The 115,343-nt window shown below is 73.1% G+C and carries 99 protein-coding genes, 1 pseudogene and 1 riboswitch (2 of these 101 running past the window's edge); of the genes and pseudogenes, 39 read left to right on the top strand and 61 right to left on the bottom strand.

Features of this window, described 5'->3' with window-relative positions; translation table 11 throughout:
• The 5 genes from H300_RS0100755 to H300_RS0100735 form a co-directional block, all read right to left on the bottom strand.
• Nucleotides 1–441, bottom strand: partial view of an ROK family glucokinase gene (locus H300_RS0100755; RefSeq protein WP_028425870.1) — the 5' end (the start) only. It extends 501 nt beyond the left edge of the window; the window shows 441 of its 942 coding nt (coding positions 1–441); it begins with the start codon at nt 439–441; its stop codon lies beyond the left edge, outside the window.
• 99 nt (nt 442–540) lie between these two features.
• Nucleotides 541–1,110 (bottom strand): DUF5304 family protein, encoded by a 570-nt coding sequence (locus H300_RS0100750; protein WP_028425869.1) that lies wholly within the window; start codon nt 1,108–1,110, stop codon nt 541–543.
• A gap of 66 nt (nt 1,111–1,176) precedes the next feature.
• Nucleotides 1,177–2,415, bottom strand: a complete 1,239-nt coding sequence (locus tag H300_RS0100745; protein WP_078515611.1) for an ArsA-related P-loop ATPase — start codon at nt 2,413–2,415, stop codon at nt 1,177–1,179.
• Between the two features lies 1 nt (nt 2,416).
• Nucleotides 2,417–2,878: an SRPBCC family protein gene (locus H300_RS0100740; protein WP_028425867.1), complete on the bottom strand. Its 462-nt coding sequence runs from the start codon at nt 2,876–2,878 to the stop codon at nt 2,417–2,419.
• A 76-nt stretch (nt 2,879–2,954) separates the two neighbouring features.
• Nucleotides 2,955–3,725, bottom strand: a complete 771-nt coding sequence (locus H300_RS0100735; protein WP_028425866.1) for a metallophosphoesterase — start codon at nt 3,723–3,725, stop codon at nt 2,955–2,957.
• 272 nt (nt 3,726–3,997) lie between these two features.
• On the opposite strand from H300_RS0100735, the gene H300_RS0100730 reads away from it, so the two are divergent.
• Nucleotides 3,998–5,821, top strand: coding sequence for an AMP-dependent synthetase/ligase (locus H300_RS0100730; protein ID WP_028425865.1), 1,824 nt, complete (start codon nt 3,998–4,000; stop codon nt 5,819–5,821).
• An 88-nt stretch (nt 5,822–5,909) separates the two neighbouring features.
• On the opposite strand, the gene H300_RS0100725 is transcribed toward H300_RS0100730, so the two are convergent.
• Entirely contained in the window at nt 5,910–7,058 is a 1,149-nt protein-coding gene (locus H300_RS0100725) for a glycosyltransferase family 4 protein (protein WP_028425864.1), read from the bottom strand.
• Between the two features lie 48 nt (nt 7,059–7,106).
• On the opposite strand from H300_RS0100725, the gene H300_RS24310 reads away from it, so the two are divergent.
• Nucleotides 7,107–8,411: a glycosyltransferase 87 family protein gene (locus tag H300_RS24310; RefSeq protein WP_078515610.1), complete on the top strand. Its 1,305-nt coding sequence runs from the start codon at nt 7,107–7,109 to the stop codon at nt 8,409–8,411.
• Between the two features lie 99 nt (nt 8,412–8,510).
• On the opposite strand, the gene H300_RS0100715 is transcribed toward H300_RS24310, so the two are convergent.
• The 6 genes from H300_RS0100715 to H300_RS0100690 form a co-directional block, all read right to left on the bottom strand.
• Nucleotides 8,511–9,797: a hypothetical protein gene (locus H300_RS0100715; protein ID WP_028425863.1), complete on the bottom strand. Its 1,287-nt coding sequence runs from the start codon at nt 9,795–9,797 to the stop codon at nt 8,511–8,513.
• Nucleotides 9,798–9,879: 82 nt separating this feature from the next.
• Nucleotides 9,880–10,926, bottom strand: a complete 1,047-nt coding sequence (locus H300_RS0100710) for an NlpC/P60 family protein (protein ID WP_028425862.1) — start codon at nt 10,924–10,926, stop codon at nt 9,880–9,882.
• A gap of 212 nt (nt 10,927–11,138) precedes the next feature.
• Nucleotides 11,139–12,686, bottom strand: a complete 1,548-nt coding sequence (locus H300_RS0100705; protein ID WP_028425861.1) for a UDP-N-acetylmuramoyl-L-alanyl-D-glutamate--2,6-diaminopimelate ligase — start codon at nt 12,684–12,686, stop codon at nt 11,139–11,141.
• 664 nt (nt 12,687–13,350) lie between these two features.
• Nucleotides 13,351–14,388 carry an NlpC/P60 family protein gene (locus H300_RS0100700; protein WP_028425860.1) on the bottom strand — a complete coding sequence of 346 codons (1,038 nt, stop codon included), beginning with the start codon at nt 14,386–14,388 and terminating at the stop codon, nt 13,351–13,353.
• Nucleotides 14,389–14,881: 493 nt separating this feature from the next.
• A complete protein-coding gene (locus tag H300_RS0100695) occupies nt 14,882–16,240 on the bottom strand; it encodes an NYN domain-containing protein (RefSeq protein ID WP_028425859.1) in 1,359 nt (452 codons plus the stop codon).
• Between the two features lie 20 nt (nt 16,241–16,260).
• Nucleotides 16,261–16,500 carry a hypothetical protein gene (locus tag H300_RS0100690; RefSeq protein ID WP_028425858.1) on the bottom strand — a complete coding sequence of 80 codons (240 nt, stop codon included), beginning with the start codon at nt 16,498–16,500 and terminating at the stop codon, nt 16,261–16,263.
• Between the two features lie 262 nt (nt 16,501–16,762).
• Here H300_RS0100690 and H300_RS0100685 point away from each other — a divergent pair, with 262 nt between their 5' ends.
• The gene (locus H300_RS0100685) at nt 16,763–17,044 is read left to right on the top strand and encodes an Lrp/AsnC ligand binding domain-containing protein (protein WP_028425857.1); all 282 of its coding nucleotides are present in this window, start codon (nt 16,763–16,765) and stop codon (nt 17,042–17,044) included.
• A gap of 54 nt (nt 17,045–17,098) precedes the next feature.
• Here H300_RS0100685 and H300_RS24305 read toward each other — a convergent pair whose 3' ends face one another.
• The 6 genes from H300_RS24305 to ctaE form a co-directional block, all read right to left on the bottom strand.
• Nucleotides 17,099–18,508: an aminotransferase class V-fold PLP-dependent enzyme gene (locus H300_RS24305; RefSeq protein ID WP_078515609.1), complete on the bottom strand. Its 1,410-nt coding sequence runs from the start codon at nt 18,506–18,508 to the stop codon at nt 17,099–17,101.
• 171 nt (nt 18,509–18,679) lie between these two features.
• Nucleotides 18,680–18,798, bottom strand: a riboswitch (SAM riboswitch).
• Nucleotides 18,799–18,899: 101 nt separating this feature from the next.
• The gene (gene trpD, locus H300_RS0100675; protein WP_028425856.1) at nt 18,900–19,964 is read right to left on the bottom strand and encodes an anthranilate phosphoribosyltransferase; all 1,065 of its coding nucleotides are present in this window, start codon (nt 19,962–19,964) and stop codon (nt 18,900–18,902) included.
• A gap of 123 nt (nt 19,965–20,087) precedes the next feature.
• Nucleotides 20,088–21,725, bottom strand: coding sequence for a cytochrome bc1 complex cytochrome b subunit (gene qcrB, locus H300_RS0100670; protein ID WP_028425855.1), 1,638 nt, complete (start codon nt 21,723–21,725; stop codon nt 20,088–20,090).
• On the bottom strand, nt 21,722–22,786 hold the full coding sequence (qcrA, locus tag H300_RS0100665) for a cytochrome bc1 complex Rieske iron-sulfur subunit (protein ID WP_028425854.1): 1,065 nt from the start codon (nt 22,784–22,786) through the stop codon (nt 21,722–21,724). Before qcrA ends, qcrB begins: the two co-directional genes overlap by 4 nt.
• The gene (gene qcrC, locus H300_RS0100660; RefSeq protein ID WP_028425853.1) at nt 22,783–23,604 is read right to left on the bottom strand and encodes a cytochrome bc1 complex diheme cytochrome c subunit; all 822 of its coding nucleotides are present in this window, start codon (nt 23,602–23,604) and stop codon (nt 22,783–22,785) included. Before qcrC ends, qcrA begins: the two co-directional genes overlap by 4 nt.
• 81 nt (nt 23,605–23,685) lie before the next feature.
• Complete coding sequence (gene ctaE, locus H300_RS0100655) at nt 23,686–24,306, bottom strand: aa3-type cytochrome oxidase subunit III (RefSeq protein ID WP_028425852.1); 621 nt, start codon at nt 24,304–24,306, stop codon at nt 23,686–23,688.
• A 274-nt stretch (nt 24,307–24,580) separates the two neighbouring features.
• Here ctaE and H300_RS0100650 point away from each other — a divergent pair, with 274 nt between their 5' ends.
• The gene (locus H300_RS0100650) at nt 24,581–24,985 is read left to right on the top strand and encodes a response regulator transcription factor (RefSeq protein WP_028425851.1); all 405 of its coding nucleotides are present in this window, start codon (nt 24,581–24,583) and stop codon (nt 24,983–24,985) included.
• A 74-nt stretch (nt 24,986–25,059) separates the two neighbouring features.
• Here H300_RS0100650 and H300_RS0100645 read toward each other — a convergent pair whose 3' ends face one another.
• The 4 genes from H300_RS0100645 to ctaC form a co-directional block, all read right to left on the bottom strand.
• On the bottom strand, nt 25,060–26,340 hold the full coding sequence (locus H300_RS0100645) for an Ig-like domain-containing protein (protein WP_028425850.1): 1,281 nt from the start codon (nt 26,338–26,340) through the stop codon (nt 25,060–25,062).
• A gap of 115 nt (nt 26,341–26,455) precedes the next feature.
• Nucleotides 26,456–26,854: a cytochrome c oxidase subunit 4 gene (locus tag H300_RS0100640; protein ID WP_028425849.1), complete on the bottom strand. Its 399-nt coding sequence runs from the start codon at nt 26,852–26,854 to the stop codon at nt 26,456–26,458.
• A complete protein-coding gene (gene ctaD, locus H300_RS0100635) occupies nt 26,851–28,596 on the bottom strand; it encodes an aa3-type cytochrome oxidase subunit I (protein ID WP_028425848.1) in 1,746 nt (581 codons plus the stop codon). Before ctaD ends, H300_RS0100640 begins: the two co-directional genes overlap by 4 nt.
• Nucleotides 28,593–29,555, bottom strand: a complete 963-nt coding sequence (ctaC, locus tag H300_RS0100630; protein WP_028425847.1) for an aa3-type cytochrome oxidase subunit II — start codon at nt 29,553–29,555, stop codon at nt 28,593–28,595. The genes ctaD and ctaC overlap by 4 nt, the downstream gene beginning before the upstream one ends.
• A 417-nt stretch (nt 29,556–29,972) precedes the next feature.
• On the opposite strand from ctaC, the gene H300_RS0100625 reads away from it, so the two are divergent.
• The gene (locus tag H300_RS0100625) at nt 29,973–31,478 is read left to right on the top strand and encodes a cysteine desulfurase/sulfurtransferase TusA family protein (protein WP_028425846.1); all 1,506 of its coding nucleotides are present in this window, start codon (nt 29,973–29,975) and stop codon (nt 31,476–31,478) included.
• A 46-nt stretch (nt 31,479–31,524) separates the two neighbouring features.
• Here H300_RS0100625 and H300_RS0100620 read toward each other — a convergent pair whose 3' ends face one another.
• Nucleotides 31,525–32,499 carry a carbohydrate kinase family protein gene (locus tag H300_RS0100620; RefSeq protein ID WP_028425845.1) on the bottom strand — a complete coding sequence of 325 codons (975 nt, stop codon included), beginning with the start codon at nt 32,497–32,499 and terminating at the stop codon, nt 31,525–31,527.
• 131 nt (nt 32,500–32,630) lie between these two features.
• On the opposite strand from H300_RS0100620, the gene H300_RS0100615 reads away from it, so the two are divergent.
• Nucleotides 32,631–32,849, top strand: coding sequence for a hypothetical protein (locus tag H300_RS0100615; RefSeq protein WP_028425844.1), 219 nt, complete (start codon nt 32,631–32,633; stop codon nt 32,847–32,849).
• A gap of 156 nt (nt 32,850–33,005) precedes the next feature.
• Nucleotides 33,006–34,472, top strand: a complete 1,467-nt coding sequence (locus tag H300_RS0100610; protein ID WP_028425843.1) for a hypothetical protein — start codon at nt 33,006–33,008, stop codon at nt 34,470–34,472.
• A gap of 133 nt (nt 34,473–34,605) precedes the next feature.
• On the opposite strand, the gene H300_RS0100605 is transcribed toward H300_RS0100610, so the two are convergent.
• The gene (locus H300_RS0100605) at nt 34,606–34,962 is read right to left on the bottom strand and encodes an iron-sulfur cluster assembly accessory protein (protein ID WP_028425842.1); all 357 of its coding nucleotides are present in this window, start codon (nt 34,960–34,962) and stop codon (nt 34,606–34,608) included.
• Nucleotides 34,963–35,306: 344 nt separating this feature from the next.
• On the opposite strand from H300_RS0100605, the gene nadA reads away from it, so the two are divergent.
• Entirely contained in the window at nt 35,307–36,485 is a 1,179-nt protein-coding gene (nadA, locus tag H300_RS0100600; RefSeq protein ID WP_028425841.1) for a quinolinate synthase NadA, read from the top strand.
• Nucleotides 36,486–36,578: 93 nt separating this feature from the next.
• Here the strand turns inward: nadA and H300_RS0100595 are convergent, their stop codons facing one another.
• A complete protein-coding gene (locus H300_RS0100595; RefSeq protein ID WP_078515608.1) occupies nt 36,579–37,373 on the bottom strand; it encodes a methyltransferase domain-containing protein in 795 nt (264 codons plus the stop codon).
• On the bottom strand, nt 37,373–37,975 hold the full coding sequence (locus tag H300_RS0100590) for a DUF3043 domain-containing protein (protein WP_028425839.1): 603 nt from the start codon (nt 37,973–37,975) through the stop codon (nt 37,373–37,375). Before H300_RS0100590 ends, H300_RS0100595 begins: the two co-directional genes overlap by 1 nt.
• Nucleotides 37,976–38,227: 252 nt before the next feature.
• Between H300_RS0100590 and H300_RS0100585 the strand changes: the two genes are divergently transcribed.
• Together H300_RS0100585 and pspAA are read left to right on the top strand one after the other, a co-directional pair.
• On the top strand, nt 38,228–39,007 hold the full coding sequence (locus H300_RS0100585; protein ID WP_028425838.1) for a PspA/IM30 family protein: 780 nt from the start codon (nt 38,228–38,230) through the stop codon (nt 39,005–39,007).
• Between the two features lie 51 nt (nt 39,008–39,058).
• Nucleotides 39,059–39,352, top strand: coding sequence for a PspA-associated protein PspAA (pspAA, locus tag H300_RS0100580; RefSeq protein WP_028425837.1), 294 nt, complete (start codon nt 39,059–39,061; stop codon nt 39,350–39,352).
• Nucleotides 39,353–39,383: 31 nt separating this feature from the next.
• Here pspAA and H300_RS0100575 read toward each other — a convergent pair whose 3' ends face one another.
• Nucleotides 39,384–39,593, bottom strand: a complete 210-nt coding sequence (locus H300_RS0100575) for a hypothetical protein (RefSeq protein WP_028425836.1) — start codon at nt 39,591–39,593, stop codon at nt 39,384–39,386.
• Between the two features lie 110 nt (nt 39,594–39,703).
• Between H300_RS0100575 and H300_RS0100570 the strand changes: the two genes are divergently transcribed.
• The 8 genes from H300_RS0100570 (at nt 39,704) to aceE (ending at nt 52,020) form a co-directional block, all read left to right on the top strand.
• Nucleotides 39,704–40,918 carry a bifunctional adenosylcobinamide kinase/adenosylcobinamide-phosphate guanylyltransferase gene (locus H300_RS0100570; RefSeq protein WP_028425835.1) on the top strand — a complete coding sequence of 405 codons (1,215 nt, stop codon included), beginning with the start codon at nt 39,704–39,706 and terminating at the stop codon, nt 40,916–40,918.
• A gap of 32 nt (nt 40,919–40,950) precedes the next feature.
• Complete coding sequence (locus tag H300_RS0100565) at nt 40,951–42,084, top strand: nicotinate-nucleotide--dimethylbenzimidazole phosphoribosyltransferase (protein WP_028425834.1); 1,134 nt, start codon at nt 40,951–40,953, stop codon at nt 42,082–42,084.
• Nucleotides 42,085–42,170: 86 nt separating this feature from the next.
• The gene (locus H300_RS0100560; protein WP_028425833.1) at nt 42,171–42,959 is read left to right on the top strand and encodes an adenosylcobinamide-GDP ribazoletransferase; all 789 of its coding nucleotides are present in this window, start codon (nt 42,171–42,173) and stop codon (nt 42,957–42,959) included.
• Between the two features lie 118 nt (nt 42,960–43,077).
• On the top strand, nt 43,078–44,676 hold the full coding sequence (locus tag H300_RS0100555) for a leucyl aminopeptidase (RefSeq protein WP_028425832.1): 1,599 nt from the start codon (nt 43,078–43,080) through the stop codon (nt 44,674–44,676).
• A 360-nt stretch (nt 44,677–45,036) separates the two neighbouring features.
• Nucleotides 45,037–46,425 (top strand): dihydrolipoyl dehydrogenase, encoded by a 1,389-nt coding sequence (gene lpdA, locus H300_RS0100550; RefSeq protein ID WP_028425831.1) that lies wholly within the window; start codon nt 45,037–45,039, stop codon nt 46,423–46,425.
• Nucleotides 46,426–46,495: 70 nt separating this feature from the next.
• Entirely contained in the window at nt 46,496–48,256 is a 1,761-nt protein-coding gene (gene sucB / locus H300_RS0100545) for a 2-oxoglutarate dehydrogenase, E2 component, dihydrolipoamide succinyltransferase (protein WP_028425830.1), read from the top strand.
• A gap of 184 nt (nt 48,257–48,440) precedes the next feature.
• Nucleotides 48,441–49,064, top strand: a complete 624-nt coding sequence (locus H300_RS0100540) for a GntR family transcriptional regulator (RefSeq protein WP_028425829.1) — start codon at nt 48,441–48,443, stop codon at nt 49,062–49,064.
• 196 nt (nt 49,065–49,260) lie between these two features.
• A complete protein-coding gene (aceE, locus tag H300_RS0100535; RefSeq protein WP_028425828.1) occupies nt 49,261–52,020 on the top strand; it encodes a pyruvate dehydrogenase (acetyl-transferring), homodimeric type in 2,760 nt (919 codons plus the stop codon).
• A 77-nt stretch (nt 52,021–52,097) separates the two neighbouring features.
• On the opposite strand, the gene H300_RS29645 is transcribed toward aceE, so the two are convergent.
• Nucleotides 52,098–52,259, bottom strand: a complete 162-nt coding sequence (locus H300_RS29645; protein WP_078515606.1) for a methionine/alanine import family NSS transporter small subunit — start codon at nt 52,257–52,259, stop codon at nt 52,098–52,100.
• The gene (locus H300_RS0100525; RefSeq protein ID WP_028425827.1) at nt 52,259–53,788 is read right to left on the bottom strand and encodes a sodium-dependent transporter; all 1,530 of its coding nucleotides are present in this window, start codon (nt 53,786–53,788) and stop codon (nt 52,259–52,261) included. The genes H300_RS29645 and H300_RS0100525 overlap by 1 nt, the downstream gene beginning before the upstream one ends.
• Nucleotides 53,789–53,935: 147 nt before the next feature.
• On the opposite strand from H300_RS0100525, the gene H300_RS0100520 reads away from it, so the two are divergent.
• Nucleotides 53,936–54,982: a WCX domain-containing protein gene (locus H300_RS0100520; RefSeq protein ID WP_037978783.1), complete on the top strand. Its 1,047-nt coding sequence runs from the start codon at nt 53,936–53,938 to the stop codon at nt 54,980–54,982.
• A gap of 47 nt (nt 54,983–55,029) precedes the next feature.
• Here the strand turns inward: H300_RS0100520 and H300_RS31335 are convergent, their stop codons facing one another.
• The gene (locus H300_RS31335; RefSeq protein ID WP_158678300.1) at nt 55,030–55,182 is read right to left on the bottom strand and encodes a hypothetical protein; all 153 of its coding nucleotides are present in this window, start codon (nt 55,180–55,182) and stop codon (nt 55,030–55,032) included.
• 115 nt (nt 55,183–55,297) lie between these two features.
• Nucleotides 55,298–56,218: an SDR family oxidoreductase gene (locus H300_RS0100510; RefSeq protein ID WP_028425825.1), complete on the bottom strand. Its 921-nt coding sequence runs from the start codon at nt 56,216–56,218 to the stop codon at nt 55,298–55,300.
• Between the two features lie 872 nt (nt 56,219–57,090).
• Between H300_RS0100510 and H300_RS0100505 the strand changes: the two genes are divergently transcribed.
• The 6 genes from H300_RS0100505 (at nt 57,091) to H300_RS24300 (ending at nt 63,424) form a co-directional block, all read left to right on the top strand.
• Nucleotides 57,091–57,612, top strand: a complete 522-nt coding sequence (locus H300_RS0100505) for a DUF4240 domain-containing protein (protein ID WP_028425824.1) — start codon at nt 57,091–57,093, stop codon at nt 57,610–57,612.
• Nucleotides 57,613–57,787: 175 nt separating this feature from the next.
• A complete protein-coding gene (locus tag H300_RS0100500) occupies nt 57,788–58,678 on the top strand; it encodes a TIGR01777 family oxidoreductase (protein ID WP_028425823.1) in 891 nt (296 codons plus the stop codon).
• A 216-nt stretch (nt 58,679–58,894) separates the two neighbouring features.
• Nucleotides 58,895–60,466: an FAD-dependent oxidoreductase gene (locus H300_RS0100495; RefSeq protein ID WP_051269247.1), complete on the top strand. Its 1,572-nt coding sequence runs from the start codon at nt 58,895–58,897 to the stop codon at nt 60,464–60,466.
• Between the two features lie 151 nt (nt 60,467–60,617).
• A complete protein-coding gene (locus H300_RS0100490; protein ID WP_037978782.1) occupies nt 60,618–61,652 on the top strand; it encodes a phosphatidylinositol-specific phospholipase C domain-containing protein in 1,035 nt (344 codons plus the stop codon).
• A gap of 143 nt (nt 61,653–61,795) precedes the next feature.
• Nucleotides 61,796–62,632, top strand: a complete 837-nt coding sequence (locus H300_RS0100485; protein WP_028425820.1) for a polysaccharide deacetylase family protein — start codon at nt 61,796–61,798, stop codon at nt 62,630–62,632.
• Between the two features lie 36 nt (nt 62,633–62,668).
• Nucleotides 62,669–63,424: a CPBP family intramembrane glutamic endopeptidase gene (locus tag H300_RS24300; protein WP_078515605.1), complete on the top strand. Its 756-nt coding sequence runs from the start codon at nt 62,669–62,671 to the stop codon at nt 63,422–63,424.
• A gap of 34 nt (nt 63,425–63,458) precedes the next feature.
• Here H300_RS24300 and H300_RS24295 read toward each other — a convergent pair whose 3' ends face one another.
• The 3 genes from H300_RS24295 to H300_RS0100465 all read right to left on the bottom strand — a co-directional run bounded on the left by H300_RS24295 (nt 63,459) and on the right by H300_RS0100465 (nt 66,111).
• The gene (locus H300_RS24295; RefSeq protein WP_486583416.1) at nt 63,459–64,202 is read right to left on the bottom strand and encodes an alpha/beta fold hydrolase; all 744 of its coding nucleotides are present in this window, start codon (nt 64,200–64,202) and stop codon (nt 63,459–63,461) included.
• Between the two features lie 317 nt (nt 64,203–64,519).
• On the bottom strand, nt 64,520–64,891 hold the full coding sequence (locus H300_RS0100470) for a hypothetical protein (protein WP_028425819.1): 372 nt from the start codon (nt 64,889–64,891) through the stop codon (nt 64,520–64,522).
• A 200-nt stretch (nt 64,892–65,091) separates the two neighbouring features.
• On the bottom strand, nt 65,092–66,111 hold the full coding sequence (locus tag H300_RS0100465) for a sigma-70 family RNA polymerase sigma factor (protein WP_078515604.1): 1,020 nt from the start codon (nt 66,109–66,111) through the stop codon (nt 65,092–65,094).
• A gap of 246 nt (nt 66,112–66,357) precedes the next feature.
• On the opposite strand from H300_RS0100465, the gene H300_RS24290 reads away from it, so the two are divergent.
• From H300_RS24290 to H300_RS32030, 3 genes are all read left to right on the top strand, one after another.
• A complete protein-coding gene (locus tag H300_RS24290; protein WP_051269240.1) occupies nt 66,358–67,287 on the top strand; it encodes a sulfotransferase family protein in 930 nt (309 codons plus the stop codon).
• A 167-nt stretch (nt 67,288–67,454) separates the two neighbouring features.
• Nucleotides 67,455–67,595, top strand: a complete 141-nt coding sequence (locus H300_RS32035) for a GNAT family N-acetyltransferase (RefSeq protein ID WP_486583415.1) — start codon at nt 67,455–67,457, stop codon at nt 67,593–67,595.
• Between the two features lie 33 nt (nt 67,596–67,628).
• Nucleotides 67,629–67,832: a GNAT family N-acetyltransferase gene (locus H300_RS32030; RefSeq protein WP_486583414.1), complete on the top strand. Its 204-nt coding sequence runs from the start codon at nt 67,629–67,631 to the stop codon at nt 67,830–67,832.
• Between the two features lie 248 nt (nt 67,833–68,080).
• Here the strand turns inward: H300_RS32030 and H300_RS0100450 are convergent, their stop codons facing one another.
• Both H300_RS0100450 and H300_RS0100445 read right to left on the bottom strand, forming a co-directional pair.
• The gene (locus H300_RS0100450; RefSeq protein WP_028425817.1) at nt 68,081–70,300 is read right to left on the bottom strand and encodes an NADP-dependent isocitrate dehydrogenase; all 2,220 of its coding nucleotides are present in this window, start codon (nt 70,298–70,300) and stop codon (nt 68,081–68,083) included.
• 175 nt (nt 70,301–70,475) lie between these two features.
• The gene (locus tag H300_RS0100445) at nt 70,476–71,441 is read right to left on the bottom strand and encodes a chlorophyllase (protein ID WP_028425816.1); all 966 of its coding nucleotides are present in this window, start codon (nt 71,439–71,441) and stop codon (nt 70,476–70,478) included.
• A 376-nt stretch (nt 71,442–71,817) separates the two neighbouring features.
• Between H300_RS0100445 and H300_RS24280 the strand changes: the two genes are divergently transcribed.
• Complete coding sequence (locus H300_RS24280) at nt 71,818–72,930, top strand: acyltransferase family protein (RefSeq protein WP_158678299.1); 1,113 nt, start codon at nt 71,818–71,820, stop codon at nt 72,928–72,930.
• A 51-nt stretch (nt 72,931–72,981) separates the two neighbouring features.
• On the opposite strand, the gene H300_RS24275 is transcribed toward H300_RS24280, so the two are convergent.
• Both H300_RS24275 and H300_RS0100430 read right to left on the bottom strand, forming a co-directional pair.
• Nucleotides 72,982–73,626 (bottom strand): sortase domain-containing protein, encoded by a 645-nt coding sequence (locus H300_RS24275; RefSeq protein ID WP_158678298.1) that lies wholly within the window; start codon nt 73,624–73,626, stop codon nt 72,982–72,984.
• Nucleotides 73,627–73,636: 10 nt separating this feature from the next.
• Entirely contained in the window at nt 73,637–74,410 is a 774-nt protein-coding gene (locus H300_RS0100430; protein ID WP_028425815.1) for a hypothetical protein, read from the bottom strand.
• A gap of 498 nt (nt 74,411–74,908) precedes the next feature.
• On the opposite strand from H300_RS0100430, the gene H300_RS24270 reads away from it, so the two are divergent.
• Nucleotides 74,909–75,175: a hypothetical protein gene (locus H300_RS24270; RefSeq protein WP_028425814.1), complete on the top strand. Its 267-nt coding sequence runs from the start codon at nt 74,909–74,911 to the stop codon at nt 75,173–75,175.
• Between the two features lie 378 nt (nt 75,176–75,553).
• On the opposite strand, the gene H300_RS0100420 is transcribed toward H300_RS24270, so the two are convergent.
• From H300_RS0100420 to glnA (H300_RS0100400), 5 genes are all read right to left on the bottom strand, one after another.
• Nucleotides 75,554–76,453 carry a nucleotidyl transferase AbiEii/AbiGii toxin family protein gene (locus H300_RS0100420; RefSeq protein WP_028425813.1) on the bottom strand — a complete coding sequence of 300 codons (900 nt, stop codon included), beginning with the start codon at nt 76,451–76,453 and terminating at the stop codon, nt 75,554–75,556.
• On the bottom strand, nt 76,453–77,064 hold the full coding sequence (locus H300_RS0100415) for a type IV toxin-antitoxin system AbiEi family antitoxin domain-containing protein (protein ID WP_051269234.1): 612 nt from the start codon (nt 77,062–77,064) through the stop codon (nt 76,453–76,455). Before H300_RS0100415 ends, H300_RS0100420 begins: the two co-directional genes overlap by 1 nt.
• 217 nt (nt 77,065–77,281) lie before the next feature.
• On the bottom strand, nt 77,282–77,608 hold the full coding sequence (locus H300_RS32025; protein WP_486583460.1) for a transposase: 327 nt from the start codon (nt 77,606–77,608) through the stop codon (nt 77,282–77,284).
• Nucleotides 77,605–78,294, bottom strand: a complete 690-nt coding sequence (locus H300_RS24265; RefSeq protein ID WP_486583413.1) for an ISAs1 family transposase — start codon at nt 78,292–78,294, stop codon at nt 77,605–77,607. Before H300_RS24265 ends, H300_RS32025 begins: the two co-directional genes overlap by 4 nt.
• Nucleotides 78,295–78,962: 668 nt before the next feature.
• A complete protein-coding gene (glnA, locus tag H300_RS0100400) occupies nt 78,963–80,378 on the bottom strand; it encodes a type I glutamate--ammonia ligase (RefSeq protein ID WP_028425811.1) in 1,416 nt (471 codons plus the stop codon).
• Nucleotides 80,379–80,619: 241 nt separating this feature from the next.
• On the opposite strand from glnA (H300_RS0100400), the gene H300_RS0100395 reads away from it, so the two are divergent.
• Nucleotides 80,620–81,087 carry an RDD family protein gene (locus H300_RS0100395; protein ID WP_037978828.1) on the top strand — a complete coding sequence of 156 codons (468 nt, stop codon included), beginning with the start codon at nt 80,620–80,622 and terminating at the stop codon, nt 81,085–81,087.
• A gap of 206 nt (nt 81,088–81,293) precedes the next feature.
• On the opposite strand, the gene H300_RS0100390 is transcribed toward H300_RS0100395, so the two are convergent.
• From H300_RS0100390 to lipB, 4 genes are all read right to left on the bottom strand, one after another.
• Nucleotides 81,294–81,986 carry a DUF4191 domain-containing protein gene (locus H300_RS0100390; protein WP_028425809.1) on the bottom strand — a complete coding sequence of 231 codons (693 nt, stop codon included), beginning with the start codon at nt 81,984–81,986 and terminating at the stop codon, nt 81,294–81,296.
• Between the two features lie 10 nt (nt 81,987–81,996).
• Nucleotides 81,997–82,197, bottom strand: coding sequence for a hypothetical protein (locus H300_RS0100385; RefSeq protein ID WP_028425808.1), 201 nt, complete (start codon nt 82,195–82,197; stop codon nt 81,997–81,999).
• 146 nt (nt 82,198–82,343) lie between these two features.
• On the bottom strand, nt 82,344–83,285 hold the full coding sequence (gene lipA / locus H300_RS0100380; protein WP_028425807.1) for a lipoyl synthase: 942 nt from the start codon (nt 83,283–83,285) through the stop codon (nt 82,344–82,346).
• A 202-nt stretch (nt 83,286–83,487) separates the two neighbouring features.
• Nucleotides 83,488–84,273 carry a lipoyl(octanoyl) transferase LipB gene (lipB, locus tag H300_RS0100375; protein WP_028425806.1) on the bottom strand — a complete coding sequence of 262 codons (786 nt, stop codon included), beginning with the start codon at nt 84,271–84,273 and terminating at the stop codon, nt 83,488–83,490.
• 293 nt (nt 84,274–84,566) lie between these two features.
• Between lipB and H300_RS0100370 the strand changes: the two genes are divergently transcribed.
• Nucleotides 84,567–86,042 (top strand): NsdA family TPR-like regulatory protein, encoded by a 1,476-nt coding sequence (locus H300_RS0100370; RefSeq protein WP_028425805.1) that lies wholly within the window; start codon nt 84,567–84,569, stop codon nt 86,040–86,042.
• 272 nt (nt 86,043–86,314) lie between these two features.
• Nucleotides 86,315–87,418, top strand: a complete 1,104-nt coding sequence (locus H300_RS0100365) for an alpha-lytic protease prodomain-containing protein (RefSeq protein ID WP_028425804.1) — start codon at nt 86,315–86,317, stop codon at nt 87,416–87,418.
• A gap of 118 nt (nt 87,419–87,536) precedes the next feature.
• Here H300_RS0100365 and H300_RS0100360 read toward each other — a convergent pair whose 3' ends face one another.
• Nucleotides 87,537–88,421, bottom strand: coding sequence for a Gfo/Idh/MocA family protein (locus H300_RS0100360; protein WP_028425803.1), 885 nt, complete (start codon nt 88,419–88,421; stop codon nt 87,537–87,539).
• 529 nt (nt 88,422–88,950) lie between these two features.
• Nucleotides 88,951–90,276, bottom strand: coding sequence for a PepSY-associated TM helix domain-containing protein (locus H300_RS0100355; protein ID WP_486583412.1), 1,326 nt, complete (start codon nt 90,274–90,276; stop codon nt 88,951–88,953).
• 979 nt (nt 90,277–91,255) lie between these two features.
• Between H300_RS0100355 and H300_RS0100350 the strand changes: the two genes are divergently transcribed.
• Entirely contained in the window at nt 91,256–93,229 is a 1,974-nt protein-coding gene (locus H300_RS0100350; protein ID WP_037978779.1) for a hypothetical protein, read from the top strand.
• Nucleotides 93,230–93,356: 127 nt separating this feature from the next.
• On the top strand, nt 93,357–94,049 hold the full coding sequence (locus H300_RS0100345) for a TetR/AcrR family transcriptional regulator (protein ID WP_078515602.1): 693 nt from the start codon (nt 93,357–93,359) through the stop codon (nt 94,047–94,049).
• A gap of 157 nt (nt 94,050–94,206) precedes the next feature.
• On the opposite strand, the pseudogene H300_RS24260 reads toward H300_RS0100345, so the two are convergent.
• The 6 genes and pseudogenes from H300_RS24260 to H300_RS0100315 all read right to left on the bottom strand — a co-directional run.
• Nucleotides 94,207–95,208 (bottom strand): annotated as a pseudogene (locus H300_RS24260) (alpha-amylase family glycosyl hydrolase); the annotation flags it as partial.
• A 58-nt stretch (nt 95,209–95,266) separates the two neighbouring features.
• Nucleotides 95,267–96,298 carry a LacI family DNA-binding transcriptional regulator gene (locus H300_RS0100335; RefSeq protein ID WP_078515644.1) on the bottom strand — a complete coding sequence of 344 codons (1,032 nt, stop codon included), beginning with the start codon at nt 96,296–96,298 and terminating at the stop codon, nt 95,267–95,269.
• A complete protein-coding gene (locus H300_RS0100330) occupies nt 96,295–97,938 on the bottom strand; it encodes a glycoside hydrolase family 13 protein (protein WP_028425798.1) in 1,644 nt (547 codons plus the stop codon). Before H300_RS0100330 ends, H300_RS0100335 begins: the two co-directional genes overlap by 4 nt.
• Nucleotides 97,939–97,993: 55 nt before the next feature.
• A complete protein-coding gene (locus H300_RS0100325; RefSeq protein WP_028425797.1) occupies nt 97,994–98,854 on the bottom strand; it encodes a carbohydrate ABC transporter permease in 861 nt (286 codons plus the stop codon).
• A gap of 47 nt (nt 98,855–98,901) precedes the next feature.
• Entirely contained in the window at nt 98,902–99,915 is a 1,014-nt protein-coding gene (locus tag H300_RS0100320) for a carbohydrate ABC transporter permease (RefSeq protein WP_028425796.1), read from the bottom strand.
• Nucleotides 99,916–99,938: 23 nt separating this feature from the next.
• Nucleotides 99,939–101,228: an extracellular solute-binding protein gene (locus H300_RS0100315; protein ID WP_028425795.1), complete on the bottom strand. Its 1,290-nt coding sequence runs from the start codon at nt 101,226–101,228 to the stop codon at nt 99,939–99,941.
• A gap of 261 nt (nt 101,229–101,489) precedes the next feature.
• On the opposite strand from H300_RS0100315, the gene H300_RS0100310 reads away from it, so the two are divergent.
• Together H300_RS0100310 and H300_RS0100305 are read left to right on the top strand one after the other, a co-directional pair.
• On the top strand, nt 101,490–102,545 hold the full coding sequence (locus H300_RS0100310) for a LacI family DNA-binding transcriptional regulator (protein WP_028425794.1): 1,056 nt from the start codon (nt 101,490–101,492) through the stop codon (nt 102,543–102,545).
• Between the two features lie 134 nt (nt 102,546–102,679).
• Nucleotides 102,680–103,582, top strand: coding sequence for a phosphatase PAP2 family protein (locus tag H300_RS0100305; protein ID WP_037978778.1), 903 nt, complete (start codon nt 102,680–102,682; stop codon nt 103,580–103,582).
• A gap of 115 nt (nt 103,583–103,697) precedes the next feature.
• On the opposite strand, the gene H300_RS0100300 is transcribed toward H300_RS0100305, so the two are convergent.
• From H300_RS0100300 to glnA (H300_RS0100285), 4 genes are all read right to left on the bottom strand, one after another.
• Nucleotides 103,698–106,754: a bifunctional [glutamine synthetase] adenylyltransferase/[glutamine synthetase]-adenylyl-L-tyrosine phosphorylase gene (locus tag H300_RS0100300; RefSeq protein ID WP_078515599.1), complete on the bottom strand. Its 3,057-nt coding sequence runs from the start codon at nt 106,752–106,754 to the stop codon at nt 103,698–103,700.
• Nucleotides 106,754–106,891, bottom strand: coding sequence for a glutamine synthetase (locus tag H300_RS30820; protein ID WP_106966624.1), 138 nt, complete (start codon nt 106,889–106,891; stop codon nt 106,754–106,756). Before H300_RS30820 ends, H300_RS0100300 begins: the two co-directional genes overlap by 1 nt.
• Nucleotides 106,892–107,279: 388 nt before the next feature.
• Nucleotides 107,280–108,434 carry an MFS transporter gene (locus H300_RS0100290; protein ID WP_028425791.1) on the bottom strand — a complete coding sequence of 385 codons (1,155 nt, stop codon included), beginning with the start codon at nt 108,432–108,434 and terminating at the stop codon, nt 107,280–107,282.
• Between the two features lie 422 nt (nt 108,435–108,856).
• Nucleotides 108,857–110,218 carry a type I glutamate--ammonia ligase gene (glnA, locus tag H300_RS0100285; RefSeq protein ID WP_028425790.1) on the bottom strand — a complete coding sequence of 454 codons (1,362 nt, stop codon included), beginning with the start codon at nt 110,216–110,218 and terminating at the stop codon, nt 108,857–108,859.
• A 321-nt stretch (nt 110,219–110,539) separates the two neighbouring features.
• Between glnA (H300_RS0100285) and H300_RS0100280 the strand changes: the two genes are divergently transcribed.
• Complete coding sequence (locus H300_RS0100280) at nt 110,540–112,297, top strand: NAD+ synthase (RefSeq protein WP_028425789.1); 1,758 nt, start codon at nt 110,540–110,542, stop codon at nt 112,295–112,297.
• A 16-nt stretch (nt 112,298–112,313) separates the two neighbouring features.
• On the opposite strand, the gene H300_RS0100275 is transcribed toward H300_RS0100280, so the two are convergent.
• Nucleotides 112,314–113,537 carry an MFS transporter gene (locus tag H300_RS0100275; RefSeq protein WP_028425788.1) on the bottom strand — a complete coding sequence of 408 codons (1,224 nt, stop codon included), beginning with the start codon at nt 113,535–113,537 and terminating at the stop codon, nt 112,314–112,316.
• Nucleotides 113,538–113,776: 239 nt separating this feature from the next.
• Entirely contained in the window at nt 113,777–114,805 is a 1,029-nt protein-coding gene (locus H300_RS0100270) for an endonuclease/exonuclease/phosphatase family protein (protein ID WP_028425787.1), read from the bottom strand.
• 305 nt (nt 114,806–115,110) lie between these two features.
• Here H300_RS0100270 and panB point away from each other — a divergent pair, with 305 nt between their 5' ends.
• Nucleotides 115,111–115,343, top strand: partial view of a 3-methyl-2-oxobutanoate hydroxymethyltransferase gene (gene panB / locus H300_RS0100265; protein WP_028425786.1) — the 5' portion only. The gene runs 622 nt beyond the window's last position; only the first 233 of its 855 coding nucleotides appear in the window; its start codon is at nt 115,111–115,113; the stop codon falls past the right edge of the window.

The following is a 115,343-nucleotide window of genomic DNA, read 5'->3' as shown; positions in this document are numbered from 1 at the left end:
GCCGCGGTGCAGCCGGCCGCCGATCACGATGCCGCCGCCGAGGCCGGTGCCCAGGGTGATGCAGACGACGTCGTCGTGGCCCTGGCCGGCGCCGAAGCGGTACTCGCCCCAGGCCGCCGCGTTCGCGTCGTTCTCGATCACGACCGGCAGCCCGATCCGCTGCTCCACCCGGTCCTTGAGCGGTTCGTGCCGCCAGCTCAGGTTGGGGGTGAAGAGCACGGTGGCCCGCTTGTCGTCCACATATCCGGGGGCACCGATGCCCACCGCGTCGACGGCGTACTCGGCGCTCGCCTCCCGGACCGCCTTCTCGATGCCGTCGACGACGCCCTCGGCGGTCTGCGGCGTGGGCACCCGGCTGGTCTCGAGGATGTTGCCGTCCTCGTCGACCACCCCGGCCGCCACCTTCGTACCGCCGATGTCGACACCAATGGTGAGTCCCATATGTCCCTCAGTTATTCGGTCAGACCCCGCTTGATGGACCACCGTACCGGAGGGGGGTGCCCGCCATGGCCGGGCTGTTCGGTACGGCTCACCCGCCGTTCACTCCAGATCGATCCGCTGGGTGCCCGACGGTCCGTCGCCCCGGTCGTCGCCGTCGCGCCCTTCCGGGCCGCCGGGGCCGTCGGCTTCTCCGGCGGGGGAGGCACCCTCGCGGGGCGTCCCGCCGGAGGTGTCCGCCTGCGCGGGGGCCGGCCCGGCGGCGGACTCGTCCCGGGTCCAGCGCTGCTCGTGGCCGGTGACCGCGGCACGGTAGGCGGCGAGCAGTTCGGAACCGGCGGACGCCAGATGCTCGAAGACCTGCGGATTGCGGTCGAGCACCGGCTCGACGACCGTCCTGGCCTCGTCTGCGAGCCGCCGGGCCGCGCGTTCCGCCGCGGCACTCGCCGGCCCCGCGGCCGCGGCTCCCGCGCCGGAGCCGGCGGCTCCGGCCAGCGGGCCGGCGAGTTCGCCGAGCCTGCCCAGGACCGCGTCGGCGAGCTTGCGCAACTCCTCGGCCGCACTGCCGGGTTCGGCGCCGTAGCGGGCCCGGCGGCGGGCTCGTTCGGCGGCCAGGTCCTGGGCGCAGGCCTGCGCCCAGGCATCGGACTCGGACTCGGTTGCTTCACTCATGACGGGCTCCCGAGGGACTCGCGGCGGACCTGCTGACGTGTGGGGCACTGCCTTCGACAGTACCGCTCAGTGCGCCTGCGGCCACAGTGCGGGGTCGGGGGCGAACCGTACGGAGAGCACGCCGTCGGCCAGCCGGGCACCGACGACGGTGCAGCGGCGGAGCGCGGACGGCAGGGGCAGGGCGCGCCGGTTGCCGCCGAGGGTGATGAGCACCTCGTCGCCGCGGCGCACCAGGGCCAGCTCCTCCTTGACCGCCCCCGGCAGCGGCAACCGCCACACCAGTTCTCCGTTCCCCTCCCGGGTGTCCCGCACGGTCGGCACCGGAGGTTCCCCCGGCCCGGACGGCGGCGGGACCCGTGGTGCGCGGCGGCCCGAGCCGGGCGCCGCCGCACCCACGTGCGCCACCTCCGCCACCGGCAGCGGGTGGACGGCCTCCCGCAGCTCCTTGCCCGCCCCGAGCTGCTCGGCACGCAGGGCCGCCAGCCACGGGTCGGGAGAACCGTCCGGCAGCGTGCGGTTGAGCAGCAGGTCGTCGACCGGCAGTCCGAGGAGGGCCAGCCCGGCGCGGGCCGCGGCCACGGCGGGGACGGCGCCGGGCGACGACTCGGCGACCAACCGGACCGTGGTCCCCGGTGCTTCCAGCACCCGCTGTACCGCCGCGAGTTCGCGGTGCCACTCCTCGGCGTGCCGGTAGAGGGCCTCGGCCGGCATCGGCACGCCGACCAACTGGGCCAGGACGGGCCGCAGCGCCCGGGCCGCCTCCCGCTCGGCCGGGACGAGCCGGATCAGGTAGCGGCGCAACTGCTCGGGCAGGGCCAGCATCCGCAGGGCGCGGGAATCCGGCGGCAGGTCGGCCACCAGCAGATCCGGCGGTTCCTCGGCCCCGTACTCCGCGCGCAGGGCGTGCAGCAGGGCGAACTCGGGGGCGCCGGGGAGTTCGGTGAGTTCGTCCTCCTCCAGCGGCACCGCGCCCAGCAGGTCGAGGAGACCGCCGCCGCGTCCCTGGAGGGCGCCGACGGCGGACCGGAAGGCGGCGCCGGAGTCGACGTGCACGGTCCGGAAGCCCTCGTGGGCGGAGTCGGCGCTGCCCGGACCGCCGCTGCCGGACGGGTCGCAGGGAACGGCCGTCCGGTCGGCCGTCAGCAGCACGACGCGTGCGCCGGCCCGGGCCGCCGCCCGTGCGGTGCCGAGGGCCACGGTGGTGCGGCCCGCGCCGCCGGAGCCGGTGACGAGCACCGTCCTCGGACCGGAGGCACCCGGGACGGCCGGAGCGTCGCCCGGGGCGGGGTGCGCGGCCTCGGTCACGTCAGCCGTCGGCCGCGGTCGCGCCGCCGGACTCGACACGCTTCTTGAGGCCGTCGAGCGCCCGGTCGATGATGACCTTCTCCGCCTTGCGCTTGATCATGCCGAGCATCGGGATCTTGACGTCCACGGTGAGCTGGTAGGTGACCTCGGTGCGGCCGCCCCCGTCCAGCGGCCGGAGGCGGTAGGAGCCGTCCAGCGCGCGCAGCATCTGCGAGGTGACGAGCGACCAGCGGACGTGGTGCTCGTCCTCCCACGTGTAGGCGAGGGTGTGCTCGTCCTTGATCGCGCCGGCGTCCAGGAGCAGGCGCACCCGCTCGGCCCGGCCGCTGCTGTCGGTGGAGACGACCTCGGCCTCCTGCACCTCGCCGGTCCACTCCGGGTAGCGCGCGAAATCGGCGATCACCGCCATGACTTCGGCCGGTGCCGCGTCCATGGTGATGCTCGACGTGGTGTGTTCCGCCATCGCTGTGCTTCCTCCGCTGACCCGTGTGCCGCTGCCCCTGCCGAGCCGAGGCTACCTGCCCGCCAGGGACCCGCCGTCACCACTCCAGGACATGCGGCCTGCCGGTGGCGTTGAAATGGCCGACGTTGACGCATTCGGTCGCGCCGACCCGCATCCGCTGGGCCAGCGGCTGGTGGACGTGGCCGAAGAGGGCGTACCGGGGCCGTACCGAGCGGATGGCCTCCAGCAGGGCCGCGCTGCCGCGTTCGAACCGGCGGGCGACGGTGTCGTAGCACAGCTCCGGCACCAGCGGCGGGATGTGCGAGCAGAGCACGTCGACCTCGCCCAGCGCGGCGACCTTCGCCGCGAAGGTCTCGTCGTCGATCTCGTACGGGGTGTTCATCGGGGAGCGCAGCCCACCGCCGACGAACCCGACGCGCAGCCCGCCGATCTCCGCGGTGCCGCCGTCGAGAACGGTGGTCCCCGGGCCCGCGTACTCCGGCCAGAGGTCCGGCATGTCGACGTTGCCGTAGGTGGCGTACGTGGGCGTGGGAAAGGCAGCGAACAGCTCGGCGTACTGACGGCGGACCGCGCTCTCGACGGCGGCGGCCCGGTCGATCCCGGCCCACAGGCTGCGGGAGAACTCGCGGGCCTCGGCGAAGCGGCGTGCGGTGCGCAGCGCGACGATGCAGTCGGCCGCCTCCTCGCCGAACAGGTCGGGAAAGATGCCGCGGGCGTGGTCGGCGTAGTCGAGGAAGAGGATCAGGTCCCCCAGGCAGAGCAGCACGTCGGCTCCGTCGCCGGCCGAGGCCAGATCCCGGGCGTTGCCGTGAACGTCGCTGACCACATGAACCCGTGTCCCTGCCATCCGGCCACTGTAGGACGGCCGGTCGCGGCCGGTCGCACCTGGGATTGCTTCCCGGTCGCACAGCAGGTGGACTAGGCTGGCCGCGGACGGGCGAATCCCGTCCGCCCGGGTGTGTGACACAGCGAACATCTGGGCCTCACCCCTGTACCGGCGCCCTTACCGATGGGTAACGTCCGGGCCGTCCACCTTCGAGATGCCCGATCACCTCGAAGCGAGCAGGTGGAGGCCGGCCTCATCGGCCCCTCTCCCAGCGCCGATGAGGAGCAGCAGTCTTGCGCGAGTTCAGCCTTCCGGCCCTCTACGAGGTCCCCGCGGACGGGAACCTGACCGACCTGATCCGCCGGAACGCCGCGCAGCACCCGGACACCGTGGTCATCGCCCGCAAAGTGGCGGAGAAGTCCGCCGGCCCCGGGGACCCGGCGCAGTGGCGGGACCTGACGGCCTCGGAGTTCCTGGCCGCGGTGCGCAGCACGGCGAAGGGCCTGATCGCCGCCGGTGTGCGGCCGGGCGACCGGGTCGCGCTGATGTCCCGCACCCGCTACGAGTGGGTACTGTTCGACTTCGCCATCTGGAGTGCCGGCGGGGTGACCGTACCGGTGTACGAGACGAGCTCCCCGGAGCAGGTGGCGTGGATCCTGGGCGACTCCGGCGCGGTGGCCGTCGTCACCGAGACCGCGGAGCACGCCGCGGCGGTCGGCTCCGTCTCCGACCGGCTGCCCGAACTGCGCGACACCTGGACGATCGACGACGACGCCGTGGCGGCCCTCGTCTCCGCCGGTGAGCGGGCCGGGATCTCCGACGAGACGCTCGACGCGCGGAGTTCGGCGGCGAACGCCGACTCCCCAGCGACGATCGTCTACACCTCGGGCACCACCGGACGACCGAAGGGCTGCGTGCTGACGCACCGCGCGTTCTTCGCCGAGTGCGGGAACATCGTCGAGCGGCTCCGGCCGCTGTTCCGCACCGGTGAGTCCTCGATCCTGCTGTTCCTGCCAGCGGCCCACGTCTTCGGCCGGCTGGTGGAGATCGCCGCGGTGCTGGCTCCGATCCGGCTGGGGCTGGTCTCCGACATCCGGACCCTCACCGACGACCTGGCGTCCTTCCGCCCCTCCCTGGTGCTGGGCGTGCCGCGAGTCTTCGAGAAGGTCTACAACGGCGCGCGGAGCAAGGCGGAGGCCGAGGGCAAGGGCCGGATCTTCGCTTGGGCGTCCGACACCGCCATCGCGTACAGCCGGGCGCTCGACGGGCCCTCCGGCCCCTCGGCGGGCCTGCGGATCAAGCACCGGATCTTCGACCGGCTGGTGTACGGCAAGCTCCGTGCGGCGCTGGGCGGCCGTGCGCGCCACGCCATCTCCGGCGGTGCGGCGCTCGGCGACCGCCTCGGCCACTTCTACCGCGGCATCGGCTTCACGGTCCTGGAGGGCTACGGCCTCACCGAGTCCTGCGCGGCGACCGCCTTCAACCCCTGGGACCGGCAGAAGATCGGCACCGTGGGCCAGCCGCTGCCCGGCTCGGTGGTGCGGATCGCCGACGACGGCGAGGTCATGCTGCACGGCGAGCACCTCTTCACCGGCTACTGGAACAACGAGCAGGCCAGCAGGGAGGCGTTGGAGGACGGCTGGTTCCGCACCGGCGACCTCGGCACCCTGGACGAGGACGGCTACCTCGCCATCACCGGCCGCAAGAAGGAGATCCTGGTGACGGCCGGCGGCAAGAACGTCGCGCCGGCGGTGATCGAGGACCGGATCCGGGCGCACGCCCTGATCGGCGAGTGCATGGTCGTCGGGGAAGGCCGCCCGTTCGTGGGGGCCCTGCTCACCCTCGACGAGGACTTCCTGACCCGCTGGGCCGGGGAGCGGGGCAAGTCCGCGCTCCCGCGCGCCGAACTCCTCGCCGACCCCGAGCTGGCGGCCGAGGTACAGCAGGCCGTGGACGACGGCAACGCCCTGGTCTCGCGCGCCGAGTCGGTGCGCAGGTTCCGGGTCCTGGACGCGCAGTTCACCGAGGAGTCCGGGCACATCACGCCCTCGCTGAAGCTGAAGCGCGGTGTGGTGGCCAAGGACTTCGCCGCGGAGATCGACGCGCTCTACCTCTGAGCCGCTCCCGGGCGTCCCGGCACGCCCGGGTACGGGCCGTGGGCCGCCGGTCGAGGAGGGCCGGCGGGACCGCCCGGTCCCGGCGGGGTCACGCGCCGAGGAGTTCCCGGAGCCGCCCGGCCAGCAGGTCCCAGCGCCAGCGCTCCTCCACCCACGCGCGTCCCCTGGCTCCCATCCGGGCCCGCAACTCGGAGTCCGTCAGCAGTGCGCCGACCCGTTCCGCCGTCTCCGCCGCGTCTCCCCCGCGCACCACCCAGCCCGTCTCCCCGGGCAGGACCGCGTCGGGGGCACCGCCGGAGTCACCGCCGACCACCGGCAGCCCGGTGGCGGACGCCTCCAGGTAGACGATGCCGAGCCCCTCCACGTCCAGCCCGCCGCGCCGGGTGCGGCAGGGCATGGCGAAGACGTCGCCCGCCCCGTAGTGGGCGGGGAGCTCCTCCCACGGGACCGGGCCGGTGAAGCGGACCGCGTCCGCGACGCCGGTCCGCGCGGCCAGGCGCCGCAGGTCCTTCTCGTACGGGCCGCCGCCGACCACGAGCAGCACGGCGTCCGGAACACGGGCGAGGATTTCGGGCAGGGCACGAACGAGGGTGTCCTGGCCCTTGCGCGGGACCAGCCGGGACACGCACACCACGACCGGGCGCTCGCTGAGGCCGAGTCGGGCCCGGACGTCGGCCCCGTCGGAGCCCGGGTGGAAGACCTTCTCGTCCACCCCGGGGGGGAGCTGCACCATCCGGGACGCCGCCGCCTCACCGAGGGCGGGCGCGATCCTGGAGCGGGTGTACTCGCCGAGGTAGGTGACGGTGTCGGTGGTCGCCCCGATCCGGCGCAGCAGCTGCCGGGCGACCGGGAGCTGCGCCCAGCCGGCCTCGTGCCCGTGTGTGGTCGCGACCAGGCGGGCCGCCCCCGCCTCCCGCAGCGCCGGGGCCATCAGCCCGAGCGGCGCGGCGGCGCCGAACCAGACCGAGGTGCAGCCGTGCTCGCGCAGCAGGTCCGCTGCCCGGCGCGTGGCCCGGCGGGTGGGGAGCAGCATCGTCGCCCGGTCCCGGACGACGGGGAAGGGCTGCTCCGCGTCGAACCGGGCGGTCTCCCGCCGGCCCCCGGGCGTGCGGTTCCAGGTGGAGGCGTAGACGACGACGCGTGCCGGGTCCAGCCGCAGTGCCATGCTGTGCAGGAAGGACTGAATCCCGCCGGGGCGCGGCGGGAAGTCGTTGGTGACGATCAGGGTCTTGTGCATCGGCGACGAGAGTACCGGGTCGGCCGCGGGACCACGTACGGTCGGGGGATGCGTCCGACCGTCGCCGCCTGGGCCGTCACCCGCGTTCTGCTCCTGCTGCTCGTCCTGAAGGTGCTCGCCCTGCCGGGTCCGGACGTGACGACCGACGTCTCGGTCATCTACCAGGGCTGGTTCGAGGTGCTGCGCACCGGGACCTTCCCCCTCGGCGACGTCACCTGGCAGTATCCGCCGGGCGCGTCCCTGCCGGTGCTGGCACCCGGGCTGCTGCCGTTCCTGGACTACCCGACGGCCTTCTACCTGCTGGTGCTCCACGTCGACGCGCTGGTGCTGGCGATGCTGCTGCGGGCCGGCCGGGACCGGGGGCACGGCCCGGCCGGCGCCCGGTTCTGGGTGGCTGGTGTCGCGCTGCTGGGCCCGACCGCCTACGCCCGCTACGACGTGATGGTGACGGCAGTGGCGGTGGCGGCGCTGCTCGCCGCGGCCCGCCACCCGCGGGCGGCAGGCGCGCTGGCCGGCTTCGGGGCGATGCTGAAGGTGTGGCCGGCCCTGGTCCTGGTCGGCACCGCGCGCGGCCGCACCACTCGGGTCGCCTGGTCGGTGGCGGCCGCGACCGGGCTGCTGCTGGCGGCAGCGTTCACCGCGGCGATGCCCGGCGCATGGGACTTCCTCACCGCGCAGCGCGACCGGGGGGTCGAGGTCGAGTCACTGGGCGCGCTGGTGCTGCACGTCGCCCGGCAGTTCGGCTGGGAGGGCCGGGTGGAGTTCCACTACGGCTCGATGGAGTTCCTCGGCCCGCAGGTGGAACTGGTCTCCACCGTCTCGCTGGCCCTGAGCGCGCTGGCGTTCGGCTGGCTGTTGTGGTGGCGGCTGCGCGCGGTCGATCGGACGCCGACCACCACCGCGGATGCCGCGTTCGCCGCGGTGCTGCTGTTCACCACCACCAGCCGGGTGATCAGCCCGCAGTACCTGCTGTGGCTGATCGGGACGGCCGCGGTGTGCCTGACCCTGCGCTCGGGCCGGCAACTGGTGCCAGCCCTGCTGGTCCTGCTCGCGACCCCGGTCACGCTGCTGGAGTTCCCGGTGCACTTCGGCGCGGTGGTGGCCAGCGAGCCGCTGGGCCTCACCCTGCTGCTGGTCCGCAACGGGCTGCTGGTCGCCGCCTCGGTGCTCTCCTGTGCCGGGTTGTGGCGCAGCACGGTGACAGAGCCCCGGCTCCGGCGCGCCGGAGCCGGGCTGGAGGCGCGACCGCCCGCAACGCACGAGCCGCGCGCGGGCGAACCGGGCGCGGACGGGTCCGGCGGCGGCACGGCGGCGGACGGGGGCCGCGGCGGGTCCGGAATGCTGACCTGGTGAGGGGAGCCCGTCGCGGTGCCCCGGGGCGGCCGTCCGGTGCCGGCCGGCCGCACGCTCCCGGTCGCCGGGGCGGCGGGCCCGGGCGGTCGCCGGGGCGGCTCAGTCGAACAGGCGGCGGAGCGAGGCGCGCCACCGGTCGGTGAACTCCCGCTCCCCCACGCCCAGGACGTCCCGGAATCCGGCTGCGGCACCGTCCCGGCCGGCGGCCAGGTAGAAATCCACGAGGGTCTCCTCGCCCCACTCGGCCGCGATCAGCCGACAGGCGAGCCAGCCGCCCTCGTAGGCGCGGGCCAACCGTCCGTCCGGGCCGCCGAAGGCGAAGTCCCCGTCCGGCGGCAGCGTGCCGGGCAGCTCACCGGCCCGGACGGCCTCCTGGAGCGCCGGGGCGTACCGGGCGGCTCCCCCGTCCGTCCGGTCGCCGCCGTCCGTCCCCTCGGCCTCCTGGTAGCCGACCCAGTCCGCGAAGCCCTCGGAGAGCCACATCCCGGTGGCCCCGGTGGTGTCGCCGCGCGTGGCGACGTGGGTCGTCTCGTGCGTCATCACCACCTGCCGGCCGACCGAACCGAGCAGGCCGTACGCCTCGGGGTTCACGATCACCCGCGCTGCCGGTGCCGGCGGGTCCCCTTCCGGGTGGGGCGTGCCTCCGTCCGGGTCCTGCCGCGGCCCGCCGTGGCCCGCGCTGCTCGTGACGGCGGCGATCCCCCGGTAGTCCCCGGGCGGGGAGGAGAGCATCTCGGCCATCCGCCCGACATCAGCAGGGGCGAGCACCACCGTCCGGCGCGGCCAGTGGCCCGGCCACGCGGCGGACACCGTCCGCACCGCCCGGTCGGCCTCCGCCGCCAGTTCCTCCAGCGCGGCCCGGTCCTGCCCCACCCCGAGCACCAGGCTCCGCCTGCCGCGCTGGACGGTGAGGTGCCCCTGCTCCCACAGTTGCGTCGCGCTGTCCGCCCGCTCGCCCGCCAGGTACCAGCGGCCGTCCCGGCGCACGACGGTGAACCGCTCGGTGGCGGTGACCGGCTCGTCGTCGTGGCCCCGCAGCCGGTGGCTCAGCTCGACCTCCGCCGTCAACCTGCGGCCGTCACCGTCCGGTTCCTCCCGGACAGCGGTGACGAGGTGGCGGTAGCGGGCCAGCGGCAGCGCGACCAGATTGTCGAAGACCTGCCGCTGCGCCCGCCGCAACGCGTCCGCCTCCGGGTCCAGGACGGCGAGATAGGCGGCCCGGTCGCCGTCCTCGAGGGCGGCGGCCTGCCGGTCGAACAGCCGCTGCACGCCGTCCCGGGCGGGCGGCGGCTCCGGTCGCTGCGCGCCTGCGCAGCCGACCGGCAGCAGCAGGCAGAGGGCCGCGGCGGCCGCCCGCGCCCGCGAGGAGATTCCGCTTGCCGTCACGGGAGGATCGTACGGTCGGACACGGGCGATCGTGCGGTCGGGCGTGCCCGGCGCCGTGCCACCGCGGGCGGACGCGGCGCGGTCAGGGTCTGCTGACGGCGCTCACCGGCATCATGCCGACCGGGTCGTACCGGACCTGCGCCCCGGGGTAGGGCGCGTGGACGACCTGGCCGTTGCCGACGTACATCGCCACGTGGCTGGCGTCGCTCCGGTACACCACGAGGTCGCCCGGCTGCGCCTGGGCGAGCGGTACCCGCTGCCCGGCGTGCGCCTGCCCCTGCGAGGTGCGCGGCACCGACACCCCTGCCTGCGCGTAGGCCCACTGGGTCAGCCCGGCGCAGTCGAACGCGGCCGGTCCCGCCGCGCCCCAGACGTAGGGGCGCCCGACCGCCCCGCGGGCCGCGGCGACCGCGGCCGACGCCCGCCCGGAGACACCGCCGTCGGTGGAGGGGACCGGCAGGGGGCCGCCCGGCCGTTGCCCGGAGCGGGACGCCCGGTCCCGCTCGGCCTGCTCCTCGGGGGTCAACCGGTTCAGCAGCTTCCGGGCCGCACTGAGTTTGCGCTGCACCTCCTTCTTGTGGCGCTGAAGCTCCTTGCTGTGGTGCTCCAGATCAGCGAGCTTGCCGGACGCCTCGGTCCGCTGCTGGGCCAGCGAGCGCTGGGTGCGCTGGAGCTCGCCCAGCCGGCGGGACTGGCGGAAGCCGATCCGGTCCAGCGTGGCGGCCTTGTCCAGGTAGCCCTCCGGGTCCGTGTCGAGCATCAGGGCCACCGTGGGGTCCACCCCGCCGGAGCGGTACTGGGCGCCCGCGAGCGAGGCGAGTCCGGCACGCATCCGGTTCACCGCGGCCTGGCCGCGCGCGGCCCGGTCCTGGGCGCGTTCGATCTGCCCGCGCAGTTCGCCGACCTTCTCCTCGGTCGCGTTGTACTTCTCGGTGGCCCGCTCCGCCTGGGTGTGGAGCCGGCCGACCTGCGCGCTGACGCTCTCGGCCGAGGGCGGGCCGGGCTCGGCCCCGACCGGCGCCGCGGTCATGGCGACGGCGGCTCCGGCCGCGACCGTGAGAACGGTGGCCCGTGCTCCGCGGCCGATGCCGGGGGACGGGGTGTGTCGATGGGACCGGTACGACGCCACGGCTGTCCGCGCTCCTTCCGACGGCGCTCCCCACTCGGGAACTGCGCGCCGACACTAGCCCCGCCGTGACAGCGACTCCAAGGAACGCCACCCGCACGGAGCGTGACGAACGACTGTGCCCGCAGGTCACCGGGGTCGCCCGGTCACCCGGACACCCCCCCGAATCACCCGGAGGGAGGACGGCAGGCCCTCTTGCGCCGCCCCTTTCGCCTTCAGGCCCGGTGCGAGGCGGCCGCGGGGGCGGCCCCGGGGAGCGCGGAGGCGAGCTCCCGCACCGTCGCCATGTCGCTGAACGGAACGATCCGGTCGGCCAGGATCTGGTTGGGCTCGCTCCCCCGGCCGGCCACCAGCACCAGGTCGCCGGGCACCGCGGCGGCGAGGGCGTGGCCGATCGCCCGGCGGCGGTCGGTGACCCGCTCGAACGGGGTGCCGGACTCCGCGAGGCCCGGGACGATCTGGTCCAGGATCTGCTCTGGGTCCTCGGTGCGCGGGTTGTCCGAGGTGACCACGCACAGGTCGGAGCCGGCACCGGCGATTCGGCCCATCAGCGGGCGCTTCGTCACGTCCCGGTCGCCGCCGCAGCCGAAGACGGTGATCACCCTCCCGGGGGCGAACTCCCGTACGGTGCCCAGGACCTTCTCCAGCGAGTCCGGGGAGTGCGCGTAGTCGACGATGACCGAGACGCCCTGCGGAGTCTCGAAACGCTCCAGGCGCCCGGGCACCGGCGGCATCCGGTCGAGCGCCGCGACCAGTTCCGGCAGCGGATGTCCGAGCACATGGCAGGCGGCCAGCGCGGCCAGCGCGTTGGAGACCGAGAACCGGCCCGGGACAGGCACGGCGGCGGGGTACTTGCGACCGTCGTGGTGCAGGGTGAAGCGGGTGCCGAAGGCGTGCACGTCGAGGTCCGTCGCCCGGAAGTCGGCCCCGGTGTCGAGCGCGTAGGTGGTGACCGCTCCCGCCGCCGCGTCGCGGATGCCGGCGCCCACCGGGTCGTCGACGTTGACCACCGCGTGCCGGCACAGCCCCTGGAACAGGCGCAGCTTGGCGTCCCGGTAGTTCTCCATCGTGCCGTGGTCGTCAAGGTGGTCCCGGGTGAGATTGGTGAAGACGCCGACGTCCAGGAAGGCGTTGTCCACCCGGTGGTGGAGCAGCCCCATCGAGGTGGCCTCCAGCACCACGGTGCCCACACCGCGCTCGCGCATGTGCCCCAGAAGGTACTGGAACTGAGGTGCCTCCGGAGTGGTCAGCATCGTCCGCGGCATCGGGATGCGTGCGGTACCGATCCGGCTGCCGGCCGTGCCGATCACACCCACCCGCGCCCCCTCGGCGATCCGCAGCAGCGACTCGGCCATGTACGAGACGGAGGTCTTCCCATTTGTACCGGTGACGGCCACCATGTCCATCTCCCGCCCGGGCTCGCCGTGGTAGCGCGAGGTGATCAGCGCGGCGGCCACCCGGGTGTCCGGCACACGTACGACACAGACGCGGGCCGCGCCCTCCCACACCCGCCCGGGGGGCTCGGGTACGGAGGCGTCCAGCAGCAGCGCCGCGGCACCGGCCGCCAGAGCGGCACCGACCGCTTCCACACCCGGCTCGCCGCCGTTGTCGTCCCCGTTCTCGCTGTGCCCGGGCACCTCGACGAAGAGCGAGCCGGGCAGGACACGGTGGGCGTCGAAGGTCACTCCGGAGGTGATCTCCGTTCCCGGGTCACCCAGCAGGACTTCGTGGTCGTGGCCGGCCAGCAGTTCGCTCAGCTTCACAGGGTTCCTCTCCGCGCAGGCGGCTCGGTCGTCGACAATCAGTGCGGCCGTCGTGGGGTCTTAAAAAGGAGTGGTGGCGCACCGGGAGGGACCCGGTCGTGTCGGGCGCCCCGGTGGCTGCGGCAGCCGCGACGGCGAGCGGCGACGTGTCACACGGGGACGGGTGCGGCGGTGGGGACAGAAGGAACGCCGCGCATCCGGGCCCGCCGGAGCGGGAAGGGCGGTACGGGGGGCGGTCGGACCGCGGGCGGCGGTACCCGCTCAGCGGCGGGCGGGGAGCCCGGACGGGGGCCGGGAGCCGGTGCGGGGCGCGGCAGGGCGGCTAGCCATGGCCGTGCAGCGCACGGCAGCGGGTTCCGGCGGCCGCCGGCAGCGGCGGGCGCGGCGTCGCGTGACGCAGACTCGCCCTGACCGCATGTGTACAACCCATGCTCGCAGTGTACGGCCAGCGGCGGGCGGCTTCGCACAGGGCCGTCCGACCATGGGCGGAGCGGGGGGTGGCCGGCAGCGGCGCGTACCGCCGCAGCGGCAGGGGCCGGGGCGCGCGGAACGAAGGCGGGGAGGGGCGAAGGCGCGAGGCCCGGGGGCGGAACGCGAAACGGCCCGCCACGGAGGGCGGGCCGAGCAGCGGTACGGCGGTGCGAGGCACCGGCCGCGCGGGACGTCAGATTCGCACGCCCCACATGAACGGCATGCCGCTCCCGCTGATGGACTCGTAGCGGACGCTGGCGCCGGGCTTCGGCGCGTGCAGGATCTGGCCGTTGCCGGCGTAGAAGGCGACGTGGCTCAGGTCGCTGCGCATCAGCACCAGGTCGCCCGGGCGGAGCTGGTCCATCGAGTTGATCCGGGTGCCGGCGTTGGCCTGCGCCTGGGAGGTGCGCGGGATGGAGACGCCGGCCTGGCTGTACGCCCAGGAGGTGAGGCCGGAGCAGTCGAAGGAGTTCGGGCCGGTGGCACCCCAGACGTACGGCATCCCGACGCGGGACTTCGCCGCGTTGAAGGCCGCGGAGCCGCGCTGCGAAGCGCTGACCTCGTTGCCCAGATCGGTGCGCTCGCTGGTGCGGGTCGCCCGCTCCTCCTCGGCGGCCATGGCCGCCTTCTCCTCGGCGGTCATCTCGTTGAGGAGCTTCTGGGCGCTGGCGAGCTTGCCCTGGATCTCCTTCTTCTTGTCCGCCAGGTCCTCACGGGTGTCCGCGAGGTCCTTGAGCTTGTCCTCCGCCGTCTCACGCTGTTGCTGGAGGCCGCGCTGCTTGGACTGGATCTTCTCGAGTGCGCCCAGTTGCTTGCCGCTCAACTGGTCCAGGGTGGCCGCCTTGTCGAGGTACTCCTCGGGGTCGGCCGACAGGAAGAGCTGCACGGAGGGGTCGAGACCTCCGCCGCGGTACTGCGCGGTGGCGACCGAACCCAGCTCGTTGCGCATCTCGTTCAGGTCGTCCTGGCCGCGGGCCACGGTGTCCTGCAGACCGTCGACCTGCTTCTGGAGCTTCTCGGCCTTCTCGTTGGCACCGTTGTACTTCTCGGTGGCCTGCGTCGCCTGCTCGTACAGTCGGTCGACCTCCGCCTTGACACCCTGCTTGTCGGAGTCGGGCGCCGGATCGGCGTGGGCGGCCTGGGCCGACATGGCAACGGCGGCTGCAGCGGTAGCGGTCAGCACCGAAGTACGGGTGCGGCCGGGCTGCTTGGGACGACGGTGGGACGCCACGATGGGCGAGCTCCTTCTTCCTCAGCCGCCTGCCGTGGACGCGAGTCCCGGCTCCGCATGCGCACGGACACGGCGGTTCCTCCGCTGACACCCCGGATGGGTGAACGACCGCGCGAAGGTTCGAGGCTTGACCTTAGCCAGCACCATACGACGGCATCAAATCCCCGGGGTGAAAATCTTGCTGCCCGAGCGCATCCTTTACCAACCTCACACGGGCAGCTACCGCAGGTTGACCCTGCGTACCGCAGGCGCACCCGCACGAGGGGCCGATCCGGCACACCGTTCCGATCGCATGCGGAACACCGGGGGCGCACACCCTCCCAGAAGCGCCCATCGAAGTGGGACCGACTGCGCCGGGAAGGGGACATTCCCTCACATGCATCGCACACACCCTCGTTTCGCGCGTGCGGCGCGTTCCGCACAAGCGGCGGGTCCCCGGCGCTCCGCTCGTGCTCCGCACGCGCCGCCGGGTCGAGCGGGCGCCCGGGCCGGGTCAGCGGCTGAGGCGCTTGAGCAACAGGGCCGAGGGCACCGGACGGGCGCCGGAGACCGCCACCCCGTCGGCCACCTCTCGGTCGGTGGAGACCACCACCACCGGACGTCCCTCCGGCTCGGCCCGGACCAGTCGGCGGATCAACTCGTCCGCGGTCTGCCCCGGCTTGCTGAACAGCACCCGCACACCGCGTGGCGGGGCCAGCAGCACCGGCACGGCCAACTCGGCCCCGTCGAAGACACAGGTCACCTCGGCGCCGGACTGGGCGGCCAGTATCGACAGGCCGCCCAGCAGGCGCAGCCGCTGCTTCTCCAGCGGCAGCGAGGGGTATCCGGTCTTGGTGACGTTGTAGCCGTCCACCAGCAGGTGGACCTGCGGCAGCGAGAGCAACTGGTCCAGCAGCGCCGGGTCCTCCTCGGACAGCGCACGGCTGGCGATGTCGCGGGGGGAGATCCGGCCGGGTTCGACCGCCTCCACGGTATCGGCCGGGCGCTGGCGGGCCGGTGGCAGGGCCAGTTCCCTGCGCAGGCCCTGGGCGCCGTCCAGGACGGTGTCGAGAAGCAGTCGCAGCCGCATGTCCGCCGCGCTCCGGCCCTCCCGGGTGGCCCGGCGACCGGCCTCCAGGGCCGCCTCGGCCTCGGCCAGCCGGTTCCGCAGGCGACGCGCCTCGCTCTCCGCCGCAGCCTTGCGGGCCGCCTCCGCTGCGCGGAACTCGTCGTGTTCCGCCTGCACCTTGCGCACGGCCGCCTCGCCGCGTTTGACGTCGCTCAGGGCACTGCGCAGCTTCCGCTGCACGGCCTCGGTCTCCCGGCGGGCGGCCTCCAGTTCGGTCCGGTGCCGCTCGGCGTCGCTGCGGGCGGCCGCGCGGAGCCGGGCCAGTTCCTCCCGCAGGCGGGCGAGTTCGCGTTCTGCCTCCTCGTCGGCCTGCTCGGCCCTGGCGCGCTGGGCCTCCTCCCCCGCGGCCGCGACGAGCTTGACCCAGCCGTCGGGACGGAGCACGTAGGCGACCGCGGCGAGGTCCACCGGGTCCGCGGCGGCGGGCGGGGCCCCCTGCTCCACAGCCGCGGCGAGGTCCGGTTCCAGTTCGCGCACCCGCTGCGCGACGCGGTGCCGGAACACCGTGTCGGCGGCCAGCGCGGTGGCCATCGCGTTGCCCCCGTACTTTGCGCGGCGCGCGGGGGTGAAGCGGGCGTACTGCCGCAGCGGCGTCGGCAGTTCCGCGATCGTCAGTCCGCCGAGGGCATCGCCGGTGAGCGCCACGACACGTCGCCGGACCCGCTCCGGCAGCGGGCGGTCCAGCGCCTCCGCACCACCGGACGACTGGTCCGGTGCCGGGTCACCGCCCGTCCGTTCCTCCACCGTGCACACCCACCCGTCCGTCAGGCCTGGGCGCTCGGACGGTCGACGAGCTCGACCTGGTCGACCGCGTCGCACCACCGGCACCGCACGGAATCCAGGGTCTCGCTGAGCACCCTGCGCTCCTCCACGTCCGGCTGCCCCGCAAGGTCGAGGTGGACGTACTCCACCACCTTGCTGCTGCGGGTCACGTCGAAACGGGTGAGATTGCCGCACAACGTGCAGCGCCAACGCGTCTCAGCGGTGGGCGCGGGGACCGGCATGGTGGTGTCCTCCTGCTTCGGTGCGGCGTGCGACGGCTCGTCCACTCTCCCGCAACCCTACGGCCTGCGGCCCGCCGGGTGTGGCGAGGCGTACGCGCCGGGGCGGCCCGGCGCGTACGGACGCGTCCGGCACGGGCCGGCGGTGCGCCCTCCCGGGACGGCGCACCGCCGGTCCCGCCGCCCCGGCGTCCCGTGATCTCCGGCGGGGCCAACCCTTAGAGTGAACGGGCCAGACCAGGCGAGCGAGGAAGAAGGCCCAGAAGTGATCACTTCGATCGTGCTCATCAGGACCAGCACCGACCTGATTCCCGAGATCGCCGAGCAGATCGCCGCGCTGGAGGGGGTCAGCGAGGTGTACTCGGTGACCGGGGCGCACGACCTGATCGCAATGGTGCGCGTCGCCCGGCACGACGATCTGGCCGAGGTGATCCCCGGCCGGATCAGCAAGGTGCCGGGCGTGCTGGCCACCGAGACGCACATCGCGTTCCGCACCTACTCGCAGCACGATCTGGAGGCGGCCTTCGCCATCGGGCTGGACGCCTGAGCCCGCCGTCCCGACCACCGGGGCGACCGGCTCCGCTGCGGGGTGCGCGGCGGATCACCCCTGCGGGTCCGCAGCCCGCCCCGCCCCGGCGAGCGCCGCCACCGCCGCCACGAAGCGGTCCACGTGTTCCTGCGGGGTCCCCACGCCGAAGCTGACGCGCACGGCGTTCACCGGCGGCTCCCCCTGCGTGTGCGGGGCGCTGTGCGCGCCCGCCCCGCAGCCGCCCGGCCCGCCGGCCGCACCGGCCCCCAGCAGCGCGCGCAGCAGCGGGTGGGCGCAGAAGAGTCCGGCCCGCACCCCGATCCCGTACTCGGCGGAGAGCGCGTCCGCCAGGGCGGCGCTGTCCCAGCCGTCCAGGACGAAGGACACCACCCCCACCCGCGGGGCCCGCTCCCCGAACAGGCTCAGGAGGCGCAGACCCGGCACCCGCACCAAGCCGGCGCACAGCCGGTCCAGGAGCCGCTCCTCCCGCTCCGCCAGTTCCTCCCGGCCCGCCTCGGTCAACGCCCGGCAGGCGGAGGCGAGGGCCACGGCCCCGATGACGTTCGGCGAGCCGGCCTCGTGCCGGGCCTCGCCGCTGTGCCACGCCACCTCCGGCCGTCCGTCCGGTCCGCTGCGGACGCTGCGCGCGGCTCCGCCCCCGGCGAGATACGGTTCGGCCCGCTCCAGCCAGTCCGCCCGTCCGGCCAGCACACCGGTACCGAAGGGCGCGTAGAGCTTGTGGCCGGACAGCGCGACCCAGTCCACGTCCAGCGCGGCGAGGTCCACCCTCCGGTGCGGCGCGAGCTGCGCGGCGTCCAGGACGACGCGGGCACCGTGCCGGTGCGCGGCCGCGGCGAGTTCGCGGACCGGCCACAGTTCGCCCGTCACGTTGGAGGCACCGGTGACGCACACCAGCTTGTGTCCCGCGGGTGCGGCGTGCAGCGCCTCGTCCAGCGCGGCCACCGCCTGCTCCGGCGAGCGGGGTACGGCGAGGTACTCGGTCGGGTGCTCCCGCCACGGGAGCAGCGCGGCGTGGTGCTCGCTCTCGAAGACGAAGACCCGGGTGCCGGACGGGAGCGCCGCCGCCAGCAGGTTCAGCGAGTCGGTGGTGGACCGGGTGAAGACCACCTGGTCGGCCTCGCGGCCGAGCGCCGGGGCGGCGGCCCGGCAGCCGAGGAACGCGGCGACGGTGGCGCGGCTCTGCTCGTACAGGTCGGTGGAGAGGCGGGAGAGGTGGCCCGACCCCCGGTGCACGCTTCCGTAGGAGGGGGCGTAGGCGGCCACGTCGTCCCAGACCCGCTGGAGGGCGGGTGCGCTGGCGGCCTGGTCGAGCGCGGCGTACTCGACCTCGCCGCCGGCGGCGAGCGGCACCCGCACCCCGGAGCCCAGAACGGGCAGCGGCGGGCCGTCCGCGGTCGCGGAGGAGGTGACGGGAACCGCGGCACGGGCGGGAGCAGCGGAGGCAGGGGGAAATGCGGACATGGCGGGATCTCCCGTGGACGGGTGGCGAGGAAGTTCACTGGAACGGGTCAGCACGGTGCGCGACGGCCGTCCGCTGCGGACGGCCGCGGGGCGCGGGACCGCTCAGCCGGGGAAACGGAGGCGGGGCGTGACGCCCCTGCGCATTCGCCTGCTCATCGAAAGGAACTCCCTCGACCGCGCTTGCCGTAGACCTTGCTGTCATACGGCCCGGTCATCACCCGGGGCACCCCGCCGCGTGAGGAGGGTTGCCGGACAGCGGGCCGGGGCCGAAATCGCTGTCGCTCGTGACCTGCCGTGAGTATGCCACACACCTGCGGGGTGCCGCCCCCGGTGGCCGCCCCGGGGCGGCCACCGGACCCGCGCGTCCGGCCCGCTGCCCGCCGGGACCGGCTCAGGCGTGGCTAGCGCCGACCCAGCGGTCCAGGACGGCCCTGGCCGCACCGGAGTCCAGGGAGAGGGCGGCCTGTTCGGTGCCGGCCGCGAGCTGCTCGGTCAGCGACCGGTCGTCCGGGTCGAGCGCCGCCAGTGCGGCGGCGGCGTTGAGCAGCACCGCGTCGCGCACCGGGCCGCGCTCCCCGTCCAGGAACCGCCGGGCGACGTCGGCGTTGTACGCGGAGTCCGCCCCGCGCAGCGCCTCGATCGGCACCAGTGCGATGCCGAGGTCGCGCGGGTCGAAGGACTGCCGCCGCACCTCGCCGTCCCGCACCCGCCACACCGTGGAGGTGGCCGTGGTGGTGAGCTCGTCGAGACCGTCGTCTCCGCGGAAGACCAGGGCCGAGGTGCCGCGTTCCGCCAGCACTCCGGCCATGATCGGCGCCATCCTGGCGTCCGCCACCCCGGTGGCCTGGGCGCCCACCCGCGCCGGGTTGGTGAGCGGGCCGAGGAAGTTGAACGTGGTGGGGATGCCCAGCTCGCGCCGGGCGGCCGCGACGTGCCGGAGCGCGGGGTGGAACCTCACCGCGAAGCAGAAGCTGATGCCCGCCTCGGCAGCCACCTCGGCGACCCGCTGCGGCGTCAGGTCCAGGTTGACGCCCAGCTTCTCCAGCACGTCGGAGGACCCGCTGGCCGAGGACGCCGCCCGGTTGCCGTGCTTGACCACCTTCGCCCCGGCGCCGGCCACCACGATCGCCGCCATCGTGGAGATGTTCACCGTCTTCGCCCGGTCGCCGCCGGTGCCGACGATGTCGACGGTGGGCCCCGGCACCTCGATGGTGTGGGCGTGCTCGTACATCGTGCGGACCAGGCCGGACACCTCCTCGACGGTCTCCCCCTTGGCCCGCAGGGCGACGGCGAACCCGGCGATCTGCGCGTCGGTGGCCTCACCGCGCATGATCCGGTCCATTGCCCACGCGGTGTCCCCGGCCCCGAGGTCGGAACCGGACAGCAGGGCGGACAGCACGTCGGGCCAGGTGCGCGCCGCCGCGGTGTCGCCTCCGGTGGGGGTAACGGCGCTCATGGTCCACGCTCCTGGTCGGTCGCCGGGCTGGTGATCAGGCCGCCACCCTATCGATCCCCGGACACGCCGCAGGGCCCCGTTCCAAGCACTGGACGGGGCCCTGCGGGCGGTGCGTGCCGGGGATCAGTGGTGGCCGTGGCCTTCCATGATCTCCTTGTACTCCTTCTGCGTGGGCTTCGGCACCTGGCCGGCCGGTCCGTAGTAGCCGCGGTTGAGCTTGATCCGCAGCTTCTCCACCGGGCCCACCGTGCGCCGGACACCGTTCTCGTCGGTGGCCGCCGGCAGCTCGGCCGGCCTGTGCTGGTCGTGCTGAGTGAGCAGGTGGAGCTGCTCGGCGGGCAGCGGCTCGTGGACCTCGACGAACTCGCCGTGCGGCAGGCGCTTGATGACACCGGTCTCCCGGCCGTGCAGCACCTTCTCGCGGTCCCGCCGCTGGAGTCCGAGGCAGATCCGCCGCGTGATCACGAAGACCACCACCGGCACCAGGAAGAAGCCGATCCGCACGAACCAGGTGATCGCGTTGATGGACAGGTTGAAGTGGATCGCCCACAGGTCGTTGCCGCCGCCGACCAGCATCACGAAGTACCAGCTGATCCACGCGGCCCCGAAGCCCGTGCGGGTCGGCGCGTTCCGCGGCCGGTCGAGCAGGTGGTGCTCCCGGTTGTCCTTGGTGACCCAGGACTCGAAGAACGGGTAGACCGCGATCGCCGCGAGCACCAGTGGGAAGACCATCAGAGGCACGAACACACCGAAGTTGATGGTGTGGCCGGTCGGGATGACCCACTCCCAGCCGGGCATCACCCGGATGAGTCCCTCCGAGAAGCCCATGTACCAGTCGGGCTGGGCGTTGGTGGACACCAGGTCGGGCCGGTACGGCCCCAGCACCCACACCGGGTTGATGCTGAACGTGGCGGAGATGATCGCGATGACGCCGAAGACGAGGAAGAAGAAGCCGCCCGCCTTCGCCATGTAGATCGGCATCAACGGGAAACCGACGACGTTCTTGTTGGTCCGTCCGGGCCCCGGGTACTGGGTGTGCTTGTGGTAGAAGACCAGGATCAGGTGTGCCACCACGAGCCCGAGCATGATGCCCGGCAGCAGCAGGACGTGGAAGGTGAAGAACCTCGGGATGATATCCGTGCCGGGGAACTCGCCGCCGTAGAGGAACATCGCCAGGTAGGTGCCGACCAGCGGCACCGCGAGGATCGCGCCCTCCATGAACCGGACGCCGGTGCCGGACAGCAGGTCGTCCGGGAGCGAGTAGCCGGTGAAGCCGGTGAACATGCCGAGCACGAACAGCAGGAAGCCGAAGAGCCAGTTCAGCTCGCGCGGCTTGCGGAACGCGCCGGTGAAGAACACCCGCATCATGTGCACGAACATGGCGACGAGGAAGATCAGCGCCGCCCAGTGGTGGATCTGCCGCATGAGCAGACCGCCGCGGACGTCGAAGCTGATGTCCAGCGTGGAGGCGTAGGCCTCCGACATCAGCACGCCCTGCATCGGCACGTAGCTGCCGTGGTAGTGCACCTCGGCCATGCTCGGCTTGAAGAACATGGTGAGGTAGACGCCGGTCAGCAGGATGATGATGAACGAGTAGAGCGCGATCTCACCCAGCAGGAACGACCAGTGGTCGGGGAAGACCTTGCGCAGGTTCTTCTTCGCCGCGCCGTAGACGCCCAGCCGGCCGTCGGCCCAGTCGGCCACCCGCTCACCGGCCGGGGCCTTGCCCCGCCCGGTCGAGGTGTCGGTTGCAGTACTCATCCGCGCTCCCAGAAGCTCGGGCCGACGGGCTCGGCGAAGTCGCTCTGCGCCTGGAGGAAGCCGTCCTTGTTGACGCTGATGTTCAGTTGGGGCAGGGGGTGCCCGGCCGGGCCGAAGATCACCCGCGCGCCGTCCGACAGGTCGAAGGTCGACTGGTGGCAGGGGCACAACACGTGGTGGGTCTGCTGCTCGTAGAGACTGACCGGGCAACCGACGTGGGTGCAGATCTTGGAGAACGCCACGATGCCCTCGTGGGACCAGTCGAGCTCCTGCTTGTCCTTGATGTCCTCCGGCTCCAGCCGGACGATCATCAAGGCGGCCTTGGCGATCTCGCGGTGGAACTCGTGCGAGTCCTCCTCCAGGCCCTCGGGCTTGGCGAAGGTCAGCGAGCCGACCTTGACGTCCTCGGGCCGCAGCGGCTGGCCGGTGTTCTGGTTGACCAGCAGCTTGCCCTTGTTCCACAGCGTGTGGCGGAGCTTGTCCTCCGGCAGCGGTCCGAGGTCACGCAGCAGCACCACACCGGAGAGCGGCACCAGGGCCAGCGCACCGAACATGGTGTTGCGGATCAGCTTGCGGCGGCCGAGCACCGAGTCCTCGGCGCCGGCCGAGAACTGCGCGAGCGCCGCGGCCTTGGTGTCCTCGTCACCGGCGATCGGATGCCGGTCCTGAACGGCCTCGTGACCGCTCATGAGGGTCCGCGACCAGTGGACCGCACCGGCGCCGATGCAGAACAGCGCGATGCCGAGCGTCATCCCGAGGGAGAAGTTCAGCGCGCTGATCTTCCCGAGTGGGAAGATGTAGACGATCTTGTCGACCGGGAAGATCACGTACGAGGCGATGAAACCGACGGTCGCCAGCATGGACAGCGTGAACAGCAGGGCCACGACGCGCTCGGAGCGCTTGGCGGCCCGCTCGTCGAGGTCCTGGACGCGGTCCTCGTGCTGGGGCATGCCGGGGTCAGGGAAAGCGCCCTCCGGCAGCGTGGGGTCGCTCGGCTCGCGGCCCTGCTCTTCCGGCAGGTTCTCGTCCGGCACTTCGTGGGTTCCAGTTTCGCTACTCATGACTTCCTGGCCTTGGCGTTCCGGGCGGCGATCCAGACGGTGACGCCCACCAGAACGGGAAGGGCGATGGCCCAGGCGAAGAGGCCCTCACTGACGGGACCGAACCCGCCGAGGCCCCACCCTCCAGGGCTCTCCGTCTCGGAGCTGTTGACCTTCTCCAGGTACGCGATGATCTGCTTCTTCTCCTCCTCCGGAAGTGTGGCGTCCGGGAAGGAGGGCATGTTCTGCGGGCCGGTCTCCATGGCCTCGTAGATGTACTTCGGGTCGACGTCGCCCAGGTCGGGTGCGTACTTTCCCTCGGTCAGGGCGCCGCCCTCACCGGTGAAGTTGTGACACTGGGCGCAGTTCTGGCGGAAGAGGTCGCCGCCGGCGCCGATCTCCTCGCCGCTGAGCCCCTCCGGACTGTACTGCTCCTCGGTCGGGACCTCGGGTCCGGCGCCGAGCGAGGCGATGTAGGCAGCGAGCTGCTCGATCTCCTCGTCGGTGTAGACCTTCGGCTTCTCCGGGGCCTGGACACCCGGGGCCTGCATCGGCATCCGTCCGGTGCCGACCTGGAAGTCGACTGCGGCAGCGCCGACACCGACGAGGCTGGGCCCGTCGCTGCTGCCCTGACCGCCGGTTCCGTGGCAGCTTGAGCAGCCGACGGCGTAGAGCTTCTTGCCCTCCTCGATGGCAAGGGACTGCGATGCGGCGGTGTCGGCCTTCGCCTCACCCGCGGGGGTGAACGCGGCGTACAGCCCCCCGGTGGCCGCCAGCGCGAAGAGTAGAACGACGATCGCCGCCAGCGGATGGCGCCGTCGTGCGGAGAGCTTTTTCACGGATTACCCCGGTGTCAGGATCTTCTGCGTCGATGCTTCTGGATGTGTCTGTCGGTCAAGCGGTCCGGGTGCGCGCCCGGCTCACTTGATCAGGTAGATCGTGGCGAAGAGGCCGATCCAGACCACATCGACGAAGTGCCAGTAGTAGGACACGACAATGGCAGCGGTGGCCTGGTGATGGGTGAACCGACGGGCCATGTACGTCCTGCCGAGGACGAACAGGAACGCGATCAGTCCGCCGGTCACGTGCAGGCCGTGGAAGCCGGTCGTGAGGTAGAACGCCGATCCGTAGGGGTCGGAGGAGAGCGAGAGGCCCTCGTGCTTGACCAGTTCCACGTACTCCGTGACCTGGCCGCCGATGAAGACCGCACCCATCACGAACGTGATCACGAACCACGACCGTAGCTTCTTCACGTCCCCGCGCTCGGCGGCGAACACGCCGAGCTGGCAGGTCAGGGAGGAAAGCACCAGGATCGTCGTGTTCCCCGCCGCGAACGGCAGGTTCAGGGCGTCCGCCTGTTCCTGCCAGTACTCTGCGCCCATCACGGAGCGCAGGGTGAAGTACATCGCGAAGAGGGCCGCGAAGAACATCAGCTCGGAACTCAGCCAGATGATGGTTCCGACGCTGGTGAGGTTCGGCCGGTTGACCGATGGGTGCGCGTGCCCGGTTTCTACTGCTGTTGCTGTCGCCACGACCGACATTATGTCGGTCTCTTATTCCGTCCTCACCCCGGGGGGTGCCGTTCGGTGTGTCCGACCGCTGTGGGCTGCTCGAACGGCCCCCCGGGAGCCCGGGCGGACGGCTGCCCGTACGGGCGGTGAAGGGGTAGCATCCTGGCAGCGCTCCGCTGCTCCCCGCGGTGTCCCACGGCGCCCGGCGGCGGCGCGTGCAGTGCCCGCGGTGACCGCGGCGCCCGCGGCGGCAGTGCCCGTCCGTGCGGCGGCCACCGGCTCTGACCGACGACGCGGAGGAACGATGCAGCAGCCCACGGCCAAGGTGCTGGTCTACAGCGACGACAGCAACACCCGCGAGCAGGTGCGGCTGGCCGCGGGCCGCCGGCCGGCTGCCGACACCCCTGCGGTCGAGTACCTGGAGTGCGCGACGCTGCCCGCCGTCCTGTCCGCGCTGGAGGCGGGCGGTGTCGACGCCTGCGTCCTGGACGGCGAGGCCGCACCGGCCGGCGGCATGGGCGTCTGCCGGCAGATCAAGGACGAGATCTTCGACTGCCCGCCGGTGCTGCTGCTGATCGGCCGCCCGCAGGACGCCTGGCTGGCCAACTGGAGCCGCGCGGAGGCCGTGGCCGCCCACCCGGTGGACCCGGTGGCGCTCGCCGACTCGCTGGCCGGGCTCCTGCGCGCGGCGCAGCCCAGCGCCGCCTGACGCTCCGGCGGCGGCGCCCCGCGTACTCACGGGACCGAGGGGCGCCGTGCCGCCGCCGTCGACGCCGGCCCCGCTCAGAGCTGCGGACGCAGCCGGGCGGCGGCCGCGGGATCCGCATCGGGTCGGCTGTCCGTGAGGAGGGCGCTTCCCGCGCGCCACTCCTCCCAGTCGAGGTTCCAGTCGCCGAAGCCGTTGCCGAAGGCGGGCATCCGGCTGCCCTCCGTGTTGACGTGCGTGACCAGATCGCCCCGGCGCACGTTGTCGAAGAACCACTTGGCGTCGGCCGTGCTCATGCCGGTGCAGCCGTGGCTGACGTTCGCGTACCCCTGGGAGCCGGTCGACCAGGGGGCGCCGTGCACGTACTCGCCGCTCCACGTCAGCCGGGTGGCCCAGTGCACCGGCAGGTCGTAGAACTCCGAACTGCCGCGCCCGATACCGATGCTGGTGCTGCGCATGCGTACGAACGAGTCCCGGCCCAGGATGACCTTGGTTCCGTTCCGAGTGCGGAATCCGGCCTTGCCGGTGGTGATCGGCATCGTCCTGGCCACCTCGCCGTTCCGCTCGACCCGCATCTCCAGGGCCGCGGCGTCCGCGACGGCCTCGACCCGGTCGCCGGTCCGGAGCGTCAGCGAGGCGTCCGCCGCACCGTGCAGGTTTTTCCTGATCCGGACGCCAGCCAGCGCACTGCGCACCGTGACGGTGGCACGGGCGGGCCAGTACTCCTTCGGACGGTAGTGCAGCTTCCGGTCGTCCACCCAGTGCCAGGCGCCCTCGGTTCGGGGCTGCGACCGCACCCGCAGGCCGCGCTCGACGAGTCGGCGCTGCTCCGGTTCGCTCACCGCCCGGCTCAGCTCGGCCGTGACCGGCTGGCCGACGCCATAGGTACCGCTCTCCGGCCCGAAGGCGACCTTGAGCCGTTTGCCCCCCGTCGCGTCCCCGGTGTCGAAGCGGACGGTGCGGCGTCCCGGCCGGCCGTCGGCGCTCTCGGTGCTGACCCGCACGGTGTACGCGGCCCCTGCCACCAGGGGGGTCGTGCTGCGCCAGCCGGAGCCGTCCTCGGCGAGTTCACCGGCGACCCGGCGGCCGTCACCGTCCACGGCGAGGACGTCGGTCAGCCGTGCGCCGCCGTCCTCCGCGGTGACCTCGAGCGGCCGGTCGGCGTCCACCGGGCGCTTCTCCCCGCCGTCCCCGCCGAGCGGGCGGCCGACACCGACGACCACGTCCGAGGACGCGTCGTAGGGCACCGCGGCGAGGGGGTGGCCCGATTCCCCGCAGGCGGTCAGCACCAGCAGGGGGGCGACCACCAGCGCGCAGCTCATCGCCAGTCGTTGCGGTCCGTGCGTCCCGTGGCTCATTGCTCAAAACTACGAACACCGGGCGGAGCGGGCGCGCTGGACTGCTGCAAACGGGTCGGCCCCGGGCGACTGCCCGGGGCCGATCCTTGACTTCACGCGGAATGACCGCTTCGTTCTACTGGTTCTGGTTCTCGCCGTGGTAGTACTCGAACACCCAGCCGAACAGGCCGACGAGCAGGACCGGCAGCGAGAAGTACAGCAGCCACCAGCCGAAGACCACGCCCATGAAGGCGAGTGCGGCCCCCAGCCCCAGCACGAGCGGCTGCCAACTGTGCGGGCTGAAGAAGCCCAGCTCGCCGGCGTCGTCCGCGACATCGGCGTCCTCGTTGTCCTGCGCCCCGACATCGACCCGGCGCGCGGTGAACGCCAGATAGAAGCCGACCATCACCGTGAGGCCGAAGGCCAGGAAGAGCGCGGTGGTGCCCACCGGCTCCTTCGACCACAGGCCGTAGACCCCGGCGACGATCAGGATGAAGGCGGAGAGCCAGAGGAACATCTTGCCCTGGATCTTCACTTCCCGGCCTCCTTGCCGCCGGTGGTGCCTGTGAGCGCGGCGTCGGTTCCGGCGCGCTCCTGCAACTGGTCCATCGCTGCGATGTTCGGGTGGTGCAGGTCGAAGGCCGGGGATTCGGACCGGATCCGCGGCAGTGTGAGGAAGTTGTGCCGCGGCGGCGGGCACGAGGTCGCCCACTCCAGCGAACGGCCGTACCCCCACGGGTCGTCGACCTCGACCTTCCTGCCGTACTTGGCGGTCTTCCAGACGTTGTAGAAGAACGGCAGCATCGACAGCCCGAGCAGGAAGGAACTGATGGTGGAGAGGGTGTTCAGCGCGGTCAGCCCGTCGGCGTCGAGGTAGTCGGCATACCGCCGGACCATGCCCTCGGCCCCCAGCCAGTGCTGCACCAGGAAGGTGCCGTGGAAGCCGATGAAGAGCGTCCAGAAGGTGATCTTGCCGAGCTGCTCGTCCAGCATCTTCCCGGTGAACTTCGGCCACCAGAAGTGGAAGCCGGCGAACATCGCGAAGACCACCGTGCCGAAGACCACGTAGTGGAAGTGCGCCACCACGAAGTAGGTGTCGGAGACGTGGAAGTCGAGCGGCGGGGAGGCCAGGATGACCCCGGTGAGACCGCCGAAGAGGAAGGTGATCAGGAAGCCGACCGTCCACAGCATCGGGGTCTCGAAGCTGAGCGAGCCCTTCCACATGGTGCCGATCCAGTTGAAGAACTTCACTCCGGTGGGCACCGCGATCAAAAAGGACATCAGGGAGAAGAACGGCAGCAGGACGCCGCCGGTGGCGAACATGTGGTGCGCCCAGACGGTGACCGACAGGCCGGTGATGGCGATCGTCGCGCCGATCAGCCCGATGTAGCCGAACATCGGCTTCCGGGAGAAGACCGGGATGACCTCGGAGACGATGCCGAAGAACGGCAGCGCGATGATGTACACCTCGGGATGGCCGAAGAACCAGAACAGGTGCTGCCACAGCAGCGCCCCGCCGTTCGCCGGATCGAAGATGTGCGCACCGAACTGCCGGTCGGCCTCCAGGGCGAACAGCGCCGCGGCGAGGACCGGGAAGGCCAGCAGGATCAGCACTCCGGTGAGCAGCGCGTTCCAGGTGAAGATCGGCATCCGGAACATCGTCATACCGGGGGCGCGCATGCAGATGATCGTGGTGATGAAGTTGACCGCGCCGAGGATCGTGCCGAAACCGGAGAGCGCCAGGCCCATGATCCACATGTCCGCACCGACGCCCGGCGAACGGACCGCGTCCGACAGCGGGGAGTAGGCGAACCAGCCGAAGTTGGCGGCGCCGTTCGGGGTGAGGAAGCCCGCGACGGCGATCGTCGAGCCGAACAGGTACAGCCAGTAGGCCAGCATATTCAACCGCGGGAAGGCCACGTCCGGCGCGCCGATCTGCAACGGCATGATCCAGTTCGCGAAGCCCGCGAAGAGCGGGGTCGCGAACATCAGCAGCATCACCGTGCCGTGCATGGTGAAGAGCTGGTTGAACTGCTCGTTGGACACGATCTGGGTGCCGGGACGGGCCAGCTCCGCCCGCATGACCAGCGCCATCACGCCGCCGATCACGAAGAACGCGAACGAGGTGATCAGGTACAGCGAGCCGATGGTCTTGTGGTCGGTGGTCGTCAGCCACTTCACCACGACGTTGCCGGGCTCCTTCCGCCGCGCCGGCAACTCGTTCTCGGACGAGTTGTCGACCGTGGCGGCACCCTGGGGTTCGTTGAGGATGCTCACGGGTTGTTCGTCTCCGCATTCTTGGCTGCGTCCGTCTGCGGGATACCCGCCGGGAGGTAGCCGGTCTGGCCCTTCTCGGCCAGTTCCTCCAGGTGCTGCTGATAGCGCTCCGGAGAAACCACCTTGACGTTGAAGAGCATCCGGGCATGGTCCGTGCCACACAGCTCAGCGCACTTGCCCATGAAGGTGCCCTCCTTGTTGGGGGTCACCTCGAAGCGGTTGGTGTGGCCGGGGATCACGTCCTGCTTCATCAGGAACGGCACCACCCAGAAGGAGTGGATGACATCCCGCGAGGTCAGGATGAACTGGACTTTCTCGCCCTTGGGGAGCCAGAGCGTCGGTCCCGGGTTTCCGTTCTGCGGGTTGCGCTGACCGGGAGTGCCCTGGTCCCACACGCCCTCGGCGCCCTCGGGCGCTGCGGAGATCATGCGGTCCGGGATCGCAGCGAGCTCCTGGGCGTCCCGCCCGTCGGTCGAGGCCTCGCCGTCCACGTCCTCCATGTAGTTGAAGGCCCAGCTCCACTGGAAGCCCACCACGTTGACCACGTGGTCGGGTTTGTCCGAGGTGGCGATGAGCTTCGACTCGTCGCGTGCGGTGAAGTAGAACAGCACCGAGACGATGATCAGCGGGACCACGGTGTACAGCGCCTCGATGGGCATGTTGTACCGGGTCTGCGGGGGGATCTCCACCTTGGTCCTGGAGCGCCGGTGGAAGAACACGCTCCACAGGATCAGGCCCCAGACGAGCACGCCCGTGATGAGCGCGGCGGCCCACGAGCCCTGCCACAGGGAGAGAATCCGCGGCGCCTCCTCCGTGACCGGGGTGGGCATGCCGAGGCGGGGGAAGTCTTCTGATGTGCAACCGGTCGCGGTCGCCAGGACCAGGCCCGCAGCGAGCGCCTGCGGCAGCATCCGCCGCATCGGGCGCCGCGACAAGCGGTCGGAGCCGTTGGGACTCACGTAGCGCCTTCCCGAGAGTCTCGCCCGCTCGGCCTGGCGCGGCCCTGATGACCGGGCGCCGACCCTGGCGCGGGCAGGGTTTGGATGTTTATGCGGACCAAACCCTACTGGACGCAATGTGGCGTCGCTCGGGGAGGGTGCCCAACGCGCCGCCGCACCCGACGCAGGAGTGGAATCCTCGGCTCCGCAGGCGTGTGCCCTGGCAGGACGCCCCTCGGAGCGGGCTGGTGGCGGCGTCCGGCGGCACGGGCGGCACGGCCCTCACCGGGGTGTCGGGGGCCGTGCCGACGGGACGTCAGCCGACACCGGGTCAGCCGCGCCCCGCGCGCTCCGGGCGCGTCGGGCGCTCCCCGCCGGAGTCCCGGTCGGCGCCAGGGGCGGGAACCTGCCACGGCGGGGAGCGGTTAGCGTTCCGGTGTGCCCTACTTCGACGCCGCTTCCGCCGCCCCGCTGCACCCCGTCGCCCGGGAGGCCCTGCTCGCCGCGCTCGACGACGGCTGGGCCGACCCGGCGCGGCTGCACCGGGAGGGCAGACGGGCCCGGTTGCTGCTGGACGCCGCGCGGGAGACCGTCGCCGCCGAGGTCGGCTGCCGTCCCGACGAGCTGGTGTTCGCCCCCTCCGGAACCCGGGCGCTGCACAGCGCGATCGCCGGCGCCTTGACCGGGCGCCGCCGGGCGGGCCGGCACCTGGTGGTGTCCGCCGTCGAGCACTCCGCCGTGCTCCAGGCCGCCGAGGCCCACCGCGCGGGCGGCGGGACGGTCGCGGAGCTGCCGGTCGACCGCACCGGCCGGGTCGCCGGGGTCTCGGTCGAGGAGGCGGTCGGCGACGGAACCGCGCTCGTCTGCCTGCAGTCGGCCAACCACGAGGTGGGGACGCGGCAGCCGGTCGCCGAGGCGGCCGCCGTCTGCCGGGCCGCCGGGGTACCGCTCCTGGTCGACGCCGCCCAGTCGCTCGGCTGGGAGGCGCCGCCGGAGGGCTGGTCGCTGCTGGCCGGCAGCGCCCACAAGTGGGGCGGCCCGCCGGGGGTGGGGCTGCTGGCGGTGCGCAAGGGGACGCGGTTCGCCCCCACCGCGCCGCTGGACGAGCGCGAGGCGGGCCGGATGCCCGGCGCCCTCGATCTGCCGGCCGTCGTCGCGGCCGCGGCCTCGCTGCGGGCGGTGCGCTCCGAGGCGGCCGCCGAGGCCGCACGCCTGACGGTCCTGGTGGAGCGGATCAGGGCGCGGGTGCCGCTGCTGGTGCCGGACGCGGAGGTGGTGGGCGATCCGGTGCACCGGCTGCCCCACCTGGTGACGTTCTCCTGCCTGTACGCGGACGGCGAGTCGCTGCTCCACGCGCTCGACCGGGCCGGCTTCTCGGTGTCGTCCGGGTCCTCCTGCACCTCCAGCACACTGACCCCCAGCCATGTGCTGCGGGCGATGGGAGTGCTGTCCGGGGGGAACGTCCGCGTCTCGCTGCCGGCCGGCACGACCGCCGCGGAAGTGGACGCCTTCCTGGCCGCGCTGCCGTGCGCGGTGGGCGGAGTACGGGAGCAGCTCGGCGCCACGGAGTCCGGTCCGGCAGCCGAGGGTCCCGCAGCGGAGGGACCGGAGGCCGCGCGGGACGCGTCGGCAGGCGCCTCCCGCGCATCCGCGCAGGGGCCGGGGCCGGGATCCGGGCTGGAACCCCCGGCAGCGGACTCCGCGCCGGACGGCGCACTGACGGTGGACTCGCTCGGCAGACGCTGCCCGATCCCGGTGATCGAGCTGGCCCGGGTCATCGGCAAGGTGCCGGTCGGCGGGGTGGTGACGGTGCTGGCGGACGACGGGGCTGCCAGGCTGGACATCCCGGCCTGGTGCACGATGCGGGGGCACCGCTTCCTCGGCGTCGAGGGGCATGCCTTCCGCGTCCGCCGCGAACCGGAGCCGGGTGCGGCGTCCGACTGAGCGGCCCTGCCCCGGGCGGTACCGCCCGGGGCAGGGCCGCGGTGGCTCAGCCGAGGTGTTCGCGCACCTCGGAGGCGGCCTCGTCGCCGTAGGCCTTGGCGAAGCGGTCCATGAAGTGGCCGCGCCGCAGCTCGTACTCCTGGGTGCCGACGGTCTCGATCACCAGGGTGGCCAACATGCAGCCGATCTGGGCGGAGCGCTCCAGCCCAACCCGCCACGTCAGCCCGGAGAGGAAGCCGGCCCGGAAGGCGTCGCCCACGCCGGTCGGGTCGACCTTGCTCTCCTCCTGGGCGCAGCCGACCTCGATCGGTGCCTCGTCGGCCCGCTCGATGCGCACGCCCCGGGCGCCGAGGGTGACGACCTGGGTGCCGACCTTCTTGAGGATCTCCTCGGGCGACCAGCCGGTCTTGGTCGAGATGAGTGCCGTCTCGTACTCGTTCGCGAAGAGGTAGGCGGCGCCCTCGGTGAGGGCCCGGATCTCCTCGCCGGTCATCCGGGCCAGCTGCTGGGAGTAGTCGGCCGCGAACGGGATCCCGCGGGCCCGGCACTCCTCGGTGTGCCGCATCATCGCCTCGGGGTCGTCCGCCCCGATGTGCACCAGGTCCAGCGCACCCACGCGCCCGGCGACCGTCTGGAGCTCGATCTGCCGCGCCTCGCTCATCGCACCGGTGTAGAAGGAGCCGATCTGGTTGTGGTCGGCGTCCGTGGTGCAGACGAACCGTGCCGTGTGGAGGACCTCGGAGATGTGCACCGAGTCGGTGTCGACACCGTGCCGCTCCAGCCAGCCGCGGTACGGGTCGAAGTCCGCGCCGGCCGCGCCGACGAGCACCGGTCGGGCGCCGAGCTGGCCCATGCCGAAGCAGATGTTCGCCGCGACGCCGCCGCGCCGGACGTCGAGGGTGTCCACCAGGAACGACAGGGAGACGGTGTGGATCTGCTCGGCGACGAGCTGGTCGGTGAAGCGACCGGGAAACGTCATCAGGTGGTCGGTGGCGATGGAGCCGGAAACGGCGATACGCACGACAGGCTGCTCCTGTGAGGCGACGGCAGGGAACGGCTCACGCTACCCGTACGGGGGAAGTTTCCCGACCGTGCAATTCTACCCGAAAGTAGGTCTTACCTGGCGGCCCCACGGGCCGTAGCGTCGATCGCATGACGAAGCGCGTGCCCTCTCCCGCTGTACGTACCGACGAGCCCGAGTCGCTGGCCGAACTCCGCGGCGACTGCGCCAGGATGGCGCCTCGCTGGCCGGCGCCAGCGGGCCGCACCGGCCCCGCCGCCGGCCCGGCCCCCGCCGCGGGGCCCTCGGGGGTCCGGGTTCCGGAGCGCTCCGCCCGCCTGTTGGACGGCATGTCCGACTACGGCGACTGACGGAACCGCCCCGCGGCCCGCCCCGTCCCACCGGTGTCAGGACCGATCCCTGAGCCGAAGGAGCGTGCGGTGCCCCCTCCTCCCCGGAAGCCGGCGGAAGCCGAGGCCTCCCGAGCCCCCCGAACACGCCGCCTCCGCGTCGTCGCGGTTTCGGCGGTGGCCGTGCTCCTCGCGGGCGGCGGCACCCACTGGGCCCAGAACGCCCTGAACAGCCCGGAGACCCCCTCACCCGCGGGCAGCGGCCGGGGTGACGGCGACCCGCCACTCCTGGGGCTCGACGGCTTCGGGGTGTCGAAGGCGCGGGCCTCGACCCCCTCCGGGCGGGTCAAGGGTGCCTACCGGGCCGAGGGGGTGGAGTTCCCCGAGGGGCCGCACCGGGCCGCCGTGCACCGCACCGGTCCGGCCACGGCGGACGCCCGTGGCGCACCCGGAGAGGACGGCCCGGACGCCGGGCTCGGGGCGGTCGGCAAGCCGGCGGTGGACCGTCTGGCACGGGCGCTCGGCTTGGACACCCGCCCCGAGCGGGACACGCACGCCTGGCGGGTGAGCGAGGGCTCGGACGGCGCGGGCCCGATGCTGCAGGTCACGCGGGCGGCCCCGTCCTCCTGGTCGTTCACGCGCTGGGCGGCGGGCACGGATGACCTGTGCGGCAGCGGGAAGCCGAACGACGGACCGAAGGACGCCGGGCCGTCCGGATGTCCCGCGTACCCGCCCGGCGCGGACGGCCCGGTGGCCCCCGCCCCCGGGGACGCGGCGGAAGTGCCCGCCTCCCCACCGGCCGGGCCCCGCGAGGAGCCCGGGAGCGGGACCGACGCCGATTCCGACGTGCCTCCGGTGTCGAAGGAGCGCGCACGGGAGGCGGCCACCCCGGTGCTGACGGCAGTGGGGCTGGGCGGCGCCGACCTCAACGCGGGCGACACCCGCGGAGCACTGCGCACGGTGACCGCGCAACCGCGGATCGCCGGGCTGCCCACCGAGGGGTGGGAGACGCGGATCACAGTCGGCTCGGATGGCCGGGTGGTGCGTGCCGAGGGTCGACTGGCGCCCTTGGCGGCGGGCGAGGAGTATCCGGTGCTGGGGGCCGAACGGACCCTCGACCTGCTCGACGCGCAGCGCGGAGCCGAGGACGTCAGCTGCGTCCGCGCGCCCTGCGAACCGGCGCGGGGCGCACCGGCCGAGGTGACGGGCGCCGAGTTCGTCCTGGCGGCGTACACCGCTCGGGGTGCGGACCTGCTGGTTCCGTCCTGGCGCTTCGGGCTCGACGGCGGCGGGCGCACGGTGACGCACCCGGCGGTCGAGCCCCGGCTGCTGGGCGCGGACGGCGGAGCCCCGGCGCCGGACGCTCCGGCCCGCCCGGCAGACCCCGGCGCCCCGGCGGAGTCCTACCGGGCCGAGGGAACCGAGCTGACGGTGAGCTTCTGGGCGGGGACGTGCAGCGAACACGCCCTGACCGCCGAGGAGACGGGCGACGAGGTGCGCCTGGGAGTCGAGGCCACCGAGCGGGATCCCGGCAGCCCCTGCGTCATGAGCGCCAGGCTGCTGGAGCGCACCGTGGAACTGGACGCGCCGCTCGGGGGCCGCACGGTCGTCGGCACCGACGGCGAGGAGATCGCGCCCGGCTGACCGACCAGGGGGCCGCGTCGCGCGGCCGGACCGGGACGTCGGACGGCCGTCACCGCCTCGTGGCACGAGGAGCGGCGGTGACCCGCTCGGGGTCACCGCCGCTCCTCGTCGCTCCTCACCCGAGGAGCTTCGCTCAGTTGAACGAGTCGCCGCAGGCACAGGAGCCGGTGGCGTTCGGGTTGTCGATGGTGAACCCCTGCTTCTCGATGGTGTCGACGAAGTCGATCGACGCGCCGCCCAGGTACGGGGCGCTCATGCGGTCGGTCACGACCTTGACGCCGTCGAAGTCCTTGACGACGTCGCCGTCGAGCGAGCGCTCGTCGAAGAAGAGCTGGTAGCGCAGGCCGGAGCAGCCTCCCGGCTGAACAGCGACACGCAGTGCCAGGTCGTCGCGGCCCTCCTGCTCCAGCAGGCTCCTGACCTTCGACGCCGCGGCGTCGGACAGGATGATGCCGTCGGTCTTGGTAGCGGTCTCGTCCGATACGGACATCTGCTTCTCTCCCGGGTTGTACGGACTGCTCTGCCGCCTCAACCAACAGGCGGCCTCCCGGATTCATTCCAGGCCGGGCATGGGTTCCTCTCCCCTCATGCTCGCACACCGGCGCCCGGAGGTCACCGGCCGACGAGTCCGGCGGCCCCCGCGGAGCGCCGGGCGGACCGGGTCCGCGCTCCGGTCGCGGCCCAGGGCGCGGCTCGTAGCGGGGCGGGCCGGGAGGCGGCGGGGGATGCGTCACATCGACGCGAGGGCCATCGTCAACGTGACGCGAAGCGGTTATGATAGATAACGTCAAATAGACGAGAAGCGTTGAGCCGCAATCAGAAAGGGTGCGTGCCGTGAACACCGCCCAACCCCTGGACGTCCAGCCCACCCCGCTCGCCCTCCTGCTGCTCGGCCGCGGGAACGACCCGAAGAGCGAGCGCGGCGTGGAGTGCCCCGGCGACCTGCCGGCCGCGTCCGACCCGGACCTGGTGGAACGCGCCCGCGCGGCGAAGGCGCGGCTCGGCGAGCGGGTCTTCGTGCTCGGCCACCACTACCAGCGGGACGAGGTGATCGAGTTCGCCGACGTGACCGGCGACTCCTTCAAGCTCGCCCGCGATGCCGCCGCCCGACCGGAGGCGGAGTACATCGTCTTCTGCGGCGTGCACTTCATGGCCGAGTCCGCCGACATCCTGACGTCCGACCGGCAACAGGTCGTCCTGCCGGACCTCGCCGCGGGCTGCTCGATGGCCGACATGGCCACCGCGGAGCAGGTCGCCGAGTGCTGGGACGTCCTGACGGACGCCGGGGTGGCCGAGGCCACCGTGCCCGTCGCCTACATGAACTCCTCGGCCGACATCAAGGCCTTCACCGGACGGCACGGCGGCACGATCTGCACTTCCAGCAACGCCGAGCGGGCCCTGGACTGGGCCTACTCCATTGGCGAGAAGGTGCTCTTCCTCCCCGACCAGCACCTCGGGCGGAACACCGCGGTGCGGAACCTGGGCATGTCGCTGGACGACTGCGTCGTCTACAACCCGCACAAGCCGGGGGGCGGCCTGACGACCGAGCAGCTCCGAGCGGCGCGGATCATCCTCTGGCGCGGGCACTGCTCGGTGCACGGGCGGTTCTCGGTGGACTCGGTGAACGAGGTGCGGGAGCGCATACCCGGCGTCAACGTCCTGGTGCACCCGGAGTGCAAGCACGAGGTCGTGGAGGCCGCCGACCAGGTGGGCTCGACCGAGTACATCATCAGGGCGCTGGAGGCGGCGCCGCCCGGCTCGAAGTGGGCGATCGGCACCGAGCTGAACCTGGTGCGCAGGCTCGCGGACCGCTTCGCGGCCGAGGACAAGCAGATCGTCTTCCTGGACCGCACGGTCTGTTTCTGCTCGACGATGAACCGGATCGATCTGCCGCACCTGGTGTGGGCGCTGGAGTCGCTCGCGGACGGCACGGTGGTGAACCGGATCGAGGTCGACCGGGAGACGGAGGAGTTCGCCCGGGTCGCTCTGGAGCGGATGCTCGCCCTGCCGTGACCCGCGAAGGGCCCCCTCCCCTTGCGGTCGGGTGGTGCCGACCCGCCGCTCCTCCCCCGCGGCGTCGCCGGGAGGGACAGCGGGGGCCGAGGGTCAGCCGCGTACGCCGCAGAAGTGGAGCAGGGCGGCCACCGAACGGTACGGGTCGGTGCGGCCAGCGCGCTCCTCGGCGGCGAGCAGCCGCTCCCACGCCCCGTCCCGGGGGACCTCCGCGTCGCCGGACGCCCGGTCGGTGAGGACCTGCACGCCGTACCACTGGCGCAGCGGCGCCCCGATGCCCGCCAGGGTGGCGGTGAGCGCTTCCCGCCGGTCGGCCCGGACGCTCCTGCCGAGCCGGTCGGTGCAGGTGGCGTCGTCGAACGCAGCGAGCGCCCGGTTCCAGTCCCCGTCCAGGGCCGGACGCATCGCCAGCGCGTCGGCGTTCAGCACGACCAGCGAGAGCAGCCCGCCGGGTGCCAGGACCCGGGCGAGGCCGGCGAGGACCGGCCCGGGCTCCTCGACGAAGCGCAGCGCCCCGTGGCAGAGCACCACGTCGAAGCTGCCGGGCGGGAAGTGCGCGCCCGTCTGCCGGCCGTCGCCGCCGACCAGCCGCACCCGGTCGCGTATCCCCGCGGGCTCCGCCGCGAGGGCCGCGCCGGCCGCATCGAGCACGGCCGGGTCCGGCTCCAGGCAGGTGACCTCGTGCCCTGCGCGGGCCATCCGCAGGCCGCGGCCCGTCCGGCCGATGCCGACGTCGAGGACCCGCAGCCGCCTGCCGACCGGAAAGCGGGCGATGATCTGCTCGTCGAGCTGCCGGGCCACGAGTTCCCGACGGACCGCGGCGCGCAGCGCGCCCTCGCCGGACTGCGGGCGTTCGGCCGCGCCTGGCGACTCCACCGCTTCGCTCATCAGCGCCGCGGTGCCTCGCCCCGGGCGACCTGCGCCTTCGGCAGCCGCATCCGGCGCATCTGGAGGGTCCGCATCAGGGCGTAGCCCGTCGCGCCGCGGTGGTTCTCGTCCGGCAGACGTACGCGCAGGGCCTTCTTCAGCCGGCGGCTGGTGAGCACCGAGTCGAAGATGATCATCAGGATGACACCCATCCACAGCAGCAGCGAGATGTTCTTCGCCTGCATCGACGGCAGCATGCTCATCACCAGGATGACCACGGCGATCGGCAGGAAGAACTCCGCCACGTGCCACCTGGCGTCCACGAAGTCGCGGGTGAACCGGCGCACCGCACCGCGGTCGCGCGCCGGCAGGTAGCGCTCGTCGCCGGTGGCCATCGCCTCGCGCTGTCGGGCGAGGTCCGCGCGCCGCCGCTCGCGGGAGCGCTTGGCGGCCTCCCTGCGGTTGGCCGGCGGCTTGGCCAGGCTGCGGCGCTGGTTCTCGGACTCCCGGCGCTTGGGCGTGGGACGGCCCTTGGGTGCCTGGGGGTCTCGGGTCTGCTCGGTCAGGTCCGCGCTCGCCCGGGCGGGGGCGGCCTGCTCTTCCTTGGAACGGCTTCGGAACACCCGGCAAGAGTACGTCGTGCCGCGCCGAGGTCCCCACTCCCGGTGGAGAACGATCCCGCAACGGTGCCCGACCCCGGTGCCCCTCTCGTCCCTGGGCGGGAGCTCACCGGCTCACGGTCGTCCTGGAGAATGAGCGCATCCGGCTCCGGACAGTGCGGTAATGGAAGCAGGGCCCGTACTGTGGGGTCGAAGAGGAATGCGTCAGGTCCGAGTCGGTTACGAAGGGGGCGCGCGAGGCCCATGAGCGGTGTCATGAAGCGGATGGGGATGCTGTTCCGCGCGAAGGCCAACAAGGCCCTGGACCGGGCTGAGGACCCGCGCGAAACACTGGACTACTCGTACCAGAAGCAGTTGGAGCTGCTCCAGAAGGTGCGGCGCGGTGTCGCCGACGTGGCGACCTCCCGCAAGCGCCTGGAGCTGCAGCTCAACCAGCTCAACGGCCAGTCGGAGAAGCTCGGCGAGCAGGGCAAGAAGGCCCTCGCGCTCGGCCGGGAGGACCTGGCCAGGGAGGCGCTGTCCCGGCGGGCCGCGCTCCAGCAGCAGGTCTCCGACCTCCAGACGCAGCACCAGACGCTGCAGAGCGAGGAGGAGAAGCTCACCCTGGCCTCGCAGCGCCTGCAGGCCAAGGTGGACGCCTTCCGCACCAAGAAGGAGACCATCAAGGCGACCTACACCGCCGCCCAGGCGCAGACTCAGATCGGCGAGGCCTTCTCCGGCATCTCCGAGGAGATGGGCGACGTCGGCATGGCCATCCAGCGGGCCGAGGACAAGACGGCGCAGCTCCAGGCGCGTTCCGGCGCGATCGACGAGCTGCTCGCCTCGGGCGCGCTGGACGATCCGACGGGCACGGCGAAGGACGACATCACCGCCGAGCTCGACCGCCTGTCCGGGGGCTCCGACGTGGAGCTGGAGCTCCAGCGGATGAAGGCGGAGCTGGCGGGCGGTTCCGGTGCGGACCAGCAGGCCATCGGGGGAGGCAGTGGCAGCAGCGCCCCGGGGCAGCAGGACACCCCGAAGTTCGACAAGCAGTGACCGAGCAGTGACGACCGTGGCCGTGAGCCGCCCCGCGAGAAGGAGCGCATCGTGATCGTGAGGATCATGGGGGAAGGCCAGGTGAAGCTGGACGACAGCCACTTCACCGAGCTGAACAGGCTCGACGACGAGCTGCTTGCCGAGATGGAGAACGGCGACGAGACCGGGTTCCGGCGCACGCTGGGCGCCCTGCTCGACGCCGTGCACCGGCTGGGGAGCCCGGTGCCGGACGACATGCTGGCGCCGTCCGAACTCATCCTGCCCGAGCGGGAGGCCACCATCGGTCAGGTCCGCGGCATGCTGAGCGACGAGGGCCTCATCCCCCTGGAGCCCCCCACCGCCTGAGGCCGCCCGAGGGCGGGCGGCCGTCACCCGATCAGCCCCGCGCCTCGTGCAGGCTCATCGGGCCGTAGATCCGGGCGGAGTCCTCGAACAGGGTGACCTGGTCGACACCGCCCTCCAGCAGCTCCTTCCAGATCTCCCCGATCCAGGACTCGGCGTCCCCCTGGGTGGAGAACTCCTCGGCCTCGATCGGCGACCCGGTCTCGCTGCCGTCCTGCTTCTCGAAACGCCACGTCCACGCCATGTCCGCCTCCTGGAGATCATCGGCATCACTGCCCGCAGCGTACTCGTGACGCATCGGGCACAGCCGGGGGTCCCCGCGCTTTCCCCGCCGGGACGCGAGACGATCGGACCGTGGAACTCACGCTGCTCGGCACCGGCGCCCCCGCCGGCCTCCCCCGGTCCGACTGCCCGTGCGCTGTCTGCGCGGTGGCGGCCGGTGAGGACGCGAGAGCGGCGACGGCGCTGCTCGTGGACGGCACCGTCCTGCTCGACCTGACACCGGGGCCGGCCTTCGCCGCGGCCCGGGCGGGCCAGTCGCTGCACGGGGTGCGCCAGGTGCTGCTGTCCCACCCGCAGGACGGACCGGCCCTGGAGCCGCCCGCGGGGCTGCCCGCGCCCGTCCGCCTGCCGGACGGGCAGCGGTTGTCGCTCATCAGCGGCCACCGGGTGCGGGCGAGGGCGCTGGACTCCCCCGGCACCGGCTACGAGATCACCAGCCCGGACGGCGGGCGGCTGCTGTACCTGCCGCCGGGCGCGGCGACCGCCGGTCCGCTCACCGCCGACGGGTCCGGCGTCCCGCCCTACGACCTGGTGCTGCTGGACGCGGTCGGTCGTCCGGACGCGCTGGCGAAGCTGCGCGCGGCGGGAGCGGTGGGACCGGCGACGGACGTGCTCGCCGTCCACCTCGACCACGGGGTACCACCCGGTGCGGAGCTCCGCCGGCGCCTCACGGCGCTGGGCGCGCGCTGCGAGCCGGACGGCACCACCCTCGTCCTCGGCGGATGCCGCGAGGTGCCGGACGTCCCGCGGCGCACGCTGGTGCTGGGCGGTGCGCGCTCGGGCAAGTCTCTGGAGGCGGAACGGCGGCTGGCAGCCCTCCCCGACGTCCGGTACGTGGCCACCGGCGGAACCCGGGAGGGCGACCGGGACTGGGCGGGCCGGGTGCGCGCCCACCGGGAGCGCCGCCCGCCCGGCTGGCGGACCCTGGAGACCTGCGACCTGGTGCCGTTGCTCGCGGACCCGGACGGGCCGCCCCTGCTGATCGACTGCCTCTCGCTCTGGCTGACCGACGCCATGGACGCCTGCGACGCCTGGTCGGACGAGGTGTGGGCGAACGGTGGCAGCCGGGTGCTCGCGGCCCGGGTGCAGGAGCTCGTGGCTGCGGTGCGCGGCACCCGGCGCACGGTGGTCGCGGTGAGCAACGAGGCCGGCTCCGGCGTGGTGCCCGCGACTTCCGCCGGACGCCGGTTCCGCGACGAACTGGGCCGTCTCAACGCGGCGTTCGCCGACGAGTGCGAGCAGGTGCTGCTGGTGGTGGCGGGCTGCGCGCTCCCGCTGCGCGGCTGAGCCGCGGGGTGGCAGGCGGGTAGCCTCCCGCCATGAGTGATGACCTGCTGGACCTCGACGACTTCAGCGACCTGATCCGGCGTCCGGACGGCGGCCTCCGCCGGGACGCCGAGGAGCGCCGGGCGCGCACCGGACCGGCCCGGGGGGCGCTCGGCCGACTGGACGAGCTGGGCGAGTGGCTCGCCGGGGTGCAGGGCCGGGTCCCGGCCCAGCCGCTGGTCCGGCCGCGCGCGGTGCTGTTCGCCGGGGACCACGGGGTCGCCGAGGCGGGTGTCTCGGCGCGTCCGGCGGGCTCGGCACACCGCCTGGTGCAGGCGGCGCTGGTGGGTTCGGACCCGGGCGCCGTACTGGCACGGGAGGGCGGTGTCCCGCTGCGCGTGGTCGACATGGCCGTCGACTGCGACCCGGCGGACCTGCCCGCGGACGTCACCCGCCACCGGGTGCGCCGCTCCGGCGGGCGTGCGGACGTCGAGGACACCCTGACCGCGCAAGAGGCCGAGCAGGCCTTCCGGGCCGGTATGGCGGTGGCCGATGAGGAGGCCGACGCGGGCACGGACCTGGTCGTGCTGGGCGACCTCAGCGTCGGCGGTACGACCGCGGCCGCCATCCTGATCGCCGCCCTCTGCGGGACCGACGCCTCGGTGGTGACCGGTCGGGGCGGCTCCCGCATCGACGACCTGGCCTGGATGCGCAAGTGCGCGGCCGTACGGGACGGGCTGCGCCGGGCCCGTCCGGAACTGGGGGCCCCGCTCCGGCTGCTGGCCGCGGCCGGCGGCGCCGACTTGACGGCCACCACCGGTTTCCTGCTCCAGTCGGCGGTGCGCCGCACACCGGTGATCCTGGACGGTGTGGTCTCGGCGGCGTGTGCCCTCGTGGCGCAGCGGGCGGCGTACCGGGCCCCCGACTGGTGGCTGGCCGGGCACGCCGGCGGCGAGCCCGCCCAGGCGAGGGCGCTGGACCGGATGTCGCTCACGCCACTGCTGGACCAGGGCCTGCGCTGCGGGGGCGGCGTCGGCGCGCTGCTGGCACTGCCGCTGGTCCGCGCGGCGGCGGCGCTGGCTGCCGAACTCCCGGAAGCGCTCGCGGCCGACGGGCCCGGGGCGGAGTCGGCGCCCGGCGACGGGACGGCGGCCGGGGCGGAGTCCCGGCCGCTCGACGCCACCTGAACGCCGCTCGCCGCCGAGCAGCCCCGCCCGCGTCACCACGACCCGCCGGGGACCGTTCCCGACGGTCGGCGGTAGCCTGCCCGGCGATGACCGACACCCCCGGCCGTCCCTGCGACGGCCTCCGCTTCGCCCTCGGCACGCTGACGGTGCTGCCGGTGCGCGTCACCCGCTGGGACCGCCGGGCGGCGCGCGGCGGGATGCTCTGGGCCCCTCTCGCGGGCCTGGTCGTGGGCTCGTCCGCCGCGGCGGCGGGAGCCGTCCTGCTGCTGCTCGGCGCGGGCCCGGTCGTCGCGGCGGTCGGCACCGTCGCCGTCCCTGCCGTGCTGACCCGCGGACTGCACCTGGACGGGCTCGCGGACGTCGCGGACGGCCTCGGCAGCGGGCGGGACGCGGCGGGCGCGCTGCGGGTGATGAAGCAGTCGGACATCGGTCCGTTCGGGGTGCTCGCCCTGGTGCTGACGCTGCTCGCCCAGACCGCCGCGGTGGCGGAGCTGTACGCCGCCGGGTGGGCCGCGGGAGCGCTGGGCTTCGCCGTCGCGGCCACCTCCGCCCGCACGGTGCTGACGGCCGCCGCCCGGCGCGGTGTGCCGGCGGCCCGGCCGGAGGGGCTGGGCGCGGTGGTGGCCGGCACGGTCCCGGCCGGCGCGGCGCTCGCGGCGGTGCTCGCCACGACGGGAGCGGCAGCCTCCGCCGGGCTCCTGTTCGGAGCCGGCTCGGCGTGGCAGCACGGAGCGGCGGTGCTCGCCGGGGCGGGCGCGGCCGAAGCGCTGCTGCGCCACTGCCGCCGCCGTTTCGGCGGGGTCACCGGCGACGTCTTCGGGGCCCTCGCCGAGACTGCGGGCACCGCCGCGCTGCTGGTACTGGTCCTGGGCTGAGCGGACAGCCCGCGCCCTTCCGCGCGGCCGGCCCGCCGGGGTACCTCCTCCGCCCCGACGGGAACCCGGGCGTAGGCTCAGGTCTCTCCGGACCTCGACGAACAGGATCGCCACCACCGTGACTGCACTCACCCTCAGCACATCGTCCGCCGCGGCGCTGCGTGCGGACGCCCTCGTCATCGGCGTCGCCAAGAGCGGGGACGACTCCGGCACCCCGGTCATCGCCCCCGGGGCGGAGGCCGTGGAGAAGGCCTTCGGCGGCAAGCTCGCCACCACCCTGGAGACGCTCGGCGCGAGCGGCGGCGAGGGCGAGGTGACCAGGCTTCCGGGGCCCGACGGGATCAAGGCACCGCTGGTGCTCGCGGTCGGCCTGGGCAACACCCCGGCCGACGGCGAGCCGTACTCCCCCGAGGCCCTGCGGCGGGCGGCCGGCAGCGCGGCCCGTGCGCTGGCCGGGCACGAGAGGGGCGCGTTCGCCCTTCCGCTCGGCGAGGACGCCGAGTCGCTGGCCGCCATCGCCGAGGGCGCCCTGCTGGGCGCCTACGCCTTCTCCGCGTACCGCAGCTCCGGGAACTCCGGGGACGGGAACAGCGCGGACGACGGCACGGCGAAGACCAAGGGCAAGGACAAGGGCGGCCGGAAGGCCAAGGACACCGGCGTGCCGCTGGCCGAGGTGGTGGTGGTCGGCGCGAAGGCGCGCGACAAGCACCACAAGGCCGCCGCGGAGCGCGCCCTGGTGGTGGCCGAGGAGGTCGCCCGGGCCCGTGACCTGATCAACACCCCGCCGAACGACCTGCACCCCCGGTCCTTCGCGGAACACGCCCGGACCGCGGGCAAGGAGCACGGCCTCAAGGTCGAGGTACTCGACGAGAAGGCACTCGCCAAGGGCGGTTACGGCGGAATCCTGGGCGTCGGGCAGGGCTCGGCGAATCCGCCCCGGCTGGTCCGGCTGAGCTACACGCACGCCAAGGCGGCCAAGACGCTCGCCCTGGTGGGCAAGGGCATCACCTACGACTCCGGCGGCATCTCGCTGAAGCCGGCGGGCCACAACGAGACCATGAAGTGCGACATGAGCGGCGCCGCCGCCGTCTTCGCCGCCGTGGTCGCCGCCGCCCGGCTGGGCCTGCGGGTCAACGTCACCGGCTGGCTGGCCCTGGCGGAGAACATGCCGTCCGGCAGCGCCATCCGCCCCGGCGACGTGCTGAACATGTACAGCGGCAAGACCGTCGAGGTGCTCAACACCGACGCCGAGGGGCGGCTGGTGCTGGCCGACGCGCTCACCCGCGCCTGCGAGGAGAGCCCGGACGCGGTCGTGGACGTGGCGACGCTGACCGGCGCGATGGTGTTCGCCCTCGGCAACCGCACCTTCGGCATCATGGCGAACGACGACGCCTTCCGCGCGGAGCTGCACGACACGGCCGAGGACGCCGGCGAGCAGTCCTGGCCGATGCCGATGCCGGCCGAGCTGCGCAAGGGCATGGACTCCTCGGTGGCCGACATCGCCAACATGGGCGAGCGGATGGGCGGCGGCCTGGTGGCCGGGCTGTTCCTCAAGGAGTTCGTCTCCGCGGACGTCCCGTGGGGCCACCTGGACATCGCAGGTCCGGCCTTCAACGAGTCCGGCCCGTTCGGCTACACCCCCAAGGGCGGCACCGGCACGGCCGTCCGCACCCTGGTCCGGCTGGCGGAGCGCACCGCCGGCGGCGAGCTCGGCTGATTCGTGCGACGGCGCGGCGGGGACGGTGGAGCGCCGCCCCTGCCGCGCCGTCCGCGCGTCCGCCGCCGACCTCGCAGCCGGGTGCGGGTGGCGGCACGTAGCATGTTCACTCAGAGCGTTCCCGGTCGCGCAGCCGCCGGTGGAGGCGTCCCGACTGGTCCGGTTCGGGCGGGTACGACCCGTGGTGCCCGCCCCGGAGCGCGGCCCGGCGTCCCACTGTCCGCCAACAAGTGCGAAGATGTTGTACCGGCAGGACAGGGGCCCGCTCAACCCACAGGGCCGAAGAATCAAGCGGCCGCACATACAGCCGCCCGGTCGTAGCCGACCGGCTCCGGCGCACCCATGCATGGAGGACGTGACGTGGCGAACGACGCCAGCACCGTTTTCGACCTAGTGATCCTCGGCGGCGGCAGCGGCGGTTACGCCGCCGCGCTGCGCGCTTCGCAGCTTGGTCTGGACGTCGCCCTGATCGAGAAGAGCAAGGTGGGCGGCACCTGTCTGCACAACGGCTGCATCCCGACGAAGGCCCTGCTGCACGCCGGTGAGCTCGCCGACCAGGCGCGCGAAGGCGCCGAGTTCGGCGTGAAGTCCACCCTTGAGGGCATCGACATGGCCGGGGTGCACAAGTACAAGGACGGCGTCGTCGCCGGTCTGTACAAGGGCCTCCAGGGCCTGATCGCCTCCCGCAAGATCACCTACGTCGAGGGCGAGGGGCGCCTCTCGTCCCCCACCTCGGTGGACGTGGGCGACCGCCGCTACGAGGGCCGGCACATCCTGCTGGCGACGGGTTCGGTGCCGCGGTCGCTCCCGGGGCTGGAGATCGACGGCGACCGGATCATCTCCTCCGACCACGCACTGCTGATGGACCGGGTCCCGAAGTCCGCGATCGTCCTGGGCGGTGGCGTGATCGGTGTCGAGTTCGCCTCCGCCTGGAAGTCCTTCGGCACCGACGTGACGATCGTCGAGGGGCTGCCGCACCTGGTCCCGGCCGAGGACGAGAACAGCTCCAAGCTGCTGGAGCGCGCCTTCCGCAAGCGCGGCATCACCTTCTCGCTGGGCTCCTTCTTCGAGAAGGCCGAGTACACCGACGGCGGCGTGAAGGTCAGCCTGGCCAACGGCAAGGAGTACGAGGCCGAGGTGCTGCTCGTCGCCATCGGCCGCGGCCCGGTCTCGAAGGGCCTGGGCTACGAGGAGGCCGGGGTCGAGATGGACCGCGGCTTCGTCCTGGCCGACGAGTACTGCCGGACCAACGTGCCCACCGTCTCGGCCGTCGGCGACCTGATCCCGACACTCCAGCTGGCGCACGTCGGTTTCGCCGAGGGCATCCTCGTCGCGGAGCGGCTGGCCGGGCTGAAGGTCGTCCCGATCGACTACGACGGCGTGCCCAAGGTCACCTACTGCCACCCCGAGGTCGCCTCGGTCGGCCTCAGCGAGGCCAAGGCCAAGGAGGTCTACGGTGCGGACAAGGTCGTGACGCTGAAGTACAACCTCGGTGGCAACGGCCGGAGCCGGATCCTCAAGACCCAGGGCGAGATCAAGCTCGTCCAGGTCCGGGACGGCGCCGTGGTCGGCGTCCACATGGTCGGCGACCGGATGGGCGAACAGGTCGGCGAGGCCCAGCTCATCTACAACTGGGAGGCGCTGCCGGCCGAGGTCGCCCAGCTCCTGCACGCCCACCCGACGCAGAACGAGGCACTCGGCGAGGCCCACCTGGCCCTCGCCGGCAAGCCGCTGCACTCCCACGACTGACCAGCCGGCGGGCGCCGGCACGGCGGCACGACCGAACCTTTCGCACTTTTGTTAAGGAGCAACAGAAACCATGGCGGTTTCCGTAACCCTTCCGGCGCTCGGCGAGAGCGTCACCGAGGGCACCGTCACCCGCTGGCTCAAGGCCGAGGGTGAACGTGTCGAGGCCGACGAGCCGTTGCTCGAGGTCTCGACCGACAAGGTCGACACCGAGATCCCGGCTCCGGCCGCGGGCGTGCTGGCATCCATCAAGGTCGCCGAGGACGAGACGGTCGAGGTCGGTGCCGAACTGGCGCTGATCGACGACGGCTCCGGCGGCGGCGAGGCGGCCGCTCCGGCCGCGGAGCCCGAGCCGCAGCAGCCCGAGCCGCAGCAGCCCGCGCAGCCGGAGCCCGCCGCCCAGCCCGAGCCCGCGCCGGCCGCCGAGAGCGGCGGTCAGGGTGGCGGTTCCGCCGAGGGCACCGACGTCGTACTGCCCGCACTGGGCGAGTCGGTCACCGAGGGCACTGTCACCCGCTGGCTCAAGGAAGTCGGCGACGAGGTCGAGGCCGACGAGCCGCTGCTGGAGGTGTCCACCGACAAGGTCGACACCGAGATCCCGGCGCCGACCGCCGGGACCCTGCTGGAGATCGTGGTCGGCGAGGACGAGAGTGCCGAGGTGGGCGCCAAGCTGGCCGTCATCGGTGCCGCCGGGTCCGCCCCGGCCGCGCGGCAGGCGGCGCCGGAGCCGCAGCCGGAACCGGCACCACAGCAGTCCGCGCCGGAGCCCGCACCAGCCCCCGAGCCGGCCCCGGCGCCCGCGGCGCAGCCCGCGGCGCAGCCCGCGGCGCAGCCCGCGGCGCAGGAGCCCCGGCAGCAGGCCCCGACCGCACCGCAGGCGCCGGTATCCGCCGCCCCGTCCGCGCCGACGCCCGGTGGCGACGGCGCCTACGTCACCCCGCTGGTGCGCAAGCTGGCCACCGAGAACGGCGTGGACCTCTCCTCGGTGCAGGGCAGCGGCGTGGGCGGCCGTATCCGCAAGCAGGACGTGCTCGCCGCCGCCGAGGCGGCGAAGACCCAGGCACCGGCGGAGGCGCCCTCCGCTCCGAAGGCGGCGGTCCCCGAGGCGTCCCCGCTGCGCGGCCAGACGGTCAAGATGTCGCGGATCCGCAAGGTCATCGGCGAGAACATGATGAAGGCGCTGAAAAACCAGGCGCAGCTCTCCACCGTCGTCGAAGTCGACGTCACGCGCGTGATGCGGCTGCGGGGCCGGGCCAAGGAGTCCTTCCAGGCCCGCGAGGGCGTGAAGCTCTCGCCGATGCCGTTCTTCGTGAAGGCCGCCGCCGAGGCGCTGAAGGCCCACCCGGTCGTCAACGCCAAGATCAACGACGACGGCACCATCACCTACCACGACGTCGAGAACGTGGGCATCGCGGTGGACTCGGAGAAGGGCCTGATGGTCCCGGTCATCAAGGGGGCCGGCGACCTCAACATCGCCGGCATCGCCAAGAAGACCGCCGAGCTGGCCGGGCGGGTCCGCACCGGCAAGCTGAGCCCGGACGACATGTCCGGCGGGACCTTCACCATCAGCAACACCGGTTCGCGCGGTGCTCTCTTCGACACCATCATCGTGAACTACCCGCAGGTGGCCGAGCTGGGCATCGGCTCGACCGTGCGCCGTCCGGTGGTCATCAACCACCCGGAGCTGGGCGAGACCATCGCCATCCGCGACATGGTCCACCTGACACTGTCGTACGACCACCAGCTGGTCGACGGCGCGGACGCGGCCCGCTACCTGGGGGCCGTGAAGGCCCGCCTGGAAGCCGGCGAGTTCGAGGGCGAGCTGGGTCTGTGACCCGCTGAACCCCGCTCCCCGACGCCCCCGCCCGGAACTCCTCCGGGCGGGGGCGTCGTCGTCCCGCCCGGAGGAGTTCCGGCGCGCGGGCCGGGGCGGTGGGCGGGGTTTCCCGCCCGTACCGCCCCACCACCGCCCGCGGGCGCCGTATCGTCGTTTCCCTCAGACCACGAGGAGAGCACCCATGGCCCCGCCCGTCGTCCACTCGCTGCGCGAGCAGATCCGCGAGCATCTCGTGGACGGGATCGTGAGCGGGCGGTGGAAGCCGGGCGAGCGGATCGTGGAGCGCCGCATCGCGGTGGAGCTGAAGGTCAGCCAGACTCCGGTGCGGGAGGCGCTGCGTGAACTGGAGGCGCTGCGCCTGATCGAGTCGGCGCCGAACAAGGGCGTGCGCGTGCGGCGGCTGTCCGCCGCCGATCTGGAGGAGATCTACCCGGTGCGGGCGGGGCTGGAGCAGATCGCCGCCGAGCTGGCGGCTCCTCGGCTGGCCGAGGACGTGGGACCGCTGGAACCGCACGTCGCGGCGCTGTACCGGGCCGACGAGGCCGGCGACGCGGAGGCCCAGGTGCGGCACACCGTCGCCTTCCACCGCGAACTGGTGCGGGCGGCGGGCAACAGCGTGCTGCTGCACACCTGGGAGTCGCTGGGCATCGAGATCTGGACGGCGCTGTCCATCCGCTGGCTGGGGACGGTGCAGCAGTCGTACGCGGAGGAGCACGAGACGGTGGCCCAGGCGTTCCGCCGCCGTGATCCCCGAGTGGCTGCGCTGGTCAAGGAACACGTGCTGGGCTGCGCTCCCCGCCCCTGACCAGGGAGAGGGCGACGCGGCACTCGGTGCCCGCTTTCGTGGCACGGAATGCCCATTTTACGGAACGGAAGCTTTTTACTGTCCCACCCTTTGATCGATCATCGATCGACGCTTACAGTCGATCCACGGGACCACCCCCTGTCCTGCCTGCCTGCTGTACGCCCCCCGTACCGTCCCCTCCCGGAAGGCGGCCACCATGACCGACCCCGTATCCGACCGGCCGAGCGAGCTGGACCAGCTTCCGGACCGCGACCCCCAGGAGACCGCCGAGTGGCGCGAGTCGCTGGACGCCGTCGCCACGGCGGCGGGGCCGCAGCGCGCCTCCTACCTGGTGCGGCGGACGGTCGAACACGCGCGGAACAGCGGCCTGGGGACGCCCGGGCTGCTGGAGACCGAGTACATCAACACCGTCCCCACCGCGGCGGAACCCGAGTTCCCCGGTGACGAGGCGATGGAGTCCCGCATCACCGCCTGGAACCGGTGGAACGCCGCCGCCATGGTGACCCGCGGCAGCCGGTACGGCGTCGGAGGCCACATCGCCACCTTCGCCTCGGCGGCCTGGCTCTACGAAACCGGTTTCCAGCACTTCTTCCGCGGCAAGGAGTCCGGCCCGAACGGCGGACCGGCCTCCGGCGACCAGCTCTACATCCAGGGCCACGCCTCCCCCGGCATCTACGCCCGCGCCTTCCTCGACGGCCGGATCGGCGAGGAGCAGCTGGACAACTTCCGCCGGGAGGCCGGCGGGAGCGGGCTCCCCTCCTATCCGCACCCGCGCAGGCTGCCCTGGCTGTGGGAGTTCCCGACCGTCTCGATGGGTCTCGGCCCGCTGTCAGCGATCCACCAGGCGCGCTTCAACCGCTACCTGACGCACCGCGGCATCAAGGACACCGCGGACTCCCACGTCTGGGCGTTCCTCGGGGACGGCGAAATGGACGAGCCGGAGTCCACCGCCGCCCTCGCGCTCGCCGCCAGGGAGCAGCTCGACAACCTCACCTTCGTGGTCAACTGCAACCTCCAGCGGCTCGACGGCCCGGTGCGCGCCAACTTCCGGATCGTGCAGGAACTGGAGGCGCAGTTCCGCGCCGCCGGCTGGAACGTCGTGAAGTCGCTGTGGGGCACCGCCTGGGACGAGCTGATCCGGCTCGACACGCAGGGCGCCCTGCTCCGGCGGCTGCGCGAGGTCCCGGACGCCCAGTTCCAGACCTACGCCACCCGGGACGCCGCTTACATCCGCGAGCACTTCTTCGGGGCCGACCCGGCGCTGGTGGAGATGGCGAAGCTGCTCCCCGACGCGAAGATCGCCGAGTGCTTCCACACCTCGCGCGCCGGCCACGAACCGCGGAAGGTGTACGCCGCCTACCGCGCGGCCGTCGAGCACCGGGGCGCCCCGACGGTGATCCTGGCCCAGACCGTGAAGGGCTGGACGCTGGGCGCGGGCTTCGAGTCGCGCAACGCCAACCACCAGATGAAGAAGCTCTCCGGTAAGGAGTTCCGCACGATGCGGGACCTGCTGGAACTGCCCGTCCCCGACTCCCGGCTGGACGAGGACCTGGTGCCGTACCTGCACCCGGGCCCCGACTCCCCCGAGGTGCGCTACCTCCAGGAGCGCCGGGCCGCGCTGGGCGGGCCCGCCCCCGCGCGCAGGGTCCACCCGGTCGCACTGCCCGACCCGGCTGAGAAGGCCTTCCAATCGACGGTCAAGGGCTCAGGCAGCCAGGAGGTCGCCACCACCATGGCGCTCGTCCGGCTGGTCAAGGACCTGATGAAGGACAAGGAGACGGGTCGGCGCTGGGTGCCGATCGTGCCCGACGAGGCGCGCACCTTCGGCATGGAGGCGCTGTTCCCGTCGGCCGGCATCTACTCGCCGCGGGGCCAGACGTACGACCCGGTCGATCGCGACCAGCTGCTGTACTACAAGGAAGCCAAAGACGGGCAGATCCTCAACGAGGGCATCACGGAGGCGGGTTCGGTCGCCGACCTGACCGCTGCCGCCACCTCGTACGCCACGCACGGCGAGCCGATGATCCCGTTCTACATCTTCTACTCGATGTTCGGCTGGCAGCGGACCGCCGACCAGTTCTGGGCGCTCGGCGACCAGTTGGGCCGGGGCTTCGTCGTCGGCGCCACCGCGGGACGCACCACGCTCACCGGTGAGGGGCTCCAGCACGCCGACGGCCATTCGCCGCTGATCGCCGCCACCAACCCGGCCGCGCTGTCCTACGACCCGGCGTTCGCCTACGAGATCGGCGTCATCGTCCGCGAGGGCCTGCACCGGATGTACGGCCCGGACCGCGGCCAGGACCAGAACGTCTTCTACTACCTGACGGTCTACAACGAGCCGATGCCGCAGCCCGCCATGCCGGAAGGCGTCGCGGAGGGCATCGTCAAGGGGCTCTACCGGTTCCGCACCGCCGAGGAGGCCGCGGCCCCGGAGACCGGGACCGGGCAGTCCGAGCAGGGGGGACGCGAGAACCGCGCGGTCCTCGCACAGGGCGCGCCGCGGGTGCAACTGCTGGCCTCCGGCACCGCCGTCCACTGGACGCTCCGGGCCCAGCGCCTGCTGGCCGAGGAGTGGGGCGTGGCCGCCGACGTGTGGTCCGCCACCTCCTGGGGCGAGCTGCGCCGGGACGCGCTGGAGTGCGACGCCGCCGCCCTGCACGGCGAGGAGCGCACCCCGTACGTCACCCGCGCGCTGGCCGACGCCCCGGGGCCGGTCCTGGCGGTCAGCGACTGGATGCGCCAGGTGCCGGACCAGATCAGTCAGTGGGTGCCGCAGGACTACTCCTCGCTGGGCACGGACGGTTTCGGCCTGTCCGACACCCGGGAGGGCGCCCGCCGCCACTTCGGCGTGGACGCGGAGTCCGTGGTGGTGGCCGCGCTGGTCCGGCTGGCCCGGCGCGGCGAGGTCAAGCAGGAGACCGTGCGCGAGGCCGCCGAGGCCTACGGTCTGCTCTGAGCCCCGCTCCCACCCGGCCCCGCCCCCGGCGGAGGTGCGGCCCCGTCAGCGGGGCCGGTCCCCACCGGGGGCGGCGGTCATCCCGTACGGTCCGTGGTCCCGGGCCCGGCGGGCCCGGGCTCGCCCGGCTCGGGGTCGGGCTCGTCCGGGTGGCCTCGGAGCTTGAGCAGGGCCGCGGCCAGGCCGCCCCAGACCACGGCGATGGTGACGAGCATCATGAGGATGGCGCCGGTGGACATCAGTGCTTCCTCCCGTCGAGCGGGTCGCTGTCGAGCGTTCCGCTCCCGGTGTCGTCGGGCCAGCGGAACAGCGAGATCACTCCGGCGATCACCACCGCGCCGGCGGCCACGCCCCACCCGGACCACAGCAGGAACGAGGTGGACATCCCTCCGTAGTTCTCGGAGAGCTCCTGGCGCAGCGCGTCCACCAGCATCCAGCTCAGCATGATCGGGGTGATGACCCCGAGGCAGAACCGCCACCAGCGGCCGAGCTGCACCGCGGAGGTGGCGTCGGCGTCCTGCTGGAGGAACGGCAGGGCGCGCAGCACCCAGGCCACCACGATCACCGCGACCAGGGCGGCGAGGACGATGCCGTACTGGTTGATGAAGTGGTCCGAGGCGTCCAGCAGGTAGAGGCCGTCGTCCGTCGGGAACAGCAGCAGCGAGACCGCCGCCACCGCGCCGCCGACTCCGAGCACGGCGGGCACCCGGCCCAGCCCGGTGCGGTCCTGCACGGCCGAGACGATGACCTGCACGATGCTGATCAGCGAGGTCAGGCCGGCGATGACCAGCGAGCCGAAGAACAGAATTCCGAACAGCCAGCCGAGCGGCATGTTGGAGATGATCGCCGGGAAGGCGATGAAGGCCAGTCCGACGCCGCTCTCCACGACCTCGCCGACCTCCACGCCGCTCTGCGCGGCCAGGAAACCGAGGGTCGCGAAGACTCCGATGCCCGCCAGGATCTCGAACGAGCTGTTCGCGAAACCGGCCACCAGCGCGGAACCGCTGAGGTCCGAGCGGCGGCGCAGGTAGGAGGCGTAGGTGATCATGATGCCGAAGCCGATGGACAGCGAGAAGAAGATCTGCCCGTAGGCGGCGACCCACACGCTGCCGTCGGTGAGCGCGCCCCAGTCGGGTGCGAAGAAGGCGTCCAGGCCCTCGGCCGCACCCTCCAGGGTGAGCGCCCTGACCACCAGCACCAGGAAGAAGGCGACCAGCAGCGGGATGAAGACCTTGTTGGCCTTCTCGATGCCGCGCCTGACGCCCATCGCCAGCACCAGGAGCACCACCACCCACACCGCGAGCAGGGGCCAGAACACCCCTGCGACGTAGTGCGAGATGCCGCCCGGCGCGTCCGCGGTCTGCAGGAAATCGCCGGTGAGGAAGGCGTCCGGCTCGTCGCCCCAGCTCTGGTCGGCGGAGAAGCCCACGTACCGCACCGACCAGGCGATGATCACCGCGTAGTAGCTGGCGATGACGAAGCAGATGACGACCTGCCACCAGCCGATGAACTGCGCCGGTTTGGCGAGCCTGCGGAAGGCGGAGGGCGGGGACCGCCGGTACTTGCGGCCGATGGTGTATTCGAGGATCAGCAGCGGGAGCCCGGCGGTGAGCAGGGCGACGAGGTACGGCAGCAGGAACGCTCCGCCACCGTTGTTGTAGGCCTCGGCCGGGAAACGCCAGATGTTCCCGAGCCCGACGGCCGAACCGATGGCGGCCAGCAGGAAACCCGCGCGGGTGCCCCACTGCTCGCGGGGTTGATGGGCCATAGTCAAATCCTTGCTCACTGTGCAGGTGACTGAACGTTAACAGTGCACCACGGGAGCGACATCTCGAAGGCTCCCGCCCGCCGGGTCTCCGGCCGGGTCGCCGGGTGCCGCCGGTGTGTCCGATCCGGAGCGGGGGAGGATGACGGCATGCGCGCTTCTCGGCTGATACGGATGGTGCTCCTGCTCCAGCACCGGCGGGGGATGACGGCCGCCGAACTGGCCGCGGAGCTGGACGTCTCCGAACGGACGGTCGCCCGCGACGTCTCGGCCCTGTCCGAAGCCGGGGTGCCGGTCTACGCCGAACGGGGCAGGACAGGCGGATATCGGCTGGTCGGCGGCTACCGCACGGGGCTGACCGGGCTCACCCGGGACGAGGCGGAGGCGCTGTTCCTGTCCGGGGTCCCGGCCGCACTGCGGGAGACGGGCCTGGCCGAGGCGGGAACGGCAGCCCGGCTCAAGGTCTCCGCGGCCCTCAGCCCGGAGCTGCGGGACGCCTCGGAGCAGGTCGCCCGGCGCTTCCACCTGGACGCCCCGGGCTGGTGGCGGGGCGCCGCGGCACCGCCACTGCTCGCGGCGCTCGCTGAGGCGGTCCGGGACGACCGGCCAGTGACGGCGTGTTACCGCCGTCCGGAGGGCGTGGTCGAGCGGTGGCTGGAACCGTACGGGCTCGTACTCAAGGCGGGCGTGTGGTATCTCGCGGCGGCGGCACGTCCGGAACGGCCGGAGGGGGTCCCGCTGCCGGGGAGCACCCGGGAGCCGGCGAAGGCACGGCGGGCGCCCGCTGCCCACCGGGTGTACCGGGTGGACCGGTTCACCGCCGTCGAGCCGCTCCCCGGCCGCTTCGTGCGGGAACCGGACTTCGACCTCGCCGCCTTCTGGTCGGAGCGCGCGGCGGCGTTCGCCCGTTCCGTCCTGCGTACGGAGGCCGTCGTCCGGCTGACCCCGGCCGGTGTGCGCCGGCTCCCGGCCGTGCACGGCGACCGCGCGGTGGTGGCGCGGGCGGTCGCGGCGGCGGAACCGCACGGGGACGCCGAGGGCCGGGTCACGGTGGTCCTGCCGGTCGAGTCCCTGGACGTCGCGTACAGCCAGGTGCTGGGCCTCGGGGCGGACGCGGAGGTGCTGGCACCGCCCGAGCTGCGGAACCGGCTGGCGCGAGCGGCACGGCTGACCGCCGCCCGCTACGAGGGCGGCTGACGGCCCGCCGGAGCCGCGCCGCCGGACGGCGCGTGGCCGGGTACTCCTCACTCGGCGGTCGGCGGTCGGCGGTCGGCGGTCCCCGCGGAGACCGCCGACACGGTACGCATCGCAGCGGTGAGGAGCAGGACTCCGGTCACGAGTGCGGGCAGGGGGCAGGGAGCGGCGACCGGCATCCGCTCACGGGCCAGTACAGGCACCGTCGGCCTGTGAGGCCGGTCACTCCCGGCGTCACGGTACGGCAACCGGTACCGGGGCCGGGCCGTCCCCGGTACCGGGGCGGTCCGCGACCCGGCCACGGACCGCCCCGGTACGTCAGCGGTACTCGGCAGCGTCGGCCTGCTTCCCGCCGACCACCACCTCGGCGATGTACCGCCACGCGTCCGGCCGCGAGCCGTCCGCGTCGGTGAACCCGTACTCCCGGGAGAGTGCGCCGCTGGAGAGCGAGCGGCCGTTCCAGCGGCCGACCTCCGGGTCGCAGGCGAGCGCGGCGACCGAACGGGCCACCAGCAGCGGCGACTCGGAGATGGCGAAGTGCGGGTCCTTGGCGGTGCCGTCCCGCCAGTTGTCCTCGCGTACCCCGAAGACGTCGAGCATGTGCTCGGAGCGCAGCCACCCGGGGCTGACGCACACCGCGTGACCGCCGTACGGCGCGAGTTCGGCCGCCAGCGCCTTGGCCATCCGGATCGGTGCGTACTTGGCCAGGTCGTAGCAGAAGTGGTCCCGGTACTCGGCGTTGGACTCGGCCGTGCCGTCGGTCACCTCGATCACCAGGGCTCCGGGGCGGCGGATCAGCAGCGGCAGCATCCGGTGGCTGGTGATCACGTGCGTGTCGACGCCGAGTCGGAGCATCCGCAGCCCGTCCCCCAGATCCGTCTCCCAGAGCTTCTTGTCGAAGGTGAGCAGGTGGTCGCCGCCCCAGATGTCGTTGACCAGGATGTCGAGCCGGCCCTGCTCCCGGTCGATCCGCTCGGCCAGTTCCCCGACCTGCTCCGGGTCGAGGTGGTCGACGGCGGCCGCGATCCCGGTGCCGCCGGCCGCGTCGATCAGTTCCCCCGTCTCCTCGATGGTCTCGGTCGTCCGGCCGACCTCGCTCGTCCGCTCGCGGGTGGTGCGGCCGGTGGCGTAGACCGTCGCGCCGGCCCTGCCCAGCTCCACCGCCATGGCACGTCCCGCGCCGCGGGTGGCGCCCGCTACCAGCGCCACCTTGCCCGTCAGTGCCCGTCCCGTCGTCATGCCTGCTCCTCGCGCTCGCTGCCGTCGGTGTCCGGCGCTGTTGCCACTATCGGCCCCCGGGCGCCGAACCGCAGGTCCGCTCGGACGGTCCGCGGCGCCGTCCGGGAGCCGGTGACCACGCTGGCAGCGATACCCGACAACCTCCGTCGTGTTTTTCGGCGGACCGCGGTCGGGGGCCGCGGAGCCACGCACCCTGGGCCGACGGATTCGCCCCGGGTCGGACCCACTCCGGGGCCCGCGGATCCCTCCGGGACGGCGGGCTCGGCGCCCGTGTGCAGGCGGCCGGTGAGGCGTTGCCGGAGCGGCGGCCGCACCGGTCGGCAGGGCCAGGACGGACCCTCGGCCTCGCCCCGCACCGCCCGGGACTCCCAGTTGACGGCCCGGGCGCCGCGTCCGCGCAGCGTGTCCAGTGCACAGGCGCTGCTCGTCCAGGTGCGCAGGGCCCGTGCGCAGCGCAGCACCCGCAGCCGGACCCGTTCGTAGCCGGGGTCGGTGCCGCTTCCCCGCGGCCCCGGCAGCGACCGGGCGGGCCACCTGGTAGTACCGAACGAGGGGCGCCTCCGCCTCGTCGACGACCCCCGAGGCCCCGGGTGTTCTGCGGCCCGGTGCGTGCTGCTTTCGGCCGGTCTCCCTGTACGCGGGGCGCTTCCCGGGAGGGCGGATCATTGGGACGTGGCCGCTCGGAGCGGCATCTGGCTTTCTCCTTGTCCCCGTTCCAACGAACCGTTCGTGGGACGGTCACACGACCGGACCTGCGTACCGGCGGCACCGGCGCGCGACGGACGGGGAACGCTCCCGGGTAACGACACGGCCGCGACTGGTCCCCTGGGCATGCGCCTCGGGGCACGAGCACCCATGCTGGTCCCGTGACGATGCACGAGGACGAGTTCTGGGAGCTGGTCGACAGCACCCGCACGGACGCCGACGGGGATTCCTGGGACCAGGCGGAGGCGCTGGTCGAGCGGTTGGCGGGGCTCGATCCGGAGTCCGTCACCGACTTCGCCCGGCATTTCGAGGCGCGTTTCCGGCGCGCGTACCGGTGGGACGTGTGGGCCGCCTCCCGGATCCTGCTGGACGACCCCGGCGAGGACGCGTTCGACGCCTTCCGCTGCTGGCTCGTCGCCCAGGGCCGCGAGGTGTTCGAAGGGGCGATGCACCAGGGCCCGGACGTGCTCGCCGAGCTGCTGCCGGACTTCGACGAGGAGTACGACGGCGACGGCGAGGAGATCGGCTACGCGGCCGACGAGGCCCACGAGCAGCTGACCGGGAGCGAGTTGCCGGAGCTGGGAGGGGTCGCGGGGCCGGAGGAGCCGCTCGGCACGCCGCTGGACCCGGAGGACGGCCGGGCGGTGGCCGAGCTGCTGCCCGCGTTGTGGAAGCGCTTCCGGGGCTGACTCCCGCGCCCGTTCCGGCGGTGCGGTCGGTGGCTCACGGGTACCGCACGTGCGGCCTCCCGGGCTGCTGGGCGCCCCGCGGCGGCGGACCGTGCGCAGCCCTGTACGCCCCGCGGCCGCCTGGTAGAGGGCGCTCCGTCTCGCCCCCGGGGGCGCGGTCCCGCAGGATGGGGGCATGCGTATCGCCCTCACCGGTTCCTCCGGTCTCATCGGTTCGGCTCTCCTGCGCGTGCTGCGCGAGGAGGGCCACACCGTGGTGCGCCTGGTCCGCAGACCGGCCGCGGAGCCGGACGAGGTCCGCTGGGATCCCGGGCGCGGCACGCTCGACGCCGCCGGGCTGGAGGGCTGCGAGGCGGTGGTCCATCTCGCCGGGGCCGGGGTCGCCGACCGGCGCTGGACCGAGTCCTACAAGCGGGAGATCAGGGACAGTCGGGTGCGGGGGACGGCAACCGTGGCGGAAGCCCTCGCACGGCTCGACGACCCGCCGGGCGTCTTCGTCTGCGGCAGCGCGATCGGGTTCTACGGGGACACCGGCGACCGGGCGGTGGACGAGACCGAGCCGCCCGGCACCGGGTTCCTGCCGGAGGTGTGCCAGGAGTGGGAGGCCGCCGCCGCTCCGGCCGCGGCGGCGGGCGTACGGACGGTGCACGCGCGCACCGGGCTGGTGGTGTCCCGGGAGGGTGGGGCATGGGGCAGGCTCTTCCCGCTCTTCAGGGCAGGGCTCGGCGGCAGGCTGGGCGACAGCAGCCAGTACTGGAGCTTCGTCGCCCTGGCGGACCACCTCGCCGCGCTGCGGCACCTCATCGACACGCCGGCGCTCGCCGGCCCGGTGAACCTGACCGCGCCGGAACCGGTGACCAACCGGGAGGTGACGGCCGCGATGGGCCGGGTCCTGCACCGCCCCACGGTCGCCGCGGTGCCCGCGGTGGTGCTGCGGGCGGCGCTCGGCGGCTTCGCCGAGGACGTGCTCGGCAGCCAGCGGGTGGTGCCCGCCCGGCTGCTGGAGTCCGGCTTCTCCTTCGCGCACCCGGGGATCGACGATGCCATCCGGGCGGCGCTGCGCTGACCGCCCCGGGGCCGCCCCCGGGCGGGCCGGGAGGCCGCGCGACGACGGGTCGCGGGGTGCGACCGGGCAGGCGTGCGACGGGTGTGCCACCGTGCCCTGCCGGTGCGCGACTTCGCCGGGGCACACGGCTTCGTAGGGTCGGGCCGGACGCGGGCTTGGGGTGGTCCGGTCGGGGGCATCAGCCCGGAACACCGGCATTGAACTCGGGGAGGGCACGTGCTCGGCACTGCACCCGTACGACGCACTGACAGCGCGGACGTGATCGTGGTCGGCGCAGGGGCCGCCGGTCTGGCGGCGGCCCGCCATCTGCACGCCGCCGGAGTGGCGGTCACGGTGCTGGAGGCGGCCGACACCGTCGGCGGCCGGATGTCGACGCGGCAGCTCGACGGCTACCGGCTCGACCAGGGCGGGCAGTTGCTCTGCCCGGACTGGCCGGGGCAGGCCCACTGCCCCGGTCTGCAGCCGCTGGCGCTGCGGCCGTTCGCCCCCGGCGCGGTGATCCGCTGGGAGGACCGCTCGGTGAGGGTGGGCGGCACCCGCTCGCTGCGACCGCGCACCGGTCTCGGCGGCGGGCTCGGCGGCGGGCTGAGCAGCGGACTGAGCAGCGGACTGAGCAGCGGACTGAGCGGGGTGCGTGGGAGCTCCTCGGGAGGGGTCGGCAGCCGGAGCGGCCGGACGCACGCCGCGGCGCGCCGCGCCGCCGGGGCCCCCCGGGCCGGGGACGCGCAGACCGCCGGTGGGGGCGACGGCCCGCCGGCAGGGGGCGGCAGGGGAACCCCGGGGGGTGCGGGGAGCGCAGGGGGAAGCACAGGGGGCGCGCGGCAGACTGCACGCGCCCTCGCCAGCGCTGTCGACGCGGCCCGGCTGCGGGGCCAGCTGTCCAGACTGGCGGCCACCGAGGTCTCCCGACTACGGTCGCGCACCGAGCTGCCGGCCCACCGGGCACTGGCCGCACGGGGCATTCCGGGCCGCACCCTGGACGGACTGCTGCGCCCGCTGGTCGGCGCGCTGACCGGGGACCCCGACCTCGCCGGGTCCAGCCGGATGGTGGACCTGGCGCTGCGCGGCTTCGCCCGGCGCGGACTCTGCCTCCCGGCGGGCGGTGCCTCGGCCGTGCCGGAGCTGCTGGCCTCGGGGCTGCCGCCGGGCACGGTCCGCACCGGCGTGCGGGCCGTGGCGGTGTCCACCAACGCGGTGGAGACCGACACCGAGGGGATGCTCGGCTGCCGGGCCGTACTGATCGCGACGGGCGCGCAGAGCGCCGCACAGCTGCTCCCCGGCCTGCACGTCCCGCCGTTCCACCCGGTGGCCGTGCTCCACCACGCCGCCGACTCGGCACCACCGCCGGCCGAGACGGCGCTGCTGCTGGACGCGGACCGGCGCGGCCCGGTCGCGCACACCATGGTCGCCTCCGCGGTGGACCCCGCCCGTGCGGATGCGGGCCGCACCCTCGTCACCTCCGTCGTCCTGGGCCCGGCGGCGCTCGGCCCGGTCGCCGAGCTGGACCGTGCGGCACGACCGCAGTTGGCGGAGCTGCACGGTGCCGCCGCGGGCGGGTGGGAGCTGCTGGCGGCCCACCGGGACACGTTCGCGGTGCCCGCCATGCCGGCGCCGCACGACGCGCAGCGGCCGGTCCGGGTGCTCTGCGGGCTCTACGTCTGCGGCGACCACCGGGACACCAGCTCGCTCCAGGGAGCACTGCACTCGGCGCGGCGGGCGTGCGAGGCGATCTGCCGCGACTTCGGCATCCCCATGGCGGCCGATTCCGCCTTGGCCGAGGCCGCCTGACGGGCGCTCACCTCGCGGGCGGGTGAACCCGGCGCGGACCCCCACGGGTTCGCCCGGTGTTCGCCCGCCCGCTGCCGTCGCGCCCGCCGCCCCGCCTACGCTGTCGTCGAATCGACTTGTCCTGAGACATGACAATGAAGGCGGCAGATCCGTGCCCAAGTCCACCCCCCTGGCCGCTGCGGCGGTGTTCCTCTCACTGACTGTGCTGACCTCGGCGCCGGCGCAGGCGGCCGGCACCGGCGACCTCCCCTACTCCGCGACCACCGCCGTGGGCGTGCACAACGCGTACGAGAAGGCGAGCTTCCCCTACCTCGCGGACGCTCTGGACTCGGGCGCCGGGATGCTCGAGTTCGACGTGTGGACGAACAGCTTCGGCGCCGGCTGGCGGGTGGCGCACGACAACCCGCTGGGCAACGACAACAACTGCGAGAACGCCGCGTCCGCTGCGGAGCTCCGCACGAAACCCCGCAACCAGCGCCTCGACGGCTGCCTCGCCGACCTGCGGGCCTGGCACGACGCCAACCCGGGGCACCGCCCGATCCTGCTCAAGATCGAGATGAAGGACGGCTTCTACGGCCCGGCCGGGCGCGGACCGGCCGACTTCGACGCGCTCGTGGACGCGGAGCTGGGCGACGCGGTCCACCGGCCCGGGGACCTGGCCGAGGGCCACGCCGACCTCGACACGGCGGTGCGGGCGGACGGCTGGCCCACCAGGGACGAGCTGGCCGGAAAATTCCTGATCCACCTGATACCCGGCACCGTCGAGGAGGGCAACCCGTTCGACACCCTCTGGACAGACCGGGAGTACGCCGCCCACCTCAGGGAATCGGCCGCCGCGGGCACGCTGGACCGGGCCACCGCCTTCCCCGCCGTCCACCGCGCCGAGGCCGGCGACCCGCGATCCCGGTACGCCGACACCTCGCTGCGGCCGTGGTTCGTGGTGTTCGACGGCGACGCCACCGCCTACGTCTCGGGCGGCATCGACACCGGCTGGTACGCGGAGCGGAACTACCTGCTGGTGACGACGTCCGCGCACCGCGTGCCGCCGGCGATCGACTCCCGCGCCCCGGCCGAGAGCGAGGCGGCCGCGCGGGTCGCGGAGCTGGCGGCCGCCGGGTCGAACGTCGTGAGCTCCGACTGGGTGGGCCTGCCGGGGGTGCTCTCCCGCGTGCTCCCGCGCGGCTGACCCGCCCCGCCCGCCCGGGCACCCTAGGGGCCCTCCCGCCTCCCGGCACGCCGGAAGGGGCGGACGGGTGCTCTCCGCCGCACGGGGCGGAGCAGGACGTGTCGGTGGACGGCGGAGGCCGCGCCGCGTGAGACCAGTGGGCCATGCAGTATGACAATCATGGCGCCACGCGCCGACTGGTGCTGCGCGGTGCCGCCTGCCTGGGGCTGTTCGGCGCCTACCGCACCGTCGTCGCCACCCCCGCCCACACTCCCGGCTCCGGATCGGCCCCCGCCCGCGCGGCCGGTTCCCGGCCGGCAGGCGACTCCTACCGGTTCCGGCCCCTCTCCGGAACCGGCCCCCTCCCCGCAGCCGCCCGACCGCACGGCCCCGCGCGACTGCGGGGAGGTCCGCACCTCACCCTCGGCGACGTGGGTAGGGCGGTCGCGCTGACCTTCGACGACGGCCCCCACCCCGTCCACACCCCCGCGGTGCTGCGCATCCTGCGACGGCACGGCGTCCGCGCCACCTTCTTCGTGATCGGCGAGAACGCGGAGTGGAACCCGGACCTCGTCAAGGCGATCGCCGAGGACGGCCACCTCGTCGCCAACCACTCCTGGAGCCACCCGCAACTCGACCTTGTCCCGGTCCGCCGGGTACGCGGGGAACTCGGCCGGACCAGCGAGCTGATCGACCGGTCCCTCGGCGCGCCGCCCCGCTACGCCCGGGCGCCGTACGGCGCCTGGCACGGGCCCTCCCTCCGGGTCTGCGCGGAACTGGGCATGGAGCCGATGGGGTGGTCGCTCGACACGCTGGACTGGAAGGAACCGGGCTCCCGCACCATCCGCTCCCGGGTGCTGGACGGCGTCCGGCCGGGCACGGTCGTCCTGGCCCACGACGGCGGCGGGGACCGCGGTCAGACGGTCGACGCCCTGGCCCGGTACCTCCCCCGCCTGCTCGACCGGGGGTACACCGTGGTCCCACTCGCCCCGCCCGGCTGACCAGCTCCGTACCGCGCGGCGCCTACCCTCGGCCCCATGTCTGCCCGAGCCCGCCGCCGGGAGGCCGCCCCCGGCCCGACCGCCGCCACCGCCGCCGTCCTGCTGGCGGTGCACCTGCTCAAGCACCGGGTCGCGCCCCGCGCGGCACTGCCCGCCTCCCTCACCGCGACCGCGCTCGTCCTCGGGATCGGCCGGCGGGCGTCCGGTTCCTGGGCGGCGCTGGGCATGTCCCGGGACGGCGCGGGCCGCGGCCTGCGGGACGGCGCACGGGCCGCCGGTGGTGTCGCGGTGCTGTACGCGCTCGGCGCGGCGCTGCCCCGCACCCGGCCGCTGTTCGCCGACGGACGCGCCGCGGACACCCTCGGCGGCGTGCTGCGGCAGACGTTGGTGGAGGTACCGCTGGGCACGGTGCTGCTGGAAGAGACGGCGTTCCGCGGAGTGCTGCCGGCGCTGCTGCGGGAGCGGTGCAGCCCGCTCGGGGCCGACGCGATCGCCACGGGCCTCTTCGGGCTGTGGCACATCCTGCCCTCCGGCGACCTGGCCGCGGCCAACCCCACGCTGGCCGCGGCGACCGCCGCGGGACGGGGCACGGGGGGCACCGCCACCGCGCTGGGCTCGGTGGCGGCCACCACCGCGGGCGGCGCCGTCTTCGCCGTGCTGCGGCGGCGCAGCGGGAGTCTGCTGGCTCCCGCGCTGCTGCACACCGCCTTCAACTCGCTGGGGTACCTGGCCGCCGCGGCCGCCCGCCACCGGAACTCCGCCCTCGTCCGCCGGTCCGCCGCGCAGCCCTGAGCACGGGGCGGTACGGTCGCGGGCCCGGCTGCGCTCAGCCGGGCAGCGCCTCGGCGAGCGGGATCGGCCGCCGCCCGCCGTGGCCGTCCGGCGGGCCGTCGAGCGCCGCGGCCACGGGCGCGGGCATCTCCTCCTCCCACAGCATCCCGCGCACCAGACGTACGGTGCTGCGGTGCCAGGTCTCCGCCCGGCGGATCATCGGGTGGTCGCTGCCGGACACCACGACGGCGCACGTCCGCGCCCCGGCCGCCCGGGCCCGGGCGGCGAACGACCAGGTGCCGCGGGGGTCCGTCATCCGGTCCCGGTCGCCGTGCAGCAGCGCCACGCGCTGCCCGGCGAGCTGGGCGACGGGTTCGCCCGGCGGGCACCACGGCGCGAGCGCGACCACTCCGCGGACGCCCGCCGCGCCGCCGATCCGCAGCGCGGCGCGCCCGCCCATGGAGTGCCCGACGAGCACCACCGGCACCTTCCCGACCTCCTCGACGAGCGCGGCCAGGGCTGCCCCGGCGTCGGCGGCCGCGTCGGCCCGTACACCGTTCCAGCCGCGGTACCGGTAGCGCGCGTGCGCCACCGCGACCTGCTCCTCGGCGGTCGCCCGGGCGAGAGCGCGGGCGAAGGGGCGCATCCGCAGACCCGGCAGGTTCCACCGGGTGGGGGGCGCCAGGGCGTCCGCCCGGCCGCCGTGCAGGAGCAGCACCGCGGCCCGCGGCCGGGCGGGCCGCGTGTGGAAGTCGACGTACCGGTGCTCCCCGGACGCCATGTCCTCTGCGGCTCTCACGTTCCTCCTCCGCCCGCGGGGCCGGGATGCCGTCCCGCGCCCGCGTGTTCCTCATGGTCCGGCTACTCCGGGCGTCGGGCCGACGGGACGGTGACGGGACCGGTGTCCCGGCGTCCTGCTGCCCTGGTGGCCCGGAACCGCCGAGGTGATCGGCTGTCCCGGGCCACTCCCCCGTCGCCCCGTATTCGGTGCCGGGGGCTCGGCGGATTGGTCGGATGAGCACATCGGTTCCGGCGGCTCACACCCCGCTGCCGAGACCACGGCTGCCGCGCCGCGGTCGGGCTTCGCCGCGGGCTGCCGGGTGCCGGCGCGGGCCGTCAGCGGCGGCGGCTGCTGCGCCAGAGGGCGGCGGCCGCGAGGGCTCCCCACCCCACCGCGACCCCCACCGCCTTCCGGCGCTCGTCCCCCCGGAGCGCCGCCCCCAGCAGCAGGGCGTCACCGGCGTCGGCGGCGATGCGCACCGCGGCGGCGGTCCGCAGTGCCGGGCCGGCCGGAGCCGCCGCCATCGCCACCCCGGAGGCGATGTCCCGCCACGCCAGCGGGCGCAGCACGGCCGCCGTGTCGGCAGCCACCCGGCCCTCCTCGTCGGTCAGCCCGGCGGGACGCGCCAGCCATTCCGGCCTGGCCGTGATCGCCAGGCCGTACGCGGCGGTGGCCGCTCCGATGGTGCGCAGGAACCTCTCGTCCACGACTGTTCTCCTCCTCCGCCGGCCCGGTCGCACCGGATGCGGTGCGACCGGCCGCCGGCACTCGACCGGTCACGGGTACCCGGACACCGGCACGGCTGTCACGACGCCGCCCGTTCTTCTTCTCCGTCACGCGGACGGTGGATGCGGTCCGGACGTGCCCGGCCCGGACGGGCGGCCTCCCGCGCCGCCGAGGCCCGGGCTCACTCGGCGGGCAGCCGCTCCGGGAGGCCGAAGCGGCTGAACAGTCCGTGGTCGAAGAAAGCCGTGACGTGGGCGACCCGGTCGCCCGAGAGCGAGAGCACCTGGAGGTTCCACGGCGCGTGGGAGCCGTCCTCGGTGCGCATGTACATCCCGAAGGCGGGCTGGCCGTTCAGCCGCGCCGGCACCATCCGCATGTCGCCGGGACCGGCGGGGCAGCGGTGCTCGATGAGCAGGCCGATGTCCTTCGGCCCCTGGTACCAGCCCGTGAACGGCGGCATCTCCCACACGGCCTCCTCGGTGAACAGCTCGACGAGGGCGGTCATGTCCTTGCGCTCGAAGGCCGAGACGTAGCGGTCGAGCAGCTCGCGCTGCGGGCCGTCCGGCTCCGTCACGGAGTCCTCGCTCGGATCCACCTGCTTGAGCTGCGCCCTGGCCCGCTGGTGGGCGCTGTTCACCGCGGCGGTGGTGGTCCCCATCAGCTCCGCGACCTCGACCGCGCGCCACCGGAGGACGTCGCGCAGGAGCAGCACCGCCCGCTGCCGTGGCGGGAGGTGCTGGAGCGCCGCGACGAAGGCCAGCCGGATGCTCTCCCGGGAGGTGACGATCGCCGCCGGATCGGCGCCGTCCGCTCCGACCATGGCGTCCGGTATGGGCTCCAGCCACGGCACCTCCGCCCGCTCGACCAGGTCGTCCGCCGGATCGGAACCGGGAGCGCCGAGCCCGGTGGGCAGCGGGCGCCTGGCGCGGCTCTTCAGGGCGTCCAGGCAGGTGTTGGTGGCGATCCGGTGCAGCCAGGTGCGCATGGAGGAGCGGCCCTCGAACGCCTCGTAGGAGCGCCAGGCACGCAGATAGGTCTCCTGGACCAGGTCCTCGGCGTCGTGCGGGGAACCCAGCATGCGATAGCAGTGGGCGAGCAGCTCGCGCCGGAACGGGTCTGCCAGCCGGGGGAACTCCTCGGCGGTCCGGTTCTGTGCCATGGCGGCCCTCTCCTCACCCCGCGTCGTCGCGGATGCGGCCATCCTCACAGAGGGGCCTGACAGTCGAGTCTGCCCGAGCATCACGGACTCTTCACGCCATGAGGACGTAACGTGACACATGGGGCACCCGGTACGGGTCGGCACCGCCCGGGCGGAAGCCGTCCGGCACCGCGACGAGGCCGGACGGGTGACGGTTTCCCGGCCCCGGTGGCGGCCGGACGTACGCGGGGCGAACTCTCGGCAACGCCCGTTGTCACCCCCTTCACAGCCGTCCTAGCGTCGAGCGGCATGGACCTCCTTCGCACCGTGAACAGGAAAGTCGGCCGCACCTTCGGCTACGAGATCCGCCGGGCCCGCCGGGACCCGGCCCCCGCGGCGAAGACCGGCGGCACCCCGGGAGGCACCTCGAAGCCGGTGGGGTTCCGGCCGCCGGAGGACCCCGGGACGGACCGGCTCCTGCGGCGGCCGGTGTTCATCATCTCCCCGGTGCGTTCCGGCTCCACTCTGCTGCGCCTGCTCCTGGACGCCCACTCGCAGCTCCACGCGCCGCACGAGCTGCACGTGCGGCACCTCGAGGTCCACACCTCCAGCCGGCTCGCCGAGCGCGGTATCGCGGCACTCGGCCTGGAGCGCGGCGATCTGGAGCACCTGCTCTGGGACCGGCTGCTGCACCGGGAGCTGGTGCGGTCGGGCAAGTCGGTGCTCGTGGAGAAGACACCGGGCAACGCCTTCGTCGCCCGGCGGATCGCCGCCTGCTGGCCGGACGCCCGTTTCGTCTTCCTGCTCCGGCACCCGGCCTCCATCGCCAGGTCGTGGCACGACGCCGCCCCCGAGGCCCGTACACCGAACGAGGCCGCGCTGGACGCGCTCAAGTACATGCGGTCGGTCGAGAAGGCGCGCACACAGCTCCCGGGCCACACCGTCCGGTACGAGGAGCTGACCGACGACCCCGAGACGGCGCTGAAGGCGCTCTGCGGGTTCCTGGAGATCGAGTGGGAGCCCGGAATGACGGAGTACGGGGCCCGCGGGGACGAGGACCTCCCGATCGGCCTCGGCGACTGGAAGGACAAGATCCGCTCCGGCCGCGTCCAGCCCGGTCGCGAGCTCCCCGGGCCCGAGGACACCCCGGAGCGGCTGCGCGGGATCGCCGAGGCCTGGGGATACGTAGGCGCCGGCCCCGGCGGCACCCGCACCGCGGCCGCGGCCGCGGAGGAGTAGGCCCCGGAACGGGGCGGCGGGGGACGGCCCGGACCGGGGAGCCGGTCCGGGCGGGCCCCGCGGGTTTCCGGCCGGCCCGGGGTTTTCCGGTGGAGCCCGGTGTGCGGCCCGTGCTACCACTGGCCGGTGTCGCGGAGCCGAGCACGAACCCCGCAGGAGGCCGGAGCATGGTGCGCGGAGAACTCATGAGGCTGCGTCCGGTGGAGCCGTCGGACGCCCCCGCGCTGTGGCAGTGGAACCACGACCCCGAGGTGATGCGCTGGATGAGCGACGGCTACGCACAGCCCCTGGCACGGGTCGGGAAGTGACTGGCGGAGCGGCCGCGGAACCGGTTCAGCGACGTGCTCCTGGGCGTCGGGGCACTCTCCGGCGAGAAGCTGGTCGGACTCGTCCGGCTGCACGGCGCCGAACCGGAGACGGGGTGCTCCGAGCTGGACGTCTATCTGGGCGAGAAGGACTACTGGGGACGCGGCTACGCCACCGACGCGGTGCGCACGGTCTGCCGGTACGGCTTCGACACGATGCGGCTGCACCGGATCGCCTGACCGTCGTCACCGAGAACCACGCAGCGCACCACGTCTACCGCAAGGTCGGTTTCGTGGAGGAGGGGCGACCGCGCGAGGCCTTCCGCCGCGACGGCCGCCGGTACGACATGTTCACCATGGGCCTGCTGGCGGACGAACTGCGCTGAGGCCCCCGGCCACCGGCGCCGCACGGCCGCCGGGGAACGGCGACCGGGGCCGCCGCGGCGCTGGTCAGCGGCGCGGCGGCCCCGTCACGTACGGCGGGCGGTTCAGCCCAGAACGGCCAGGGCCTCGTTGAGGGTCTTCGACGGCCGCATCACGGTCGCTGCCTTGGCGTCGGACGGGTGGTAGTACCCACCGATGTCGGCCGGCGAGCCCTGCACGGCCACCAGCTCGTCCACGATGGCCTGCTCCTGCTCGGCGAGGCGGCCGGCGAGCGCCGCGAAGGACTCGGCGAGCGCGGCGTCCTCGGTCTGCTTCGCCAGCTCCTGGGCCCAGTAGAGCGCCAGGTAGAAGTGGCTGCCGCGGTTGTCGATGCTCCCCAGCTTGCGGCTCGGCGACTTGTTCTCGTGCAGGAAGGTGCCGGTCGCCCGGTCGAGGGTGTCGGCCAGGACCCCGGCGCGCGCGTTGCCCGTCTTCTGCGCGAGGTGCTCGAAGCTGACCGCCAGCGCGAGGAACTCGCCCAGGCTGTCCCAGCGCAGGTAGTTGTCCTTGACGAGCTGCTGGACGTGCTTCGGCGCGGAACCGCCCGCACCGGTCTCGAACAGTCCGCCGCCGTTGATCAGCGGCACCACCGAGAGCATCTTGGCGCTGGTGCCGAGCTCCAGGATCGGGAACAGGTCGGTCAGGTAGTCGCGCAGCACGTTGCCGGTCACCGAGATGGTGTTCTCGCCGCGCCGGATGCGCTCCAGCGAGAAGGCGATGGCCTCGGCCGGCGCCATGATCTCGATCCGCAGGCCCTCGGTGTCGTGCTCCGGGAGGTACTGCTCCACCTTGGCGATGAGGTTCGCGTCGTGGGCACGGCCGGAGTCCAGCCAGAACACCGCGGGCTGGCCGGTCGCACGGGCCCGGGAGACGGCGAGCTTGACCCAGTCGCGGATCGGCACGTCCTTGGTCTGGCACATCCGGAAGATGTCGCCGGTGCTGACCGCCTGCTCCAGGACCGCGGTGCCGTCGGCGCCGACCACCCGCACCGTGCCGGTGGCCGGGATCTCGAAGGTCTTGTCGTGGCTGCCGTACTCCTCGGCCTTCTGCGCCATCAGACCGACGTTGGCCACCGACCCCATGGTGGAGGGGTCGTAGGCGCCGTTCGCCCTGCAGTCGTCGATCACGACCTGGTAGATGCCCGCGTAGCTGCTGTCCGGGATGACCGCGAGGGTGTCGGCCTCCTGGTCGTCGGCGTTCCACATGTGGCCGGAGCTGCGGATCATCGCCGGCATGGACGCGTCCACGATGACGTCGCTCGGGACGTGCAGGTTGGTGATGCCCTGGTGGGAGTCGACCATGGCGAGGTCGGGGCCCTCGGCCAGCTCGGCCTCGAAGGACGCCTTGACGGCCGCGCCGTCCGGCAGCGCCTCCAGGCCCTTGAAGATGCCGCCCAGACCGTCGTTCGGCGTCAGACCGGCCGCCGCGAGCGTGCTGCCGTACGCGGCGAAGGTCTTCGGGAAGAAGGCGCGGACGACGTGGCCGAAGATGATCGGGTCCGAGACCTTCATCATGGTGGCCTTCAGGTGGACCGAGAAGAGCACGCCCTCGGCCTTGGCGCGGGCGATCTGCGCCGTGAGGAACTCGCGCAGCGCGGCGACCCGCATCACGGCGGCGTCGACGACCTCGCCGGCCAGCACGGGCACCGACTCGCGGAGCACGGTGGTGGTGCCGTCGTCACCGACGAGCTCGATGCGCAGCGCGCCGTCCTCGGCGACGACCGCGGACTTCTCGCTGGAGCGGAAGTCGTCGCCGTCCATGTGTGCGACGTTCGTCTTCGAGTCGGTACTCCAGGCGCCCATCCGGTGCGGATTGGCCTTGACGTAGTTCTTGACCGACGCAGGCGCGCGGCGGTCGGAGTTACCCTCGCGCAGCACCGGGTTCACGGCGCTGCCCTTGACCTTGTCGTACCGGGCGCGCACGTCCCGCTCCGCGTCGGTCTTCGGGTCGTCCGGGTAGTCCGGCAGCGCGTAGCCCTGCTCCTGCAGCTCGGCGACGGCGGCCTTGAGCTGCGGGATCGACGCCGAGATGTTCGGCAGCTTGATGATGTTCGCCTCGGGCTTCTTCGCCAGCTCCCCGAGCTCGGCGAGGGCGTCGTCGATGCGCTGCCCCTCCTCCAGCCACTCGGGGAAGCCGGCGATGATCCGGCCCGCCAGCGAGATGTCGCGGCTCTCCACGTTGACCCCGGCCGTCGAGGCGTAGGCCTTCACCACGGGCAGGAACGAATACGTCGCCAGGGCCGGGGCCTCGTCAGTGTCCGTATAGATGATGGTCGAGTCAGTCACCGGTACTCCGCTCCACGTCTACATCGTCTTGACATCAAGATATCTCCTGCGGGCCGTCCATCCATCACCAGCCCCCGCCTCGGACGACCGCACCCACCGTAGGACCTCGACGGGCGGCTCCGCGGACCGCCCGTGACCGGTCCGCACCCGACGCCCACCGCCGACGCCTCCCGGGCTACTCCTTGGACTCGACCCGACCGATCGCGTCCGGTCCGGTGGTCAGCTCGTCCTGCGCGTGCCGCCAGGCGGGGTCCCCGGGGTGGAGCCGGCTGCGGAGGTAGGCCCCGGTGAGCCGCTGGACCGCGGCGACCCGTGCCGGGTCCTCGTCGGTGGTCTCGGCGACGTCGTAGCCGGACACCCCGCCGAGACCGTGCTCCGCCCCGAACAGGGTGAGCAGCGACTTCGCACCCGGCGCGAGGTGGTACGGGTCCGTGTGCCAGCTCGGGCCGCGGACCGTGAGGTGGGCGGAGGCGTCCTGGTCGCCGGCGACCACGAGGGCGGGCGTCGCCATCGTGGAGAAGTCGGTCGTCGCGAAGACCGGGTAGTTCTCCGCCGTGAACGCGCTGAGCGCGTCGCCGCCCCGGCCCGGCGCGGCGAGGAGCACGCCCGCCGTGATGCGGGGATCGGCGAGGTCGACCTCCTTCCCGTCGTGCGGGTCGGTGAGCCGGGTGCCCAGCAGCAGGGCGGCGGTGTGCCCGCCCATGGAGTGCCCGGCCACGGCGACCCGGTCGCGGTCCAACCGCCCGCGGAGCTGCGGCACGGCGGCCTCGACCTCGTCGAGCCGGTCCAGGATGCGCCGCATGTCCTCGGCCCGCGAGCGCCAGTACAGCGGCGCCTCGGGAGCGCCGGGTTCGAGGCTCAGCGTCCGTGAGCTGAGGTGGGTGGGCTGGATCACGACGAAGCCGTGCGCCGCCCAGTAGTGGGCGAGCGGGGCGTAGCCGTTCAGCGAGGAGAGGTGGTTCGACGGGCCCTGCCCGTGCGAGAGGAGGAGCACCGGCAGCCCGCCCCCGCTCACGGGTGCGGAGACCCGCATCCGGAGGTCCACGGCACGGCCGGGCACCTCCAGCACCACCGGGCTGACCGAGAGGACCGCAGCGGCGGACGGGCCTGCGACGGCGGCCGAGGTTTTCACTTCACTCATGGAGCGCACATCCTTCCCGAGCTCCGCGGGGACAGGGACGCCACGGTCGACGGCGGGCCGCCGCGACCGCAACATGCGGAGCATCGTTCCGTTTACAATACGGAGCTGCGTTCCGCTTTGTCAAAACCCCTCCCGGGGGGCCCGCGGATCCCGAGGTCCGCACCCGGGAGCCGGCCCCGCCTCCGAGCCGGGCAGCGGATCCGCACCTCACCCCCGGGCACCGAGCCTCGGCCCCCGGGGCGGCTGCGGCGGAACAACCCCGAGGTGCCACCCGGCGTTCACCCGGTCGTCACCCGCCGTCCGCCTGCCTCGGCAGCGCCGTCACTACCGTCCGCCGGGTTGCTCGACGAGCCCTCCGGGGCGGAACGGAGTGGTCGTGCCCAAAGCACCGCGACCGCGGGACGAGAAGGGCGGTGCCGCCACCGGCCGCCGGGACCCGCACTGGGACAACGTGCGCTTCCTTTCCGGCACGCTCGTCGTGGTCGGCCACACCGTGGAGTCGCTGAGCGAACTCGACGGCCTGCGCTGGCTGTACCTCGCGAGCTGGGCACTCCGCGTCCCGGTGTTCGTCATGGTGGCCGGCTACTTCAGCACCGCCGGCCCGCTGAACGCGCGCGAGGCCCGCAGGCTCACCGAGTCGATCGCGCTGCCGTACCTGCTGATCGGCCTGCTGCACACCCTTCAGCTGCGCTGGCTCTGGGGAGACTGGACCTTCTTCGCCGGCAATCCGCCGTGGGCGATGTGGTTCCTGCTGTCGCTGCTGGCCTGGCGCGTCGCCCTGCCGTACCTGGCGGCGCTGCGGTACCCGCTGCTGATGTCCGTGGCGGCCGCACTGCTGGTCGGCCACTTCGAGGAGTTCGGCTCCACCTTCTCCGCCTCGCGGACGCTCACCTTCCTGCCGTTCTTCCTGCTCGGCTGGAAACTGCGCCAGGGCTTCGGGGCCGACCTGCTGCGGGCCCGCTGGACGGCTGCCGCCGCCGGCGGGGTCCTCGCACTCACCGCCGCAGCGGCCTGGATGGTCCGCCACGAGGTGGACGTCACCTGGCTGTCCATGCGCGAGCCGTACGGCGACACGATGCCCTACGGCACCCCGGGAGCCTGGGCGGTCCGGGGCGCGGTGCTGCTGTGCGGCATGGTCGTCGCCGTGAGCTTCATCCGCCTGGTGCCGAAGGTGACGCTGCCGCTGATCACCGTCCTCGGCACGGGCGGCCTCTACATCTACCTGCTGCACCCGCTGGTGCTGCGGGCGGCGCTGTTCCACGACGGCCTCGACTGGGTCCGCACCTGGCCCGAACAGGTGGCACTGGTGCTGCTCGCCGTGGCCGTGTCGGCGGCCCTGGGCACCCCGTGGGTACGCCGGCTCGCCCGGCCGCTCGTCCAGCCGCGGGCACCGTGGCTGTTCCGCCCGGCACCGCCGACCGCGGTCCACGCGCAACCGGCGGTGCCGCCGGCGGCACCCCGAGAGCCCCGCGTCGTCTCCCTCGGGTAGCCGCTGCGGGACCGTCAGGGGAAGCGCGCCCGGGAGGGCCGGAACGGGGACTCACGGGGCACCCGCGTCCCGGTCGGCGGCCGGGGCGGCGGTCACCACGAGGTTCGCACGGTAGGTTTCGGCGCGGTCGTCCCAGTCGGCGCAGGTGAGGAGCGTCAGCCGCGGTGTCGACGTCGGGCCGTAGACCTCCTCGGAGGGGAACGTGTCCTTCGCGTGGACGGCGGTTCCGGTCACGGTGAATCGGGCCGTACTGCCGTCCCGGCGCCGTACATCGAGGGGGTCGCCGACGCGCACCGCTGCGAGGCCGTGGAGTGCGGCCGGTCCGGTCCGGGAGTCCAGATGCCCGACCAGCACGGCGTTGCCGGGTTCCCCCGGGGTCGGCGATCCGGTGTACCAGCCCACGTGATCGGCGTCGTCCGGCAGCGCGACGGATCCGTCGGGTGCGTTGCCGACCCGGTCCACGGCGGCGTCGAGGCCGAGGCCCGGCGCCGTGAGACGCAGGGGCCGCGAGGACGGCAGCGCCGGCCCCGGGGAAACCGGCGCGGGCGCGGAGGCGGCCGGGGGCGAGCCGGGCGGCGCGGAGCCCGGCCCGGGGCCGGTGGCGGCGAAAGCGACCAGGCCCAGTCCGGCGGTGGCGAGGGCGGTGGCCGCCGCGGAGCACAGTCCGCGGCGGCCACCGCCGGTCAGCAGGGGCACGCCAGGACCGTCAGGACTGCCGGCCGAGTCGGCGGCGCAGCAGGACCGTGCCGAGTGCGGCGGCGAGGAGGCCGCCACCGGCTGCGGCTGCCGCCGTCGTCGGAGCCGCGTCCGTCTGGCTGCCGCCCAGGCCGCCGGCCACGGCACCGCGCGGCGAGGCGGCCAGCGAGCCGCAGAGCGCGGGGTTGGTCGCCTCGGCGGGCAGCGCCGGGTCCAGGTCGCTCTCGCCGAGCACGTCGTCGTACTCGCCGTTGCCGTTGACGTCGACGCCGTGCACCACGACGACCGCGGTTCCCGCCCGGACGCTTTCGGCGGCCTCCGGGCTCAGGGTGAGTGTGCGGTGGTAGTCGATGGCGGGACCGGTCGGGAACCGGTCCACGGCCAGGCCCGAGTCGGGGCTGGTGTCACCTGTGGTGGTCAGCGAGGTGCCGATGCCGCCGTAGAACGGTGCGCCGTCCGTGGTGTTGATGCTGAGGATGCCGTTGCGCTCCTTCGCCGCCGAGGCGGGCGGGCAGACGCCCTTGGCCTCGATGTGGAAGTGCTGGGCGTGCGGGGCACCGGCCAGCAGGTCCTGCGCCTGCACGGTGACGGTGGCCTCGTGCCCGGTGAGGCTGACGGTCGCGGTGCCCGACCCGGTCACCTTGCTGTAGGGGACGGGCGAGAGGTCGGCGTGCATCCGCAGCGTGCGGCTGTCCGCGTTCTCCGCGACGGCGGACGGCGCGAGGGCAACGGCGGGCGCGACCGCTGCCGCGGTGGCCATCGCGAGGGCGAGAGTGCGTTTCATGAGCGGGGTTCTCCGATCGTGGACCGGCACCGCTGCCGCGACGACCCGGGGAGGGAAGGCGGCGTGCCGGTGCTCTGCGTCACACCGTCACCGCACGAGGGGCACCCCGCCACCCGCACCCCCGAACGGCTCCCGGGGGCATCGGGCTCGGGACCCCCGGCGGCGGGCGGCCAACATCCCTGGACGCAGGCTCCGTTGTGCCTTCCGGGCCGTGCGCCGAGGCATCCGCACCGGACCGCGCCGACCACCGCCGTAGGAGTGACGGCCGGGCGCGGCCCCGCCCGGCCCCGCCCTGGACGTGGACGTGGACGTGGACGCGGACGCGGACGCGGACGCGGACGCGGACGCGGCGAGAGGACCCGACACGCTTCTTCGCCCGGGAAGTGCCCCCACGACGGCAGGAACAAGGATCCCCGCAGACCGGCCAGTCGACACCACCGGTCTGCCCCCGCGATCGCCGGGCTCTTCGCGGCGTTCCAGGGCCCCAACGCCCGGTTCGTGGCGGGCAACGACGCCGGCCACCCCCCGAACACCGCCGCGGCGCTCCGGCCGGGAACCAAGGTGCTGCTGACCTGCGGCACGAACGACGCCCAGGTCCCCTGTGCCACAGCGAACACCCTGACCCGCGCCCTGCGCCACGCACACACCCGTGGACCGGGCCGCGTGGCGCTGCCGGAGGTGGACCATCTGCTGCACGACGCGGCCCACCCGGACACGCCGGCGCCGTCCGTGGTGGACACCCTGCACCGGTTCGCTCGGCGCTGACCACGGCCGGGAGGCCCTGGTGCGGGCTCGTCCGGCCCGGACCTCACCGTACCGAGGCGTCCAGCAACGACGAGGGCCGTCGTACACCCTCCGTTTCGGGAGAGTGCACGACGGCCACCGCTCTGCCCGCGGCGACCTCAGATGTCGAAGTAATACATGAACACGGCTCTGACCTGCGTAGGCGCGTATCCGCAGAGGGTCTGGTGTACAACCGGTGCACACGGCGGGGGCTAGCGACGGGTGTGGCTGTGCTGGTGCCGGGGCGGTGTCTCCGGAATGCCTTGGTGCACGGCAATCCCACTTCTTTCGCGATTGTTGAGTCCGTGCGAGTACACGGAGTTCCTGAGCGGCAGCGCACTGGCCCCCAGGATTGGGGCTTCAGGTCCAAGCCTTCGCTTGCGGTTCCCAGATTCGTTGCGTGGCAGTGCCAGTGAGGAGCGGGTCGGCGAAGTCCGTGACGAGGGCGACCAACTCGGTGAGGTTTTCGGGATGGTTTCCGGCTGAGGGACCCTGGCGACGCAGCCAGGCGGTGTACGGAGCTTGACGACGCGTCGGCAGGTCGGTGAGGGCGCTGCTGAGTGGGCGTAGCTGGATGGCTCGGTGTCCGGCGGTCGCGGTGAGGGCATCGATGAGTTCGTTGCCGTCGAGACGGTGCCGGGTGATCAGCTGGTAGAGGTCTGCGTAGTCGCGGTCCCGGGTGTTGAGATCTCCGAGAGCGACGGCAGTGGACAGCTTCTCTGCGATGACGGTCGCGATCGGGTAGCCGTAGAGCGGGAAGGGCGTTCCTTCCAGGGCCTGCGGGTAATCGATCAACTTTGGCTCGGGAGTCACCGGATCGCCGAAGCTGACGTCGAGTTGGAGCTTGAGTCGCGCCCGGCTGAGACTCGCGGCCATGGTCAGGCGGAGTCCGTGGTGTTCGTCGTCCCCACGGATGGGCACGGTGGACAGACTTGTGGGGTCGAAGGCGACCCCGTCGTCGGCCTCGGCGGCGGCGATGGCCGCGATGCGGCGGGTGATCTCGGCTTCGTCACCGGAGAACGAACGGCCGAGGATGTCGATGTCGCGGGTCATGCGACGGGCGCCGAACTGGGCGAGCAGTAGGCCGCCCTTGAGTACGAAGTGCCGGCCACCCTCGGGGTGATTGCCCAACCGGAACAGGAAGCGTTCCAGGACGTATTCGAGCATCAACTGGTCGCTTGGGCGTCCGGTGCGGCGGGCGAGGATGCGCAGGTCGTTGTAGATACGCCCGGCGGTTGTGTCGCGGGTGGGGTGGGGCATCAGGCGAGCACCGCTTCGATGGCTGGGCGGATGGTGGACAGGGCACCGAGTGTCTGAGCGGCTTCCTGAAGGTCGGCGACGCCGCCCTGGCCGTGCCGGCGCAGGTAGCGGTTGAGGGCGCTGAGCGCGAGGGGTCTGCCTGCGGCCCCGCCGAGGCGCATGGCATCCACGACGGAACGTGCGGGGCTGTAGACGGGGACGGTTTCGCCTGGAGCGGCTTCGAACCGGTCCATCGCGTAGCCGAAGGTATCCGCAGCATATTGAGACGTCCGGGTCGCGGGATAGGCGATCGCCGGGCGGTGTGTGCCCCGTGGTACCGCGATGTGCACCTCGTACGGGATGTCGTCGATCAGTTCGTGCAGCGTCAGTGCGGACTCCCCGCATACGATCGCGTGCGGCGCCCGGGTGCAGACTGCGAGGACGTCGACGTGGGCTGTCGGTGCTGCGTCGGCCCGACGGTAGACACCCCGGGAGATCTCCTCGATGTCATCGGCGGAGGCCAAGGTGGCCAGTTCTCGTGGGGGAAGCCCAACGGCGCGGGCCTGGCGCGAGGTGAAGGTCGGAGGCAAGCCCGCCAGGCGTTGCATGAGGCGGTCGGTGGGCTTAGGCATGTACCAAATCCTACCCAGGTCGGCCTGGGTAGGGAAGGATTTGGTACATGCGCCAGGATGCGAAGCGGCGGTCGCCCCCGCTGTAATCACTCTCCGTGATTATCTGTCGAATGCCCCCACAGTCGGCAGCGGGCTGCCCGCCTTTCGTCCCAAGTTTGATCCCGGTGCACTGTCCGGGTGCGCACCCAGGGCCCCGGCAAAGTTGTAGATCATGAGGTCAGGAGGAGGTTGATGGGGCGGTCGGTGTCGCGGGCGTGGTGTCGTGGGCGTGGTGTCGTGGGGCGGCGGCGATGTTCTGGTGGCCGTGGGGCGGAGGAGGGTGATCGCGATGTTTGCGGAGACCTGCCATGACGCGGGGAGCGTTGCCGGTGCGGACCTGGGAGCGGTCCTCGTCGAAGGTGACGTCGCGGACCCAGTGCAGGCGGTTCTCGATTTCCCAGTGGGGCTGCACCCATGTGGCCAGAAGCTCCGGGGGCGCGGTGCGGGCGTCCGTGCTGGTGATCAGGTAGACGATCTCGACCGTCCGTCGGCCCTTGCGGGTCACGGTGCGCCGTAGCTGGGCGACCTGCGCGGCTGTGGTGAAGTCGATCCAGGCCGGCACGTCGACGGCCTTGACCGTGCGGTCGCACGCCGCCCGTGTCCGCGGTCTGTTCTGGTCACGGCGGGTATCCGGGCCCAGGGCAGAGCCTTGAGCCGTGCGTACAACGACTTCTGATTCGCCTTCACGGTCAGGACGTCGTCGGCGCCGGCCTCGGTCAGGAGTGCCGCGGTGGCGTGCTGGGTGTGCAGCGCGTCCATCGTGACCACCGCTCCGTCCAGATCAAGGATCTCCAGCAGGTCCCTGGCCGCGGGAATCTCGTTGCTCTTTTCACGCACTGCGACCTGGCCGAGCACCGCTCCCGGCCCGTGTGCCAGCGCGGCGACCAAGTGCGGGGCCGAGGCGTCACCGCTGCGTGCGCCCCGGACGGTCTTGCCGTCGATCGCGATCACCCGCCGACCCGCGACCAGCGCCGCCCTCGTCGCCGCCCACGTCCCCAGGATCACGTCGAGACGGTCCGCGTCCAGCCTCGCGAACAGGCGCCGCAGCGTCGACTCGTCCACCGAACCCCTTACCAGCCCCAACTGTTTCACGGCCACCGCTCCGGCATCCCGGGCCCACTCCCCGATCGCCGTGAAACCCCGCGCACCGGCCGTCACCGCGCACACCGCGACAGCGATCAGCGCACCCACCGGATGACGGATTCCGCGCCTCCGGCGCGAATCGGGTATCCGGCCGAGCAGGTCGACGCCAGTCTCATGGCTGCGCACGGCCACGCTGGGGTCCGCCAGGCAAGCGCTGTGCTGTGCTGTGCCTCAAGACTCCAGACCGATATCGGGACACAGCCAAGCGACTAGCGCAAGACAGCAACTTTCGAGTGCGTCGCGTGCTCGCCGAGGCCGCCTCCCAAGCGCACTCGCACGGCGTCGGCTTGGCGGAAGAGATCCTCGATCTCCTCGCACGCGACCCTCGTCATAGCGTACGTACCGCAGCCCGTCCACGCCGCCAGGTGTGAGCGGAGCCGAATCCAGGCGTCGCCCGTCGGGCTTCCTCACCTTATCGCCCCGACCGTACTGGGCTATGCCAGGCTCCCGAGGAGTCCGCAGGGCTTCTATGGCCTCCGCTATCGCTCCACGGTCCCGCCGCTCGGCGATCTAAGACAGCGGAGGCCGCTACCCCGGTGTGAGGTAGCGGCCTCCGCTGCTGTTGCTGACGTCACGTCGGAGACTTGGCCGGGCGGTGCACACGCGGTGCACGAGGGGGTGGAAAGCCAGTGGTGACAGTGAGAACTCTTGAGAAGAGTTTCCGCAGGTCACAGCTTGCTTCCAGGGCTGCCGCCCAGGTCGCCCGAGCTCGGCTCTCAGATGTCGAAGTAGAGCTCGAACTCGTGGGGGTGCGGGCGGAGCTGCATCGGGGCGATCTCGTTGGTCCGCTTGTAGTCGATCCAGGTCTCGATCAGGTCCGGGGTGAAGACACCGCCCGCGAGCAGGTACTCGTGGTCGGCCTCCAGCGCCTCCAGCACGGCCGGCAGTGAGGTGGGCACCTGCGGGACGCCCGCGTGCTCCTCGGGGGCCAGCTCGTAGAGGTCCTTGTCGACCGGCTCGGCGGGCTCGATCTTGTTCTTGATGCCGTCCAGGCCGGCCATCAGGAGCGCCGAGAACGCCAGGTACGGGTTGGAGGACGGGTCCGGGGCGCGGAACTCGATGCGCTTGGCCTTCGGGTTCGCCCCGGTGATCGGGATGCGGATCGCAGCCGAGCGGTTCCGCTGCGAGTAGACCAGGTTGACCGGTGCCTCGAAGCCGGGCACCAGGCGGTGGTACGAGTTCACCGTCGGGTTGGTGAAGGCCAGCAGCGAGGGAGCGTGCTTGAGGATGCCGCCGATGTAGTAGCGGGCGGTGTCCGAGAGGCCCGCGTAGCCCTGCTCGTCGTAGAACAGCGGCTCGCCGCCGCTCCACAGCGACTGGTGGCAGTGCATGCCGGAGCCGTTGTCGCCGAAGATCGGCTTGGGCATGAAGGTCGCGGTCTTGCCGTTGCGCCAGGCGACGTTCTTCACGATGTACTTGAAGAGCATCAGGTCATCGGCCGCGGCGAGCAGCGTGTTGAACTTGTAGTTGATCTCCGCCTGGCCGGCGGTGCCCACCTCGTGGTGCTGGCGCTCGACTTCGAGGCCGGACTCGGCCAGTTCCAGGCTGATCTCGGCGCGCAGGTCGGCGAAGTGGTCGACCGGCGGGGCGGGGAAGTAGCCGCCCTTGTAGCGGACCTTGTAGCCGCGGTTGCCGCCGTCCTCGATGGCGCCGGTGTTCCAGGCGCCCGCCTCGGAGTCGATGTGGTAGTAGCCGGCGTTCGCCTTGGTCTCGAAGCGGACGTCGTCGAAGACGTAGAACTCCGCCTCGGGGCCGAAGAAGGCGGTGTCGGCGATCCCGGAGGACGCGAGGTATGCCTCGGCCTTCTTCGCCACGTTCCGCGGGTCGCGGCTGTACTGCTCGCCGGTGATCGGGTCGTGGATGAAGAAGTTGATGTTGAGCGTCTTGTCCTTGCGGAACGCGTCCACACGCGCCGTGGACAGGTCCGGGACGAGCGCCATGTCGGACTCGTGAATGGCCTGGAACCCGCGGATCGACGAGCCGTCGAACATCAGGTTCTCGGCCGGGTCGAACGACTCGGCCGGGACGGTGAAGTGCTGCATGATGCCCGGCAGGTCACAGAAGCGGACGTCGACGAACTTGACGTCGTTCTCCGTGATGAAGCTCTTTACCTCGTCGGCGTTCTGGAACATCCAAGTCCTCCTAGTCCCGCCGCGAGGGGACGGGATTGCTTAAGATCGCAGCCCAGTGCGGTGGCCCGCATATCCGACCCTAGGCATGCGGCATTTCTCGAGCATGACCCAATTGTTTCGCCAACGTTAACCGGACGCGCCGTCCGCCGGGCCGGGGTATCAGCAGGTCGGGCCGCCGCGGACGGTTCCGGTGAGCGCCGGCGGCTGCCGGGGGCGCCCGGCGACCCGCTACCGTGGACGGGTGGACAACAGGCAGGCATGGGGATCGTGGCTCTCCGGCCCCCGCGCGGCGGCCGAGGGCATGGGAGCGGACTTCGGGTACCGCGGCGAGCGGCTGGGGCTGCCCGAGGAGGGCCCCGGCTCGATCGCGCCGTTCGGCCGCCGGCTCGCGGCGCTCTGCGTCGACTGGCTGCTGAGCCTGGTCATCGCCTACGGGCTGCTGTCGGACGACGGCGTCAGCGGGACGGGGAACTGGGCACTGGCCGTGTTCGGCGTGATGGCCTTCCTGACCGTCGGCACCGTCGGCTGCACCCCGGGCAAGCGGCTGCTCGGGCTGCGGGTCCTCGCCGTCGACGGGGGGCGCCTCTCCCTCCCCCGGGTGCTGCTGCGCACGGCGCTGCTGGTCCTCGCCGTTCCCGCGCTGGTGTGGGACCGCGACACCCGCGGACTGCACGACCGGCTCGCGGGCGCCGTCCAGATCCGCGTCTGAGCCCAGTAATTCGCGTCCGAGCCCTCGGGGCGAACGGAGGCAGCCACCGCAGTCTCGGAGACGTCCCCCGCCGCGGGGCCCCGCGGCCGGGCACCGTCCCGCGGCGTTCGCCCGCACCCGCCCCGGACGGCCGCAGGGCGGGGCCCTGCGGCCGTCCGGGGCGCCCGTGGCGGCGCGTATACGAGACAGGACCGGGAGATCGAGCCTCAGCGGCCGCTGGGCCCCCCCTTGGGGAGCCGCATGCCCTTGGGTAGCGGCCCCTTCGGCAGGGGCATGTTGCTCATCAGGTCCCCCAGTGCCCGCAGCCGGTCGTTCACCTCCGTGACCTGCGACCCGGGAAGCGTCCGCGGCTTCTTGACGATGGTGGTGCGCAGCTTCCGCAGCGGCACCTGCCCCTCGCCGTCGCCGACGACCACGTCATGCACCGGTACGTCGCCCAGGACCCTGGTCATCTTGCGCTTCTCGGAGGCCAGCATGCCGCGCACCCGGTTGGGGTTGCCCTCCGCCACGAGGACGACACCCGGCCGTCCCACCGCGCGGTGCACCACGTCCTGCTGCCGGTTCATCGCGACCGCCGGGGTGACCGACCAGCCCCGTCCGATGTTGTCCAGCACCGCGGCCGCCGCACCCGGCTGGCCCTCCATCTGCCCGAAGGCCGCCCGCTCGGCACGCCGTCCGAAGACGATTGCCATCGCGAGGAAGGCCAGCAGGAAGCCCAGGACGCCCAGGTAGATCGGATGCCCGAGCAGGAAGCCGATCCCGAGGACAGCGCCAAAGGTGACCAGCCCCACGCCGAGCAGGATGAACCCGATCCAGCGATCGGACCGCCGGGCCATCTTGTACGTCAGGGCGATCTGCTTGAGCCGCCCTGGATTCTCGGATTTTTCCTTCCTCGCCATACGAGGGAGTTTACGTGGCCGCGGAAGCGCCTCCGGCCGCGGCCTCCAGGACGTGCTCCGCCGCGACCCGGTCCCGGGCGCGGCGGCGGTCCTCCTGGACCGCCGTCCAGGCGTTGCGGCGGGCCGTGCTCTGCCCGCGGCCCAGCAGGGCGACCTCCAGCGTGCGCAGCGTGTCGGCGAAGGTCGGGCGAACGGGGGCGGCAGCCTGCATGGTGATGTCCCCTCCGAGGGCGTGAACGGTCCGTGTAGCCATCGTCACCGAACGGTGTTACCGCCGCGTGACCGAGCGGTCAAAATCACTCCACCGTCTTGAGGCCCCCCGGGCGGCCGGTACCGGCCGCCCGGGGGGGCGCGTGGTTACGCGGCGTCGACCGCGCGGCGGCGGTCGAGCGCCTGCCGGTACAGCCGGCCGGCCCGGTAGGACGAGCGGACCAGCGGCCCGGACATCACACCCGCATAGCCGATCTCCTCGGCCTCCTGCTGGAGCTCGACGAACTCGTGCGGCTTCACCCAGCGCTCCACCGGGTGGTGGCGTGGAGTGGGACGCAGGTACTGGGTGATGGTCATCAGCTCGCAGCCGGCCTCGTGCATGTCGCGCAGGGCCTGGCTGACCTCCTCGCGGGTCTCGCCCAGGCCGAGGATCAGGTTGGACTTGGTGACCAGTCCGGCGTCGCGGGCCCGGGTGAGCACGTCCAGCGAGCGCTCGTAGCGGAAGGCGGGACGAATCCGCTTGAAGATGCGCGGCACCGTCTCGACGTTGTGGGCCAGCACCTCGGGACGCGAGGAGAAGACCTCGGCGAGCTGGTCGGGCTCCGCGTTGAAGTCGGGGATGAGCAGCTCGACGCCGGTCTCCGGCATCCGGGCGTGGATCTGGCGGACGGTCTCGGCGTACAGCCAGGACCCGCCGTCCTCCAGGTCGTCGCGGGCCACGCCGGTGATGGTGGCGTAGCGCAGTTCCATCTGCTCGACGGATTCGGCCACCCGGCGCGGCTCGTCCCGGTCGAGTTCGGCCGGTTTGCCCGTGTCGATCTGGCAGAAGTCGCAGCGGCGGGTGCACTGCTCGCCGCCGATGAGGAAGGTGGCCTCGCGGTCCTCCCAGCACTCGAAGATGTTGGGGCAGCCCGCCTCCTGGCACACCGTGTGCAGGCCCTCGCGCTTGACCAGGCTCTGGAGCGCGTTGTACTCCGGCCCCATCTTGGCGCGGGTCTTGATCCACTCGGGTTTGCGCTCGATGGGGGTCTGGCTGTTGCGGACCTCCAGGCGGAGCATCTTGCGACCGTCGGGTGCGACAGCGGACACGTCCGGCTCCTAAAACTTTCGATTCATCGGCGTACACCAGCGTACGCCCACCTGTCCTCCCGCTCCTCACCCCCGGTGACCCGGGGGAAACAAGGCGGGGTCTGCTGTTTTCCGCCGCCACCGGCCTTGCCCTGTGCGTCCGCCCGCCGGGTGCGTCCCGTCGGCCGCCCGTCGAGGCGCGGTGCACCGGAGGTCTTACCGGTCACACGGCGCGCGGCGGTGCCGCCTCGGTCTCCAGGACGGCGGTGAGGTGCTTCTCCACGACCGGGAGGACGTCGGCCACCGGCACGGTGCGGCCCAGCTCGGCTGAGAGGGAGCTCACACCGGCGTCCGTGATCCCACAGGGCACGATCCGATCGAAGGAGGTGTTGTCGGGGTCGCAGTTCAGGGCGAAGCCGTGCATGGTGACGCCCTTGGCGACCCGGATACCGACGGCGGCGAGCTTGCGGTCCTCGCCGCGCTGGCCGGCGTTGGAGGGCGCGTAGCCGGGGCCCATCAGCCGGGGGTCGTAGTCCTCGTTCTCGCGGAGGCGGGGGTCGAAGTCCAGCGCGAGGCCGGTCGGCGCGGGCCGCTCCGCGAGCGGGTCGCCGAGCACCCAGACGCCGCTGCGGCCCTCGATCCGGGTCGTCTCCAGTCCGAACTCGGCGCAGCTGCGGATGAGCGCCTCCTCCAGCCTGCGGACGTGGGCGACCACGTCCACCGGGCGCGGGAGCTTCAGGATCGGGTACCCGACGAGCTGGCCGGGGCCGTGCCAGGTGATCTTGCCGCCACGGTCGACGTCGACGACGGGGGTGCCGTCCAGCGGGCGCTCACTGTCGGAGGTGCGGCGGCCCGCGGTGTAGACGGCCCGGTGTTCCAGGAGCAGGCAGGTGTCCTCGATCTCGTCGGCGAACCGGGCCGCGTGCACCTCGCGCTGGCGCTGCCAGGCGGCCGAGTACTCCACCGCCTCGTTCCCGAAGCCCAGGTGGACAAAGCGCAGCTCGCTCACGGCCGCTTCCCTTCTCGGTCTCCCGGTCCGGCCGGGCGGCGGGCTCCGGCCGGTTCCACGGCCCGGACGGTCCGACGTCCCGGGGCGGGCTGTCCGCCGCCCGGTCTCCTCGCCCACTGTACGACCGGGCACAGGCAGGTACCCATGGGCCCGGGGCCGGCGACGCTCTCACACGTATGAGTGATTACCGGGCCAACAGGGCGAAGAGCGTGAGTCAGACCGTTACATTCACGCCGTTCCACCAGGGCGCCCCGGCGCCTGTCAAAGCCGACGGGCAGGAGACCGCACAGCCGATGACGACGGAACGACCCGGGGGCCGGCCCTCCCAGCAGCGCAGTCCCAACCGTCAGCTCGCCGCGCTCATTTCGGAGGCCGGCTTCTCCAACGCCGGACTGGCCCGGCGCGTGGACCAACTCGGGCTGGAGCACGGACTGGACCTCCGGTACGACAAGACATCGGTGACCCGGTGGCTGCGCGGGCAGCAGCCCCGCGGCACCACGCCCGCCCTGATCGCCGAGGTCTTCACCCGGCGGCTGGGGAGACGGCTGTGCGCCCAGGACCTGGGACTGGACGCCTGCCCGCCGGTCTACGCGGGTCTGGAGTTCGCGGCGAGTCCCGCCGAGGCGGTGGCCATCGTGGGCGGGCTCTGGCGGAAGGACTCGGGCAGCCACGGCGACCTGCGCAAGATCGCCTTCACCCCGGCCGGTCTGGTGGTGCCGAGCCGCGACTGGCTGATCGGCCGTTCCGACGAGCGCGTGGCACGGGGCGGGCAGCCGGAGGGTCACCGCGTTCCCCCGCAGGGCCGCGGCCCGCTCGCGCCGCGGGGGCGGGCCGACCCGGCCGAGCAGGTCGAGCGCGCCCCCGGGCAGCGGGTGACCGCCGGCGACGTCACCGCGCTGCGCTCGGTGGCCGAACTGTTCCGCGGTCTGGACAATACCTACGGCGGCGGGCACGCCCGGCAGGCGCTGGTCCGGTACCTGGAGCACGAGGCGGAGCCGATGCTGCGCGGCAGCTACGGCGAGCAGTTGGGGCGGCAGCTGTTCGCCGCCGCCGCCGGCCTGACGCGGCTGGCCGGCTGGACGGCGTACGACATCGCGGCGCACGGGCTGGCCCAGCGGTACTTCGTGCAGGCGCTGCGGTTGTCGCAGGCGGCCGGCGAGCGGATGTACGGCAGCTACGTGCTGGTGACGATGAGCCGGCAGGCGGTCTACCTGGGCCACGGCCGGGAGGCGGTGCAGTTGGCCCGGGTCGCTCAGCAGGGCGTGGGTGCCTCGGCGCCGCCGGTGGTCCAGTCGCTGCTGCACTCCGCCGAGGCACGGGGCCACGGCGTACTGGGCGAGGTCCGGGCGTGCACGGCCTCGCTGGCGCGAGCGGAGCGTGCCCTGGAGGCGGCCCGGCCGGGTGAGGAGGTGCCGCACTGGGCGAGGTTCTTCGACGAGTCGCAGCTGGCCGACGAGTTCGGCCACTGCCACCGGGACCTGCTCCAGTACCGTGCCGCCGCCCAGCACGCGGAGCGGTCGCTCCAGTTGCGCGGGGCCGGGTACGCGCGCAGCCGGTTGTTCTGCCGGGTGGTGCTGGCGACGGCGCGTCTGGGTCTCGGTGAGATCGAGCAGGCCTGCTCCCTGGGCGCCGAGGCGGCGCAGGCCGCGGCGGAGATGCGGTCGGTGCGGGCGCACGAGTACGTGCGCGACTTCGAGCGGCGGTTGGAGCCCTACCGGGACGCCGCGCCGGTGCGGGGCTACCGCGACCGGGTGGCGGCGCTGGGCTGACCGGGAGGCGCGGGCGGCGGACGGGTTCACGCGGGTGCGGGGCGGGGCTGCACCCGTACCCGCACCGGCACCGGCGAGGCGACCGGCGGGCTCCGCCCGCCGGCGGGGTCCCGGAACGCGCCCGCGCACTCTTGCGTGCGGAGCCGGTGTCGACTTGGATACGGCTCTATGGCATGAGCACTCTCGGCTCTCCCGAGAGCGCTCTCGTCCATGTCCCCCAAGGAACAGCGCGACCTGTCATGCCCACTGGCCCCCCAACCAGAAGGACATCCATGTCACAGCACACCCCTGCCCGCCGTCCCGGTCGCCGCAGGCCCCTCGCCCTCGCCGCAGCCACGGCCGCTCTGGCCCTGCTCCCCGCCCTCTCCGGCACGGCCCAGGCCGCCGACCCCGCGCCCGGCTCCGACGCCGGTCCGTCCGCGGCCCCCACCGCCGCCGAACTGCGCCTCGCCGACAGCCTGGTCGACCGGCTCGGCGCCCGGACGACCGGTTCCTTCCTGCACCCCGAGACGGGCCGGCTGACCGTCAACGTCACCGACGCCACGTCCGCGGAGCAGGTGCGGAAGGCGGGGGCGGAGCCCAGAAAGGTCGCACGCGGGGCCGCCGAACTCGCCCGGGCCGCGGACACCCTGGAGAGCGAGGTGCAGATACCCGGCACCTCGTGGGGCACCGACCCGGTGACCAACCGGGTGGAGGTGCAGGCGGACGAAACCGTCTCCGCGCACGAGCTGGCGCGGTTGGAGGAGGTCGTGGACGGCCTCGACGGAGCCGCGGAGGTGACCCGCGTCGAAGGCGCCTTCACCCCCGAGGTGAACGGCGGCGACGCGATCTACACCGGCGGCAGCCGCTGCTCGGCGGCCTTCAACGTAGCCAAGAACGGCGTCAGGTACTTCCTGACGGCCGGCCACTGCACCAACATCGCGGCCAACTGGTCCGCGTCCTCGGGCGGCCACACCATCGGTGTCCGGGAGGGGACCAGCTTCCCCACCAACGACTACGGGATCGTCCGCTACACCGACGGCTCCCAGGCGCCCGGCCACGTCAACCTCTACAACGGCTCGTTCCAGGACATCGCCCGGGCGGCGAACCCGGTCGCCGGGCAGGCGATCAGCAAGAGCGGCAGCACCACCGGCGTGACCAGCGGCACGGTGACGGCCACCAACGTGACCATCAACTACTCACAGGGCAGCGTGTACGGCATGGTGCGCACCAACCTCTGCTCCGCCGGAGGTGACAGCGGCGGCGCCCACTTCCGCAGCGACGTCGCCTACGGCATCCACTCCGGTGGCACCGGTTCGTGCGTCAACGGCGTCGGCGGGGCGATCTTCCAGCCCGTCACGGAGGCACTGAACGTCTACGGCGTCAGCGTCTACTGAGCGGCGGCACCGCGAGGGGTGGTGGCCGGTGCGGCGCGCGGCGCCGGGCCGGCCACCACCGGCACCCGCGGGGCCCGCACGAGGCCGCGACGGCCACGCGCGGGCCCGGTCGCGGGCGTCAGCCGCCGAGCCGGCTCTCGGCGGCGGCGAGGATCTCCGTCACCCGGAGCGCGAACCGGACGTCGCAGGGGTGCTGCTCCGCGTCCAGCAGCGCGTCCACCGCCCGCGCGAAGGCCACCGTCGGGGGATCGTCGCGCTCCGTCATCCGCGCGACACCGGCGGTTCCGCGCAGCTCGGCCACCACCCCGGCCGCCGCGGGCGGCATCGAGTGGCTGACCAGCACGGTGCTGGACGCTCCGTCGAGGTGCCGCAGCACCAGGTGGACGGTGTCCCCGGGGCCGCGGACGGCCGTCAGCACGCCGGGCTCGTCGAGGTCGCCGAGGTCGCCGAGCACCGGGAGCAGTACCGACAGGGCGTGCGGGCCGATGTCCCACAGGGCGCCCTTCTCCTGCCGCCAGGGGGAGGCGGCGTACGGGGAGTCGGCGCCGCCGAAGACCGGGGAGTACCAGTCGGCCCGCCCCACCGTCCAGCCGCCGTTCACCGTCTGCTCGGCCAGCCAGCGGGCGGAGTCCGGGGCGAAACGGAGAGTGAAGAAGACGACCGAGCGCACGCCGCCGCGCTCCACCGCCGCGACCACCTCGCGGGCGCCCGCCGGAGTGGTGGCGAGCGGCTTGTCGAGCAGCAGGTGCTTCCCCGCCTCCGCCGCACGGACCGCGAGGGGCGCCTGCACGTCCGGCGGGAGGGCGACGGCCACGGCGTCGCAGTCGGCCAGCAGGGCGTCGACCGACGGGTAGGGCCGGGTGCCGTGGCGTTCGGCCACGGCTGCCGCTGCCTCCGGCCGGCGACCCCAGACGCCGGCGAGCTCCGCGTGCGGGTGGACGGCGAGCGCCGCGGCGTGGGTGTGCTCGGCCCAGTGGCCGGCCCCCAGCAGTCCGAACCTCATGCCGCGGCTCCGATCCGGTCCGCACCGGCGGCACGCGAAGGGGGTTCGGGCGCGCTCCGGGCAGCGTGGGAACGGCGCCCGGCGGTCGGCGCCGCGCGGTCGGGGGTGGAGTGGGGCACGGTGGTCCTCCCGGTTCAGTCGGAGCCCCCAGCCTAGGCGGGCCCGCGCCCTCGTCGGACGGGCGCGCGGTGTCGACGGCACCGAGCCGACTGCCAAGCTGCGTTCGAGGGCGAAGACCGTGGCCGACGGTGCCGAGCCCGGCGTGTGGGGCTTCGACGGGTCCAGCACCGACCAGGCCACCGGGCACGCCCCGGTCCCGGTGGAGAAGAAGGGCCGCATCGAGGGCCGGCGCCCCCTCGCGAACGTCGACCCGTACCTCGTGACCCGGCTGGTGGTGGCCACCGTGTGCACCGAGCCGGCTCGCTCGCCCTGGTCTGACCCGCCCGCGGCAGGGACCGCCGGAGCGTCGCCCTCGCGCGGGAGGGGCCCGGACCCGCCGTCCGGGCCCCTCCTGGCGTGCCGGGGCCGGTCAGGCGGCGGGTGTCCGCCGCCGGGCGAGCGCGCCCAGCAGCAGATCGACGGCCAGGAACACCGCGAGTCCGAGTCCCAGCAACGGGACGAACCAACCGGCCAGCAGCGTCACCACTCCCAGCGGAAGCCACCAGACCGGCGGCAGCCGACGCAGCGAACCGCGCGGCCGGGCACTGCCGAAGGACAGCAGGCCGTCCCGGTCGGGGCGGCGCAGCCACCACATCCGGTATCCGAGCACGATCAGCACACAGAGCGAGACGGCGAGCGCCAGCAGCAGGATCTGGTTGGCCAGGCCGAACAACAGGCCCTGGTGGCCGTCGATCCCCCAGCGGGTCAGTTTGGCGAGCACCGGGTGGTCGGCAAAGGCCAGGCGGTCGGTGACCTCTCCGCTCGCCGAATCCACCGCCACCTGGTCCAGACGCTGCGGGAACTGCTTGTCGATCTGCTGGACCAGGTAGGCGCCCGGGGTGCCGTCCTCGGCCGTCGGCGGCGGCACGATCTCCACCGGGCCGTCCAGCCCCTCCTCCTCGCGGGCCACCGCGAGCACGCGGTCCAGGTCGATCATCGGGTGCCGGGCCGCGGGACCGTCCGCGTCCGCGCCGTGTCCGGCATGGGCCGCGTGCCCGCCACCCTCGGTGGAGAGGACCGGTGTGGCGCCGCCGAGTCGCTCCTTGAGCGCGCCGATGTTCTCGCCCGTCCACGTGGACCAGGTGAGGCCGGTGGCCGAGAGCAGCAGCAGTCCGAGCGCCGCCCAGAGACCGAGGGTGCCGTGCAGGGCCAGGGTGCGGCGGCGTCCACTCGTCCCGCGCAGCCTCCGGCCGGCCCTGCGCCGGCCCCACCACAGGACGAGCCCACCGAGCGCCACGACGCCCAGCCAACTGGCGGCGGTCTCGCTGTAGAAGCGGCCCGGTTCACCGAGGTGCAGGTGCCGGTGCAGTTCGGAGGTCCAGGCGCGGAACGGCAGCGCCCCGGAACTCCCGTAGCTGGCAAGGGCGCCGGCCACCTCGGCGGTGTACGGGTCGACGAAGACGGCCAGCGCCCGGTCCTCCGGCACCGAGGGGTCGGAGAGGATCACCCGGGTGGTGGCACCGGGCTCGGACGAGGGCCGGACCGCGGTGAGCTCACCGTCCGGGTGTGCGGCGCGTGCCGCCTCCACCTGACGGGTGAGCGGAAGCGCGGCGTCCTGGGCCGGAACGGTCAGTTGGTCGGCGTAGAGCACCTTCTCGATCTGGAACGAGGCCGCGTACAGCCCACCGGTGACGGCGGCCACCAGCAGGAACGGGGCTATCAGCACGCCGGCGTAGAAATGCAGACGCAGGGTCATGCCGCGCAGCGCGGGTCGCGCGGAGCGGTTCCGGGCCGGGGGGCGGGAGTCGGGCTGGTCGGGGAGTTTTCGCGCAGGGGTGTCCACGGACATGGCTGTTCGGCCCTTCGGTGGGGATCGCCGGGCGACGGCGGACGGGTCGGGGAGGCGGCTGCGTCACCCCCCGCGGCGGCCCCCGGCGGGAGAGGGAGTGCGGCAGCAGCGCCGGGCCCGGGGGCGGCACCGGTGCCGCCGGTGGCCCCGGTCGCCCGCGGGCGGGCAGCGGCACCGGCGCTGAGCGCCGAACGAGGCGCGGCAGCACGCGGTGCCGCAGGGCGTGCAGCAGACGGAAGAAGGCGGTCTCGCCGCGCCACAGCCAGCAGGCGCACAGGACGGCCGCCAGCAGGTGGGCTGCGAGCATCGCGCCCTGCCCGTCGAGTATCCCGCCCGCGGTCTCCGCGGGGCCGAGGTGGCCGAGGTGGTCGGGAGTCGAATGCCCGGGCGGGGCGAGCGGGTGCGGGCCGCCGGGGGCGGGCCGGGCGGCGAGGGGACCCGCGGCGAACAGCATGTGCAGCAGCGACTGACCGGCGCCCAGTGCCGCGCCGATGGCGAGCGGTCCCTGGCGCCGGGCACTGCCGAGCCGGGCAGCGCAGCAGACCACGGCGAATCCGAGGAGGAGGGCCGGGAGTGGCACCGGGTGTCCGGAGGCGGCCCGGTGCCCGGTCGCGGCCAGCACCACGCACACCGCGGCGAAGACCGCGGCGCGCGGCAGACGGGAGCTCGGCGGAGCTGTGGGGCCCGTACGGATCATGGTGGCCGCATCATGGCACGGGAGGCGTCGGCGGTCGCCGGATCGGAGGCGTTTTTGTCACCGGCCGACAGCCCTGGGGCCCGTAGCCTTCCGAAGGCGGTACCCCGGGAAGGGGCCTCCGGGCGGGGGGGGCGCCGTACCGCGCCGGTCCCGGGGTGACCAAGCATCCGTTCACTCGTTCTGCTCAATGTGTCCCCTACAGACCTGACTACGCACACCCCCTCCGGCACGTCGCCCGGCCCCGTCGAGACCGAGCGGGCCGAGGCCGCGCTCATCGAGCACTACCCCCGGCTGGTGCGGCTGGCCTACCTCCTGCTGCCGTCGTCGCTGGGCAGGCACCGGCGGACGCTGACCGCGCACGCGCTGGTGCAGCGGGCGCTCCCTCGCGGGCGGGCGGCGGCCGAGCAGCCGCCGCTACCCGCGCCGCGGCGCGGCGGCCGGCCCGCCGAGCCGGGATACGCCTACGTCCGCCTGCGGGTGGTGCGTGCCGCGCTGGACGACCCCGGACCGCCGCGGCTGGGCCGGCTGCGGCTGCGCGGGGTGCCGAGGACGGCGCCGCCGCTGCCGCGCGTGCTCGGTCTGCGGCTGTGCCCCCGCTCCGGCGGGGCCGACGCGCTCGCGCTGGACCAGGTGCTGTCGGAGGTGTCCGGTCCCGCCCGGGCGGCGTACGTGCTGGAGCGGTTGGAGGGGCTCACCGAGGACGACGTGTTCGACCTGCTGGAGGCGGCCGGGGTGGACGACCCCGACGACGCCCTGGACGAGGCCGACGAGATCGAGGAGCCCCCTGGCAGCAAGGACAGCCGGCCACTGGAATCGGTCGAGTTCGACCCCTGCTCGCTCCAGGCGCGGCCCACCGACCTGATGCGGCGCCGCCAGCACGGCCGCGCCGCGATCGCGGCGGGGGCGGCGCTGGTGGTGTGCGGATTCCTCCTGGGCCTGCCCGGCGACACCTGGGGACGCGACGGTGCCGCGGCGCCGGAGTACGCCCGCAACCCGTCCTCCGAACGCGCCCTGGATCCGGCGCGGTTGGCCCGCGTCGAACCGGCGGCCTGGGAGACCTCGGCCCGTACCGACTTCTCCGCCTGGCCGGTGCGCGGGGACCTCGCCGACGACGAGGACCTGCTGCGCCGGGCGCTGGCGGTCTGGGCCCGCCCGGGCAGCGAGGTAAACGTCTCGGCGACGCCCGGCACGCAGTCGGGGCCCGCGGCCGGTCCCGCGCAGCTCCTGTACGCCGGTGAGGTGGACGGGGCCGCGGTGGTCCTGCTCCACGACGGTCTGCGGCTGGTGCGGTACGCGGAGCCGACCGGCGGGAAGAAGGGGCCGGTCGGGCTGGACTTCGCCCGGGTCGACGGCGCGGACCTCACCGGTTCGAGCGCGGTGCTGCTCACCCGGGTCGACGGCAGCACCCGCTACCTGCTGGCCCCCTGGGTCGAGGAGGCGTCCGCGGTGGACCTGCTCGACCCCGCGGACACCGGACGGGAGGTGCAGCCGGCGCCGGACGGGGTCACCGAGCCGGTCACCGCACCGCCGCTGGGCCGGCCGGAGTGCACGGCGTGGCCGGCCCTGCGGCTCACCGCGGACGGGCGGGAGAGCCCCTACCTGCTCACCGACCTGGGCGAGCTGATGCCCGCCCGGCTGACGAGCGGGAACCCGACGGTGGCGCCCGAGGACCCGCTGGTCGGCGCCGCCCGGGACGCCCTGGCCCGCACCGCGTGCCGGCTCACGGCGATGAGCGGGAACGGGGTGCGCGCGGTCAACTCCTGGGCTTTCGCGTTCCAGCAGCTCCCGGACAGCGCCGGCCGCGCCCTCTGGCTGTGCACCAGGGGAGAGACATGGCGCGGCGGGGGCAGCCGGGCCATTGCGGAGTTCCAGCCGCCCGCGGATCAGCCGGGCACGCCGAGCGCGGTGGTCGCCTCGGTGCAGGACGAGCCGGCGTGCGGGCCGCGGGCAGCCCGAGTGCTCGGTGCGGCGATGTGGAAGTCCGGGGCCGGCACCTCGTACCTGCTGGCCGCCGGCAGCACCCGGGTGGAGTCGATCAAGGTGACCGGCGACGTGCGGGGCGGTACGACCGGGCGGGTGCTCGCGGTGGAGGCGGAGGAGGGCGCGAAGCCCGAGCTGACCGCCGAACTGCGCGACGGCGGCACCCTGGAGCCACTGGGCTGACCGCGGCGGAGGCGGGGCCCGGGGGCGCGGAGCCGGAAGAGGGGGCGGCCCGGGTGAGGGGGTCCTTTTCCGGACGCTCCGTCACCGCCGGGCCGCCGGAGCCGCCCGTCCTCGCTAGGGTGTTCCCATGACGACCGGAGTGCGCCGCAGGATGGGTGTCGAGGAACGGCGGCGGCAACTGATCGCCGTGGCGCTGGAGCTGTTCAGCAGCAGGTCCCCGCAGGAGGTCTCGATCGATGACATCGCGTCCGCCGCGGGAATCTCACGACCCCTGGTCTACCACTACTTCCCGGGCAAGCACAGCTTGTACGAGGCGGCGGTCCGGGTGGCCGCGGACGAGCTCTCCGCACGGTTCGTCGAGCCGCGGGAGGGCCCGCTGAGCGCGCGGCTGCTGCGGGTGATGCGGCGCTACTTCGACTTCGTCTCGGACCACGGTCCGGGCTTCTCCGCGTTGCTGCGCGGCGGTTCGGTTCCCGGTTCCCCGCGGGCGAACGCGATGATCGACGAGGTGCGCCAGTACGCCTACGAGCAGGTGCTGGGACATGTCGGCGTGCGCGATCCCGGGCCGCGGACGGCGCTTGTCGTCCGCTCCTGGGTGGGGCTGGCCGAGACCACCGCGCTCACCTGGCTCGACGGCCGGCGCATCCCGCGCGGCGAGCTCGAACTGCAGTTGGTGCAGGACTTCCTGGCGCTCGGGGCGGTGACGGCCGGCACCGACGCGGAGACGGCCGCGCTGGTCCGGCGCATCCTGGCCGAGGAGCCCCCCGACGGCCCCTTCGCGGCGCTCGCCCGGAGGCTTCCGGCGCTGCTGCCGGGCTGACCGGATCGACCGGCAGGGGGCGGGGCGGATGTCCGGGGGCGGCGCGCGCCGCCCCCGGAGTGGTACCTCAGTTCCGCCAGATGTCATTCAGTGCGACGGTGCCGCTCGGCTGCACGGTGAACGAGCGGTTCGCCCCGCTCTCCCACTGGACGCTCCCGCTCCCGTCCTTGTAGTTGAGGGTGTCGCCAACCCGCTCGGTGTCGTGGTTGTCCACGAAGACGGCGGATGCACCGCTCGGCATGAAGCCCCAGCCCTCGCCAAGGTCGCGCAGGTCGGCGAGGCGTCCGCCGTCGAAGGACTGCTTGAGGCCGCGGGCGTACCGGAACTCCTGGACGTCACCGGTGCCGAGGTACTCGCCGGGGTCGACGGCCTCACCTGCGCCGTGGATGGCCTCCTGCTTCCAGTAGGGGGAGCTGTTCCCGACCTTGGTCCTGATGGCCGCGAGGTCGCTCGCCGGCATGTGCTTGGCCGCGTCGATCCGAAAGCCGGCGACCCCCAGGGAGAGCAGGTCGTTCATGTAGTCCGCGATCCGCTGCCGGACGTACTCCTTGCCGGTTCTCAGGTCGGACGATCCCACGAGTTCGCAGTTCTGCACCTGGTATCGGTCGCGGTAGTCGATCGAGGAGCTGCGGCAGTCGTTGAAGTCCCCGTCACTGCAAGGCGCGTCGGGGTAGTCGTACGTGGTGTACACGGAGCCACCGGTGCCGGTGCCGCTGCCGGCCGTCATGTGGTTGATGACGGTGTCGGCGACGACCTCGACCCCCGCGCTGTTGCAGGTGTCGACCATCGAACGGAACCGATCGCGGTCGCCGAGCCGTCCGTCGGTCCGGTAGCTGACCGGCTGGTACCGGGTCCACCACTGCGCTCCCCCGATGGGCTCCCGGGGCGGTGAGACCTGGACGTAGCCGTAGCCGGCCGAGCCGAGGCTGTCGGTGCAGGCCCGGGCGATCGAGTCGAAGGTCCAGGAGAACAGGACGGCGGTGACGTCCTTGCCTCCCGGTGGCGCCTGGGCCTGCGGGGGCTCGTCGGCCTCCTGCGCGGCCTGTGCCGCCGGGGCGGCTTGTGCGGGTGGAGCGGCCTGTGCCGGTGCTGCCGTGGCGAGCGCGCCTGCGGTGAGGGCGGCTGCTGCGGTTGTCGCGACTGCGGTTCTGAGCGCCACGTTGCCTCCTGCCTGAGGGAGTGCCGAATGGGAGCCTGGGGGCCGGGCCGTCGGGTGGTCAGCCGCGCGGCGCCCGGGCGGTGGAGCCGCGCACCACCAGCTCCGGACGGAAGACGAACTCGCTGTGCGGGACGGGACTTCCGCCGATCTCCTCCAGCAGCGACTGCACCGCCGCTCCGGCCATCGCACGGACAGGCTGGCGCACGGTGGTCAGCGGCGGAGCGGTGAACGCGATCAGCTCCGAGTCGTCGTAACCGACCACGGAGAGGTCGCCGGGCACGTGCAGCCCGCGTTGCCGGGCCGCCCGGACGGCACCCAGCGCCATCAGGTCGCTGCCGCAGACGATGCCGGTGCAGCCCTGGTCGAGGAGCTGACCGGCCGCGGCGTGCCCGCCCTCGACGGTGAACAGGGTGTGCTGCACGAAGCCCTCGGCGCCCGAGGAGGCGAGCGCGTCGTGGAATCCCTCGGCCTTGCGCCGCGCCGGCACGAAGCGGTCGGGCCCGACGGCCAGTCCGATCCGCCGGTGGCCCAGGTCGGTGAGGTGGCGGACGGCCATCCGGGCGGCTGCGCGGTCGTCGGGTGACACGAAGGGCGCGCTGATCCGCTCGTTGCAGCCGTTGATCAGCACGAACGGCACGCCGCGGCCGGCCAGCCGGACGTACCGACCAGGATCGGCAGAGACGTCCGCGTGCAGGCCGGAGAGGAGGATGATCCCGGCGACCCCGCGCTCGACGAGCTGATCGACGAGTTCGTCCTCGGTTGCTCCGCCCGGCAGTTGGGTGCCCAGCACCGGGGTGTAGCCGTACCCGGAGAGCGCCTGCTCGATGACCTGGGCGAACGCCGGGAAGATCGGATTGGTCAGTTCCGGTATGACCAGCCCCACGAGTCCGGCGCTGCGCTGCCGCAGCCGGACGGGACGCTCGTGCCCCAGGATGTCCATGGCGGCCAGTACCTTCTGACGGGTGGCGGCGGCGACCCCGGCCTTGCCGTTCAGCACCCGGCTCACCGTCGCCTCGCTGACCGCCGCCTGCACCGCGATGTCGGCGAGCCGGGCGGTCGCCTGGAGACCGCCCGGCTCGACCGTGGTCATGCCGTCCACCACGCGGTGGTGTCCCCCGGCAGCGGGCCGGCACCGTCGAAGGACGTGCCGCTCAGCAGCATCCGGCGGTCGGCCGTCGCCGCGCCGGCCGGGGAGCCCGTCAGGTCCACGGGCTGCCGCGTGGTGTTCGTGGTGCAGACGAACCGGCCGCGGCGGAAGGCGAGTACGCCCTCGGGTGCCGCCAGCCACTCCACCGCGTCCCCCGCGCCGAGGTCGGGGTGGGCGCGGCGCTCGGCCAGAGCGCTGCGGTAGAGCTCCAGGGTGGAGTCGGGGTCGCCGGTCTGCGCCTGCACGCTCAGGGCGGCCCACTCGGCGGGCTGCGGCAGCCAGCTGCCGCCCTCGCCGAAGCCGAGGGAGTCACCGCCGCTCGTCCACGGGATGGGTACCCGGCAGCCGTCCCGCAGCCCTTCCTGGCCGTTGTTCTTGAAGAACGACGGGTCCTGCCGCACCTCGTCGGGCAGGTCGAGCACCTCGGGCAGGCCCAGCTCCTCGCCCTGGTAGACGTAGGCGGAGCCGGGCAGCGCCAGCATCAGCAGCGTGGCGGCGTGCGCCCTGTCGAGGCTGCCGCCGAGCCGGGTGAGGTGGCGCACCACGTCGTGGTTGGACAGTACCCAGGTGGTGGTGGCACCGACCGGGCGCATCGAGTCGAGCGAGCCGTCGATCACCGCGCGCAGTTCGGCGGCGTCCCACTCGCACTGCAGGTAGTGGAAGTTGAAGGCCTGGTGCAGCTCGTCCTCGCGCAGGTACAGCGCGGTGCGGTCGGCGCTGGGGGTCCAGGCCTCGGCGACGCCGATCCGGTCGCCGCCGTACTCCTCCAGGATCTCGCGCCACGAGCGGTAGATCTCGTGCACGCCGTCCTGGTCGAAGAACGGCAGTTTCTGGTTGCCGAGCAGCTTGAGCTGCTCGGCGTGCCCCATGTCGGGCAGGCCGGGAGCCTTGACGAGGCCGTGGGCGACGTCGATGCGGAAGCCGTCCGCGCCCAGGTCCAGCCAGAAGCGCAGCACCGAGCGGAACTCGTCCCGCACGGCGGGGTGGTCCCAGTTGAAGTCGGGCTGCTCGGGGGCGAACAGGTGGAGGTACCAGTCGCCGTGGCTGCCGTCCGGGTTCTTGGTGCGGGTCCAGGCGGGGCCGCCGAAGACCGACTCCCAGTCGTTCGGCGGCTCCTCACCGTCCCGGCCCCTACCGGGACGGAAGTGGTAGCGCGCCCGCAGCGGAGAGCCGGGGCCCTCGGCCAGAGCCTGCCGGAACCAGGTGTGGCGGTCCGAGGAGTGGTTGGGAACCAGGTCCACGATGACCCGCAGACCCAGGGCGTGGGCGTCGCCGATCAGTCCGGCCGCGTCGGTCAGGTCGCCGAACATCGGGTCGATGGCGCGGTAGTCGGCCACGTCGTAGCCCGCGTCGGCCTGCGGCGAGGCGTAGAAGGGGCTGAGCCAGACGGCGTCCACCCCGAGTCGGGCCAGGTGGGGCAGCCGGCTGCGGATGCCGGGCAGGTCGCCCATGCCGTCGCCGTCGCCGTCCGCGAACGAGCGCGGATAGACCTGGTAGATGACGGCTTCGCGCCACCACCCCGGGGCGGAGGTGGCCGCGGTGGTCTGCGCGCTGGTTGCCGGTGCGGCGGAGTGCTGGGTCATGTCTTCCCTGAGAGGTGTGGTGAGCGGGGGGGGGCTGTCGTGGTGCGGATTGGTGTCAGGACTTCACGGCGCCCGCGGTCATCCCGGAGATCAGGTAGCGCTGCGCGAAGCCGAACACCAGGGCGGCGGGCACGGCGATCAGCACCGCCGCGGCCGTCATCGAGCCCCAGTCCTGCGTGTACTGGTTGACGAAGGTCTGGAGGCCCCTGGCAAGGGTCAACCTGTCCTCACCCGTCATGAAGGCGGACGCATAGGCCACCTCCGCCCAGGCTGTCACGAAGCTGTAGAAGCCGGTGACGGCGAGACCGGGCTTGGCCAGCGGGACGACGAGGCGCCAGAAGGTGCCGAAAGGGCTGAGCCCGTCGACCCGCCCGGACTCGTCGATGGAGAGCGGGACGGTGTCGAAGAAGCCCTTCATCATCCAGGCGCAGAACGGGACCGCGATGGTCAGGTAGGTGACGACCAGGCCCACCGGCTGGTTGAGCAGTCCGAACGTGGCCATCAGGTTGTACAGCGGCACGATGAGCACCGCCACCGGGAACATCTGGGTGATCAGCAGGGTCCACATCAGCGGCCGCATGCCGGGGAATCGGAAGCGGCTGAGCGCGTAGCCGGTCGTCGAGGAGATGAAGACGCCGAGGAGCACGGTCAGGACGACCACCAGGACGGAGTTGCCGAACCAGGTCAGGAACTCCGTCCCGGTCAGCACGTGGTGGTAGTTGTCCAGCGTGAAGTCCCTGACCAGGCCGAAGCTGAACGCCTCGGTGCGCGGCTTGAACGAGGTCACCAGCAGCCAGAACGGCGGGGACACGGCGATCGCGGCGGCCGTCAGCAGGCCGAGGTGCAGACCGACGGAGGCGAGCGGGCCGCGTTCGCCCCGCCTGCGTCCGGCCGGTGGCCGGGGCGGTGGGGACACGGCGGTTCCGGCGGGGTCGCCGGTCACCTGGGTGGTTGCGGACACGGTCACCACACCTCTCCCTGCTTGCGCAGCGAACGCCGGTAGAGGACGGCGAAGATCATCAGGAGCAGCAAGATGAGCACACCCCACGTCGCCGAGCCGGCGAAGTCGCGGGGGCTGCGGACGAAGGCCAGGTTGAACGCCTCGGTCACCAGGATCTCGGAGGACCCGTACGGGCCGCCCTGGGTGAGCAGGAAGATCACCGGGAACATGTTGAACGTCCAGATGGTGCTGAGCAGCACGACGGTCGAGCTGACCGCGCGGATGCTCGGCATCGTGATGTCGACGAACCGCTGCCAGGGCCCGGCGCCGTCCATCTCGGCGGCCTCGTACAGTTCGCCCGGGATGGACTGGAGTGCGCCGAGCGTGGCGACCAGCATGAACGGCACGCCCAGCCAGACGTTCACCGCGATCACGGCGATCTTCGCCCAGGTCGGGTCCTCCAGCCAGGTCACGCTCTCGATGCCGCCGCCGGCGAGCACGTTGTTGAAGACGCCGTCGCCGTTGAAGAGCAGGCGCCAGGCGAAAATGGAGACGAAGGCCGGGACGCCCCACGGCAGGATCAGCGCGATCCGGTAGGCGGTCCGGCCCCGCACCTTGCGGTTGAGCATGTGGGAGAGGGTCAGGCCGACGGCGAAGGTGAGGCTGACGCAGGCCACCGTCCATGCGACGGTCCAGCCCAGCCGTCCCCAGAAGACGTCACCGATCAGCACCTGGAGGTAGTTGTCCAGGCCGACGAACTCGTAGCTCGCCTCGATGGTCCGGGCACCGATGGTGCGTTCGACGTTGCGCTCGTCGGCGTCGGTGAGCGAGAGGAAGACGCCGCGGCCGAGCGGGAATCCGATGATCACGCCGAGGACGAGCACCACGGGGGCGATCATCGTCCAGGCGTACCAGTGGGTGTTCAGCATCCGGCGCAGCCGGCCGTGGGTGCGGTGTTCGGCGCCGGGTCGGCGGCCGCGGGCGGGGAGCTTCCCGCCCGCGGTGCCGGACACCGGCCGACCGGTTTCGACAGCCATGGTCGTTCGTCAGCCTTCCCTTGCTACTTCCAGCCGGCGAGGAGTTCGCGGTACTGCTCGGCGGTGGCGTCGGCGGCCTCCTGGGGTGTGGCGGCGCCCTTGACCACCTTGGCCAGTTCGTCCCGCAGCGGGTCGAAGAGCGAGGCGGCCTCGGGAATCCAGGCCCGCTCGACGGCCTTGTCGACGGCCGGCTTGAAGAACTGCACCCTCTCATTGCCCCGCACCGACGCCTCCTCGTAGACGGAGGCGCGGGTGGGCAGCAGGTCCAGCTCCTCGGTGGTGCGCTGCTGCACCTCGGGGCTGCTCAGGTAGGCGGCGAAGGCCTTGGCCGCGGGCATGTTCTCGGTGCCGGCGTACACCGACAGGTTCCAGCCGCCCTGCGGGGCGCCCTGGCCCTCGCTGCCGGCGAAGACGGGCACGACACCCAGGTTGTCCGGGTCGTTCTTGAACTTCCCGGCGGCGAGGGTGTCCTTGATCGCCCAGGGGCCGTTCACCATCATGGCGACCTCGCCGTCGGTGAAGGCCTTCTGCTGGTTGGCGTAACCGTCGGTCAGATCGGTGGTGGCGACCTTCTCGTCGAGGAGCTCCCTGACGGTCTCGAACGCGGCGACGCCCGCGGGGCTGTCGACCGTCACCTTCTCGGCGCCGGCGTCGACCAGGTCGCCGCCCTCGCCGTAGAGGTAGGGCAGGAACCAGTAGGCGTCGTCACCGCGCAGGTAGAGCGGGGTGGCGCCGGTCCTGCCGGTGATCGCCCCGGCGGAGTCCTTCAGCTCCTCGACGGACGCGGGGGCCACCACGTCGGCCTCCTCCAGCAAGGCCTTGTTGCAGAACAGCGCGAGGGTGTCGGTGACCTGCGGCAGCGCGTACGTCGCACCCTCGTACTGGGTACTGCCCCAGGGCGCCTCAAGGTAGTCGTCCTTGTCGACGGTGTTGCCCGGCGCGTCCCCGTCCTCGATGAACTCGTCGAGCGGCTCGATGAGCTGGAGGGCGGCGAAGTCCGCGACCCAGGCAACCTCGGTGCGCATGACCTCGGGGGCCTCGCCGGCGTTGGCCGCGTTCTTGAACTTGTTCTGGGCGTCGTCGAAGCCGATGTTGACGTACGCGACGTCGACCTCCGGGTACTCCTTCTCGAAGTCCTCGGCGATCTTCCGGTACACGCCCTTCTCGGCGTCGTTCGAGGTGTCCCAGTAGGTGACGGTGCCGAAAAGGCCGTCCGAGCCGTCGTCCTGCGCCCCCTCGCCACCACCACCGCAAGCCGTTGCTGCAAGTGCCAGCGCTGCAACCAGCGCGGTGGTCCCTACGCCACGCCGCATCATGAAGTCCTCCGTGGGTGATGTGCCCGATTCGAGGGATTACCTGACGTTCCCCTCTCGCGCCGCGTCGTCGCGGCGTCGGGCTGTCGAGGAACGTAACAGGGTGGCAATCGCCAAGAAAGACCTTGCGGCAAATTTCTGCAAGCCCACTTGCGAGTTCCTGCTGCAAGAGCCTGCTGCGTTCCGTTGCTCCGCGGCCGGGCCCCGGGGCGGGCCGTGGGCGGTAGGCAGTGCGGCACTCGACCGGTACAGTCCATGTCCGTGACCGCACGGCTCGTTGACATCGCAGCCCAGGCGGGGGTCAGCGAGGCAACGGTCAGCCGGGTCCTGAACGGCAAACCCGGGGTCGCCGCTGCCACCCGCGAATCCGTCCTCACCTCCCTCGACCTGCTCGGCTACGAACGCCCGCCGCGGCTCCGCCGGCGCAGCGCGGGCCTGGTCGGCCTGATCACCCCGGAGCTGGAGAACCCGATCTTCCCGGCGTTCGCCCAGGTCATCGCGCAGGCGCTGACCCGCCAGGGCTACACTCCGGTGCTCGCCACCCAGACACCGGGCGGCTCGACCGAGGACGAGCTGACCGAGATGCTGGTGGAGCGCGGCGTGGCCGGCATCATCTTCGTCTCCGGGCTGCACGCCGACACCACGGCGGACATGCAGCGCTACGAGCGGCTGCGGGGCCAGGGCGTCCCCTTCGTCCTGATCAACGGCTTCTCCCCCGACGTCAGGGCGCCCTTCGTCTCGCCCGACGACCGGGCGGCGATGCGCCTGGCGGTGACGCATCTGCGGTCCCTGGGGCACGAGCGGATCGGACTGGCGCTCGGCCCGGCGCGGTTCGTCCCCGTGCAACGCAAGATCGAGGGCTTCGTGCGCACCCTGTGCGAGCAGGAGGGCTTCTCCGCCGAGGCCGCGGCCCGGCTGGTCCAGCACTCGCTGTACACCCTGGAGGGCGGCCAGGCCGCAGCCGCCGCCCTGCTGGAACGAGGTTGCACGGCGGTGGTCTGTGCGAGCGACATGATGGCGCTCGGCGCGATCAGGGCCGCCCGGCAGCGGGGCCTGGCCGTCCCGGACGACGTGTCGGTGATCGGCTTCGACGACTCCCCGCTGATCGCCTTCACCGACCCGCCGCTGACCACGATCCGACAGCCGGTGACGGCCATGGGCCAGGCCGCGGTGCGCGCCCTGCTGGAGGAGGTGCGTGGGACCCCCGCCCCGCACAGCGAGTTCGTCTTCCTGCCCGAGCTGGTGGTCCGCGGCTCCACCGCGGCCGGTCGCCCGGGCACCCGGCAGGGACCCGACCCGGCGCTTTCCGGGACCTGACCGGCCCCGGTGGCTCCCCGGAGTGCGTCGGCCGTGCGATGTACGGATACTGGGACCTGTGGAGGACGCGTCCTGCGCAAGACCCACCCGCAGGATGATCGGCCGGGACGGGCTGTCTGGCAGACTGACCCGTCATGGGGGTATCGACCAGACGACCTGAGGACGACGACCGGGTGGCCACTGCGACGCCGTGGGAAGAGGCCGAGGAGGCCCCGGTCGCGCGGCGTGCCCTGGCCCGACGGGTACGCGGACCGCGAGCGCCCCGGATCTGGTTCGAGATCGCCCTGATCGCGGTGAGTTACTGGGTCTACTCGCTCATCCGCAACGCCGTCCCCGAGCACGAGTCCTCCGCCGTGCGGCACGCGCAGTGGGTCTGGGACGTGCAGGGGGCGCTGGGCCTCGCCTTCGAGCAGAAGGCCAACCAGGCGGTCAACAGCGTCACCTGGCTCATCGTGTCGATGAACTACTACTACGCCACCCTGCACTTCATCGTGACGATCGGGGTGCTGATCTGGCTGTACCGGCGGCACCCCGGCCGGTACGCGGCCGGCCGCACGGCGCTGTTCGCCACCACCGGGGTGGCGCTGCTGGGCTACTACTTCTTCCCGCTGGCACCACCGCGGCTGATGGCGGGCCTGGACTTCGTCGACACCGTCGTCGTGCACGGCACCTGGGGCTCGATGGCCTCGGGCGACATGGCGAACGTCTCCAACCAGTACGCCGCGATGCCCTCGATGCACATCGGCTGGTCCACCTGGTGCGCGGTGGTCGTGTTCCTGCTCGCCCGCCCGCTGTGGGTCAAGGCGCTCGCGGTGCTCTACCCGGTGCTCACCCTGTTGGTGATCATCGCCACCGCGAACCATTTCTGGCTGGACGCGGTCGGCGGCGTGCTCTGCCTGGCCTTCGGCTTCGCGGTGGCGTACTTCTGGTACGGCATCCACCTGCACCGGCTGCCGCGAGCGGCGCCCCGGGCGGGCGAGGCGCCGGCCGAGGAGCCCGTCGCGGGCGTCCCGGCGCCCGCCCGCATCCCGTCCTGAACCCGGCCCCCGTGCGCCGAGCCCCGCTGCCGGGGGGCGAAGCCCACTTCCCGACAGTCGGGCTCGCAGGGCGGACCGGCGTCCCGGCACGCGCCGGTACCCGGGCCGCCACTCCTCAGCTCTCGTAGAAGAGCCGCTCCATCACGGCTCGCGCCCTGCGGGTGGCGCGGCGGTAGTCCTCCAGCAGCTCTCCCACGTGCCCGGGGTCGTACCCGAGGTAGCGGCCCACCGCCGCGAGTTCCCGCGCTTCCGAGGGGAAGGTGTCGCCGGGGCGTCCGCGCACCAGCATCACCGCGTTGCGGACCCGGGTGGCCAGCAACCAGGCCTCGTCCAGCACCCGGGCGTCCTCGGCTTCCAGCAGCCCCGCGTCCCGTGCGGCGGCCAGCGCCTGCCGGGTGCGGGTGGTGCGCAGCGCGGGTTCCGCGGCGCCGTGCCGCAGTTGCAGCAACTGGATCGTCCACTCCACGTCGGACAGTCCACCACGGCCGAGTTTGGTGTGGGTGGTGGGATCGGCGCCGCGCGGCAGCCGCTCCCCCTCCATCCGCGCCTTCAGCCGGCGGATCTCCCGCGTCGCCTCCTCGCTCACCCCGCCCTCCGGGTAGCGCAGCGGATCGATCATCTCGACGAAGCGAGCCCCCAGGTCGGCGTCCCCCGCGACGGGTGCCGCCCGCAGCAGCGCCTGACTCTCCCAGGTGAGCGACCACCGCCCGTAGTAGGCCCGGTACGAGGCGAGGCTGCGCACCAGCGGACCCGACCTGCCCTCGGGGCGCAGGTCCGCGTCGATGACCAGGGGCGGGTCGGCGCTGGGGAGCTGGAGCAGCCTGCGCATCTCGTTGGCCACCGCGTAGGCCGCCTCGGCCGCCTCCCGCTCGGCGACGCCCTCCCGGGGCTCGTGGACGAAGAGCACGTCGGCGTCGGAGCCGTAGTTCTGCTCCCGGCCGCCGAACCGCCCCATCGCGATGACCGCGAACCGGGAGGGCAGCGTCTCGCCCCAGCTCGCCCGGGTGGCCGCCCGCAGCGCACCGGCCAGGGTGGCCGCGTTGAGATCGGAGAGGGACGTGCCCACGCGGTCCACAGCGGGCCCGGGGTCGTCCAGGGCTGGGTTGCCCTCGGTACCGTAGGCGCCGATCAGGTCGGCGGAGGCGGTCCGGAACATCTCGCGACGGCGGACGCCGCGGGCGGAGGCGACGGCCTGTTCGGCGTCGGCCGCCCGGCCGACGGCGGCGAGCACCTCCTGGGTGAGCGCCTCGCCGCTCCGCGGCGCGAGGCCCTCCGGGCCGCCGAGCAGTGCGACCGCCTCCGGGGCGCGCAGCAGCAGGTCGGGGGCGAGCCGACCGGCGGAGAGCACCCGGGCGAGGTTCTCGGCCGCGGCGCCCTCGTCGCGCAGCAGCCGCAGGTACCAGGGGGTCTTGCCCAGCGCGTCGGAGACCTTGCGGAAGCCGAGCAGACCCGCGTCCGGGTCGGCGGAGTCGGCGAACCACCCCAGGAGCACCGGGAGCAGGGTGCGCTGGATGGCGGACTTGCGGCTCACGCCGGAGGCCAGCGCCTCAAGGTGACGCAGCGCGGCGGCGGGGTCGGCGTAACCGAGCGCCTCCAGCCGCTCGCGGGCCGCCGAGGTGGACAGCCGGGTCTCGCCGACGTCGAGTTGGGCGACGGCGTCGAGCAGCGGCCGGTAGAAGATCTTCTCGTGCAGCCGGCGGACCACCGCGGCGTGGCGCTTCCAGGCGCGGGTGAGCTCGGTGACCGGTTCGGCGCGGAAGCCGAGGCTCCGGCCGAGTCGGCGCAGTTCCGCCTCGTCCCGCGGCATCAGATGGGTGCGGCGCAGCCGGTGGAGCTGGATGCGGTGCTCGGTGGTGCGCAGGAAGCGGTAGGACTCGTCGAGTGAGGCGGCGTCCCGACGGCCCACGTACCCGCCGGTGGCCAGCGCGTCGAGTGCCTCCAGGGTGGTGGCGCTGCGCAAGGTGCTGTCGGTGCGGCCGTGCACCAGTTGGAGGAGCTGCACGGCGAACTCGACGTCCCGCAGTCCGCCGGGTCCCAGCTTGAGCTCGCGTTCGAGCTGGTTGGCGGGGATTCCCTCGACGACGCGGCGGCGCATCTGCTGGACGTCGGTGACGAAGTTCTCCCGGTCGGCGGCCTGCCAGACCATCGGCGCGACGGCCTCGCAGTACTGGCCGCCGAGTGCGGCGTCACCGGCGAGCGGGCGGGCCTTGAGCAGCGCCTGGAACTCCCAGGTCTTGGCCCAGCGCTGGTAGTAGGCGAGATGGCTGCTCAGGGTGCGCACCAGGGGGCCGTTGCGGCCCTCGGGGCGCAGGTTGGCGTCCACCGGCCAGATGGTGCCTTCGGAGGTGGTGTCCGAGCAGATCCGCATCAGGTGGGCGGCGAGCCGGTTCGCGGCCGGCAGCGCGTCCGCCTCCTCGAAACCCGCGGTCGGCTCGGCCACGAAGATCACGTCCACGTCGGAGACGTAGTTCAGTTCCCGGCCGCCGCACTTGCCCATCCCGACGACGGCGAGCCGGCACGCCCTGGCGTCCTCGGGCGCGTCCGCCTCGGCGAGCGCGAGGGCGCTGCGGACCGTCGCAGTGGCGAGGTCGGCAAGTTCGGCGGCCGCCTCGGCCATGTCGGTGGTGCCGCAGACGTCCCGGGCGGCGATGCCCAGCATCGCCCGCCGGTAGGCGACCCGCAGGGCGTCCGGGCTGTCGACGCCGGACAGGGCGGCTTCGAACTCGGGGAAGCCGGGGTGGAGGTCGGCGGACTCGTAGGTGACCAGCTCGTGCCAGTCGCCGGGGTGTCCGGCCAGGTGGTCGCCGAGCGCCTCGGACGCGCCGAGCACGCCCAGCAGCCGGTCCCGCAGCGGCTTGGCGGACAGGAGGGTGCCGAAGAGGGACTGCCGCTCGGGCTCGTCGGGCTGTGCCTCGACCAGCCGCACCAGGCTGAGCAGCGCGAGATCGGGGTCCGCGGTGTCGGCGAGGGCGTCCAGGACGATGGTATCCCCGCGCAGCGGGGCGAGTTCGGGCGCGGAGAGCAGCCGGGCGGAGGCGCCGGGGTCGGTGAAGCCGCGGCGCAGCAGCCGGCTGAAGGTGCTGTTGCGCCGCCCACCGGGGCCGCTCTCCGCGGCGGAGTCGGCGACCCCGGTCCTCCCGGCAGCCGCGAGCGGGTCGTTGCGCTCCGCCATCAGAGGACCGGGAGCCGCTTCCGCAGCTCGCAGGCGGTGGCCTCGGAACGGTACTCCTGCCGCTCATGGCGGAGGAAGCAGTTCTCCGTGTCGGCCACGTGCAGCACCCCTCGCCGTTGCTCGTCCGAGCTGGGCATCGACCCCACGCCTCTCCTCCCAGCCGGCCGCCCCCGGTCGCTTCCGGACGGTCCGCGAACGACCCACGTCACACGCGGTACCGCGAAGAGCGGAAGGAACCGCCGTTCGGGCGGACGGCGCTCAGGTGCGGCCATGCTGTCTCCAGTCCGGTCGGTTCGACGTCTGCGGGTGGGATCACTCTATCGACCACCTGCCCGGTGGTCAGCGCATCGAAAGACGCGCCCCCGACTTCGGGAGGGGAAACCTCCTGGCTGCGATGGTGCGTCCACACGGATCGTCCGCCCGGGTCAGCGCGGCCCGGAGGACAGGTGCCGGGATTGCGCACCCTCATCACGCGGCAGGGTGTGCACGTCGGCCACGAGCAGGTCTCCTGTGTGCGGTACGGCGTCACCGACGGCACCCTCGCGAGAACCCGTACAGCACCAGGGCCGCTGCGCTGAGCAGTGAGACCGCGGCTGCGACACCGAGCAGCGGCCCCAACCCCAGGCCGGGCACCACGGCACCGGCCAGGGCCGGTGCCACGACCGAGCTGAGCGCTCCCACGACCAGGCAGACCGTGAAGGCCGAGCCCGCGCGCTCGGGCGCCAGTTCGGCGGTCCAGACCGCGAGCACAGCCGATCCCGTCATGTATCCCATGCCGAAGAGGCACGCCGACGCCACCGTCGCGGTCACGGAGTCGCTGGCCAGCCCGAGCAACGCCAGCGCCGCACCGACCGTTGCGAGGCAGATCGCGGCGACCCGGAGGCTGCCCACGCGCTGTGCGAAGGCCCCGGCACCCACCCCCACCATCCCGGTGAAACCGATAACCACGTACAGAACCGGAACGGCTGCATCGGGGAGGGCGCCGCTGTCGAGGACGTCGGCTGCATAGGTGAAGTAGATGACGATGACTGCGAAGTAGACCAGGGAGTACGCTGCCGGGATCTTCAGCACTGACACCAGTGAAAGGACACCCGGACGCTTCTCCGGGCGTGGCATCGCTTCCGTCCGCGGCACCAGGCGCAGGTTCACGAGTGCGCTGGCCACGGCGGCCAGGGCGATGCCCGTCCAGACCAGGCGCCACGAGACCACCGCGGCGAGGACGGCAAGCCCACCCAGCGCTGCCAGCCCCGTGCTGGTCCCGGTGGTGATGGTCGCCAAGGTTCTCGGCTGCTGCCGCAAGGGCAACGACCGGGTCACGATGTCGGAGTAGGGTGCCCAGGCCCAGCCGCCGGCGCTGCCGGCCAGGATGACACCGGCGGCGAGGAGCCCCGAATCCTGCGCGAGTGTCACGATCACCGCTCCGGAAGCGCCGCAGGCCCCGCCCACGGTCGTAGGCGCGCGTGAACCGTGGCGAGCGGCGAGCCGGCCGGCGAGCAGCAGGCCGGCCAGGTAGCCCGCGAACGTTGCGCTGGCGATGAGGCCGAGTACCAGCTCGGAAAGCCCCAGGTCCTCCTGGATGTCGGGGAGTGTCAGACCGTAGGCGTAGCGGGCCATGCCGAAGGCGACACCGACCACGGCCGCTCCGGCCAGGCCGATCCGCCCGCTTGTGGAGAGCGCCATGGATTCCTCCTCATCCCCTGGGCCGATTCTGCCAGGACCCTCCGGGTCGGGCTCCCAGGTGATCGGAGGGGCGTCGTGTGCCTCACCACTGCGGTCAGTGCACCGTGCGCCGCTGGTCGCGTGGAGGGGCGTCGTCCGCTGGGATGGCCCGCAAGGGCGCCGGGACATCCCAGCGGATCGGCCCCTCGTCGGTCCACCGCCTTGGACCCGGACCCGGAGCTCGGAGAGCTGTGCGTGCACGTACGCCCGACGCCCGGCAGAGAGGCGCCGACTCGCCGGGCAGTCGACGGCGTCTCCCGGGCATCGGTTCGGAGCCGGACGGCCCGCAGACGGCCCCGGGCCGGGAAGCGGGGATGGGGCCGACGACGAATCGCCGTTGACCCCCGCTCCGTGTCCGGCGGCGGTGTGCCACCTGACCCGGGTTAGAGGACCGGGAGCGACTTCCGCAGCTCGAAGGCGGTGACCTCGGAGCGGTACTCCTCCCACTCCTGCCGCTTGTTGCGCAGGAAGAAGTCGAAGACGTGCTCGCCGAGGGTCTCGGCGACCAGCTCGCTGCGCTCCATCAGGTCGATGGCCTCACCGAGGTTCTGCGGCAGCGGGGAGATGCCCATCGCGCGGCGCTCGGCGTCGGAGAGCGCCCAGACGTCGTCCTCGGCGCCGGGCGGGAGTTCGTAGCCCTCCTCGATGCCCTTGAGGCCGGCCGCGAGCAGCATCGAGTAGGCGAGGTAGGGGTTGCAGCCGGAGTCCAGCGAGCGGACCTCGATCCGGGTGGAGCCGGTCTTGCCCGGCTTGTACATCGGGACGCGGATCAGGGCGGAGCGGTTGTTGTGCCCCCAGCAGATGTACGAGGGCGCCTCGCCGCCGGCGCCCGCGGTGCGCTGGGCGCCGCCCCAGATGCGCTTGTACGAGTTGACCCACTGGTTGGTGACGGCGGAGATCTCCCCCGCGTGCTTGATCAGGCCGGCGATGAAGGAGCGGCCGACCTTGGAGAGCTGGTACTCGGCGCCGGACTCGTGGAAGGCGTTGCGGTCGCCCTCGAACAGCGAGAGGTGGGTGTGCATGCCGGAGCCGGGGAACTCCGAGAACGGCTTGGGCATGAAGGTGGCGTTGACGCCCTGTTCGAGGGCCACCTGCTTCATCACCAGCCGGAAGGTCATGATGTTGTCGGCCGTGGTGAGCGCGTCGGCGTAGCGCAGGTCGATCTCCTGCTGGCCCGGGGCGCCCTCGTGGTGGGAGAACTCCACCGAGATGCCCATCGACTCCAGCATGGTGATCGCCTGGCGGCGGAAGTCCATGCCGACGTTCTGCGGGGTGTGGTCGAAGTAGCCGGAGGAGTCGGCCGGGACGGGACGGGTGCCGTCCACCGGCTTGTCCTTCAGCAGGAAGAACTCGATCTCCGGGTGGGTGTAGAAGGTGAAGCCCAGGTCGGAGGTCTTGGAGAGAATCCGCTTGAGCACGTAGCGCGGGTCGGCGTACGAGGGCGAGCCGTCGGGCATCAGGATGTCGCAGAACATCCGCGCCGTGCCGGGCGCCTCGGCCCGCCAGGGCAGGATCTGGAAGGTGCTGGGGGCCGGCTTGGCGATCATGTCCGACTCGTAGACCCGGGCGAAGCCCTCGATGGCCGAACCGTCGAAGCCGATGCCCTCGTCGAAGGCCTGCTCCAACTCGGCGGGGGCGACGGCGACGGACTTCAGGAAGCCGAGGACGTCGGTGAACCACAGCCGGACAAACCGGATGTCGCGCTCTTCGAGCGTGCGGAGCACGAACTCCTGCTGCTTGTCCATGGTCACCCATCCTTGCTGGTCGGCCGGGACTGTCTCTCGGGATCACCCGCGCGGGGCGACGCGCACACCAGTATCACGGTGAGCCGTTACCGCCACATTACGCTGCGCGCGGCGCATCGCGGCCCGGCGGTGGCGCGTACCGGCGGCGGGACCGCACGCCATCGGCGAGAACGTCCCGGCACGGGTCGGCCGGGCACCTTGCTGCCGATCCTTCCGCCGGACGGGCGGAGCATACGTTCGGCAGCTGCCGGGAGGCTCGGCAGCGCGGCGCGGAACGGCCTGCGAGGGGCATCGCGTCAGTGTGACGGTTACTCTGGGGGCGTGGCTCACCTACGACTCGCCCTCAGTCAGATCGACTCCACCGTCGGCGCGCTCGACCGCAACGCCGACACGGTGGTCGAGTGGACCCGGCACGCCGTCGAGCGGGGCGCCCATCTGGTCGCCTTCCCGGAGATGGTGCTCACCGGCTATCCGGTCGAGGACCTCGCGCTGCGTCCGTCCTTCGTCGCGGCCAGCCGGGCGGCGCTGCACGCGCTCGCCGCCCGGCTCGCGGCGGAGGGCTGCGGGGAGGTCCCCGTCGTCGTCGGCTACCTGGACCGCGTCGAGCAGGCCCAGCCGCGCTACGGGCAGCCGGCCGGCGCCCCGCAGAACGCCGCCGCGGTGCTGCACCGGGGCGAGGTCCGGCTCACCTTCGCCAAGCACCACCTGCCCAACTACGGCGTCTTCGACGAGTTCCGCTACTTCGTGCCCGGCGAGACGCTGCCGGTGGTGCGGGTGCACGGCGTCGACGTGGCTCTCGCGATCTGCGAGGACCTCTGGCAGGAGGGCGGCCGGGTTCCCGCCGCCCGTGCGGCGGGCGCCGGTCTGCTGCTTTCCGTGAACGCCTCGCCCTACGAGCGGGACAAGGACGACACCCGGCTGGAGCTGGTGCGCAGGCGCGCCCGGGAGGCCGGCTGCACGACCGCGTACCTGGCCATGGTCGGCGGCCAGGACGAGCTGGTCTTCGACGGCGACTCCATCGTCGTGGACCAGGAGGGCGGGGTGCTGGCGCGGGCTCCGCAGTTCACCGAGCACTGCCTGCTGCTGGACCTGGACCTGCCCGTCGCGCCGCGGGAGGCGCCCTCGGGCACGCTGGAGGACGGGCTGCGGATCGACCACCGGTTGCTCTCCGCCGAGCCGCCCGCCGAACGGCTCCCGGCTCTGGCCGGGGAGGTGGCGCCCGCACTGGAGGACGACGAGGAGATCTACACCGCCCTGGTGGTCGGACTGCGCGCGTACGCGGTGAAGAACGGGTTCCGTTCGGTGCTGATCGGGCTGTCCGGCGGCATCGACTCCGCCCTGGTGGCCGCCCTGGCCTGCGACGCGCTGGGCGCCGAGAACGTGTACGGCGTCTCGATGCCCTCCCGCTACTCCTCCGGCCACTCGCGCGACGACGCCGCCGACCTGGCGGAGCGCACGGGCCTGCACTTCCGCACCGTCCCGATCGGGCCGATGTTCGACGCCTACATGGAGTCGCTGCCGCTCACCGGACTGGCCGAGGAGAACCTCCAGTCCCGGCTGCGCGGCACCCTGCTGATGGCGCTCTCCAACCAGGAGGGCCACATCGTGCTGGCTCCCGGCAACAAGTCCGAACTCGCCTGCGGGTACTCCACGCTGTACGGCGACTCGGTCGGCGCCTACGGCCCGATCAAGGACGTGTACAAGACGACGGTGTTCCGGCTGGCGAAGTGGCGCAACCGCTCCGCCGCCGAGCGCGGCGGGACGCCGCCGATCCCGGAGAACACCATCGCCAAACCGCCGAGCGCGGAGCTGCGGCCCGACCAGGTGGACACCGACTCGCTGCCCGACTACGACGTGTTGGACCGGGTGCTGGAACTGTACGTGGACCAGGACACCGGGGCGGCGGAGATCGCGACCCGCGGGTTCGACCCGGAACTGGTCACCCGGGTGCTGCGGATGACCGACACAGCAGAGTTCAAGCGCCGGCAGTACCCGCCCGGGACGAAGATCTCCGCCAAGGGCTTCGGCAAGGACCGCCGGCTACCCACCACCAACCGCTGGCGGGAGTCGGCGGGCTGACGCGGCGGCCTCCGCGTCAGCCGACCCGCTCCGCGGCACGGTCGTGGTCCCGGCCGACGCCCCGGGCCACGACCCGCGAGAGGGCCGCGGAGGGACGCTCCACGCGTTCCAGCGCACCGGCCAGCAGGGCGATCGCCAGGCCCAGCACGGCCAGCACCGCACCGGCCAGGACGGGCGCGGTCCAGCCCCAGCCCGCTGTGATCACCAGACCGCCGATCCAGGCACCTCCGGCGTTCGCCAGGTTGAACGCCGAGTGGTTGGAGGCCGAGGCGAGCGTGGGGGCGTCCTGCGCCTTGTTCATCACCAGCATCTGCAAAGGGGTGGTGATCATGAAGCCGACGGCCCCGATCAGGACGACGCCCACCAGCGCGGCCGGCTTGAGGTGCACGGCGAAGTGGAAAGCCACCAGGATCACCGCGAGGGCGGCCAGCGCTCCGTAGAGGGTCGGGCGCAGCGCCCGGTCCGTCAGCGGGCCCGCGGCGAGCGCGCCGAGCGTCATGCCGATACCGAAGAGCGCCAGCACGAGGGTCACGGAGGAGTCGGCGAAGCCGGTGACCTCGGTCATCATCGAGGCGAGGTAGCTGTAGACGGCGAAGACACCGGCGAAACCGAACACCGCGGTGAGCAGTCCCAGCAGCACCTGCGGCTCGGCCAGCGCGCGCACCTCCCCGCCCAGGCTGGTGCTGCGCTCCAGCGGGACTCGGGGGACGAGCGCCGCGAGCGCCGCCATGGCGACCAGGCCGATGGCACCGACCACGAGGAAGGTGGCCCGCCAGCCGAGTTGCTGGCCCAGTGCCGTCCCGGACGGCACCCCGACGATGTTCGCGACGGTCAGCCCCAGGAACATGGTGGCGACCGCCCTGGCCCGGCGGTCGGGGCGCACCAGCCGGGCGGCGACGACGGCGCCGACACCGAAGAACGCGCCGTGCGGCAGCCCGGCCAGCACCCGCCCGGCAAGCAGGGTCTCGAAGCCGGGGGCGAGCGCGGAGGCGAGGTTGCCGACCGTGAACATCGCCATCAGCGCGATCAGCATGGGCTTGCGCGGGATGCGCACCCCGACCGCGGTGAGCAGCGGCGCGCCGATGACGACGCCGAGCGCGTAGGCGGACACCAGGTGGCCCGACGTGGGGACCGAGGTGCCCAGGTCCTCGGCGACCTCGGGCAGCAGGCCCATCATCACGAACTCGGTCGTGCCGATCCCGAAGGCCGCGACGGCGAGGGCGAGCAGGGCCAGGGGCATGAGAGAGGAACCTTTCCGGGGCAGGGGCACGACGGTACGGGGAACACGACTATGTTCTCACGCGGAACAAATCATCCGCGCCGTGTTGTTCCCCCGTGCGACGAACAGGTTGCCGCCGGGTCAAGAACACCCGGACACCCGACGGGCGCACGAGGCCCCCGGGGTCCGGGCGCGCGGGGGCACCCCGCGAGTGGGCGAGCGGGGTGCGGAAGCCTCGCGCGCTCCCCGGGCCGGACCGGCTACAGGCGTACGGACGCCGCGATGGGCAGGTGGTCGCTGCCGGTGGCGGGGAGCGACCACGAGGAGACCGGCTCGACGCCCTTGACCATGATCTGGTCGATCCTCGCCATCGGGAACGACGCGGGCCAGCTGAAGCCGAACCCGGCGCCCGCCGCGCCCTGGGTCGAGCGCATCTGGGCCGTCACGGGGGCCAGCGCGCGATCGTTCATCGTGCCGTTGAGGTCGCCCAGGAGCACCACCCGCTCGACGGGCTCCGCCCTGATGGCCTCGCCGAGCTGCTCGGCGGCGGCGTCGCGCTGGTTGGCGGTGAAGCCGGCCTTGAACTCGACCCGTACCGAGGGCAGGTGCGCCACGTAGACGGCCACTCTGCCCTGCGGCGTGACGAGCGTGGTGCGCAGCGCCCGAGTCCAGCCGATCTTGATGTCGACCGGCCGGGTCCCCTCCAGCGGCAGCTTGCTCCACACCCCGACGGTGCCCTCGACCACGTGGTGCGGGTAGGCGTCCGCCAGGGCGTCCCGGTAGGTGTCGGCCCCGCCGTTCGGCAGCTCCTCCAGGGCGAGGACGTCCGCTTCCGAGGAGGCCAGCTCCTCCGCGGTGGCTCGCGGATCGGCGTTCTGCGCGTCGACGTTGTGGGTGGCGACGACCAGGTCGGCACCGTCCCCCTTCTTGTCGGTGACCAGACCGCCGAAGAGGCCGGTCCAGATCAGCGCCGGCACCAGCAGGGCGATCAGCGCGGTCGCGGAGCGGCGCAGCAGCGCTGCCGCGAGCAGGAGCGGCAGCGCGAGACCGCACCAGGGGAGGAAGGTCTCCAGCAGGCTGCCGAGGTTGCCGATGGCGTTGGGGACCCGCGCGTGCAGGACCATCAGCCCGCCGAGCAGGACCGCGAGCACCGCCAGGACGATGCCGCGGCGCCAGATCCCCGGACTGCGCCACCCGGCCAGGGCCCGCCGGGCCCGGGACGGGGTACCGGGCCGTTCGGGTCGCCCCACGGTGTCTTCCTCCGCCTCCGCCGCGTACGCCCGTGCCATGCGCCGTTCCTCACTGCAATTACCGCCGGCCACCGGCCCGAAACGATAGGCGATGGCCCGCGGTCTCCGAAAACCTGTCCGCGGCCCCTGGCGGACCGCGCACTGTGCACGACGGTCACGGCGAGGTCACGGGTTCCATGGAACCCGCCACGGGCTCCGGATGTGACAGAACGCGCACATTCGCCCCCCTTGCGGCGCCGGCCGACGCCGGGTGCCCTTTCCCCCGGCACGGAGCGGTGTCACCATGGAAGCAGATCCGGGGACGCCGTCAGGGCGCCTCGAGACGACTCACAGGAGCCAGTGCAATGACGCATGCCCAGGCGGCTGCCGACAGCAGCAAGGCGCTGTACGGCGGCACCCAGAACCGGCGCATCACCGTACGCGATCTGTGCCTCGCGAAGGAGCGCGGTGAGCGGTGGCCCATGCTCACCGCCTACGACGCGATGACCGCCTCGGTCTTCGACGAGGCCGGCATCCCGGCCCTGCTGGTGGGCGACTCGATGGGCAACTGCCACCTCGGGTACGACACCACCGTCCC

This window comes from Streptomyces sp. TAA040 (genome assembly GCF_000424845.1).
The sequence above is the reverse complement of the archived record's forward strand: the minus strand, read 5'-3'. Positions and strand labels throughout refer to the sequence as shown.

Bases quoted from the DNA above. Each gene is read 5' to 3' on its own strand.
- H300_RS0100345 (WP_078515602.1), top strand. From the start codon at position 93,357: ATGACGACCGGAGTGCGCCGCAGGATGGGTGTCGAGGAACGGCGGCGG.
- H300_RS0100465 (WP_078515604.1), bottom strand. From the start codon at position 66,111: ATGGCCGCATCCGCGACGACGCGGGGTGAGGAGAGGGCCGCCATGGCA.
- H300_RS0100560 (WP_028425833.1), top strand. From the start codon at position 42,171: ATGACCGACACCCCCGGCCGTCCCTGCGACGGCCTCCGCTTCGCCCTC.
- H300_RS0100335 (WP_078515644.1), bottom strand. From the start codon at position 96,298: ATGACCACGGTCGAGCCGGGCGGTCTCCAGGCGACCGCCCGGCTCGCC.
- H300_RS0100270 (WP_028425787.1), bottom strand. From the start codon at position 114,805: ATGGCACGGGCGTACGCGGCGGAGGCGGAGGAAGACACCGTGGGGCGA.
- H300_RS0100725 (WP_028425864.1), bottom strand. From the start codon at position 7,058: ATGCACAAGACCCTGATCGTCACCAACGACTTCCCGCCGCGCCCCGGC.
- H300_RS0100445 (WP_028425816.1), bottom strand. From the start codon at position 71,441: ATGAGTGAAGTGAAAACCTCGGCCGCCGTCGCAGGCCCGTCCGCCGCT.
- H300_RS0100275 (WP_028425788.1), bottom strand. From the start codon at position 113,537: ATGCCCCTGGCCCTGCTCGCCCTCGCCGTCGCGGCCTTCGGGATCGGC.
- H300_RS0100365 (WP_028425804.1), top strand. From the start codon at position 86,315: ATGTCACAGCACACCCCTGCCCGCCGTCCCGGTCGCCGCAGGCCCCTC.
- H300_RS0100385 (WP_028425808.1), bottom strand. From the start codon at position 82,197: ATGCAGGCTGCCGCCCCCGTTCGCCCGACCTTCGCCGACACGCTGCGC.
- H300_RS24290 (WP_051269240.1), top strand. From the start codon at position 66,358: ATGGACCTCCTTCGCACCGTGAACAGGAAAGTCGGCCGCACCTTCGGC.
- H300_RS0100430 (WP_028425815.1), bottom strand. From the start codon at position 74,410: ATGAAACGCACTCTCGCCCTCGCGATGGCCACCGCGGCAGCGGTCGCG.
- H300_RS0100575 (WP_028425836.1), bottom strand. From the start codon at position 39,593: ATGGCGTGGACGTGGCGTTTCGAGAAGCAGGACGGCAGCGAGACCGGG.
- H300_RS29645 (WP_078515606.1), bottom strand. From the start codon at position 52,259: ATGTCCACCGGCGCCATCCTCATGATGCTCGTCACCATCGCCGTGGTC.
- H300_RS0100360 (WP_028425803.1), bottom strand. From the start codon at position 88,421: ATGAGGTTCGGACTGCTGGGGGCCGGCCACTGGGCCGAGCACACCCAC.
- H300_RS0100290 (WP_028425791.1), bottom strand. From the start codon at position 108,434: ATGGCGCTCTCCACAAGCGGGCGGATCGGCCTGGCCGGAGCGGCCGTG.
- glnA (WP_028425811.1), bottom strand. From the start codon at position 80,378: ATGTTCCAGAACGCCGACGAGGTAAAGAGCTTCATCACGGAGAACGAC.
- H300_RS0100735 (WP_028425866.1), bottom strand. From the start codon at position 3,725: ATGGCAGGGACACGGGTTCATGTGGTCAGCGACGTTCACGGCAACGCC.
- H300_RS0100305 (WP_037978778.1), top strand. From the start codon at position 102,680: ATGGGGGTATCGACCAGACGACCTGAGGACGACGACCGGGTGGCCACT.
- H300_RS0100750 (WP_028425869.1), bottom strand. From the start codon at position 1,110: ATGAGTGAAGCAACCGAGTCCGAGTCCGATGCCTGGGCGCAGGCCTGC.
- sucB (WP_028425830.1), top strand. From the start codon at position 46,496: ATGGCGGTTTCCGTAACCCTTCCGGCGCTCGGCGAGAGCGTCACCGAG.
- H300_RS0100315 (WP_028425795.1), bottom strand. From the start codon at position 101,228: ATGCGGCGTGGCGTAGGGACCACCGCGCTGGTTGCAGCGCTGGCACTT.
- H300_RS0100520 (WP_037978783.1), top strand. From the start codon at position 53,936: ATGCGCGCTTCTCGGCTGATACGGATGGTGCTCCTGCTCCAGCACCGG.
- aceE (WP_028425828.1), top strand. From the start codon at position 49,261: ATGACCGACCCCGTATCCGACCGGCCGAGCGAGCTGGACCAGCTTCCG.
- H300_RS0100370 (WP_028425805.1), top strand. From the start codon at position 84,567: ATGACGACGGAACGACCCGGGGGCCGGCCCTCCCAGCAGCGCAGTCCC.
- H300_RS0100500 (WP_028425823.1), top strand. From the start codon at position 57,788: ATGCGTATCGCCCTCACCGGTTCCTCCGGTCTCATCGGTTCGGCTCTC.
- H300_RS0100510 (WP_028425825.1), bottom strand. From the start codon at position 56,218: ATGACGACGGGACGGGCACTGACGGGCAAGGTGGCGCTGGTAGCGGGC.
- H300_RS0100525 (WP_028425827.1), bottom strand. From the start codon at position 53,788: ATGGCCCATCAACCCCGCGAGCAGTGGGGCACCCGCGCGGGTTTCCTG.
- H300_RS0100415 (WP_051269234.1), bottom strand. From the start codon at position 77,064: ATGCCTAAGCCCACCGACCGCCTCATGCAACGCCTGGCGGGCTTGCCT.
- H300_RS0100505 (WP_028425824.1), top strand. From the start codon at position 57,091: ATGCACGAGGACGAGTTCTGGGAGCTGGTCGACAGCACCCGCACGGAC.
- H300_RS24305 (WP_078515609.1), bottom strand. From the start codon at position 18,508: ATGTCCGCATTTCCCCCTGCCTCCGCTGCTCCCGCCCGTGCCGCGGTT.
- trpD (WP_028425856.1), bottom strand. From the start codon at position 19,964: ATGAGCGCCGTTACCCCCACCGGAGGCGACACCGCGGCGGCGCGCACC.
- H300_RS24300 (WP_078515605.1), top strand. From the start codon at position 62,669: ATGTCTGCCCGAGCCCGCCGCCGGGAGGCCGCCCCCGGCCCGACCGCC.
- H300_RS0100605 (WP_028425842.1), bottom strand. From the start codon at position 34,962: ATGTCCGTATCGGACGAGACCGCTACCAAGACCGACGGCATCATCCTG.
- H300_RS24310 (WP_078515610.1), top strand. From the start codon at position 7,107: ATGCGTCCGACCGTCGCCGCCTGGGCCGTCACCCGCGTTCTGCTCCTG.
- H300_RS0100300 (WP_078515599.1), bottom strand. From the start codon at position 106,754: ATGGCGGAGCGCAACGACCCGCTCGCGGCTGCCGGGAGGACCGGGGTC.
- H300_RS32035 (WP_486583415.1), top strand. From the start codon at position 67,455: ATGGTGCGCGGAGAACTCATGAGGCTGCGTCCGGTGGAGCCGTCGGAC.
- H300_RS0100420 (WP_028425813.1), bottom strand. From the start codon at position 76,453: ATGCCCCACCCCACCCGCGACACAACCGCCGGGCGTATCTACAACGAC.
- qcrB (WP_028425855.1), bottom strand. From the start codon at position 21,725: ATGAGTACTGCAACCGACACCTCGACCGGGCGGGGCAAGGCCCCGGCC.
- H300_RS0100390 (WP_028425809.1), bottom strand. From the start codon at position 81,986: ATGGCGAGGAAGGAAAAATCCGAGAATCCAGGGCGGCTCAAGCAGATC.
- ctaE (WP_028425852.1), bottom strand. From the start codon at position 24,306: ATGTCGGTCGTGGCGACAGCAACAGCAGTAGAAACCGGGCACGCGCAC.
- H300_RS0100595 (WP_078515608.1), bottom strand. From the start codon at position 37,373: ATGAGCGAAGCGGTGGAGTCGCCAGGCGCGGCCGAACGCCCGCAGTCC.
- H300_RS0100740 (WP_028425867.1), bottom strand. From the start codon at position 2,878: ATGGCGGAACACACCACGTCGAGCATCACCATGGACGCGGCACCGGCC.
- H300_RS0100585 (WP_028425838.1), top strand. From the start codon at position 38,228: ATGAAGCGGATGGGGATGCTGTTCCGCGCGAAGGCCAACAAGGCCCTG.
- H300_RS0100320 (WP_028425796.1), bottom strand. From the start codon at position 99,915: ATGGCTGTCGAAACCGGTCGGCCGGTGTCCGGCACCGCGGGCGGGAAG.
- H300_RS0100645 (WP_028425850.1), bottom strand. From the start codon at position 26,340: ATGAGCCACGGGACGCACGGACCGCAACGACTGGCGATGAGCTGCGCG.
- H300_RS0100540 (WP_028425829.1), top strand. From the start codon at position 48,441: ATGGCCCCGCCCGTCGTCCACTCGCTGCGCGAGCAGATCCGCGAGCAT.
- H300_RS0100355 (WP_486583412.1), bottom strand. From the start codon at position 90,276: ATGACCCTGCGTCTGCATTTCTACGCCGGCGTGCTGATAGCCCCGTTC.
- H300_RS0100690 (WP_028425858.1), bottom strand. From the start codon at position 16,500: ATGCCGGTCCCCGCGCCCACCGCTGAGACGCGTTGGCGCTGCACGTTG.
- H300_RS30820 (WP_106966624.1), bottom strand. From the start codon at position 106,891: ATGCCCAGCTCGGACGAGCAACGGCGAGGGGTGCTGCACGTGGCCGAC.
- H300_RS0100330 (WP_028425798.1), bottom strand. From the start codon at position 97,938: ATGACCCAGCACTCCGCCGCACCGGCAACCAGCGCGCAGACCACCGCG.
- qcrA (WP_028425854.1), bottom strand. From the start codon at position 22,786: ATGAGTAGCGAAACTGGAACCCACGAAGTGCCGGACGAGAACCTGCCG.
- H300_RS0100485 (WP_028425820.1), top strand. From the start codon at position 61,796: ATGCAGTATGACAATCATGGCGCCACGCGCCGACTGGTGCTGCGCGGT.
- H300_RS0100650 (WP_028425851.1), top strand. From the start codon at position 24,581: ATGCAGCAGCCCACGGCCAAGGTGCTGGTCTACAGCGACGACAGCAAC.
- H300_RS0100615 (WP_028425844.1), top strand. From the start codon at position 32,631: ATGACGAAGCGCGTGCCCTCTCCCGCTGTACGTACCGACGAGCCCGAG.
- H300_RS0100565 (WP_028425834.1), top strand. From the start codon at position 40,951: ATGAGTGATGACCTGCTGGACCTCGACGACTTCAGCGACCTGATCCGG.
- glnA (WP_028425790.1), bottom strand. From the start codon at position 110,218: ATGGACAAGCAGCAGGAGTTCGTGCTCCGCACGCTCGAAGAGCGCGAC.